This is a genomic window from Halorubrum salipaludis, assembly GCF_002286985.1.
Taxonomy (GTDB): domain Archaea; phylum Halobacteriota; class Halobacteria; order Halobacteriales; family Haloferacaceae; genus Halorubrum; species Halorubrum salipaludis.
Map to the genome: position 1 here is coordinate 1 of NZ_NSKC01000010.1, position 115,343 is coordinate 115,343.

108 protein-coding genes and 1 pseudogene (1 of these 109 running past the window's edge) are annotated in these 115,343 nt (G+C 58.7%); 72 read left to right on the plus strand and 37 right to left on the minus strand.

The window, feature by feature from the left end:
* Positions 1-114 precede the first annotated feature (114 nt).
* From CK500_RS14255 to CK500_RS14265, 3 genes are all read left to right on the plus strand, one after another.
* A complete protein-coding gene (locus CK500_RS14255) occupies positions 115-606 on the plus strand; it encodes a hypothetical protein (protein ID WP_095637988.1) in 492 nt (163 codons plus the stop codon).
* A 3-nt stretch (positions 607-609) separates the two neighbouring features.
* Positions 610-975, plus strand: coding sequence for a DUF7568 family protein (locus CK500_RS14260; protein ID WP_095637903.1), 366 nt, complete (start codon positions 610-612; stop codon positions 973-975).
* A 73-nt stretch (positions 976-1,048) separates the two neighbouring features.
* Positions 1,049-1,444: a DUF7567 family protein gene (locus CK500_RS14265; protein WP_095637989.1), complete on the plus strand. Its 396-nt coding sequence runs from the start codon at positions 1,049-1,051 to the stop codon at positions 1,442-1,444.
* Positions 1,445-1,487: 43 nt separating this feature from the next.
* On the opposite strand, the gene CK500_RS14270 is transcribed toward CK500_RS14265, so the two are convergent.
* From CK500_RS14270 to CK500_RS14300, 7 genes are all read right to left on the minus strand, one after another.
* Positions 1,488-1,706, minus strand: coding sequence for a hypothetical protein (locus CK500_RS14270; RefSeq protein ID WP_144049561.1), 219 nt, complete (start codon positions 1,704-1,706; stop codon positions 1,488-1,490).
* A gap of 205 nt (positions 1,707-1,911) precedes the next feature.
* A complete protein-coding gene (locus tag CK500_RS14275) occupies positions 1,912-2,115 on the minus strand; it encodes a hypothetical protein (RefSeq protein ID WP_095637905.1) in 204 nt (67 codons plus the stop codon).
* A complete protein-coding gene (locus CK500_RS14280; protein WP_095637906.1) occupies positions 2,112-3,662 on the minus strand; it encodes a TrkH family potassium uptake protein in 1,551 nt (516 codons plus the stop codon). Before CK500_RS14280 ends, CK500_RS14275 begins: the two co-directional genes overlap by 4 nt.
* A gap of 60 nt (positions 3,663-3,722) precedes the next feature.
* The gene (locus tag CK500_RS14285) at positions 3,723-4,409 is read right to left on the minus strand and encodes a potassium channel family protein (protein WP_095637907.1); all 687 of its coding nucleotides are present in this window, start codon (positions 4,407-4,409) and stop codon (positions 3,723-3,725) included.
* Positions 4,410-4,414: 5 nt separating this feature from the next.
* The gene (locus CK500_RS14290; protein ID WP_095637908.1) at positions 4,415-6,754 is read right to left on the minus strand and encodes an amino acid permease; all 2,340 of its coding nucleotides are present in this window, start codon (positions 6,752-6,754) and stop codon (positions 4,415-4,417) included.
* 60 nt (positions 6,755-6,814) lie between these two features.
* The gene (locus CK500_RS14295) at positions 6,815-7,234 is read right to left on the minus strand and encodes a universal stress protein (RefSeq protein ID WP_095637909.1); all 420 of its coding nucleotides are present in this window, start codon (positions 7,232-7,234) and stop codon (positions 6,815-6,817) included.
* Between the two features lie 3 nt (positions 7,235-7,237).
* Positions 7,238-7,729, minus strand: coding sequence for a zinc ribbon domain-containing protein (locus CK500_RS14300; RefSeq protein ID WP_233139200.1), 492 nt, complete (start codon positions 7,727-7,729; stop codon positions 7,238-7,240).
* Positions 7,730-8,113: 384 nt separating this feature from the next.
* Here CK500_RS14300 and CK500_RS14305 point away from each other — a divergent pair, with 384 nt between their 5' ends.
* Positions 8,114-8,857 carry an Lrp/AsnC family transcriptional regulator gene (locus CK500_RS14305; protein WP_095637910.1) on the plus strand — a complete coding sequence of 248 codons (744 nt, stop codon included), beginning with the start codon at positions 8,114-8,116 and terminating at the stop codon, positions 8,855-8,857.
* A gap of 102 nt (positions 8,858-8,959) precedes the next feature.
* Positions 8,960-9,532, plus strand: a complete 573-nt coding sequence (locus CK500_RS14310; RefSeq protein WP_095637911.1) for a hypothetical protein — start codon at positions 8,960-8,962, stop codon at positions 9,530-9,532.
* 87 nt (positions 9,533-9,619) lie between these two features.
* Here CK500_RS14310 and CK500_RS14315 read toward each other — a convergent pair whose 3' ends face one another.
* Together CK500_RS14315 and CK500_RS14320 are read right to left on the minus strand one after the other, a co-directional pair.
* Positions 9,620-9,961 (minus strand): hypothetical protein, encoded by a 342-nt coding sequence (locus CK500_RS14315; RefSeq protein WP_095637912.1) that lies wholly within the window; start codon positions 9,959-9,961, stop codon positions 9,620-9,622.
* Between the two features lie 350 nt (positions 9,962-10,311).
* Positions 10,312-11,679, minus strand: coding sequence for a restriction endonuclease (locus CK500_RS14320; protein WP_095637913.1), 1,368 nt, complete (start codon positions 11,677-11,679; stop codon positions 10,312-10,314).
* Positions 11,680-12,819: 1,140 nt separating this feature from the next.
* Here CK500_RS14320 and CK500_RS14335 point away from each other — a divergent pair.
* The 13 genes from CK500_RS14335 to CK500_RS14395 all read left to right on the plus strand — a co-directional run bounded on the left by CK500_RS14335 (position 12,820) and on the right by CK500_RS14395 (position 23,484).
* Positions 12,820-13,305 (plus strand): HNH endonuclease signature motif containing protein, encoded by a 486-nt coding sequence (locus CK500_RS14335; RefSeq protein WP_095637991.1) that lies wholly within the window; start codon positions 12,820-12,822, stop codon positions 13,303-13,305.
* On the plus strand, positions 13,302-13,919 hold the full coding sequence (locus tag CK500_RS14340) for a DUF6166 domain-containing protein (protein WP_095637915.1): 618 nt from the start codon (positions 13,302-13,304) through the stop codon (positions 13,917-13,919). The genes CK500_RS14335 and CK500_RS14340 overlap by 4 nt, the downstream gene beginning before the upstream one ends.
* On the plus strand, positions 13,919-14,050 hold the full coding sequence (locus CK500_RS17750; RefSeq protein ID WP_008458061.1) for a hypothetical protein: 132 nt from the start codon (positions 13,919-13,921) through the stop codon (positions 14,048-14,050). Before CK500_RS14340 ends, CK500_RS17750 begins: the two co-directional genes overlap by 1 nt.
* Positions 14,047-14,712 carry a hypothetical protein gene (locus CK500_RS14345; RefSeq protein ID WP_074879699.1) on the plus strand — a complete coding sequence of 222 codons (666 nt, stop codon included), beginning with the start codon at positions 14,047-14,049 and terminating at the stop codon, positions 14,710-14,712. The genes CK500_RS17750 and CK500_RS14345 overlap by 4 nt, the downstream gene beginning before the upstream one ends.
* Positions 14,709-15,245 carry a hypothetical protein gene (locus tag CK500_RS14350; protein ID WP_233139201.1) on the plus strand — a complete coding sequence of 179 codons (537 nt, stop codon included), beginning with the start codon at positions 14,709-14,711 and terminating at the stop codon, positions 15,243-15,245. Before CK500_RS14345 ends, CK500_RS14350 begins: the two co-directional genes overlap by 4 nt.
* 373 nt (positions 15,246-15,618) lie before the next feature.
* Positions 15,619-16,443 (plus strand): homing endonuclease associated repeat-containing protein, encoded by an 825-nt coding sequence (locus tag CK500_RS17230; RefSeq protein WP_158224046.1) that lies wholly within the window; start codon positions 15,619-15,621, stop codon positions 16,441-16,443.
* Between the two features lie 324 nt (positions 16,444-16,767).
* Positions 16,768-17,925, plus strand: a complete 1,158-nt coding sequence (locus tag CK500_RS14365; protein ID WP_095637993.1) for a hypothetical protein — start codon at positions 16,768-16,770, stop codon at positions 17,923-17,925.
* A gap of 97 nt (positions 17,926-18,022) precedes the next feature.
* Positions 18,023-18,334 carry a hypothetical protein gene (locus CK500_RS14370; protein WP_095637918.1) on the plus strand — a complete coding sequence of 104 codons (312 nt, stop codon included), beginning with the start codon at positions 18,023-18,025 and terminating at the stop codon, positions 18,332-18,334.
* A gap of 140 nt (positions 18,335-18,474) precedes the next feature.
* The gene (locus CK500_RS14375; RefSeq protein WP_054584772.1) at positions 18,475-18,696 is read left to right on the plus strand and encodes a hypothetical protein; all 222 of its coding nucleotides are present in this window, start codon (positions 18,475-18,477) and stop codon (positions 18,694-18,696) included.
* A 214-nt stretch (positions 18,697-18,910) separates the two neighbouring features.
* Positions 18,911-20,581: a sensor histidine kinase gene (locus CK500_RS14380; protein WP_198951576.1), complete on the plus strand. Its 1,671-nt coding sequence runs from the start codon at positions 18,911-18,913 to the stop codon at positions 20,579-20,581.
* 182 nt (positions 20,582-20,763) lie between these two features.
* Positions 20,764-21,981 carry a homing endonuclease associated repeat-containing protein gene (locus CK500_RS16920; RefSeq protein ID WP_144049562.1) on the plus strand — a complete coding sequence of 406 codons (1,218 nt, stop codon included), beginning with the start codon at positions 20,764-20,766 and terminating at the stop codon, positions 21,979-21,981.
* A 141-nt stretch (positions 21,982-22,122) separates the two neighbouring features.
* The gene (locus CK500_RS14390) at positions 22,123-22,470 is read left to right on the plus strand and encodes a hypothetical protein (RefSeq protein WP_095637920.1); all 348 of its coding nucleotides are present in this window, start codon (positions 22,123-22,125) and stop codon (positions 22,468-22,470) included.
* An 87-nt stretch (positions 22,471-22,557) separates the two neighbouring features.
* Positions 22,558-23,484 (plus strand): ArdC-like ssDNA-binding domain-containing protein, encoded by a 927-nt coding sequence (locus tag CK500_RS14395; protein WP_095637995.1) that lies wholly within the window; start codon positions 22,558-22,560, stop codon positions 23,482-23,484.
* Positions 23,485-23,618: 134 nt separating this feature from the next.
* On the opposite strand, the gene CK500_RS14400 is transcribed toward CK500_RS14395, so the two are convergent.
* Positions 23,619-24,377, minus strand: coding sequence for a potassium channel family protein (locus CK500_RS14400; protein WP_049967109.1), 759 nt, complete (start codon positions 24,375-24,377; stop codon positions 23,619-23,621).
* A gap of 163 nt (positions 24,378-24,540) precedes the next feature.
* Between CK500_RS14400 and CK500_RS14405 the strand changes: the two genes are divergently transcribed.
* Positions 24,541-25,356, plus strand: a complete 816-nt coding sequence (locus tag CK500_RS14405) for a hypothetical protein (RefSeq protein ID WP_095637996.1) — start codon at positions 24,541-24,543, stop codon at positions 25,354-25,356.
* An 11-nt stretch (positions 25,357-25,367) separates the two neighbouring features.
* Here CK500_RS14405 and CK500_RS14410 read toward each other — a convergent pair whose 3' ends face one another.
* Together CK500_RS14410 and CK500_RS14415 are read right to left on the minus strand one after the other, a co-directional pair.
* Complete coding sequence (locus CK500_RS14410) at positions 25,368-26,171, minus strand: DUF6036 family nucleotidyltransferase (protein ID WP_095637921.1); 804 nt, start codon at positions 26,169-26,171, stop codon at positions 25,368-25,370.
* Positions 26,168-27,094: a helix-turn-helix transcriptional regulator gene (locus tag CK500_RS14415; RefSeq protein ID WP_095637922.1), complete on the minus strand. Its 927-nt coding sequence runs from the start codon at positions 27,092-27,094 to the stop codon at positions 26,168-26,170. The genes CK500_RS14410 and CK500_RS14415 overlap by 4 nt, the downstream gene beginning before the upstream one ends.
* Positions 27,095-27,231: 137 nt before the next feature.
* On the opposite strand from CK500_RS14415, the gene CK500_RS14420 reads away from it, so the two are divergent.
* Together CK500_RS14420 and orc4 are read left to right on the plus strand one after the other, a co-directional pair.
* Positions 27,232-27,555, plus strand: coding sequence for a hypothetical protein (locus CK500_RS14420; protein WP_092893735.1), 324 nt, complete (start codon positions 27,232-27,234; stop codon positions 27,553-27,555).
* A 630-nt stretch (positions 27,556-28,185) separates the two neighbouring features.
* Positions 28,186-29,418, plus strand: coding sequence for a DNA replication protein Orc4 (gene orc4 / locus CK500_RS14425; protein WP_049908454.1), 1,233 nt, complete (start codon positions 28,186-28,188; stop codon positions 29,416-29,418).
* Between the two features lie 139 nt (positions 29,419-29,557).
* Here the strand turns inward: orc4 and CK500_RS14430 are convergent, their stop codons facing one another.
* The 4 genes from CK500_RS14430 to CK500_RS14445 form a co-directional block, all read right to left on the minus strand.
* Complete coding sequence (locus CK500_RS14430) at positions 29,558-31,726, minus strand: type B DNA-directed DNA polymerase (RefSeq protein WP_198951583.1); 2,169 nt, start codon at positions 31,724-31,726, stop codon at positions 29,558-29,560.
* Positions 31,727-31,728: 2 nt separating this feature from the next.
* Positions 31,729-32,034 carry a hypothetical protein gene (locus CK500_RS14435; protein WP_095637924.1) on the minus strand — a complete coding sequence of 102 codons (306 nt, stop codon included), beginning with the start codon at positions 32,032-32,034 and terminating at the stop codon, positions 31,729-31,731.
* A 2-nt stretch (positions 32,035-32,036) separates the two neighbouring features.
* On the minus strand, positions 32,037-32,876 hold the full coding sequence (locus tag CK500_RS14440) for a hypothetical protein (RefSeq protein ID WP_095637997.1): 840 nt from the start codon (positions 32,874-32,876) through the stop codon (positions 32,037-32,039).
* A 384-nt stretch (positions 32,877-33,260) separates the two neighbouring features.
* Positions 33,261-35,174 (minus strand): DUF262 domain-containing protein, encoded by a 1,914-nt coding sequence (locus CK500_RS14445; RefSeq protein WP_095637925.1) that lies wholly within the window; start codon positions 35,172-35,174, stop codon positions 33,261-33,263.
* 301 nt (positions 35,175-35,475) lie between these two features.
* Between CK500_RS14445 and CK500_RS14450 the strand changes: the two genes are divergently transcribed.
* Positions 35,476-36,162, plus strand: a complete 687-nt coding sequence (locus CK500_RS14450; RefSeq protein ID WP_095637926.1) for an SOS response-associated peptidase — start codon at positions 35,476-35,478, stop codon at positions 36,160-36,162.
* Between the two features lie 18 nt (positions 36,163-36,180).
* Here the strand turns inward: CK500_RS14450 and CK500_RS14455 are convergent, their stop codons facing one another.
* A complete protein-coding gene (locus CK500_RS14455; RefSeq protein ID WP_095637927.1) occupies positions 36,181-37,209 on the minus strand; it encodes a Cdc6/Cdc18 family protein in 1,029 nt (342 codons plus the stop codon).
* 891 nt (positions 37,210-38,100) lie between these two features.
* Here CK500_RS14455 and CK500_RS14460 point away from each other — a divergent pair.
* The 3 genes from CK500_RS14460 (at position 38,101) to CK500_RS14470 (ending at position 43,901) form a co-directional block, all read left to right on the plus strand.
* The gene (locus CK500_RS14460; RefSeq protein ID WP_158224047.1) at positions 38,101-39,771 is read left to right on the plus strand and encodes an AAA domain-containing protein; all 1,671 of its coding nucleotides are present in this window, start codon (positions 38,101-38,103) and stop codon (positions 39,769-39,771) included.
* Positions 39,772-39,787: 16 nt separating this feature from the next.
* On the plus strand, positions 39,788-40,009 hold the full coding sequence (locus CK500_RS17815) for a hypothetical protein (protein ID WP_095637929.1): 222 nt from the start codon (positions 39,788-39,790) through the stop codon (positions 40,007-40,009).
* 85 nt (positions 40,010-40,094) lie between these two features.
* Complete coding sequence (locus CK500_RS14470) at positions 40,095-43,901, plus strand: helicase-related protein (protein WP_095637930.1); 3,807 nt, start codon at positions 40,095-40,097, stop codon at positions 43,899-43,901.
* A gap of 8 nt (positions 43,902-43,909) precedes the next feature.
* Here CK500_RS14470 and CK500_RS14475 read toward each other — a convergent pair whose 3' ends face one another.
* Positions 43,910-46,216 (minus strand): Eco57I restriction-modification methylase domain-containing protein, encoded by a 2,307-nt coding sequence (locus CK500_RS14475; protein ID WP_095637931.1) that lies wholly within the window; start codon positions 46,214-46,216, stop codon positions 43,910-43,912.
* A 162-nt stretch (positions 46,217-46,378) separates the two neighbouring features.
* Here CK500_RS14475 and CK500_RS17470 point away from each other — a divergent pair, with 162 nt between their 5' ends.
* Positions 46,379-50,032: an Eco57I restriction-modification methylase domain-containing protein gene (locus CK500_RS17470; protein ID WP_198951577.1), complete on the plus strand. Its 3,654-nt coding sequence runs from the start codon at positions 46,379-46,381 to the stop codon at positions 50,030-50,032.
* Between the two features lie 49 nt (positions 50,033-50,081).
* Here the strand turns inward: CK500_RS17470 and CK500_RS17820 are convergent, their stop codons facing one another.
* Positions 50,082-50,753 carry a site-specific integrase gene (locus CK500_RS17820; RefSeq protein ID WP_095637932.1) on the minus strand — a complete coding sequence of 224 codons (672 nt, stop codon included), beginning with the start codon at positions 50,751-50,753 and terminating at the stop codon, positions 50,082-50,084.
* 95 nt (positions 50,754-50,848) lie between these two features.
* Here CK500_RS17820 and CK500_RS14490 point away from each other — a divergent pair, with 95 nt between their 5' ends.
* Both CK500_RS14490 and CK500_RS16925 read left to right on the plus strand, forming a co-directional pair.
* Positions 50,849-51,424: a hypothetical protein gene (locus tag CK500_RS14490; RefSeq protein ID WP_095637933.1), complete on the plus strand. Its 576-nt coding sequence runs from the start codon at positions 50,849-50,851 to the stop codon at positions 51,422-51,424.
* Positions 51,425-51,446: 22 nt separating this feature from the next.
* Positions 51,447-51,923, plus strand: coding sequence for a hypothetical protein (locus tag CK500_RS16925; RefSeq protein ID WP_144049563.1), 477 nt, complete (start codon positions 51,447-51,449; stop codon positions 51,921-51,923).
* A gap of 43 nt (positions 51,924-51,966) precedes the next feature.
* On the opposite strand, the gene CK500_RS14500 is transcribed toward CK500_RS16925, so the two are convergent.
* On the minus strand, positions 51,967-52,872 hold the full coding sequence (locus CK500_RS14500) for a hypothetical protein (RefSeq protein ID WP_095637935.1): 906 nt from the start codon (positions 52,870-52,872) through the stop codon (positions 51,967-51,969).
* Between the two features lie 108 nt (positions 52,873-52,980).
* Here CK500_RS14500 and CK500_RS14505 point away from each other — a divergent pair, with 108 nt between their 5' ends.
* The 5 genes from CK500_RS14505 (at position 52,981) to CK500_RS14525 (ending at position 59,716) form a co-directional block, all read left to right on the plus strand.
* On the plus strand, positions 52,981-54,087 hold the full coding sequence (locus tag CK500_RS14505; RefSeq protein ID WP_198951578.1) for a competence protein CoiA family protein: 1,107 nt from the start codon (positions 52,981-52,983) through the stop codon (positions 54,085-54,087).
* Between the two features lie 63 nt (positions 54,088-54,150).
* On the plus strand, positions 54,151-56,592 hold the full coding sequence (locus CK500_RS14510) for a DUF262 domain-containing protein (RefSeq protein ID WP_095637936.1): 2,442 nt from the start codon (positions 54,151-54,153) through the stop codon (positions 56,590-56,592).
* Between the two features lie 395 nt (positions 56,593-56,987).
* Positions 56,988-57,806 (plus strand): ParA family protein, encoded by an 819-nt coding sequence (locus tag CK500_RS14515; protein ID WP_095637937.1) that lies wholly within the window; start codon positions 56,988-56,990, stop codon positions 57,804-57,806.
* The gene (locus tag CK500_RS14520; protein ID WP_095637938.1) at positions 57,803-58,207 is read left to right on the plus strand and encodes a hypothetical protein; all 405 of its coding nucleotides are present in this window, start codon (positions 57,803-57,805) and stop codon (positions 58,205-58,207) included. Before CK500_RS14515 ends, CK500_RS14520 begins: the two co-directional genes overlap by 4 nt.
* A gap of 276 nt (positions 58,208-58,483) precedes the next feature.
* Positions 58,484-59,716 (plus strand): phage integrase SAM-like domain-containing protein, encoded by a 1,233-nt coding sequence (locus CK500_RS14525; protein WP_095637939.1) that lies wholly within the window; start codon positions 58,484-58,486, stop codon positions 59,714-59,716.
* A 36-nt stretch (positions 59,717-59,752) separates the two neighbouring features.
* Here CK500_RS14525 and CK500_RS14530 read toward each other — a convergent pair whose 3' ends face one another.
* From CK500_RS14530 to CK500_RS14540, 3 genes are read right to left on the minus strand one after another with little or no spacing between them, the layout of a single operon-like run.
* Positions 59,753-60,406, minus strand: coding sequence for a hypothetical protein (locus tag CK500_RS14530; protein ID WP_058984794.1), 654 nt, complete (start codon positions 60,404-60,406; stop codon positions 59,753-59,755).
* A gap of 28 nt (positions 60,407-60,434) precedes the next feature.
* Positions 60,435-62,354 (minus strand): heavy metal translocating P-type ATPase, encoded by a 1,920-nt coding sequence (locus CK500_RS14535; protein ID WP_095637940.1) that lies wholly within the window; start codon positions 62,352-62,354, stop codon positions 60,435-60,437.
* A 4-nt stretch (positions 62,355-62,358) separates the two neighbouring features.
* Positions 62,359-62,574, minus strand: a complete 216-nt coding sequence (locus tag CK500_RS14540; protein ID WP_095637941.1) for a heavy-metal-associated domain-containing protein — start codon at positions 62,572-62,574, stop codon at positions 62,359-62,361.
* A gap of 201 nt (positions 62,575-62,775) precedes the next feature.
* Between CK500_RS14540 and CK500_RS14545 the strand changes: the two genes are divergently transcribed.
* The 3 genes from CK500_RS14545 (at position 62,776) to CK500_RS14555 (ending at position 64,286) form a co-directional block, all read left to right on the plus strand.
* A complete protein-coding gene (locus CK500_RS14545; protein ID WP_095637942.1) occupies positions 62,776-63,297 on the plus strand; it encodes an ArsR/SmtB family transcription factor in 522 nt (173 codons plus the stop codon).
* A gap of 158 nt (positions 63,298-63,455) precedes the next feature.
* Positions 63,456-63,761: a hypothetical protein gene (locus tag CK500_RS14550; protein WP_095637943.1), complete on the plus strand. Its 306-nt coding sequence runs from the start codon at positions 63,456-63,458 to the stop codon at positions 63,759-63,761.
* A gap of 3 nt (positions 63,762-63,764) precedes the next feature.
* Positions 63,765-64,286, plus strand: coding sequence for a winged helix-turn-helix transcriptional regulator (locus CK500_RS14555; RefSeq protein ID WP_095637944.1), 522 nt, complete (start codon positions 63,765-63,767; stop codon positions 64,284-64,286).
* Here the strand turns inward: CK500_RS14555 and CK500_RS14560 are convergent.
* The 4 genes from CK500_RS14560 to CK500_RS14580 form a co-directional block, all read right to left on the minus strand.
* Positions 64,280-64,825 (minus strand): hypothetical protein, encoded by a 546-nt coding sequence (locus CK500_RS14560; RefSeq protein ID WP_095637945.1) that lies wholly within the window; start codon positions 64,823-64,825, stop codon positions 64,280-64,282. The two genes, CK500_RS14555 and CK500_RS14560, sit on opposite strands and share 7 nt — an antisense overlap.
* Before the next feature lie 270 nt (positions 64,826-65,095).
* On the minus strand, positions 65,096-65,959 hold the full coding sequence (locus CK500_RS14570; protein WP_233139202.1) for an FAD:protein FMN transferase: 864 nt from the start codon (positions 65,957-65,959) through the stop codon (positions 65,096-65,098).
* A gap of 12 nt (positions 65,960-65,971) precedes the next feature.
* Complete coding sequence (locus CK500_RS14575) at positions 65,972-66,292, minus strand: hypothetical protein (RefSeq protein ID WP_095637948.1); 321 nt, start codon at positions 66,290-66,292, stop codon at positions 65,972-65,974.
* Between the two features lie 188 nt (positions 66,293-66,480).
* The gene (locus tag CK500_RS14580) at positions 66,481-67,122 is read right to left on the minus strand and encodes a helix-turn-helix domain-containing protein (protein ID WP_095637949.1); all 642 of its coding nucleotides are present in this window, start codon (positions 67,120-67,122) and stop codon (positions 66,481-66,483) included.
* Between the two features lie 189 nt (positions 67,123-67,311).
* On the opposite strand from CK500_RS14580, the gene CK500_RS14585 reads away from it, so the two are divergent.
* The gene (locus CK500_RS14585) at positions 67,312-70,650 is read left to right on the plus strand and encodes an efflux RND transporter permease subunit (RefSeq protein WP_198951579.1); all 3,339 of its coding nucleotides are present in this window, start codon (positions 67,312-67,314) and stop codon (positions 70,648-70,650) included.
* 154 nt (positions 70,651-70,804) lie between these two features.
* Positions 70,805-71,260 carry a ferritin-like domain-containing protein gene (locus tag CK500_RS14590; protein WP_095637950.1) on the plus strand — a complete coding sequence of 152 codons (456 nt, stop codon included), beginning with the start codon at positions 70,805-70,807 and terminating at the stop codon, positions 71,258-71,260.
* Positions 71,261-71,338: 78 nt separating this feature from the next.
* Here the strand turns inward: CK500_RS14590 and CK500_RS14595 are convergent, their stop codons facing one another.
* Both CK500_RS14595 and CK500_RS17755 read right to left on the minus strand, forming a co-directional pair.
* On the minus strand, positions 71,339-71,725 hold the full coding sequence (locus CK500_RS14595; protein ID WP_095637951.1) for a DUF7475 family protein: 387 nt from the start codon (positions 71,723-71,725) through the stop codon (positions 71,339-71,341).
* 364 nt (positions 71,726-72,089) lie between these two features.
* The gene (locus CK500_RS17755; protein WP_269843960.1) at positions 72,090-72,212 is read right to left on the minus strand and encodes a hypothetical protein; all 123 of its coding nucleotides are present in this window, start codon (positions 72,210-72,212) and stop codon (positions 72,090-72,092) included.
* Between the two features lie 189 nt (positions 72,213-72,401).
* Between CK500_RS17755 and CK500_RS14605 the strand changes: the two genes are divergently transcribed.
* From CK500_RS14605 to CK500_RS14620, 4 genes are all read left to right on the plus strand, one after another.
* Positions 72,402-73,694, plus strand: coding sequence for a hypothetical protein (locus tag CK500_RS14605; RefSeq protein WP_095637953.1), 1,293 nt, complete (start codon positions 72,402-72,404; stop codon positions 73,692-73,694).
* Between the two features lie 129 nt (positions 73,695-73,823).
* Entirely contained in the window at positions 73,824-76,607 is a 2,784-nt protein-coding gene (gene acnA, locus CK500_RS14610; protein ID WP_394338256.1) for an aconitate hydratase AcnA, read from the plus strand.
* A gap of 73 nt (positions 76,608-76,680) precedes the next feature.
* Positions 76,681-77,235, plus strand: coding sequence for a DoxX family membrane protein (locus CK500_RS14615; RefSeq protein WP_095637955.1), 555 nt, complete (start codon positions 76,681-76,683; stop codon positions 77,233-77,235).
* 256 nt (positions 77,236-77,491) lie between these two features.
* Positions 77,492-79,507 (plus strand): copper-translocating P-type ATPase, encoded by a 2,016-nt coding sequence (locus CK500_RS14620; RefSeq protein ID WP_095637956.1) that lies wholly within the window; start codon positions 77,492-77,494, stop codon positions 79,505-79,507.
* 68 nt (positions 79,508-79,575) lie between these two features.
* On the opposite strand, the gene CK500_RS14625 is transcribed toward CK500_RS14620, so the two are convergent.
* On the minus strand, positions 79,576-79,869 hold the full coding sequence (locus CK500_RS14625) for a PadR family transcriptional regulator (protein ID WP_095637957.1): 294 nt from the start codon (positions 79,867-79,869) through the stop codon (positions 79,576-79,578).
* 136 nt (positions 79,870-80,005) lie between these two features.
* On the opposite strand from CK500_RS14625, the gene CK500_RS14630 reads away from it, so the two are divergent.
* The 13 genes from CK500_RS14630 (at position 80,006) to CK500_RS14690 (ending at position 95,652) form a co-directional block, all read left to right on the plus strand.
* A complete protein-coding gene (locus tag CK500_RS14630) occupies positions 80,006-80,173 on the plus strand; it encodes a DUF1931 family protein (RefSeq protein ID WP_095637958.1) in 168 nt (55 codons plus the stop codon).
* 75 nt (positions 80,174-80,248) lie between these two features.
* Positions 80,249-81,301 (plus strand): exodeoxyribonuclease VII large subunit, encoded by a 1,053-nt coding sequence (xseA, locus tag CK500_RS14635; protein WP_095637959.1) that lies wholly within the window; start codon positions 80,249-80,251, stop codon positions 81,299-81,301.
* A 2-nt stretch (positions 81,302-81,303) separates the two neighbouring features.
* Positions 81,304-81,486: an exodeoxyribonuclease VII small subunit gene (gene xseB / locus CK500_RS14640; protein WP_095637960.1), complete on the plus strand. Its 183-nt coding sequence runs from the start codon at positions 81,304-81,306 to the stop codon at positions 81,484-81,486.
* Positions 81,487-81,689: 203 nt separating this feature from the next.
* Entirely contained in the window at positions 81,690-81,938 is a 249-nt protein-coding gene (locus CK500_RS14645; protein WP_095637961.1) for a hypothetical protein, read from the plus strand.
* Positions 81,939-81,944: 6 nt separating this feature from the next.
* Positions 81,945-82,367: a hypothetical protein gene (locus CK500_RS14650; protein WP_095637962.1), complete on the plus strand. Its 423-nt coding sequence runs from the start codon at positions 81,945-81,947 to the stop codon at positions 82,365-82,367.
* 28 nt (positions 82,368-82,395) lie between these two features.
* Positions 82,396-84,132, plus strand: a complete 1,737-nt coding sequence (locus tag CK500_RS14655) for a hypothetical protein (RefSeq protein WP_198951580.1) — start codon at positions 82,396-82,398, stop codon at positions 84,130-84,132.
* Positions 84,133-84,134: 2 nt separating this feature from the next.
* Entirely contained in the window at positions 84,135-84,971 is an 837-nt protein-coding gene (locus tag CK500_RS14660; protein WP_095637964.1) for a hypothetical protein, read from the plus strand.
* A 2-nt stretch (positions 84,972-84,973) separates the two neighbouring features.
* Positions 84,974-86,089, plus strand: a complete 1,116-nt coding sequence (locus tag CK500_RS14665) for a hypothetical protein (RefSeq protein ID WP_095637965.1) — start codon at positions 84,974-84,976, stop codon at positions 86,087-86,089.
* A 2-nt stretch (positions 86,090-86,091) separates the two neighbouring features.
* Positions 86,092-87,213, plus strand: a complete 1,122-nt coding sequence (locus tag CK500_RS14670) for a hypothetical protein (protein ID WP_095637966.1) — start codon at positions 86,092-86,094, stop codon at positions 87,211-87,213.
* The gene (locus tag CK500_RS14675; RefSeq protein ID WP_198951581.1) at positions 87,197-89,431 is read left to right on the plus strand and encodes a VirB4 family type IV secretion system protein; all 2,235 of its coding nucleotides are present in this window, start codon (positions 87,197-87,199) and stop codon (positions 89,429-89,431) included. The genes CK500_RS14670 and CK500_RS14675 overlap by 17 nt, the downstream gene beginning before the upstream one ends.
* The gene (locus CK500_RS14680) at positions 89,424-93,248 is read left to right on the plus strand and encodes an ATP-binding protein (RefSeq protein WP_095637967.1); all 3,825 of its coding nucleotides are present in this window, start codon (positions 89,424-89,426) and stop codon (positions 93,246-93,248) included. Before CK500_RS14675 ends, CK500_RS14680 begins: the two co-directional genes overlap by 8 nt.
* Positions 93,245-94,129, plus strand: a complete 885-nt coding sequence (locus tag CK500_RS14685) for a bifunctional DNA primase/polymerase (RefSeq protein ID WP_095637968.1) — start codon at positions 93,245-93,247, stop codon at positions 94,127-94,129. The genes CK500_RS14680 and CK500_RS14685 overlap by 4 nt, the downstream gene beginning before the upstream one ends.
* Positions 94,126-95,652: a primase-associated protein gene (locus CK500_RS14690; protein ID WP_095637969.1), complete on the plus strand. Its 1,527-nt coding sequence runs from the start codon at positions 94,126-94,128 to the stop codon at positions 95,650-95,652. The genes CK500_RS14685 and CK500_RS14690 overlap by 4 nt, the downstream gene beginning before the upstream one ends.
* Before the next feature lie 100 nt (positions 95,653-95,752).
* Here the strand turns inward: CK500_RS14690 and CK500_RS14695 are convergent, their stop codons facing one another.
* Positions 95,753-97,525 carry a hypothetical protein gene (locus tag CK500_RS14695; RefSeq protein ID WP_095637970.1) on the minus strand — a complete coding sequence of 591 codons (1,773 nt, stop codon included), beginning with the start codon at positions 97,523-97,525 and terminating at the stop codon, positions 95,753-95,755.
* A gap of 660 nt (positions 97,526-98,185) precedes the next feature.
* Here CK500_RS14695 and CK500_RS14700 point away from each other — a divergent pair.
* The 6 genes and pseudogenes from CK500_RS14700 to CK500_RS14725 form a co-directional block, all read left to right on the plus strand.
* Entirely contained in the window at positions 98,186-98,626 is a 441-nt protein-coding gene (locus CK500_RS14700) for a hypothetical protein (RefSeq protein WP_095637971.1), read from the plus strand.
* Positions 98,627-98,808: 182 nt separating this feature from the next.
* A complete protein-coding gene (locus CK500_RS14705) occupies positions 98,809-99,354 on the plus strand; it encodes a hypothetical protein (protein ID WP_095637972.1) in 546 nt (181 codons plus the stop codon).
* Between the two features lie 73 nt (positions 99,355-99,427).
* Positions 99,428-99,718, plus strand: coding sequence for a hypothetical protein (locus CK500_RS14710; RefSeq protein WP_095637973.1), 291 nt, complete (start codon positions 99,428-99,430; stop codon positions 99,716-99,718).
* Positions 99,718-100,053, plus strand: coding sequence for a DUF7558 family protein (locus CK500_RS14715; RefSeq protein WP_095637974.1), 336 nt, complete (start codon positions 99,718-99,720; stop codon positions 100,051-100,053). Before CK500_RS14710 ends, CK500_RS14715 begins: the two co-directional genes overlap by 1 nt.
* Positions 100,054-100,102: 49 nt before the next feature.
* Entirely contained in the window at positions 100,103-100,696 is a 594-nt protein-coding gene (locus CK500_RS14720; protein WP_095637975.1) for a DUF7437 domain-containing protein, read from the plus strand.
* Positions 100,693-101,199, plus strand: a pseudogene (locus CK500_RS14725) (hypothetical protein); the annotation flags it as partial. The gene CK500_RS14720 and the pseudogene CK500_RS14725, both read left to right, overlap by 4 nt.
* Before the next feature lie 5 nt (positions 101,200-101,204).
* On the opposite strand, the gene CK500_RS17825 reads toward CK500_RS14725, so the two are convergent.
* Entirely contained in the window at positions 101,205-101,465 is a 261-nt protein-coding gene (locus CK500_RS17825; protein ID WP_095638002.1) for a MarR family transcriptional regulator, read from the minus strand.
* A 121-nt stretch (positions 101,466-101,586) separates the two neighbouring features.
* Here CK500_RS17825 and CK500_RS14735 point away from each other — a divergent pair, with 121 nt between their 5' ends.
* Together CK500_RS14735 and CK500_RS14740 are read left to right on the plus strand one after the other, a co-directional pair.
* Positions 101,587-101,829: a HalOD1 output domain-containing protein gene (locus CK500_RS14735; protein WP_095637976.1), complete on the plus strand. Its 243-nt coding sequence runs from the start codon at positions 101,587-101,589 to the stop codon at positions 101,827-101,829.
* 146 nt (positions 101,830-101,975) lie between these two features.
* Positions 101,976-103,862 (plus strand): PAS domain S-box protein, encoded by a 1,887-nt coding sequence (locus CK500_RS14740; RefSeq protein ID WP_158224048.1) that lies wholly within the window; start codon positions 101,976-101,978, stop codon positions 103,860-103,862.
* 147 nt (positions 103,863-104,009) lie between these two features.
* Here the strand turns inward: CK500_RS14740 and CK500_RS14745 are convergent, their stop codons facing one another.
* Positions 104,010-104,504 carry a redoxin domain-containing protein gene (locus CK500_RS14745; protein WP_158224049.1) on the minus strand — a complete coding sequence of 165 codons (495 nt, stop codon included), beginning with the start codon at positions 104,502-104,504 and terminating at the stop codon, positions 104,010-104,012.
* 730 nt (positions 104,505-105,234) lie between these two features.
* Here CK500_RS14745 and CK500_RS14755 point away from each other — a divergent pair.
* Together CK500_RS14755 and CK500_RS14760 are read left to right on the plus strand one after the other, a co-directional pair.
* Complete coding sequence (locus CK500_RS14755) at positions 105,235-106,134, plus strand: DNA-binding protein (protein ID WP_095637979.1); 900 nt, start codon at positions 105,235-105,237, stop codon at positions 106,132-106,134.
* A 212-nt stretch (positions 106,135-106,346) separates the two neighbouring features.
* Positions 106,347-107,480 (plus strand): homing endonuclease associated repeat-containing protein, encoded by a 1,134-nt coding sequence (locus CK500_RS14760; RefSeq protein WP_144049564.1) that lies wholly within the window; start codon positions 106,347-106,349, stop codon positions 107,478-107,480.
* A 282-nt stretch (positions 107,481-107,762) separates the two neighbouring features.
* Here CK500_RS14760 and CK500_RS14770 read toward each other — a convergent pair whose 3' ends face one another.
* Entirely contained in the window at positions 107,763-108,554 is a 792-nt protein-coding gene (locus tag CK500_RS14770; RefSeq protein ID WP_095637981.1) for a helix-turn-helix transcriptional regulator, read from the minus strand.
* Between the two features lie 211 nt (positions 108,555-108,765).
* Here CK500_RS14770 and CK500_RS14775 point away from each other — a divergent pair, with 211 nt between their 5' ends.
* Entirely contained in the window at positions 108,766-109,893 is a 1,128-nt protein-coding gene (locus tag CK500_RS14775) for a hypothetical protein (RefSeq protein WP_095637982.1), read from the plus strand.
* Here CK500_RS14775 and CK500_RS14780 read toward each other — a convergent pair whose 3' ends face one another.
* On the minus strand, positions 109,894-110,373 hold the full coding sequence (locus tag CK500_RS14780) for an ArsR/SmtB family transcription factor (protein ID WP_233139204.1): 480 nt from the start codon (positions 110,371-110,373) through the stop codon (positions 109,894-109,896). It lies immediately after the preceding gene.
* 247 nt (positions 110,374-110,620) lie between these two features.
* Here CK500_RS14780 and CK500_RS14785 point away from each other — a divergent pair, with 247 nt between their 5' ends.
* Positions 110,621-111,178 carry a hypothetical protein gene (locus tag CK500_RS14785; RefSeq protein ID WP_095637983.1) on the plus strand — a complete coding sequence of 186 codons (558 nt, stop codon included), beginning with the start codon at positions 110,621-110,623 and terminating at the stop codon, positions 111,176-111,178.
* A 244-nt stretch (positions 111,179-111,422) separates the two neighbouring features.
* Positions 111,423-112,349 carry a transcription initiation factor IIB gene (locus tag CK500_RS14790; RefSeq protein ID WP_095638004.1) on the plus strand — a complete coding sequence of 309 codons (927 nt, stop codon included), beginning with the start codon at positions 111,423-111,425 and terminating at the stop codon, positions 112,347-112,349.
* On the opposite strand, the gene CK500_RS17830 is transcribed toward CK500_RS14790, so the two are convergent.
* The gene (locus tag CK500_RS17830; RefSeq protein WP_095637984.1) at positions 112,346-112,834 is read right to left on the minus strand and encodes a hypothetical protein; all 489 of its coding nucleotides are present in this window, start codon (positions 112,832-112,834) and stop codon (positions 112,346-112,348) included. The genes CK500_RS14790 and CK500_RS17830 overlap by 4 nt on opposite strands.
* Before the next feature lie 16 nt (positions 112,835-112,850).
* Positions 112,851-113,402 (minus strand): DUF7342 family protein, encoded by a 552-nt coding sequence (locus tag CK500_RS14800; RefSeq protein WP_095637985.1) that lies wholly within the window; start codon positions 113,400-113,402, stop codon positions 112,851-112,853.
* A gap of 136 nt (positions 113,403-113,538) precedes the next feature.
* Between CK500_RS14800 and CK500_RS14805 the strand changes: the two genes are divergently transcribed.
* The 4 genes from CK500_RS14805 to CK500_RS14820 all read left to right on the plus strand — a co-directional run.
* Positions 113,539-114,411, plus strand: a complete 873-nt coding sequence (locus tag CK500_RS14805) for a biosurfactant protein 1 (RefSeq protein WP_095638005.1) — start codon at positions 113,539-113,541, stop codon at positions 114,409-114,411.
* A gap of 139 nt (positions 114,412-114,550) precedes the next feature.
* The gene (locus CK500_RS14810; protein ID WP_095638006.1) at positions 114,551-114,739 is read left to right on the plus strand and encodes a hypothetical protein; all 189 of its coding nucleotides are present in this window, start codon (positions 114,551-114,553) and stop codon (positions 114,737-114,739) included.
* 91 nt (positions 114,740-114,830) lie between these two features.
* Positions 114,831-115,211 (plus strand): hypothetical protein, encoded by a 381-nt coding sequence (locus CK500_RS14815; RefSeq protein ID WP_095637986.1) that lies wholly within the window; start codon positions 114,831-114,833, stop codon positions 115,209-115,211.
* 67 nt (positions 115,212-115,278) lie between these two features.
* On the plus strand, positions 115,279-115,343 hold the 5' portion of the coding sequence (locus CK500_RS14820; RefSeq protein ID WP_092907631.1) for a DUF6735 family protein. 598 nt of this gene lie beyond the right edge of the window; only the first 65 of its 663 coding nucleotides appear in the window; it begins with the start codon at positions 115,279-115,281; its stop codon lies beyond the right edge, outside the window.

Consider the following 115,343-nt stretch of genomic DNA (forward strand, 5'->3'; position numbering starts at 1 on the left):
GGAATCCTAAGAATCCGCCGTCACGAGGAGAGTTTTTCGAGCGCCGGCGATGGGTGCCGGCGCAGCTGGAGCGAGCAACGATTCCCGGTGCGTCGGCGTTTCGAGGTGTTCGAGATGCACATGGTGATTTACGCACTGGTAGAGGCATCGACGCACGACGACGCGCTGGCCACCGGAAAGACGGTGTTCGACCGCCTGGTCGGCGCGGACCCACACGCCGGCGCCGTCTTCGACTACTACGTCACGTTCGATGAGGAGGACACGTCCGTTGCGGGGAAGGCACGATGGGGGGAGTTGCCGACGGCAGCCCCCGTCGACTCCGATGACGGCGAAGACCTGCTCGAGCGTGGCTGGGAGGCGACGAAGGAGGAATTCGAGCGTAATCTCGACCGGGTGAAAGAGGCCATCGAGGAGCTCTCCGACGAGGAGATCATGCGCGACGAGGACCTCGCCCGGCACGCCTTCCACAAGGTAGGTGCGTACGACGGCCCGACGATCTTCCTGTACACCGAACACGGAACCGGCATTCGCCACCGTGGACAACTGGACCGACTCCTCGAGGAGAGTGAAGAGCTCTGGATCGTACCCGCTGACGTCCACTTCTGAATAATGCCTCCCATCACCAACTGGCGACGCGAGAGCCGCTCGCCGACACTCGTGTATCGGAACACCGAGACCGGTGCGCGAGCCGTCCTGCATCGAGCGCCGGATTCCTACCGGTACACGTGGCGCGGGGTGATTATCGTCGACGGCTACCCGGTCTGGGCGCGGGGGTACGAGACGAAGGACGCGACGTCGTTCCGTGACGAACTCCGGGAGCGGCCGGCCCCGGACCTCAGCTGCCCGGAGTGTCCGAACAACGACGTTCGCGTCGGCGAGAAGGCAGCAGACGGGGCGAAAATCCAGCGATGGTACGACTGCCCCGACTGTGGGTACGAAGCCCCCTCACGCATCGTCTACGGCGCCGAGCGGTGAGTGAGTGAGCGGTGGGCGCTGTTTTTCGGCCGGGCACGAGGTGGTGGCCCGGTACGACCGGGTGAGTCAACCAATGAGTCTCGAAGTACTTGACCGACACAGCGAGGCACTGTTCGAGTTCCTCTGGTGTCCCGTCTGCGGGCAGGAGGTCTTCACTCACATCCCGTTCGAGGGGGTGTTCTGCAAGAACTGCAACACCCAGGTCGAACTCCAGGAATCCCGAGAGACACGCGGCTACGAGGAGGCCGTGCTCGCCTGCTTCGATTCTACCACGACCTGGAACCTCCACGTCGACGAGAAACTACGCCGCGACCTGCCTGATGGGTCGGCCCGCGTGAAGATCCTCGGCGCACCGGGCGCCTACGACGTCGACTGGTGGAGTCCGGAGCCAGGTGAGGACTGGGAACCTGTGGAGCGTGGAGAGTTCGACGACGTCAAGGAACCCGAGGAAATCTCTCATCTGGCCTGATCTCCTCAGGGATCGAAAAGGTAGAAATCCCCGAAGCACTGGGTCAGAGCCAGCTCGTCAGAAACGCAATACAGGACGGGATAAACACTCGTAGGGCGGCCCCACCGAACCCGAGCCCGATGTAGCTCATCAAGAGGACAAACTGCGACCGTTCGTTTTCAAATCCTGTGAGCAAATAGTACAGGATGAACGACGCCGTAGCCTCGACGATGAACAGGCAGACGAGCGTCCCAGTCAGCACGAATCCGGGATCGGCCGTCATCGAGAGGAAATTCTCTGGTGCCCATCGGCTCTCGACGAGGGTCAGAACACCGCCAATTACGATGTACCCTAAGAAAGGGACCGCGCTAATGAGCATCCCCCGAGTTCCCCAGATGGCGCCCCAGCGGAACCATCGCTCGAGGAACCCCGCTAATCGAGCGCGCCTCGATTTCGGTGGAATCTCGGTTGACATCCCATACTGGAGATTATGTTCGAACGCCTCGATACAGCGTGTACCCGACGAATGCGGCGATATAGGCTATCGCGACTGCCTCGGTGACGAGCGACCGCCCGAGAACGACGATCAGCCCGATGACGAGCGGCCCGGTGAGCAGTAGCGAGTCGAAAACCCGGTCGTCGGCCCCTGCCTCCAACACGGCAGACACAACAGGGATGTCACGCGATTTCATCGGTAGACCCCTCCGCGCTTGAAGATCGTTCGGAGCATCACGAGGACCGGGATGATCTCCAGCCGGCCGATCCACATGTGGAAGAGGAACGCGATTTTCCCGATGGTGGGCAGCGAGTCAGGACCGGTAATCCCCGACGAAAGGCCCACGTTCCCCTGGGCGCTCGCGACCTCGAAGAGGACGTTTGCGAGCGAATACTCCCCCGACGGCAGTGTGAGTAACAGGAGGAACGTCCCCAAAACGAGGAACGTACTCCAGAGGACGACGATGATTGCGGCCTCCATAAATTCGCGACTCGCCTCTTCCTCGTTGAGTCGCCGATTGTTGATTTCCAGCCGACGCACTGCACTCTCGGGGTAGAACACGTCCGCGATCTGGTGGCGAATCCCCTTCACGAGCGTCAGGCCCCGAATAAGCTTGATACCGCCCGCCGTCGATCCCGCTGCCCCGCCGACGAACATTCCGAAGGTGACCGTGAGTTGGGCGTACGACGGCCACCGGCCGAGCGCGATGTTCGTCGCGTCGACGGCCGTCTGGAAGCCCGTACAGGTCGCCGCCGAGACGAACTGGAACAGGCCGTACCGCAGGGCCGCAAACGGCGTCTCGTAGGGGCCGACGAAGTAGAGGAACCCCCACAACAACGCCGATCCGATGCCCATATAGCCGAACACCCAGCGCGTCTGGAGATCCGAGTAGAAGTTCCGGAGGTCACCCTGGAGGATGAGGTAATGGACCGGGAACGCGATGCTCCCGAGTAGCATGATCGGAATCAATACGAAGTCAATTGCGACGCTGTCGTAGGTCGCAATCGAGTTGTCCGTAATCGAGAACCCGCCTGTCGCAAGTCCGGTCATCCCGTGGTTGATCGCCCCCCAGATTGGCATCCCTGCCAGCCACAGGGCGAGGATCGACCCGAACGTGAACAGGATGAAGATCCACCAGATCGTCCGCACCGTTGAGACGATGCTCGGGTGGATCTTCTTCGAGCGAGCCTCACTCTCGTAGAGCGTCAACGAGCCGCTTCCGGGGCGCGAGAGAATCGCCGTCGTCAGGACGATCACGCCGACGCCCCCAACCCATTCGGAGAACGTCCGCCACCACTGCAGCGTCCTCGGCAGCACCTCCTCGTTGTCGGTCATCGTGAGGCCTGTCCCGGTGAAGCCGCTCATACTCTCGAAGATGGCGTTCAACGGCTCGGTGAACGCCGCGAGCGTCGCCGTCTGCGCCGGCGTCGAGAATCCCGGCACGCCGAGTTGGACGCTCCACGCAATCAGGAGGAACGGCAGCGAGCCGAAGATGCCCACCGAGAACCACCCCGACGCGGCAACGATCATCCCGTGGAACCGACCGGGAGCTTCCGCCCCCTCGAATCGTCGGTAGAGCACCCACCCGATGCCGAGCGGAACGAGGGCGGAGACCAGTAGCGCCGGGAGCGCGAAGTACTCGCCCCAGACGATCGGCACGACGAGCGAGATGAGCATCAACCCACCGAGCGCTTCCAGGATGCGTCCGAGGTCCCGCCCGACTGTCGCAACAGCCCCGTTCATGCGTTCCCTGTGGTGACTGGTAGCTGACGCGCGCGGTGCCAAGACGAAATCATAGACACCTCACTCCTCCTTGTCCTCATAGTGGCCAAAGATGTCCGTAATCTCCGGATCAGCACCGACGCCGGAGTAGACGGTTAGCAGATCGCCCGCCTGAATCGTGGTCTCACCGCGCGGGGTAATCGGATGGTCATTTTCGTCCCGTTCGATAGCCACGACGAGCATCTCGTCGGTGAGCAGCCCCGATTGGGCAGCTTCCTTGAGCGTCTTTCCCGCGATCGGTGCCTCGTCAGTGACCGTGATCTCGAACACTTCAGCATCATCCCCGATCCGCATATAGTCGACAATCGCCGGCCGTGCCACGGCACGGTACAGGTACTCGGCGATGAGTTGCTGGGGGTTCTGCATCGTGTTCACGCCGATCTGATCGAACAGCCCCATGTGCTCGGGATTATGAACAACGGAGAGAATCGCGGGTACCTCGAATTCCCTCGCCAGTAGGCAGGTCATCACGTTCGTCGCGTCCTGGTCAGTCGTCGAAATGAGCGCATCGGCCTGGCCAGCGCCGGCATCATCCAGGGTGTCCTTCGACGTCGCATCGGCGTTCAGCACCAGACAGTCGAACTCGTCGGCCGCTCGATTCGCTCTGGTCTCGTCGCGCTCGATGACGACGACATCGTTCCCGGACTTGGTCGCAATATCGATGAGTGGCGTGCCGATGTCGCCGGCGCCAATGATGATGAGGTACATGTAGGTTACACCTCCAGTCGCCGCAAGAGCGCTTCACGGACCGACATCGCCGACTCCTCCGGGCCGCGGGCCATCACGACCGTCTTGTCTACTTCTTCGCCGATCGTCTCCGGGAGCGACCCGAACACTGCCTGTGAAATCGCGCCGGAGCGAGTCGCCCCAACGCAGATCGTATCGTATTCCTCTGCAGCGTCGAGAATCGTCTGTTCAGTATCCTCAGCAACTCTGATCTCGGTCTCGTACGACATGTATTGGATTCCTGCGCGTTCAGCTAGCTCCTCGATTACCGCTTCACCGCGCTCGGTGGGGGAGCCCTCATCGTCAGTATCGGTTTCCGGCGACTGTACGTTGAGCAGCGTCAGCGAGGCGTCATCGGCCGCTGCGACGAACTCCGCCGCTCGCCGGGCCGCAATCGGCGCGTGTGGCCCCTCTCCTGCGAGAACCATGATGTCACCCTCACCACGCTCACCTTCGGAGCCGAGTTTCACGAGCGTCGCATCACAGGGTGCGCGTCCGATGACGGGATCGATTGTGGATCCGAGGACGTGCTCTCGTCGACTTCGAGTTCCTTGCCAGCCGAGGAGGACGTGATCCGCGTTTTCCTCCTCGATGACGTCCAAGATGACCGAGCCGGCATTGCGACCGGCGATCGCCCGCGTCTGCAGGCCGATATCGAGATCGGCGGCGATATCGCGGGCGGAGTCCAGCAGTTCCTGCTGCCGTTCGACCCGCTCCTCTTCGAATTCGAGGTCCTGCGAGAGCGACGTCTGGCGGGGAACTTCGATGACGTTCACGGCGATGACCTCGGCGTTCTCGTCTTCGTGGGCATGCGCGCTGGCCGCGGCCATCCGGAGCAAGTCTTGCTCCGTCTCCGGATTCGCAACCGGAACCACCACACGGTAGCGGTCGTCACCGTTGGCGACCGCCGTCGGTTCGGGCGCAATCGCCTCGCCGACCAGACTCTCGCTCAGGGCTCGGTCCCGCGCGTAGAGGTAGTACCAGGCGATGCCGAAGGCGACGAGTATCGTCCCGATCGCACCGACCGGTGTCGGCGTAACGGGCAGGGCGAGTTCGACCGGCCCGAACGTGACGACAGTCGGGGCAAACTCGACCGTCATCTGAAAGAGGACGGCCAAACACGACAGCATTCCGAGAACCGGGACGACTGGATACAGGACCGACGGTATCTGGAACGCCGGGTCGTACGCATCCGGATTCGCCCGGCGCAACACGACCACAGTGACGTGCACGAGGGCGTACGTGACGAGGTACATGAAACTCGCCACCTCGGCGAGCGTCCCGATCCCGACGCCGATGGCAATCAGGACGAGCGTGATAATCCCCGTCGCCGAGATCGCCCGGTAGGGCGTTCGGAAGCGTTCGTGGACTTCATTGAGCCAGTTGACGAGAATCCGGTCTCGGCCCATCGCGAAGTTGACCCGGGCGGCCGACAGGATGCTCGCGTTCGCACTCGAGACTGTCGCGAGGACCGCACCGACAATCATCGCGAGCGCGCCTATCGACCCCATGAATTCGGTTGCAACGTCGGCAACCGGGACCTCGGAGGTCGCGAGTGCGTCTATCGACAGGGTGCCCGTCGAGACGAACATCACACCGACGTACATCAGCGTCGGCGTCACCACCGACGCGATCATCGCCAGCGGAAGGTTTCGACTCGGGTTCTTGATCTCCTCGGCGCTGGTCGCGATTACCTCAAACCCGATGAACGTCACGTACACCGTCCCGATGGTCGCCGCGACCGCCGGCCACCCGTTAGGGTTGAACTCCCCGATGGTCGGGCCACTGATGAAGCCCAGCGCGAGGAACGCGACGATGAGGCCGACGAGCGTGAGGACGATGACGTTCTGCAGTGAACCAGTCTCCTTGACGCCGTAGTAGTTGACCGCGGTCAGGAGCGCCGCCATTACGAGGGCAGCAACAGAAATTCCGAGCTGCCCCCAGCCAGCGAGGAAGCCAATATACTGGCCGAGGCCGGGCAGAAGATACTGACCGAAGCCAATCATGTAGAACGCCGACGCGAAGGTGAGTCCGGCCCACATACCCCAGCCGACGATACTCCCGAAGAACGGCCCGAGGGCGCGGTTGACGTAGTAGTAGCTGCCGCCGGCCTTCGGCATCCCCGTCGCCAGCTCCGAAAGGGAGAGCGCCGCTAATAACGACACGATCCCACCGGCGAAAAACGAAATCATACTGGCCGGACCTGCTTGCTGGGCAGCGATGCTCGGGAGGACGAAAATCCCCGCTCCGATCATCGTTCCCAGGCCGATCGTGTACGCCTCGAGGAAACCGAGGTCGCGGGCAAGCTCCTGATCGGTTTCACTCATCGACAGTCACCTCCGTCGTGGCCGTCGCTCCGGGCGTGAGAACGCGTGCTGTATCGACCATCATTCCGTATCGTCCTCGTCTGGGAGTGCGATGACTGGGCGGTCAGCGTCGGTGACCAGCTTCAACGCTGTGTCTCCGGACAGGAATTTAACGATCCGGCTCCCGCCTCGGGGGCGGAAGGCGATTGCGCTGGCGTCGACATCAGCCGCGACGTCGATGATGGCGCCGACCACGTCCCGACGGTAGGCGGTTTCCGACTCGGCCTCGGGGATGAGCTCTCGAAACGCCGCGAACGCGTCCGCTGCCCGTTGCTCGGCCTGTTCGACGGGAATCTTGTCGGGAACTCCCTCGCCTTTCTCGATGACGTGAACGACAGTTACGCGGTCATATTCGAACGCGTCAAGTGCCCGTGCGGTTTCTCGTGCATCCGCTTCGTTCGCAACCGGAACGACGAGATGCGCTGTGAGTGACTCTGGCATATCTTATTCCTCCGTGTCAGAATGGTCGACATCGTCGCTGCCACAATGCGGGCAAGTATCGACATCGTCGTCGAGCGTTCGTCCGCAGGTTTCACACCGGGTCTGCGCGTTATTGTGGACGTCCCCGAGATACGCCCAGTGTAGCGATTCCGTGCCGTCGAACTGTGGCTCCCGTCGGACGTGATAGAGAGAGGTGATCTCCGTATTCACGCCGTCATCATCCGGATCAGGTGGGTGCTTTCGGACGATGGCGTATGCACCGTGATTCTCGATGTCGAGGACCTCCCCTGCCGCGTTCGCCTCGATTTCGTCTTCGATCGGCGTTCGTAGCGCGTCGATGCGCTGCTCGACGTACGACAGAAGGGATTTCAATTCCGGGAGCTCCAGCGCGTCGATCCGCTGAATCAACGCCTCGGAGAGATCGTCCGGTGGCGTGGGCTCTCCATTCGAGTTCCCCATCGTCTTACCTCCGTCTGGAGGGAGCTGCGAAGTCATCCGATTTGCGTGCCCATTCAGTCGAGGGACCCGACGGAGACCGTTTGAATCCGAATCTCCGACAGGGATTCCGACGGACCGTTCGCTTCCCCGAATCACTCAGCGAATTCACACTGGTTGCTGGCGCGGTGAAGGTGGTCTCTGAAGTCATATACGAAGCCATATTGCGAACCAATAAATAATCTCGGTATTAGCAAACGATAGCGTAGTATCTACGTAGTTTGTTTTTTATTCGTTCGATAGCGTCCTTAGGGCCTCTCCCACAGAATTTTCGTGTTTTGAGGGAAGATAAAGAGGGGCGCAATAAGAACGTCCACCGAGAACTCAAACAGTCACGTAACGGTAATATAAAAGAGCCTGTGGAGTCAATCGCGCTGTATAAATATGCCCGTTCAAATCGATTCAGTCGACGAGCAAATCCTGTATTATCTGTCCCAGGAGGCCCGTCACACCTCTGCCCCGGATATCGCAGAGAAAGTCGACGTCTCGGCACCGACGGTGCGAAACCGGATCCGACGCCTCGAGAAAGAAGGGGTGATTCGAGGCTACCACGCCGACATCGATTATCAAAAGGTCGGTGGGCGGCTAACCAATCACTACGTCTGTAGTACAGGAAATCGGGATCGCGAGGAGATGGCCCAACGCGTTCTCGATATCCCAGGCGTGATCAACGTTCGAGAGATCATGTCCGGAAAAGGTGACCTCCGGATTACGGTCGTCGGGACGGATACCGATGACCTCACGCGTATTGCGCAAGGAATCACGTCACTCGGAATCGAGATCGACGACGAGGACCTAGTTCACAGAGAATACTTCCGCCCGTACGCCCCATTCGGGCCCCGCGACGAAGAAGGAGCCTCACCAGTGACCGGCGTCGCGGGGCTTGCGGGCGACGCCGATGTCGTCGAAATCATCGTGAGAGAGGAGGCTCCAATCGCCGGGAAAACGCTCCAGGAAGCGAACGAAGAGGAGCTCATCCCCTCTGATGTGCTTGTCGTCCGAATCAACCGTGACGAGGGGACCATCACCCCAACGGGAGAGACGTTGATCAAGGAGGACGATTTCGTCACGATCCATTCACGCTCAGGAGTAACTGAAGAGACACTCGAAGCCTTCACTGGCGACTAAGACAGGAGCTGAGGGTTCGCGAACGGGCTCGATGGTTCGCGTCAGTGACTGTTTTTCTGGCGCCGGCGATGGGTGCCGGCGCACCCGCGTTGGCGGTGATCGATGTCGACACGAAGTCAACTCCGATTCATCCAACGGAGCGAGACCGCAGGCGAACAGTCCGCACCCGACCGCATCGCACAAATCTACCGCCACTCGGACGGCTATCCCGATAGCGTCCTCCATGACCTGGACCAGCTGAAGCAGCTGCTCGACGAGACACGAACAGAGCGCGGGCCTGCGTACGCCGCTGCCCAGTTCCTGTTCCTCGACACGCTCTCGACGATGACCCTCTACGTGGATGAAGGGCGTGACCGGAGCATCCACGCTGACCAACCCTCGGATCTCCTCGACCCGGACAATATGGAGCACCTCGACCAGCCGATGTTCCTGCTCGGACATGGTGTCGAAAATCCGGCCGACGGCATTCACGGCGACGAAGAGCACCTCTACGTCGTCGAACTCCCGACACGGAATCCGTTCGAGGAACCGTCCGAGTGGACTGTCAAGGTGAGTGGTCACTCCGCCTTCCCGCGCTGGGATGGTCCGACCGAGGAAGCCTTCGATCGGGCCAGCTGGCAGTTTGAAGGACTGCTCTCGGCCGCCGTCGACGAACTACTAGCTCAACCAAGTTAGTCGCTAATTCGACACTCACAAGGTTCGAGTTCTGAAGAGAAGGCGCGCCCAATATAGGATTCTTCGGAACGAATGATTTGCAGATTGCTACTGAGAGTTGCGAATCCGCCGTCGAGCTCGAGAATCCAATACCTGCTGTGCATAGAGTGAATCCTCTCGGTCACTTTCCGCGGCCCATTCAAACGCTTGACGGGGAATTTGTTTCATCAGTAGCTCGCCGTTTTCGATTTTCCAGCCAAACGGTTCTTTAGGGTCTAATCCCCGCTCTCGAAGTATTTCACCGTCCACACGTAGAGCCATTACGAGGTCGTCCCCGTATTCAGCTGCTTGTTCCGGTCTCAGCACCAAGTTATCGAGGAATCCATCGCTGTTCGGCTTGGGCGTCATCCACTCGACGGTCCACTCATCTCCGACCGGCTTGGAAGGCATACCTATAGAATAGTCGTTGTTCGATAAAATGGACAGGGGGAACGAAGGGTCGTATCAGAACGAGGTGTTTACGCTCAGAACAGACCAAGGCCAGGACATCAGAGAACGATACCCGTTTTAATCGATAAGTCCGATTGGTCCAATATGGATTACGTGGATGAGCCGCCGGAAACGGAGAATCCTGTGATGGTGATTCGTATAACAGCGAAATGTACCCTCTGCGAAACCGCTGAGCGGTGTGGCTCACCCGGCGAAGCAAAAGAGTGGGCGAGAGATCATCAACATCCTCGAGACTTTATTGAATACCGTCGGACCTGGGCCGAGCGGTAACCAATTCGACACCTCGATACTCAGATTACACCAACAAGTGCGAGGATGCCAAGCAGTAGTAGAACTGCCGTAACTACTACCCCACCAGCAGTGAGGAGCTTATTCTCCATCACCTTCTCGTGGATCGGCATCGCGGCGTACTCCTCGCGGAACGCCTCGAGGTTCTCCTCGTCGTAGAAGTACTTCGTCTTCAGCGCGAACCGTTCCGTCACCGCACAGCCCGTACAGATCGGCTCACCTTCCAGCCGCTCCGTTTTGGTGTGGCTGGAGCAGGCGATGGCCCCGCAGTTCGGACAGTAGGTGTACGTCTCGGTGACGCCACTCGTGTCACAGTGGACGCACTGATGGATGCCGTCCTCGGCGGTCACTCTCGACGGGCCTGCCGCGTAGTACTCGTAGGGGTAGGTGTACTCCTGGACGTCGGTAGTGTGCCGAACTTCCGGGAGGTACACTGGTTCGATCGACTGGACAGAGATGTCCGAGCGGTTCGGCTCACAGGTCTTGTTGTACGTGACGTTGTTGTCGCCCGTGTAGGTCACCGTCGTCGTGTGGTGCTGCTGGAGTCGCTCGACGGCCCAGTCCTTGTACTCCGTTTGCGTCTGGCCGAACCTACGCTCCTCGACGTCGTCGAACACCTCTCCGAACTGCTCGGCGTCGAGGTCGACCGTCGCGTGAAGGTTCTCAGTGACCAGCGTCGCGACGTCTTCGTCGACGACCTGCGGCTGCCCGCGTTCGGCGTGGGCGACGAATCGCGATCGGTCGTTGATCCGGTGGATGACGCCCACCGACGTCTCGAAGACGGCGTTCGTGTCCGCGGTGACCGCGACCACTGGGCGGAACGTCACCGATGAGTGTGGGTCTGGGAGGTCGGCAGCCTCGATGTTCTCGATATCGCGGAACGCCTCTTCGACGGGTGTGTCGACGTCAGCAGCCGGGTCGTACGGGCGGAGCGTTTCGTCGCAGAGAATCTCGATGCGACCGTTGTAGAGGTCGAGGCCGATCTCGTCGGCGATCTCCCGGAGGTCCTCACCGTCGAGCAGCTCGATTGGATGGGGATCGTCGTTCTGCTGGAGGCGGTCGGCGTACTCCTGGGCGGGATTCGTGAACCGGCCGGTCGTGACGACCATCCCGCGTTTGGGGCCGTCGAAGTCGAACGTCGCGATCGCTGAGTGGAGCTTCTGAACGACCGGCCGGCCGACCGTACCCGTGTGCTTGCACTCGACGATGATCGCACGCCGGGTGCCGTCGACGACCTCCTCCATGATGACGTCGCGACCCTCGTCAGCCGTGCGGTCGGCCTGGCGGACGTTCTCGTAGCCGAGGTTCCGGAACACGTCCTCCATCACGTCTTCGAACTCGAACCCCGAGAGATCGTCCAGTACAGCCATCCTCAATTATGTGGACAGTACGTTGCAACTGCCAAATACGTTGCCGAACGCTACGCCGTCCTGTTTGTTGAACCCCAGAGAGGGGTGCGGGGGTCACCGAACCGCCCGCGAGCAACGATGAACGGGAATGTACCTGTAGCAAGTTCGGAATCGGTTCCAGTCGCATCGCCCGGTCAGTCTCACCGAGACGCAGTCGAGTACGTCGGCTTCCGCGTCGACGGCCAAGCCGTCGTGCTGAACCTCTCGGAGCATCGGCGACTCTCCCTCGAGCGCAGTCTGGACCTCGTCAACCACAGCCAGAGAGGCCGATCAAAACGACTGACGTGAGACGGGATTCTAAAATAGTTCCCCGCTGGACCGGGTGATCGGTAAGTATAGAAGTGCGCTGCGACAGTCCAAGACCTGATTTGCCCAATATCTGTCAGAAGGGGGCGGCTGATATATAGCGTGAATCGGTCACGTCATTACCGCTGAAACTGCTGGAAGGAATCGCTAAATACAGAACACCAGTCTATCGAAGTCGGGTACTGACGGCAGACTGCTCCAACCGACGCCCGTTGACCCGGCACGGTGAGGCCCGCTACCGCGTTCGGCGGGATTATTCTTGGAAATCCTCCCACTTTTCCCTGAATCGAAGGCCCTCCTTAACCAGATCGTCGTCACCGTCGTATTCAACGATGTTGCGCTGTTCCAATTCTTGGAGGGAACGGTGACGGAGGTGAAGGCGGAGTTTTGCAACCTTCTCGGTCGCTGACGGTGGACTGCTTTGGAACCAGGTTGTTAGGAACATCACGTAATGGTACGTGTTGACAACGGATTAAACCGGCAGTAATCATCGCTTTCCTAACTGAAGGAAAACTACTATACTCAGTTAGTCCGCATACCTACCCAACGGCTGTTTCGTCGATGATAGGTAGAAACAAATGGCGACCAACTGCTGCATACAACCTCTGAATTCAGCACGACTCGCAGAACTATTCTACGAACTGATAGAAATCCCGTAGTACGTTGGTAGGTCATCGAGCTGTTTCCCGCTTCCTGTAGGCTATTTATCGGTCTGGAATTCAAATGCGATTCCGGTCGGTAGTGTTTGTTGCCCCCGAGAGGGGTGCGGGGGAATTCACTCCCCATAACCGAGCCATGACCGACTCACAGTACCCCTGGCGAGACGAATCGCACCTCTATGAACTCTACTGGGAACAGAAGTTTAGCACTGTAGAGATCGCGGACAAACTGGGCTGTACACAACAGACGGTCTCGAAGTGGATGCAGAAGTTCGACATTCCTCGTCGAGACGCACGCGAGGCGGCCCCGAACCGGCGACGGCATCCCGCCGTGTTCACCGACCGTGGCTACATCATCTGCGCCTCGAACTATCGTGGAACCACAGATTCCGTCGGGATTCACCGGCTCGTAATGGTCGCAGAGCGCGGGTTCGACGATGTCGCAGACAAGCACGTTCATCACAAGAATGGCGTCCGGTGGGACAACAGGCCGGAGAATCTCGAACTCCTCAGTCGGACCGAACACGCCGAACGACACGGCTTCGGGTCCGAGATTAAACCAACAGACCACGAGTGGGACGTGTCCGATCGCGAGCGGGACGAACGGGGGCGATTCAAATGACGACGGCGTATGTCGGCCGACATCGACGAGGAGAGCTCGTTGTCACTCGCCGTCCCGAGGACACAGAACTCACCCCCGACCGCAGTCTCAAGCTCGTCAACCACAGTCCGAGGGGCTTCGAGGTCGGGTATCGAGGTAGCGGGCCCGCCCAGCTCGCGTGCGCGCTCCTCCTCGACTACTACGACGATGAACAGGTCGCCCGTGAGCACTACATCGCGTTCCGGAATCAGGTGGTCTCACAACTGGAGTGCGACGGTGCCGCGGCGTGCTGGCACCTCACCGGCGAGGAGATCGACACCGCGATGGCGACCCTTACCGACGACGTCGTCGCGCTCGCGGACGGCGGACGGCCGTCACCGACGCTCCCCGAGAACTGGCGAGCCGTCTCTCGCCCGGACCGGCGGGTCTTCCAGCGCGCTGATCGCGACCACTACATCGTACTCGGGGATGGAAGCGACGAGTGGCTGGTCGTGCTCTGCAGCCAGGGCGACCGTGCATATCCTGCTCCGCTCGCGCATCGGACGGTTGTTGAGGAGGCCGACGTGGAACGGGTAATCCAAGAACTCGCCGAAGAGAGCAACGACCTCATCGAACCCCCGGAGGGGGAGCACTGATGGAGACGCTTCGACTGGCGCGAGCCACCCATCAGCTCCTCGAACGTGGTGTCGAGGCGCTCGAGAAAATCGGGCGTGAACTGGAGCGATACAACGACCGACAGGAGCGCACCGACGACACCGACTCGTGACCGAAACTCACTCTCTAGACCAAATACGGAGTACCGGCTTCCAGTATACGCCTACCCCCGAGGGGTGCTCGTGTCCCATCCATCGGGAGGGGCAGCCGGTCACGGCGCCGCTCGGTTTGCGGTTCGCAGAGCGCGTCCATATCGAATCGATCCCGCGCCATGTCGCCGGCGCGATCTACGAAGCACATCACTCCTATATGGACGATGTCCCCCGGACGAATCTCGTCCATCACGGACTCTGTTACCAGGACCAGCTACTAGGTGCGATTACGTGGCGCTATCCGCTGATTCGCTCGCTGGAGTACGACGGGACGCGATTCGAGGGCGACGAAATCGTTGAGGCAGCACGGATTTGCATCGGCGTCGATTTCCCCAATCTCGCCTCTGCCGCCCTCGCCCGGTCGATGGAACGATTCGTGCGTCGGCACGGTCGGCGACGAGGCGTTCGGCTCCTGCTGACGTTCGTGCGAGCCGACTTCGACGGCTCGATGATCAAAGCGCTCAGAGACAAGGGCTGGCACTGTGCCGGTAAAACGGACCCCGGCCAAGCGGGAAATCGCCCCGATAAGCAGATCCGAGAGCAGCCAAAGTGGCGGTTTCTCTGCGAAGTTCCAGCTGAGTCCGACCGAGAACAGGCCTCACTCGGGAGGTGGTCCCCGTGAATGCCAGTCTCGATGAATTCGTAGCGGAGGCTGATTCGGACAGCCGGACAGATGACGACCCATCGGTCGTCGACCAGCTGTTGAAACCGGTATCGCCGTCGCTCGGACTACGGCTCGTCCCGGGCAGGGGTGACCCAATATACCTCCAAAACAGGGGGACCGAACGCTACCTGTTCCGAGATGACCACGAGCGATGGTTCATCCTCCAGCCCTCAGCCAAGAAATCGGTCGACGACTTCGTTCGCTGGGTGTATCTCCCCGAGGACAAGCCAACCGAGATCGCCCGAACAGCGATGGGGCAACGGACGGTTCTCGGCTACAGGTACGTTACGCGGAGCGAGGCCCCCGAGCCGGTGGCGACGACGGTGACAGCGATGTTCGTCAGCGAGCCGTGGCCCGATGCCACCTACGAGTGTGGATCCTGTAGTAGAGAGTTCGACTCACCGCATAGTCACGCTCGGCATTGCTGGGAAGCACACCCCTGGGTTCCAAATCCTGAGCAGGTCCGGGTACGGAGAGACGAATCTGAGTAGTTCCGACATCTGATCCGAGCCGTGGACTGGATCTGGATTAACCAACACTCCCCGCCATTCAGAGACGGGCGTTGGTTAACGTGGTGTTGTTTTTGCGCCCGGGAGAGGGGCGCAGGGCGCGAGACGATGCAGTCGCACGTCGACGAGGATTCCTGAAGTGAGGTGACTGAGATGAAAGATCCAGAGTCCAGAACCATCTTCGCTGGCGTCGATGGACGTACCGACACCGAACTACCCGAGTGGTACCGAGAGCGTCACGGGAATGCAGACCCCGTGACCTTCGCTGAGGCGGTTCGTGATCTTCCGCAGTCGCTCAGCGGGTCGAGAGTTTATAACCCATTACGGGGGAACCGCGGAGGGAGGTGACGGAGCTTTGACCGACCATATCTGTGACTACTGTGGCGAGGCATTTGCGACCTCCAACGAGTTGGGTGGCCACGTAACCGCTGTCCATCGTCGCGACCAGATCGTAACGGACGCAGACGTAATTCTCGACGATATTCGGCGTGTCGCAGGCAAATTAGGAAAACCGCCGACAGCAAAGGAGATGAGCGAGCACGGAGAATACTCCCAGCGCGTCTGCCAGAACAAATTCGGGAGTTGGAACGAGGCGCTTCGTGAGGCTGGCTACGCTCCAAATCGGAAATTCCGACTCACCGATACGGACCTGTTGGATGAGATTGACCGCCTTGCGGAGCAACTCGGTCGCCCGCCATCGAGCGGGGAGATGGATCGGATTGGGGAGTATCACAGATGGACGTATGACCACCGGTTTGGCGGGTGGGAAGAGGCACTCACCGAAGCCGGCTTCTCACAACCACGGTCCTATCAAGAACGTTCAAAGATCCCGTACGGGCCAAATTGGCCGGAGCAACGGCGGCAAGCATTGGAACGTGATGACTTCCAGTGCCAGACGCCGTGGTGTGAGATGACTCAAGCGGATCATCAAGAGCAGGTTGGGAAGGACATCTCTGTCCACCACTTGGTTCCGCGGAAGTTCTTTGTCGGCCCCGACGGGCAGTTTGACCACGAACAGGCGAATCGAGTCTCGAATCTCGTGACGGTTTGTTCGAAGCATCATCTCATCTGGGAAGCCGTCGCCCCGCAGCGATTGGATACAATTGTCGATGCCACACAACCACCAGAGCGAGGTGGGCCGGACGGTGTTGCTCTCGCCCTACGAGGGGATGAGGGGTAACCCCCTCGTGATTCAAATGCGAGAGACGGACGAGTCTATCCCGACGCCCAATACAGACGGTCTCACGAACAGAGAACGGCTCCGGTGGCACCTCACTAGTGCCCTCGCAAGCGCCGAGTCGCCGGAAACGAAAACCCACCTCCGAGGAGCCCTTGCTACGTATCGGAATCTTCCGCCGTCACCACTCGTCGAGTGTCCGCTCTGTGGAAAAGTCGGGCTTCCAGAGCGAATCCAAGCTCACGAGTGTCGACAGTCGTAGCGTCGTTTTTTGCGCCTCAATGGGTGGAGGCGCAGATCAGAACGTTCGCGCCTTCGGAGGATGCTATGAAAGACCCAGAGGAAGCTACGGTCTTCACAGGCCTCGATGGGCGAACCGAGACTGAACTACCCGAGTGGTACGCCGAGCAACACGGAGGTTCCGAACCAATCAGTTTCAGTAAGGCGATTCGAAACCTCCCACAGGCTGTCGATACAGCGGTCGCATATCGCAACCCGTACAGCGATGAGTGGGTCGAAACGGAGCGGTTCAACGCAATCGTCGAGCCCTCGCGGTTACAAGCAGAAGCGGATGGGGACACCGAGGTGGAGTCGCTATTTCACATCCCGACTGACTCGTACTCGATCATCAACCCGGTCGACGTCTACGGGCCGCTGGAGGAGGTCCTCCGCGAGGAAACCATCGACGGGACGCCGCTGGGCGAGGTGATGTTCGGCGAGATCCGGCGCTACCGGGGCGGCGGCGAGGTCCATATGGACATCATGTTCGATGGCCTCGAGGTGCGTCTTCCCGGTCGGTCGGACCCGATCACGATGGGCGTCACGTCGGGCTACGACTTCTTCGGCGAGCACGCCGTCTACGTGGAGGGGTTCGCCCAGGACGGCTACTGCTCGAACACGATGCGCTCGCTCACCGACAAGGAGGTCATCAAACACGTCGGCGACGTGCGGAACTTCCGGACCTGGTGGGAGGAACTCCTCGCACAGGTCGAACTCGTCGCCGACGACCTCTTCGGGTTCATCCGAGATGCTCAGGACATCGACCTCGACTTCTCGGAGCTCCCGTTCACCGTCACGGAGTTCTACACCCTGCTGGGCTTCCCGGACTACCTGGCCAAGCGTGCCGCCGGCGATGCAGAAGCCAATACGGCGTCCCCCTTCGAGATCGATATGTGGACGCTGCATTCCGGCGCGACGTACGCCCTCACCCACTTCTTCCAAGGGAAAGAGGGGGCATCCCTCGATCAGTACGTCCGCATCGCCAACGACATTCTGTTCAACCCGGAAGGCACGATCGAGCGCGTCGAGCAGGCCTACGAGCAGCAGCTAGAGGCGGACGGGGACGACGGGTCACAGGCCTCACTGGCCGGCGAACGAGCGCTGGCGAGCATCGAACGGGTCAGCGACGACCTGCAGGAGAAAGTCGAGCAGTTCGAAGAACGCGAGGACGCGCTGCGCGAGCGGTTCCAAGAGGCGATGGGCTAAGAGCAGTCGGAGAGAAGATTCGCCAGGCGTGCTTCCGCTCTAGCGGCTGGAATCCACTGCTGGCAGTATTAAGTGGGTAGGGGCGTACCCAGAGACCATGTCTATTGATCATCATCCGACTCTCGACGCGCGAGAGCCACAGCAAGGGGATATAGAGACCTTTGAAGAGTTGGAGCCTGGTGACTCGGTCAAATTCTTTGAATGGCCCGTCGAGCCGTTGACGGTGATCGGCTGGGAAGAAGGCGATAATGTCGGGAAGCGAGTACGAGTTGAAGCAGAAGGCGGCGAGTCGTTTCTCTACCAGGTAGACGGCCACCTCTGGCATTACGTCCCTGAGGACGAGTTCGCCGGCGAGAATAACCCATACCCTGTTCAGAACCTCGTTTTGCTCGAATCCTCGGAAGCCTGACTGGGCTTCGAGACAGCACGAATCCTGTCGTGGCGGGCCTCTATTTTGATGGTCCCATTCGCAGAGGCTGCACCTTCCCAAGATCTACTGCTTCAATTCTCTGCTGTTGCTCGTGCCCTCGATAGGCGGAGGCATCCGTTATGGGTACTTCTACAGACGACTCAGAGGCGTCAGACGAATTTCCGCCTGAAAAGCGGCTTGAAGCACCGAACACGCGCCTGATCAAGGCAGGGATCGCGACGATTCCGGATATGGAAACCCTCCAGGAGTGCGTTGCCTACGAGAACGCCCACCAGAATCGAACGCAAATTCTGCGCCGGCTCAAGTGGAAGGCCGAAGAGCTACGTGAGGACGAAGAGTAAGTTCTGTTCTTAACCAACACATTCCGCGTGGGTTTCCCTATTGTTGGTTAATCCGCTGTACCAGTACTGTTGGAGCCTTATGAGTTGGACGCCAACTCTGGGAATCGACCGAGAGAAGGAATGCCTAGTGGCCGGAAGAAGCCCGATATCCCCCTGAATGAGGGCTGTTCCAAACCGTTATTTAATATCCCGAGAACAACCCTTTACCTGGATAATGAATCCCCTCCTTCTAGGTCACGTCGTAATTTTCGCACTATCTGCGATTGCCTGTGTGGCGACTATTCCACAAGCACGGAAGATACAGCATCCGGAGACACGTGAAGGACTGATCGTCTTCCTCGGTTCCGTTGCTCTGTGGTCTGGAGGGTACATTGGCTATCTTCTCGCACCGACACGTGCCGGGAAACTTGCTTTCTATATATTTGGCTTCATCTTTGCGTTCGTCGCCGTTGGGGCCTGGCTCTACTTTTGTGCTGCATATACCAGTCGGCCACCTCGACACGCCCCATTCCGAAACCTCATTCTCGGGACGTTTCTCTTTTTCACCGCTCTCAAAGTCACGAATCCACTCCACAATCTCTACTTTACGACGGAATGGGTCACAGAACCATTCCCGCACCTCATGATCCATCACGAACTGCTCTACTGGATCGTCTTGGGGTTATCATATGCCGCCATCGCTGTCGGATTCTTCGTACTGATGGAGCGGTTCCATCATACTGGGAGTGACAGCCGTCCGCTCGTCGTGCTCGTTGGACTCTCAGGCCTCCCAGCTGTTGCAACGATTATTGGCGGCCAGGTCGACTGGCTGCTCCCATTAATGTATGAGCCGCCTGGCGTCGCCCTCTTCGCCGTTGGAACGCTCTTCTTCTACAGACAACGGTTTGAGGCAATCCGATTAACCGGGGAGTCAGAGAAACCCGCAATCTTCCTCGACCAAGAAACCCGGATTCAGGATTACAATCAAGCGGCTCGCAAACTGTTTCCAACCCTTGAGGATTCCTTTGGCGAGCCGCTTGAGGCTGTGAATACCGCACTCGCAGATCATCTCACCAAACAAGATATCCTGACAATTACGCAGGAAGGTGAAACACGGTATTATGACGTGTCGAGCACGCCATTCTTAGCAGGTGAGGTAACGACCGGCCAATTAGTGACGGTTACCGACGTAACTGAACGCGAGTCATATCGACAGCGACTCGAAGAGAAAACCGAACAACTCGAGGCCTTAAATCGCGTGGTTCGACACGACATCCGGAACGATATGACCGTGATTCTCGGATGGGCCGAGATCCTCAAAGACCATATCGATGAAGATGGGGAAGACGCTCTGGACCGAGTGTTACAGAAGTCCCGGCACGTAATTCAGTTCACAGAGGTCGCACGTGAGTTCGTTGAATCACTCTCAGAAGAAGGAACAGCTGAATTAGAAGAAATCCAGCTTCAGCCACTTCTTGACGCTGAGCTCGCTGCAGTACGTGATTCGTTCCCGAACGCGCAGTTTCACGTATCGGGTGAACTCTGCGACGTGTCGGTACAGGCAAACGAGATGCTTTCTTCGGTTTTCCGGAATATCCTCGAGAATGCGGTCCGACACAACGACAAAGAGACCCCTGAGATCACCGTCTCCTGTGAAGAGAACTCAGAGACTGTCCGGTACCGGATTGCAGATAATGGACCTGGCATTCCTGACCAACAGAAAGAACAAATCTTCGGGAAAGGGGAGAAAGGATTGGACAGTCCAGGATCGGGGATTGGTCTATATCTCGTCCATCTCCTGACGGACCAATTCGGTGGTGACGTGTGGATCGAGGACAACGACCCAACTGGTTCAGTCTTCGTCGTCGAACTGCCTATCCATAAACCGTCGAATAAGACGTCTTAGTACTGAATTTCAGGATATCCTAGTCGGCGAGACGTCGCTTCCAAAAAGTGGGGGTGGCTGCCATACGACTCGCGAGGATCGCCCCTTGAGTCGCCGTTCCGATCAATATCCGGAATGAGTGAGTGCGGACATTCAAATACCGAGTCGGGACCAAACTGAGTGACTCAATCCCCTCAGAAATCATGGGCAAGAAGCTGTACTCAGACGATGAACTCCTCAATCGGCTCCAGAAGTTCGCTGAGGAACTCGGTCGTCCCCCATCGCAGAGTGAGATGGACGATTCAGGACCTCATGCTTCGAAGACGTACGGGAATCGGTTCGAGTCCTGGAATAACGCACTCGTGGCTGCCGGACTTCAAACCGGAACGAATGATCCAGACGGACGACCATCGACGTCCGAAAAGGACCTCCTTACTGATCTCAAATCGGTTGCCGACATCGTGGGAGGAACCCCGTCAGAGCGTGAATACAGTGCTCACGGAAAGTATTCGGTGAAGACATACTGCAAGCGATTTGGAGGGTGGAATGCAGCACTACGGGCGGCCGATTTTGAGCCGAACGTTGAAATGAACCTCTCCGAAGAGAGACTCATTACTGCCTTACAGGGGTTCGCTGAGAAACTGGGTCGACCGCCCACAACAGATGAAATGGACCGGAGTGGCCCCTACACCTCGGATTCGTACAAGCGAGCGTTTGGAACCTGGAATCGTGCTCTTCGACAGGCTGAGTTGGAAGTCCACTCCGTATGGGATGTGAGCGAGGAGGATCTGATATCCGAACTCAACCGTCTCGCCGAAGAGCTAGGCCATGTCCCTCGGAAGGATGAAATGCGAAACCAAGGGAAATGGAGTGCAGCAGTCTATCAGGAGCGATTCGGTTCGTGGAATGAAGCTCTCCGAGCTGCCGGCTTCGAGCCGAATGAGCGGTGGGGAATCCCACGGGAGGAGTTATTAGCCGAACTGCGGGCTGTTGCGAATGAGCTCGGCCACCCACCGACAACGACGGAAATGAACGAACACGGGAAGTTTACCATCGATCCGTATCAGCGTGAATTCGGAACGTGGCGAACGGCCCTTCAAGCGGCCGACCCGGACTATCTAGAAAACTACCGTCAGTCAGATACTGAGATAGTTCCGTTTGGCTCGAACTGGCCACAGATTCGTGAGGAGATCATCACCCGTGACAACGAGTCCTGCCTGCGCTGCGGTATGGGCCGTGAAGCTCACCGCGAGAAATTCGGTCGTGATCTCCCGGTTCACCACCGGATTCCTCGACGCCGGTTCTACAACGACCCAGACCAGTCGGTCGACGATGCAGATGTACCGAGTAACCTGCTGACTCTCTGTATCCCGTGCCATCGCCGACTCGAACGGCTGCCAGTCCAACCAGTAGTTGACTAACAAGCGAAGTCCCACGTTCAGCACAAAGGTATCTGCCGGCGAACAGAGCGTCTACCTCCCGCCGACGTGACTTCGCGACCTGTTTTTCGTGCCCTCAGAGAGGGCGAGGGCTCCTTCGAAAGCTCTCAGAGGTGACTTCCAGTGAGTCAACAACAGAGTCCCGACAACGTCTCGGTCGACGATATTCCCGTCGATATCGACAACACGCAATCAGCAGAGGTCGATTCCGCCGACGTGCCCGACGAAATCGAATCCATCACCCGTGGGCTCGCCGGTGAGCAGCCGCCGACGAATCCTATAGTGGTTCTCAAGGCGGCCCGGTGGTGGTACATCCACGGCAAGGGCGGCACGGATCCCGCCTTCCAGTGGGCCATCGAGTGGGCGCGTCATCTTGCGACCGACACGCCCAGTGACGTCGAGCGGTTCGACGAGTTCCTCGAGTACCTCGTCACGGTCGGCTTTGCAGACGAACGCCACGAGCTCCGCTGACCGACAGAGCGGTTTTTTGAACGCCCCTGAGGGGTGCGGCGCGGTCTGAGCAGACGCAGTTGCCGTTAATTCGATTCGGTGATCACGATGTCTACGACCAGTGATTCGTCGGTCTCCTTCGACCAGACCGACACGCGATCCGACGAGATGAACAGTACGATCGAACAGTGGATCGACGACCTCGTCGCCGGCGTCGACGACGCGCAGGCCAGCGACGAGTTCCAGGAGTGGCTGGACGTCCAGAGTCGCTTCCACGACTACTCCTACCGGAACACGCTCCTCATCAAGCGGCAGTGTCCCGAGGCGAGCCGGGTGGCGGGCTACCGGACGTGGCAGGAGGAGTTCGACCGCCACGTCAAGGAGGGTGAGTCGGCCATCTGGATCTGGGCGCCGATCATCACCAAGCAGTGCCCGGAGTGCGAGAATTCGCCGAGCTATCACGAGGATAGCGACTGTGACTACGATGAGACGTCGCCCGAGGAGTGGTCCGAGGGCCTGGTCGGGTTCAAGCCCGCGCCGGTGTTCGATGTCTCCCAGACCGAGGGCGAGCCGCTTCCCGACCTCGACACGGAAGCGACCGGCGACGCCGGTGACCTCGTCGAACAGCTAACTGCCGCCGCTGATGAGCTCGGCGTGACGGTGCGGATCGTTCCAGCCGAGGAGTGGACCCACGGCGAGGCGAAGGGCATCTGCGAGCAGCTGAGCCTCGTCGACGTTCAGCCGCTCGTCGAGGTGCGTAATCGGGAGAACGAGGCCGACCTCGCGCGAACGCTGATTCACGAGTACGCTCACGCTCTGCTCCACTTCGACGTCGACGACGACACCGAGCGGTCGAAACGCGAAGTCGAGGCCGAAGCCGTCGCGTACGTCGTCGGGCGCTACTGCGGGCTCGACACCAGTGGGTCAGCGTTCTACCTCGCAGCCTGGGAGTTGGACGACCCCGAGGTCGTTCGCGAGCGGCTTGGACGGATCAGTTCCACAGCAGAAGAGCTCATCGACCTCCTCGAGGAATGACTCCCTCGTCCATTCGGTTAACCAACAGAAGGATGCGTGGTTTTGTATTGTTGGTTAATCCAAATGTGATGTCGCCGTTCTTTCAGTCAATTGTACGTCCTGATCAGGAGGTCAAAATCGGGGTGTGGTTCCTATTATTGTTCAATGAGTTGTTTTTGCTCTTCAAGCGTTTCCTCGTGGTCTTCAACAGCATCTTCCCGAGCCTCAGCATCACCACTGAGCCGGTCTGACAATTCTTTGAGACGGTCTTGTTTCCCATAGAGGACGAGCGTGTCGTCCGGTTTCGTCTCCGTATCTGGTTGTGGCGCACCAATATATGAATCATCACGACGGATGCCGAGTATCAACACCCCTTCGCGTGGTAAATCCAGCTCCGAAATCGACTCCCCTGCCAGCCAATCACCCGCGCTGATTTCCACCTCCACCACACGATATTCGCGTTGCAGTCCGAGTAACTGGGCGTAATCCGAGATCTCCAACTCTGTCGTCTCACTCAGCGCCCACTCAATTAGCGGCGTCACGAGGCGGTTGAACCACCGACTTCGTGCGAACAGAATGATCACACCGGCGCCACCGAGTATATACAGCAAGTTCAACAGGTCGTCGCCACCAGTTCGCGTGAACGAAAGGATAAGTGACGAAATCGCACCGAGCAGTCCAATACTGCCGAGCCGAATGAGCGCCTTCACGGTTTTACGGCGGCCGACGGTGGTGATAGCCTGTTCTGCCTCTTCGGTCGTATATCCGGCTCCAGAGAACGCAGACGTGGCTTGGAAGGAGGCCACATCTGGTGAAAGGCCCGTCATCTCCAGTGCAATCGAGCCGGTACGCACAATCAACAACGACAGCGCGAAGATGATCAGTAGTGACAGTATCGAGTACGTGGCAACCATACCTAGTGTAGCGTCCCCATATCTGTAAATAGCACCGCCTACGCGAACACTGCATTCACCGTGTCTATCAACAGTCATTCTGAGTGAAAGCCAGTCCATCAGCTACTGGGAGTTTTTCTGCGCCCTCGGAGGGACGGAGGCGCATTCAGACCTCCGTCGAATGATGACTGAACCCAATCTCACGACGGTCCTCGAGGAAGCCGAGCACGTTGCCAAGCAACACGACCAAGTCGCTCGAACCACAGACAACCAAGCCCACGAGTACCTCCGATACGCCGTTCTTCGGGTGCTCGAAGGCGAGTCGGACCACCTCCCAGCAGACTGGACGCCGATCGACGGCGTGACCGTCGGCTACGGGAGCGACGACGCGATGTACGACAGCTGGGGCTCCAGCGAAGACTGGTGGGAGACCGTCCCGCCGCAGGAGGCGTGTACCCGCTTCCGGGTGTTCTTCCCGGACGACCACCAGACGGTTCCCCGTGACATCGTCGACGTGATGGCCGCGTTGGGTGCCTGGCGCGTCTGGACTGGGTGCGCAGCCGCGTGCGGCTCCTACGACCATCGCGAGCGCCGCGAAGTCCACTACCTGTGGCCGGAAGGCCATCCGGTGGAGGAAGTGCTCCACGAGCGGCTCAGTGGCCCTGCGGAAGCCGTCGCTCCCGACGGTGGCCGAACGGGCGACGTTCGCGACCGACTGGTCGTCGACGAGAACGCACAGTCGAAGGACGATCTTGAGCCCCGCACGAAGCGTGCCGTCGCCGAAGCGATGGACGTCTCGCTCCTCTCGAAGGGTGGCCGCTACGAGGTGCAGTCCGCGTCCGGCAACAGGTACGAAGTCGACGTCGTCGACGAATCGTGTACCTGTCCCGACTGGCAGCGACGTTCACCCGAAGGCGGCTGCAAGCATCTGCGTCGCGTCGATCACGAGATCAAACGGGGCCGCGTTCCCCGACCGGACGGCCGCCTTCCCTCCCCGTAGTCGTGACCAGACTACTCCACGGGACGGACTGTGTCGCCATCCTGACGGACACGGTCGAAGGTTGAGAGATACGCGATCCGGTCGTGAACCTCGTCGGCATCCAGCTCCAGTTCGGCGGCCAGTTCGTCGACGGTCATCGGTTCATCGAGTGCCTGGAGGACTTCGAGCCCCCGGTAGTACCTATTCGTGAGCTCCTGGACGCGGCCCTCGATCGGCGTGGTCACCCCGTACCGCTCCTCGAGTTCGACCAGGGCCTCATTCGCGAACGTAGCAAACTGATCGTCCCCCAGGCGTTCGATTTGGGCTTCGAGTTCTTTTCGGACGACGTCGTAATCGAGGCCGGCCTGCACGAGCATATTCATGTCCTCGATGTCGTCGTCGCGGCCGGCGATTGCCTTGAACAGGAAGATATCCTCGTTGCTGACCAGCCGAACCGTCAGTCGATCTGTGTCGAGGAACGGCTCGCTGCGCTCTTGCATCCCGTCGGTGAGCACGAGCTTGTTCGCGACCTGCTGGTTGAAGATGTCGAGGCGACACCCATCGTCGTTCTCGACGCAGCTCGTCGCGCCAAGCGCCCGGTAATCTGGATCCAGCGACTGGACCTCCGCATACCCGAGGTCCATCAGGACGGCCCACAGCTGACCGTATGCGTCGCCATCCGGGACGACCAGGTCGATGTCTTTCGTCGCCCCCTTGAGGTCGCGCAGCGACATCGCGCCACCACCGATCAGGTAGACCGTGAGCGGTTCAGATAACCCGTCCCCGATTCGCTGGAATTCGTTCTCGATGTACTCACGTCCGAATGTTGGTCTCATTGTGGTAGATCCACCTCGTAGTCAGCCGCTAGCTCCTGGAACTCGTCCCACTCCGGGAGCCGGTCGTCGTCGACCTCGCCGTGCGTCTCGAGATAGCGCAGCAAGGCGTCGATTTCGTCTTCGAGGCCATACTTCGCCGCCTGCTCTCGGAGGTCCGCCTCGTCGACGTCGACGTGGCTGAGCAGGAGGAGACAGTACGAGCGGTGGCGGCTGCCGTCGTCGATGAGCAGCGTGTGACAGCAAAGCTCCGCCGGCGAGATTGCATCGAGGTCCTCGGAGTAGAGGTAGTAGCGATGGCCGGTGAGCAGGAACTGGAGGTCGAAGGCCGCGAACCGAGCGAGGCCGGTTTCGTGGAACCCCTCCGCGTCGATCTCCGTCTCAGCCTGGGCGAGGAATTCGTCGTAGTCCTCCCAGAGAATCGTGCCCTTCGGGGCGACGGCTTCGAGGCGTTGGCGATGCAGATGGTGTGCGAGTTCACGGGCGAACTCGTGGAGGCGGTCGAAGTCGGCGTTGAACTCGTAGTGGCCGTCGGCCGTCCCGACGAGCCCACGGTCGCGAAACCGCTTGAGGACCCGGTTGACCGTGTTGCGGTAGTTGTCGCTCCGGTCGGCGATCTCGGAGACGGTTCGCGGCTGGTCGAGGTAGTACAGCACCTCGAGTGTCTTCCCGGTCAGCAGCTCGGGGAAGTCGATGTGGGAGTGCTGGCGGACGAGGTCCTGGTAGAGCTCGACGGCACGAGCGTCTGACGGGATGACTCGTTTTCGGCGGCCGTCGCGTTCCGTGTAGACGAGTCCCTTCTCGACGAGGTCGGCGACGGCACGTGAGAGGTAACTCTCGCTGTGGTCGAGCTTCGTCGCGAGTTCGGAGATCGTGTCGCCACGGTCGACCGTGGCGAGGACATCGAGTTCGATGCGCCGGAGCACGGTGTAACATAGTACGAAACTTGTATATAAAGAAGTTTCGAGTAGTGTTACAGTCAGCAGGCACGAGAGCCGTCTCCATCGTCTTAACCAACAAAACTATGATTCGTGGGCCGTGTTGGTTAACACGAGAGTAGCCGATGTCCTACGAACCCCCGACCCCACCAGCGAACCTCCCGACGGAGATCGTCAACACGCTCAACGAGTCGGACCCGGAGCAGCTCCGAGACGTTGCGACGTACGCTGAAGCGCTCGCCGAGCACAAGGAACGAGAGGCCCGTCTCGAGGAGTCGGCAGATCAAGAAGAGGTCGAAGAGCGACCGGACGATCTCCCGGACGACGTCCCTGCCAAAGCGACGATCACGATCAAGGAAATCAACGACAATCGCTACTACTACTGGCAGTGGCGGGAGGGAGAGAAGATTCGTTCTCAGTACAAGGGTCCGGTCAACCCGGACGAGTAAAACTCGATGATGGAGGACACCCACCCCACGTTTCCGTCGTAACTGGATGTTGGTGGAGGGGGTGGCGCTGATTTCGAAGGGACCACACCCCCCGCGTTTCCGTCGTTTCTCCACGACGGCATAGGGAGAGGCTACGATAGCGCTATGCAGCCACTAATTCTGTTGACCTAGAACCAATCTAGAGAAGAACTAACTTCTCCAACACATAGATTAAAGTAGTATAGCTGAGAAACGCTCATTAAGTGTACTTCAACCAAGGAGGGGGCGAAGTACTTCGCCCCCTCAGATGAAACGATCCTTTCCAGCTGCTTCTGTAGGCGGCCAGTATTGGACGGCTAGGCCGCTCTCGTCTTTGGTATCCCGTCGTGGATGTCTTCTTCGAGTCCCCTCCCCACCTGTTCGGTGATTACGACGGAAACGTGGGGTGTGTGGGTTCGGGATTCGACAACAACGCGCCGCTTCCGTCTATGGGTTTCCTCTCTCACGTCGGAAACGCGGTTATATTGTCAGCAATCCAATTCCCCCGAATGACGGCATTTTCCGGCTGATATCGGACAAGGAACGTCGGAAACGTGGGGTGGCGTTCTCCACTAGATTTATACTCCCCCCGCTCACACCGTGTGATATTCAATGACGCCCGACTCTTCACCCAGTTCTGTCGACGATCCACTCTTTGAATCCGGGCATCGCATCTTCGCGAACAAGGATCTCCTGAAAATCGGCCACGTGCCGGAGGCTGACCGGATCGTCGGTCGCGACGAGGAAATCTCGAAGCTCGCGAAACGTCTCAACGGTGCTGTCCACGGGTACTCCCCAGAAAACGTGATGATCTACGGGAAAACGGGGACTGGTAAATCTCTCGTTTCGAAACACGTCTGCCAACGAGCTCAGAATGCCGCTCAGGATGGCGTCGAGATTGGAACCGCGTATATCGACTGTGCTGAAGACAACACGGAGACTCAAGCAATCTCCTCACTGGCCGCGAAGCTGAACGATGAATCTTCGACTGGAATCTCCGTCCCCCATACCGGCCTCAGTACGTCGAAATACTACAAACTCCTCTGGAAGACGCTCGACGCTCAATTCGATTCTGTGATCATCATCCTCGACGAGATCGATCTGATGAACGACGACAGCGTGCTGATGAAGCTCTCGCGCGCTGAGGAGGCGGGAAAAATCGACTGTAGCGTCGGTGTCATCGCGATCAGCAACAAGATCCAGTACGTCGACAACGTGAACGAGCGCGTGAAAAGCAGCTTCCAGCACAAGGAGCTGTTCTTCAAGCCATACGACGCCAACCAGTTACGGGAGATTATGTTCAACCGTGAGGACGCCTTCCAGGACGGCGTCCTTTCCGAGGACGTGATTCCGCTCTCGGCGGCCTTCGCCGCGCAGGAGCACGGTGACGCTCGGAAGGCGATCGACATTCTTCGCCACGCCGGGGAGGTCGCCTACGAGGCCGGAGCAGAGCAGGTGACGGAGGAACACGTCCGCCAGGCACAGCAGCACGCCGAAAAGGACCGGTTCAGAGAACTCGTGAACGGCGCACCCACGCAGGCGAAGGCGGCGTTGCTGGCGCTCACGGAGCTGAGTGTCAACAGCAACGACGATGCGTTCCTCACGAGTCGGGTGTACGACCAGTACGAACGCATCTGCAACCATCTCGATATGGATATCCTCTCCGTCCGCCGGTTCCGCGACATCCTGAAAGAGCAAGCCTTCCTCGGGGTTGTCGAAATCGAGAAGATCAACAAGGGGAGTGCGGGCGGCATCCACCTCCAGAACCGACTCATCGAAGATCCCCAGGTCGTCCGCGAAACGATCCTCGAGGACAGCCGGATGCAGGATTGGACTCGCGAGTAGTGACCCCCTACTACTGAGTGGGTGCGGACGACGGAAATCCGGGGTGGGGCGTGAGGAAACGACGGAAACGAGGGGGGTCGAAAATTACGTCGGAAACGTGGGGTTGGATCGAAACGACGGAAACCAGGGGTGGGGTCCACTACGACAGTTCGTTGGAGGCTCCGAACGAGGTCAAAACGGCGTCCCTCTCACCGGAGAGCTCTCGGCGAATATCGGTTCGGTCCCACCCGAGCGGTGAAAGCACGCTCTCGACTGCTCTGACCAGCTGCGTCTCGTAGTACGAGGCGTCGTAGGTCCCGATCGCTTCGTGGGCGAGGGCGACCCGGTCTCGCGAGGATTTCTCGTCGTCGACGACCACGTACTCGATATCCTGGCCCGGGTGGACTGCCAGGTCCTGCTCGCGGGCCCGTTTCAAGGCGGCCACGTTCTGGGTATTCTGTGAGTAGCCTTCCAGGGGCTTGGAGACACGGTTCCGCTCAACGAGCCGCTCTACTTCTACGTTGCCCGCCTGTAGTTCGCCGATTGCTCGTTCGAGCCGTCGGAGTACCGCGTCCGGTGACCGCGTGGCATCGAGCTGGTCGAGACAGTCCCGCTGGACGTCCTCGATGAACGGCGGGGTCGAGCGCTGCCGGGCTTCGATGCCTCTGACCTTGAAGTCGTCGTCGCCGGCGACCTTTCCGAAGTACTTCGTTAGCGCGCCGGCGTCGCTCTCGCGCTGCGGGACGAACGCCACCCAGTCGTAGTGGGCCTCGTGTTCGAGCCGAATCTCGACGCGTTCCGTAATCTCCGTCGCAAGCGTCCCGAGGTCCTCGCGGTCCTCGTCGTCGACGTCAGGGTCCGGCGTCACCCAGATGGAGTCGACGATGCCGTGGACGACCCGCCAGCCGCCAGCTTCCAGCCGCTGTTTCGCCGTCAGCAGAATCTCGCGAGCGAACGCGTTGATTGCTTCGTGGCACTCGATGCGGCCGAACTTCGCGTTGCTGAACCCTTGATAGCCGAAGCAGGCGACGAGGATCCACTTCAGCGCACCCGACCGTCCCTCGAGTTCCGCCAGCCGGTCCTCGTCGGGGTTGTCCCGTTCCTTCTCGTGACGGATGGCCGCCTTAATCTCGTCGCGCGCGTCGATGATCGGCTGCAGCACGTCGACGAGGTAGCCCCGGTCGTCGCAGATCGAGTACCCGAGGCCGGGGATGTCGTCGCGGTCGCTGTGGCACTCACACCGGATGACGTCCGGCGAGACGTTCCGGGTACAGATGATGTTCGGGTACAACGAGGAGAAGTCGAGTTCATGGACGTTCTCGTGAAGCCCGACCTTGGGTGCGAAGATGAAGCCGCCACGGTCGGCGTCGTGGAGCGTCCCCATCGGCTTGTAGAACTCGTGACGCCAGGAGTTCCATGGCACGAGGACGTCGCGGTCGTGGGCCTCGCAGATCTGGATCGCCGTGAGCACGTTCCCGATCGACGCCCACGCAAGTTCCTGGACGGGCTTCTTTGAGCGCGACACGAGGTCGAGAACGCCGTCGAGGTTCGTCTCTCCGTAGAAGAACGTGTTCGACTCGTCGATAATCGCCCGGCCGGGCACGTTGTACCGCGCCGGCGAGTGGCCGACGCGGCCGTAGCTCGAGTACGTCGACCGGCTCGCGAGCTGCTGGTAGTCGACGTCCGGCCACCGACTCAGCGAGAAGCCGTCGACGCCGGCGTCCGTCGCCATCTCGTACAGGGTCGGGACGATCTCGCTGGTTGAGCAGACCAGGACGTCCGGATCGTGCGCTTCGAGTGCCCCTTGGACGGCGGTCAGGATATCCGTCGGCGAGCCGGTGACGGTGTCGCCGGCGACGGACAGTTCCTCGTAGACGTCGTTGCTCGTTTCGGTCACCGGAACACTGAGTCGGAGCGTCGACAGCTCGTTCGCCGGCGTCGGATCGGCGCCGGTCTCCAGACAGTACCGAAACTCTCTCGAAAAGTCCACGTTGAAACAGGCGAGATCCCCGACTGGATAGTCCGACAGTTGACGCGCCTGCCGGGCGAGTGGAGTGACGCGATCGATGTGGGCAACGTCGACTGCGAGAACGGCCTCCTCGTCGCGTCGAAAGCCGGGGCGTCGCGCAACCAGTTCGGTCGCGACAACATCCGGGTGCTGGTCGTACACCGATTGGAGCGTCGTGAGGTCGATGTCGGACGCTGGGTCGCGAGCGGCGACGTAGAAGCGTGGGGTGTAGTCATCGCGCTCGGTCGCGACGGCGCCGTCGGCGGTTGCCTCCCACTCCAGGACGCGGCCGTCGTCCAGAAAGTCGATACTGAACGGCATCGTCACGGGTTCGAGTCCGGTGGGGCACTCTCCTGGTCATCGCGTGCTGCGACCGCGGCTTCGAGTTCCTCGAGGCGCTCTTCGTGATCGTCGAGGCGCCCCTCCTGTTCAAGATCGATGCTGAGCAGCGCCGACAGCAGCGGGTTTTGGTGGTTCAACAGCCCGCTCGCGTCGGCGTGCTCGCGGGCGTACTCGAACAGCCGGTCGAAGCGCGGCTGGTCGCGACGCCGCAGTGCCTGGCGGAACTCCGCCCACCGCTCTTCGATGGCCCGGAGCGCATCCCGGTACGTCGGGTTTGTGCGCCCCATCGCTATCGGCCTCCTGTCCCGGTCGCGGTCCACGCATCGAGCAAGGGGTCCGCAGTGGCCGCCACCGTCTCACCGTCAGCGATGACGCCCGTTCCGACGCCCTCCGGGGTCGGCGTCGACGGCGCCGGCGTCGTCGGTTCCACGCCGACCTGCGTGGCGCGTGCCGCGAGCAGCTGCCGCCAGTACGCGAACGTCGTCTGGTAGTACGCGCCGTCGTCGACGGGATAGACGAGCGTCTCGAAGTCTTCGCCGACGACCCGTGGCCCCATCCGCGTCTGCTCGCACTCCAGGTGGTGGTCGGCGACCGTCGCGACTGGCTCGGTGAATTCGTTTCGTTCGTTTCGCGTAACGAGCACCGGGATGTCGTACCCATCGGCGTAGGTCGCCAACCGGGCGAGAGTTCGAGCCTGAAGGGTTCTCGCGTGGGTCTCGCCGAGGGTATCGTCGGCGCGGTACTGGACGTCGACGGCCGGCGCGACGATGAGGGCAGGTGTGTGGGGCGACGTGTCCTCGTCACGACTCGGTTCCCCTCGACCGGCCGTCCCGGCGTCAGTGGTGGACATCTGGATCGACTTGTTCACTGCCGTCGGGAGATTACAGACGGCGCCGTAGTGCTGGTAGGCGGTAAATCCGCGTGCCACGTGGATTCGGTTGAGCAACCGTTGACTGGGCGCGATCTGAGCGAGTGTCGTCGTCGTCGCGTGACCATTTGCGTCGACCCAGAAGGCGGGCCCGTCGTGCAGAAGGAGATGGTCGAGTACGAGCGACTGCAGGATTGGGACGCCGCGGCCTCCCTCGACGTCGAGCAGCGTGATGCCGTCGCCGAGTGACGGCAACAACATCCCGTCCGTAGCCGGATCGGCCTGGTCAGCGAGGGACCGATTGCGGTCGGCTCCCCGTGTCGGCTGGTCCACCGTTAATCGGTTCGACGTTGAGTGTTCTCCCATACTCGACTAAAGGGCCACATTCCCGATAAGCCGCGGCGTGTCGCTTCCGCATTTCAGGGAATCGATCAGAATACAACGAGTGGCGTCGTTGTTTGCGTGTTTTCGTGTTAGGATGAACACTTCCGAGAACAATTTCGATATGAGGCGCCTCCTCCGTTAACCAACAATTGGATGCATGCGCCCTCTATCTGTTGGTTAATACGTAAGGAGCTCAGTAGGCCGGTATCTCAGTTTGATTTCTGTAGAACTCTAAGGAAACTGCGACTTGCAGTTCTCTCTTTACTTCACGTATTTGTCTATCAAGTAGTCGGTAATCTGCTCTTCGCGAGCCCGAATAAACGCCTGTGCGTTCTCCGGAGTCGGCTCGATATCGGGATACTGATTGACACGTTGGATACGCTCAGCCTCGGCGTTGCCGAGGTCGTCCAACCAGTCGTGGGGCCACTGGTCGCTTTTGATCTCTTCGTTCATCTCGTGTGGCAACAGCTGTAGATTCCCGATTCGATTAAGATCAACAGTCTCGCCAATAGATTCAGATACGGATTCTGCCCTGCTTTTCGGGTAGATGTGGTCAACCGAGTAGTCGCCAATACTGGTGGACGTCGATTGTGTATATGATTCCTCAATGAGGCCGAGTACTGCCGTGACATCTGTGTCGGTAAATACAGGCTCTCCTGGGCTGCTCTCGTAACGAGCGTTGGCTACGACTCGACGGATATCTTCAGCAGATGGGCTGATGTTCTCCGATTCAAATAGCTCCTCGCCTGGGAAAACGATGGGTTCGTCGGGTTCTGGTTCCCACTCGCGAAGGTATCGCATCCAGTTGCGGCACTTGCCGTAGGTCAGAACTTGGTAGTACTTGTTCAGCAAGAGGGCTCTTGCGACGAACTGGAAAACACTCTCGCGATTCGCGTCGGAGACCTCAGCATCCGGATTCTGGTAATAGAACACGCCAAGTAGCGCGAAGATGGGCATCGTGTTCATAACCGAGCTCCGAATCCCGCTCTCGATTACTGTCTGGAACGCCTTCTCGAGCGATGTCCGAAACCACTCGAAGCGCCGTCCGGCGACGACGGGCTCATTATACAGCCACCGCTCGCGCATCTCGTCCATTCTTTCTTCGTCGATACTGCTAAGATTGCTGCGGAGGAGGTCTGTTCCGACTAAGTATGCTGTATACCGGAGAAACAGCTTCCGGTCGATTTCTTGCTCATACTCAGGGAATTTCTGTTTAAATTCGTCAATCCAATCTTGGATGACCTCCCTAGGATTGATTCGCTCGTCCTCCTCTTCGGCGTACGGCCAATAACTCATGAGCTTTGAGAGGAGGAGCTGGTAGGGCTTCGGATCAGAGCCCTCCATGTTCAGCCTAGTGAATATCTCGGGAATTTCGGATCTATCCTTGTTCGTACTGTCCGTTTCGAGATCGTCCTGTAGAACGTTGCTCGTAATGTCTCTCGCGACGGCCATCGAAATACTGCGCAGCTGGTAGCGGGTTTCGTTGTCCGCCCTCAATTCGGCGGTGTCCACGTATTCATCGACGACTTCGCTAAGTGTTCTTCCCTCAAGTACCGTGGAGTTCCCGGAGCCCCCGTCGTTGCCTCCGTTCCATAACTCCCCGACCGGCATCCACAGGTGTCGCGTGTCGCCGGTCATGGTATAGCCGGTCTCGTCCGTTCCTCCAAACTTTCCTGTCGATTTGAACTCAAATCCGTAGTCGCCTGCTGTATCGTCGCGATCGTACTCTGGGTGACCGAATAGGTCAACACACAGCCGCTGGCCTTCCCAGTACTGGAGCTCATCACTGGGCTTCCCCCGTCCGCCATTATATACTGTTATTCCCCCCTCGACACCGATATAGAGCGAGTTCAAGCGCTGCTGGCCGTCTATAATCAGAATCTCCGGTTCTTTGTCTTCAACCTCCTGATTGTAGAGGTCGTATTCCGCCAAAACTGGATCCGGTGGCCGATAGTCATCGGCAACATACATCCGTAGGAAATTATACGAGTTGTAGTCGCTGATATTGGCCGCTCGAACTCTCCATTCAGTTATGGCTCCGATTGGATAGTCTCGAATCAATGAATCGAACAGTTCCTCAATCTGCCTGGGATTCCAGACAAACTCCCGCTGGAGGCCGGGAAGAAAGATATGGTCGTTTATTTCAGACAAATAATCCGAGACCTGTCTGGACATGGTCACCAGAACGGAAGATGAGTATTTATACTCTGTCGTCGCCCATCGAATTCCGGGTGTATTCTCCCCCGGATCAACTCGAAGGCCTGGCTGAGAGGCTGAGTTACGGTGTGGGTGAGTTAGTCGCCGAATTTTGGGATCGTGCGTCCGGTTCCGTGAAGTTTCCAGAATCAGACTTGTCTAGTACTGCCTCCGTTAACCAACACTCTATGGATGACGGGGCGTATGTTGGTTAAGTACGTTGGTTCCACGAAGTTCCTGTGCGACCACGTTGAAGATGCTACCCTCCGAACTCATCGGTATGTGTGGCCGGAACTCGCTCTTCATCGACCAAGCAGACCTCGAGGCCCGCTTCGATGCCGAGGTCGTCGCGGACGGAGGCTATACACCCCGATACAACATCGCGCCTGGCGACGACCTCCACATCGTCACGAACGAGGCTCCAGACGAGATCGACGCCTACCACTGGGGACTGATTCCGTTCTGGGCGGATGAGCCCGAGGAGGGTATCATCAACGCTCGCTCCGAGACTGCCGACGAGAAACGCGTCTTCGAGCGGGCGTGGGAATCACGTCCCTGCCTCGTCCCCTCGTCAGGGTTCTACGAGTGGAAATCGCCAAACGGCGGGTCGAAACAGCCCTACCGGATTTTTCGCGAGGACGACTCCGCGTTCGCGATGGCCGGGCTCTGGGATGTCTGGGAGGGTGATGATGAGAGGATCTCGTGCGTCACGATTCTCACGACGGAGCCGAACGACCTGATGAACTCAATCCACGACCGGATGCCGGTCGTCCTCCCAAAGGACGCTGAGTCCGACTGGCTTGCCGCAGACCCGGACACCCGCAAGGAACTGTGCCAGCCATATCCGAACGACGACCTGGACGCTTACGAGATCTCGACGCGAGTCAACAACCCTGGCAACGACGATCCCCAGGTCATCGAGCCGCTGGACCACGAGCAATCGGACCTCGGCGAGTTCAGTTCTTGATAGCTGATGGGGTCACAGTCACTGCATCGGCGACGCCGCTGCCGAATCGACGAGCGAGTACTCTCGGTCTCGACTCGTCCCTTCCGCCTCGAGGAGGTTGTACTGCTCCATTTTCGAGAGGTACGTGCGGATAGTCCGCTTCGTCCGCGGATCATCGACGTCCTCGGTATAGCGCTCGTGAATTTCGCTCGGCCCGACCGGGCCGTGCTCGCGAACGACGTCGTAGACGACGCGCTGGTGCGGCGTGAGCGAGTCGAGGCTCTTCTGCTTGATTTGGGCCCGAGCATCCTCGGCGGCGTCCAGGAGAATGTCGTCGGTGATGCGCTCGTGGTTCTCGCGATCTGCCTTGCCGGCGGCTGTTCGGAGGATGCCGATTGCGAGGCGGGCGTCGCCGGCGGCCGCGTCGGCGATCCGGTAGAGCTGGTCGTCGGTGATGACGTCCTCATCGAGGCCCCACTTCGCCCGCGCACTCAGAATGTCGTACAGCTGCTCGTCGTGGTACTTGTCCATCCGGACGTGCTCGCTGGAGCGCAGTCGGCTCACGAGGCGGTCGTCGACGCGGCTGAACAGCTCCTCTTCCTTGTTCGCGATGCAGATGATCGCGAACTGCGGGAGGCTGTGGAGGTCGTAGATGACGCTGGGGTCTTCGAGCTGGTCGACCTCGTCGAGGATGACGACGGTTCGCGGGCCGTCATGCTGCTGGAGGCGATCGACGAGTTCGTCGTGGGGCGTCGACTGCCGGTGGATGTCGATGGTCGCGCCGAGGTCGTCGAGGATCTGGTAGAGCGTCCGAAATCGGGTGTAGTTACGCCAGCAGTTGACGTAGATGGCCTCGACGTCGAGGACCTCTTCTCGAAGTCGTTCCGTGACGAACTTCGAGATGCACGTCTTCCCGGTTCCGCTGGGTCCGGTGACGATAGCGGTGTCGGCGGGTTCTCCGTTCGTGATGGGCTCGAGAACGCTGGAGAGGTGGTTGACCTCGGCGTCGCGATGCTCAACTTCCCGAGGAACGAACCCCGCACGGAGAACGCGAGCATCGCGGATCATCTATATCTGGTAGACGGCTTCTTCAGCTAGTATTAAAAATCTGCCCGGGTCGTTTCCGGAAACGAATGCTGATAATATCTTGGCTCTCTTTGTCGTGCGGTTATCGTTCTATCCATACTCTTTTCCGGAAACAGTAGTTCCGGAAACATTGACGAATTCCTTTCTAGCGGTATCTCCCCATCATCAAGGGGGCTTTTTTAACCAGGAGTCTGTACCAGATTTCTAATGGCGACGTATCTGGAGCAGAAAAAGTCCCAATTCGAATCGGACCCTAGTGGGCAGGTACGTCTATCGGACGTAGAAGTGCAGGAAGAGGAAAGGTGGAACCCAGATGATCCTGCAGTAGCTTTAGACCACTTAATTGCTGTATTTCGCCGACGGGGTTTGGTCAGAGGTGATGCTGTCCTGTTACCAGTTCATGAATCTGAGTCCGCATCACTAACTGGCGAATACGTATTATACACTGAAGATGAATACGGTCATTCGCTTCAGTATTATAACACAGATAATGAGGCTCCAGATTTTATTGAATATGACAACGCCTCACGTTCCGGCTTACTGTATCGGCTCCGTTTCTGGGATCGACGATTTTCAAACCCGGACGACCTCCTATCTGATGTTCTAGACGACCGTCCTCCGTATCGACCAAACCCAATTAGCGCTGAGTCCCCGATGAGTGATGACGAGTACTCTACTTTCGTTGATGAGACGCTCGAATTTGTCCGAACTGAGCTTTTGTCCCAACATCAAGGGGACTTAGATACTATCGTTGGTCACGGTGTAGATGTCGACCGTTCTGGAGGGGGAGTGGTCAGATCAACCGATATCCACAGGGGACCTTCTACGATAACTTGTAACGTTGATCTTCCGTCGTCAGAGTCGCTCGGACGTATGTACGAACCTGTGGAGGATGTATACGACATCTATGAAGGAAATACGGTCGCTCTTCTATGGGAAGATGATTATGGTGGTACCGCAGTTTTGGATGGGATTATCACTCGAATCGATGGAAGATCTATTGTCATCGATGACGGCTTTGGAACCTATAACCGGGAGAGCGTAGATCTTAGCGAAGTTGGACAGGTCACGCTCCGGGTGGTGGAAAAAGGAGTGGCAGAACGTCGGGAGTACGAAGCATTCAAACAATTGAGCGAGCGATCCGAATCGCTCCTTCGAGGGGACTCGAATATCGATTTCAGTTCTCCACTCGATCTGGATTTCATCCCCGACCTCGAGTTGAATACTTATCAAGAGCGAGCAGCGGTCGATGCGCTTTGCGCAGACGACGTGTTCTGTATTCACGGACCTCCAGGTACTGGAAAGACGCGAACGTTGGTCACGATAATCGAGCACGCGGTCGAAAACGGAGATACTGTTCTCGTCTGTGCTCACTCGAACCAAGCTGTCGACAACATCGTCGCAGGTGAAAGCACCACCGAGGTCCCTGATGAAGCCTCCCTTCATCGAATCGTCCAACGGTTCAGTGCCGAGGATGAACTCCGTGAAATTTCGATGGTTCGTATAGGTAGTTCCCGCCAAGATGTCGATTCATTTGTCGCCTCTCGTTACTATACCTCCACCAGCCGACTGGATTCGAATATCGGGAGTCCCAATATTATCGCATCAACAACAAATACGGCGGCAGTTCTTGACGATCGAGACGATGTGAACTTGGACCTTGTAGTGATTGACGAAGCGACGCAGGCATCCGGACCTGCAACGGCTGTTCCATTCGGATGGGGGAACCGTGTTGAGGAAACCGATCATGGCCGTCTTCGTTCAGTTGGGTACCGGACTATCCTGGCTGGCGACCACAGACAGCTCCCCCCGTTCGTATCGGATCCAGAAATGCGCGACCGGGGGCTACACGCGTCTCTATTTGAGCGACTCCTTGATGTCTATGGAGAGGATCTCGCCCAGACGCTTTACCGTCAGTATCGAATGCATGAATCGATTGCCGAATTCGCGAGCCAGGAGTTCTATGATGGGCGATTAGAACACGGCGAAGACAACCGGACAGCAACTATTGATGGCCTCTCGCCTCTCCTTGCAATCGATGACAATAGTGGCGAAGCTCAAAATTCCAGCTCGAACTCCTACCACAATCCAACCGAAGCACAGTATGTAGTGGCCCAGGTTCAGAGGGCACTGAATCATGATGTTGATGCGAGTGATATTGGCGTGATCACTGGGTATAGTGATCAGCGAGAGGTCATTCGGTCTGAACTCGTTAACAGTATCGAGGGCCTTGAGTACAATAGTGTCGACGTGGAGACTATTGATAAGTTCCAAGGTGGCCAACGAGAGGTGATAATTGTCTCTTTTACTCGGTCGAATCCCGAGAGCGATTCTGGATTCCTTGAGTCTCCACCTCAGACCGCACGAAAGCGGCTCAACGTAGCCATTACCCGCGCAAAGAAACGTCTCGTGTTAATTGGTGATTGGGAGACGCTTTCGACTCCCGCTGTTTTCCGTGATTCTTCAGAAAGCTGCGCGGATACCTTCGCCCGCCTTCGTGATTATCTTCAGGACCGGGATTGTATGGTTTCCAATCGGAGCTAGCTCAATCACCTTAGCTATGAAACGATTTGATACGGGAGATCGTGTTCGCATAGATATTCCAGATGAGACGGATCCGGACCATGAGCGGCTTCATAGTCGTCAAGGAATGGTTACTAAGATCATTCCTGATGAGGCAGGGACAGTAACTGGTGATGAACGAGAGAGCTATCTTTTCAAAGTGGAACTGGATAATGGCGAAACTGTCGACGTTCGCTGGCGAGATCTACGGCCAATATGACCGGTTCGGACGTAATTGACTTGGTAGCCCTATTCCGTGGTCACTAAACACTAAGTTAGCGTACTGAATACATCTCGGCATTACGATGCTCTCACTTCCTCCGCTTGTCGATAACGCCAACAGAACATTAGAAGACGCTTACAAGCGGATTATTCCCCAGATTGAGGAGGGCCGTATCGCAACTGGGTACTTTTATCTCTCAGGATTCGACCTCTACAGGGAAGACCTTGAGAATCTGGCTGACCCCGAGGAACTCGGCCACGCTCCACTTCGGATCTTGATGGGTCGTCAGACGAATAGGGGAACTGCTGACGAAATCGGTGAGGGGCAGAATCTCAAAGAGGAGCTCAAAAGAGAGGTGAGAGAAAGCATCTCGGAGCTGAATAACGCTCAAATTGGCCGACTAGACCGGCTACGAGACTTTATCGCCGAAGGCGAGGTGAGCGTCCGTGTGCGAAATCCCGAAAACGGTTACTTCCACGCAAAGGGTGCCTCATTTCGAGCGCCACTCGAAGATGACGAAGATTGGGGACAAGACGAGGATGAAGACACCCGCCCATGCGCTACAGTTGTCGGCTCCTCGAACTTCACCAAGAGCGGCCACCAGAACAACATCGAGCTGAACCTCACGAGTCAGGATCGACACAAGGCCGAAGCGTTCGAGGAGTGGTACGACAACCAGTGGGCCAACGCCGAGGAGTTCAGTGAGGAGATCATCCGAATCATCGAGAACAGCGAGGAGTACCAGGACTGGAAGGAACAGCAGGAGGACGAGTCCGACCAGGAGACGTCATCCGAGGAGCTGGGCACGTATCTCGAACCGTTCGAGCTCTACAAGCTGCTTGCCTACGACGAACTGAGTGGGAACGTCAACATCCGTGACAGCCCACTGTACTACTTCCAGAAGCTCGGGTACGAGAGTGCAAAGGAAAAGCTCTCACAGTTCAACGGGTGCATCGTCTCCGACTCGGTCGGCCTGGGGAAATCATTTATTGGCGGTGAACTCCTCCACGACTACCGCCAACGTGGCGACCACTGTCTCCTCATTGTCCCGGCCAACCTGACTGATCAGTGGGAAGACCTACTCCAGAACGATACTGACGAAGACGGCAATCCGTACTTCGGGTTAGAGGTAGACGGCACACACCTTGACGTGATGAGTATCAGCAAGTTCCAGAATCTCTCCTACGACGAGGTGCAGGACCTCAAAGACGAGTTCGACGTCCTGCTTATCGACGAGGCTCATCGGTTCCGGAACTACGGGAAGTGGCGACCGAATCCGGACCACGATGATGACTACAAGGGGACGCGACGACACGCGAATCTCAGGCAGCTTCGCGGAAAGACGATGATTATGCTGACCGCGACCCCGATCAATAACAGCGCTACCGACCTAAAGAACCTCATCAGCTTGTTCACCAGCCCGGAGGAACTTCGGAACAAGGCGTCACTCGACTTTGATGCGTTCGACGAATATATCGAACTCTCGGAGACGCGAAAACGCATCGCATCCGGGAAAGAGGAGGTCGGCGACGACGAACAGCAAGAAATCACCGAGCAGCTACAGCGACACTCCTCTGAGATTTCGAATATCCTGAACGAAGTGATGGTTCTCCGGACGCGCAAGCACGTCAAAGATCAGATTCAGGACAGCGAAGACTTCGAGATGAGCTTCAAGCCGCCGAAACTCAACAAGCAACAGTACTCCCTGCCGGCGGCCTACCAGCCAATATATCGGATGCTTCCCGACGTGATGGACGCCCTCCACCTTCCTCACATCACAGTCAAAAACCCGAAAGCAGGGAGCACGCTGAAAGCCCTCTACAAGCTGAACCTCCTCAAACGGCTCGAGTCCTCAACGTACGCGTTCGTCCAGTCGATCGAGACGCTGCATCAGAGCGAACGCCAGCTTCTCGGCCTTCTTGGTGAACTCCCCGAGGACGAAGACATCGATATGCTCCGAACTGTTCGGGAGGGGGATGACTCTGAACTCGGTGACTTTGTCGAAGGAGCCGACGCTGCTGAAGATCTCGAACAAACACTCGAAGAATTCGGGTTCGATACCGCCGCTATTCAATCGGAAGAAGGAGCTGATACTGAGGGAGATGAACTGGCGGACGCCACCATCGGCGAGGTGAAGACGTACATCAGGGAGGACCTTACCCTTCTCTCGTATTTCCTCTCGCAGTTCATCGGTGATGTCGCCCGTGATGCGGGTGATGTGAGCGATTATGCAGTTTCCACGCGGCAATGGCTCGCTGACCACGACGCTGGTGTCCTCCCAGATATTCCCGAAGAGGAGATGAATCCGATTCTCTACCCGAATAGTGACCTGAGCGAAGTCGACCCCGCCACACGCGACTTTTACGAGGCCGTCTTTTCACTCCGCGAGTTCCGCGATCCGAAGATCGACCGACTTGCAGATGTCCTCACGAATCACGATCAGAAGGTGCTCATCTTCACGCAGTATCGAGCAACTGCAGACTACGTCTATCGAACCCTCTGTGACAACGAGGATTCCCCACTCACAGAGGCGAACAGTGCCGTCGTCAAGGGTGGTGACGAGAATAAGCAGGACATCATTCAACGCTTTGCTCCCGAGGCGTCAGGCTACCAGCAAACGCTCGCCGAATCGGGGGACTCAGAGCTACAGTACGTAGTGGCCACTGACACGCTGAGTGAAGGGGTTAATCTTCAGGACGTTCATGTTGTGGTCAATTACGACCTGCCGTGGAACCCGATGCGGATTGTCCAGCGTGTCGGGCGAGTCGACCGGATCGGGAGTACCGCCGAGAAACACGTCCACAACTTCTACCCGGACGGCGACATCGAGGCGGCGATTAAGCTCCTGAAACGCCTACAGGCAAAGATCAACGATATTGCGCTCATCGTCGGAAAGGAGAACAACATCCTCGATCCGAACGAAGACCAGATTCTTGAAAAGACAGGTGTAGACACGGAGAAGACTATCGGGGAATTACAGGTGGACGAGATCGAGGACTCTCTCCAGAAGTCCCGTGAAATTGACGACGTGAATGAACTTGACGACACGAGCAAGAATCCGCTCCTCCGCAATGCTGGGAGTAATGAACACGCTGCGTTCGAGCGGTACCTTCTGAAGCGAGAACTGAACGAGGATTATGACCTGACTGCGGAAGACTTCGAGTACGCTGAGGACTTCTTTAATGACCCGCCCGAAGAACGAGAATTCCTCTACACGAATGTAACTGACCACGATGCCGGTCCTCGTCCGGGCGTGTTCGCCCTTGCCCACCTCTGGTTTGACGATGATGACCACGAGTCCCCGCTTGGTCGCGTCCGTCGTGCTTTCTACTACAAGCCCTTCGCCGACGAGGTCAAAGAGCGGCCCGTGAGCACGCTCAATATTGACCCTTCAGTTGACGGCGAACCGATTACCGGGCATCCAGATACGGTGTTATCGAATCGTGGTGAAATTCAAGCAGTGCTTAACGAGCGTCTTGAGGTGATTCGAGAGGGCCAAGTTGAGGGTGCTTTCAAACAGGGAGAGGCCTTCTCGAAGGAACAAGAGACGATCCTCGATTTCATCAGTCACTACGTTCAGCCGAATCACGGCGATGAGCCGGCTCCTGTTGAAGAGTTCGAAACGATAGGAGAATGGGCTACCGACATCGAAGCGCGGCTGCAGGAGGTAAAGCTGGCGAACACGGATGAAGACCGAATTCTACGGGAAATCTTTCGCCAGAACGAGCAGTACGACTCTTTCCCAGAGTGGCCGACCGGGGAGTTCCTCAGTCAGCTTGAGGAGTTCTTGGAAGAGAACGTCGAAGCCTCTACTGAATACCAGACGAAACTAATGGGAGAGAGTGATGTACAAGCGAAGCTCGTATGCTGGGGGGTTGTCGGACAGTGATTCGGGAGCTACGGTAGGGGCCCCTTCTGATCCACTAAATCATATTTCTCCAAGACCAGATCGAAGTACATCTCGTCCATCAGCTTCGGACTCTCAACGCGATGGAAGTCGTCGAGGACAAACTTCACGTCACGACGTTCCAGGCCATACGCGTGGAATGCGGCCGCGTCGATTTCAGCCTGTAATTCTCTGCGTTCTTGGTTTTCTACCGCTGCCTCGATTCCGCCGAGTCGCTCACGCATTTCTTTGAATTCTTTCCCGTAACAATTCAATCGGGCAGCTCGTTCAGCGATATAATGGAACCAATCATCTCCGTCGGTGAGCCGTGGTAGCTGGGATTCCAGCAGTTCGCGCTTGACGATGTGCGTCTCGACTTTAGTTCGCATCAGGAAATCGAATGCAATGCTGTTCAGGAGTCCCGTTGCCACGAAGAGTTCTTGATCCGTAAATCGCCGGACGTAGGGTGACCGAAGTGGGGACTCTGTGAGGTGTTCCTCTTCCGGTTCAATAGCGAACGGCTTGAACGTGTTAATGGTGTGGAGACAGATGACGTCCTTCGGAAGTACCGTAGCTATTATCGTCCGCTCGTCCCGGGATCGAGAAACGTCTCGAATGCCGATTCGGTATTCAGTGCAATCGAGCAGGACATCTTCTTCCTCAAGTCCGTGACTACGGTGTTCTTCGAGTAGTTCATCTACGAATTGAACTTGAGACTTCCTCGTCTCTGAACCTCCAAAGGCGTCGTAGATTGCCCGTTTGAGATTACCCCTGTTGAATTTCTTCTCTCGAACACGGTACTGAGCACTATTCGGTGGATCGTACATCCCCCGACTCCAGTACTGCGGTCCATCTAACGCATCTGTGTGGGTATTATCGTACTGAAACTGATGAATATTTTTGCCGCCATAGACGGGATAGTCGGCCTCCTCCGGCGATGTCAGGAGCCTATCCTTATCAGTCGATTCAACGAACTCCTTAGTAAGCATATCAACTGTCCAAGCCTCCTCTAAATCTTCACCCAAGGAAGGCTGCTCAACTACCTTCTCCAAGACGCTTACTTCGATCTGCGAGGTGATGGATGGGAAGATTCCCCCTTCTGGAGAATAACTGACGAGTACGTCGCGCGGAATGTTGACTGCCTCATCTTCGATCCTGTAGACTATATCCATGTCACGTTGGTTGAATATCCCCCGAAGAGCTGATGTCTTCCCCCCATATTCGAACGTCAGAATCGCGAACCGGTATCTATCGTCGATGGCCTCAAAGATACCCTTGTTCTCGAACCCGATGAGATTCTCCACGTCCGTATGGTCCAGCAGATGCATTCGGAGGTCTTTCCCCATTACTCCCCCGAAGATAGTACCGGGGAGGAGCAGACTCACCTTCACGCCGTCTCTGGAGAGTCGGAAGACCCGCTCAAGAAAAAGAGCTGAAAGTTCGTTCTTTGTCGGCATCGTTCGACCCCCCACCACCGGAGATTGGAGCTTATAGACATCTCCCTGCGTGAAGAAGTCTGCCTGAGTTTCCATCGACTCCTTGTAGTCCTCCCATTCCCACGCAACTTCTGGGTTTGAGAGGAGGTCTTCCATCACACCGTCCTTTTCCTCCGACGGATAGGTACGGAACTGCTCATCGTAGCGGATGAAGAAGTCGTCGCGATTCGCGTAGAGCATGTCCCACGGTGGATTCCCGATGAACACGTCGAATCCACCTTTCTCGAAGACGTCGGCGAACTCCAACGGCCAGTGGAATGGGGACCACTCCCGAATTCCCTCGATCGTTATGTCGTCAAAGCCAGCGTCTTGGAATTCTCGCCGTAGGATTTCGTCAAATTTGTCCCGGTGTTCCTCAATTCTAACTTCTGCTTCTTTCCGCCATTCTTGAGCTTCAACACTGGTCTCCGCTTTCTTGTGCTTCTTGATGGCCTCTTTCACGTCCTCAAAGCGAGTTTTCACCTCCCAAGAATCGAGATCGCTGTCTCCGTCTTCGTTACTCTCGATGTCGGTATCGAGTTGGCCGATTAGGCTGTTCCCTTGCCGTACGTTGAAATCGATATTGGGGAGCGGCTCAACCTCACTCGGTTCATCCTCGATATCAGCGACCATCGACAACCAGAGTCTGAGCTTGCAAATCTCAACAGCACCTTCGTCGATATCGACTCCGTACAAATTGTTGAGGATGACCGTTCGCTTTGCGTACAGTGATGAGGAGCCTTTCCCTGACTCGATTTCCTCTATCTCTTCTCGCGTTCTGGATTCTAGCTCCCAGCCTTGCCCTTCAGCTTCGAGCCGCTGGAAATACTCAATGCATTGCATCAACTGATCGTCTCGCTATTGGCTGTTTTCGACTTTATCTACGATTGCCGGTGAAATACGAGCTGCTTCTTACACTCTATTCAACAAGTGTATTGACCAGTTCAGTCGAAAGCCACCCTCATATCCATCATTTTCATATGAGTAAAGCAACTTTCAGGTGGTATGACTCTCCAGCAGATCACCGCATCCGATATCGCGGGCTGGGACTCTTTACACGATATAGCGAACTCCTTTGAAAAACGCGGGCTCAAACCACGCCCGAAACTTGGGGGCGATAACGAACTCGTAGTCCAGCTTGATGATGACGAATTCATCGTCATTGTCAATGCTGGCCCCGGTGAGACTGCCACGGACTTCAAACCGGAAAATCGCTCACGGCATACCAACCTTGTTGCCACCAACGATTTCGAGACCTTCACCTTCATTACGCGAGTCCGAAGCTGGGAGGGGCAGCAGCACGGTCGAATTAAGCATCAAAAGATTTCGTTCTCGAAGGAGCAGTTCACGCGGGACAGCGGAGAGAAGAACACTATTCTCCAGAAGCTGAACTCGATCGAGTACGGTTCCTCTGCTGCGATATACGATACGCTCTACGATACGCAACAGGTCGTCAAGGAGTTCTATGAACAGTTCGAGGAACTCCGGACAAATCTCATTCAAGAGGTTACAGGCATCCCTGACGATCGTGGTGATGCGAAGCAACGATATGTGCAGGTCATTCTTGACCGGATGATCTTCCTATACTTCATCCAGGAAAAACGCCTTCTTGATCGGAACCCGAATTACCTTCACGAACAGCCGAATGAAGTCGTTGACGAGGGTGGTGACCACTACGAAGAGTTCTACGAACCGCTCTTCTTCGAATACCTCGCAGAAGACAAACAGAACCCTGACTTCGGTAGTCTTCCGTACCTGAACGGTGGCTTGTTCGCAAGGAATCCTGTCGAAGAGGAGTTTGAGGACGCGAAATTAGGTGGCTCTGCCGAGGAAACGAACGGGCTCTTCGATGATATCCTCGACTTCCTCTCCGACTGGAATTGGAACGTCGACGAACGACTCGACATCGTCGATCCCAAGAACCTCTCCCCGGCGATCTTGGGCCACATCTTCGAACAAACGGTCAATCAGAAGGAGATGGGGGCGTACTACACACCGGAAGAGATCACGGGGTTCATGGCCCGCCGAACGATCCATCCGTATCTGCTCGATCAACTCAACGAGGCTGTGGACGCAGACTACGACGAGATTGACAATGTGTTCGGATTCCCCGTGCCCGAGGCAGATAGTAGCGCAGAAGCTGTTGCCGATGGCGGAACCATAACTCAGCAAGTTCCAACGGAAAATGTCCAGACCAGCCATGTGGAGACTCTCTACCACGACATTCTGAAGGAAGCACACATTCTCGATCCCGCCGTAGGAAGTGGCGCCTTCCTGCTCGCCGCACAGGAGGTGCTGATGGACCTATACATGCAATGCATTGAGTATTTCCAGCGGCTCGAAGCTGAAGGGCAAGGCTGGGAGTTGGAGAGTCGTAGCCGTGAAGAATTGGAGAGAATAGAAGAGGGACATGGAGGGGTCTCACTTTTCGCAAAGCGTTCTATCATCCTTCACAATCTCTATGGAGTCGATATCGAAGACGGGGCAGTCGAAATCTGTAAACTACGCCTGTGGCTGTCGATGGTCGCTGATATCGAGGACGAACCGAACGAGGTCGAACCCCTCCCAAATATTGATTTTAACATCCGTCAGGGTAACTCGCTGATCGGGTTCACTGAGCTCCAAGAAGTCGCACGGGAAGATGCTGGCGACGCGTCACTCTCGAATTGGGGTGTCGGAACTGCAGTCAAAGATCTCTATGAGGATGTCATCCGGGAACAGGACCGCCATCGAGCTGCGGATTCTGCTCGTGAAGCGCAGAATGCCCGTAAAATGGCTGAAAGAAAAATCGACACCCACAGCGAGGAGCTTAATGAGAAGATCCGCGATCAGTTCAACGAACTTGTCGACGAGGATATTTCTCTTGAGGAATTAGAGGAGTTCTCACCGTTTCATTGGGTGCTCGAGTTCGCGACAGTCTATCGGGAAGGTGGCTTTGATGTCATCATTGGGAACCCACCGTGGGATGAGCTGAAGCCATACCGGACGGACTTCTTCCCAAAGTACGATACTGAGTTTCGTAGCCGCCCACCAGGTGAAAAGGACAAGAAGGTAGAGGAACTCTTAAAGAACCCTGAAATCGCTGCCGAATGGGAGAAGTTCCAGCGTGACAAGGAACGGCAAGCGTCCTATATTAACCAGAGTGGAGAATACGAGTACCAGACACCAAGCGTAGAAGGACAACAGGTTGCACGGACGAACGACCTGTCCCTACTGTTCTTTGAGCGAGTCTATGATATCGTCAGAGACGGTGGTTATGTTTCACAGTTGCTTCCAGGTCCGTTCTTCAATGCCGCCGCTGGAAAGGATTTGCGAGTACATGCATTGGAAGAGTCTGAGATTCAGAGTATCATCGGATTTGAAAATCGCGGTATCTTCTCCGATATAGACACTAGGTATAACTTCGGTATCGTTACGCTCCGAACAGAGGGAAGCACTGATACTGTCCACGGAATCTTTCATCAGACTTCCGTTGATGTTCTTCGGTCAATTGACGATGTAGCTCTAGAAATTCCAGCGCGAATCCTCAAAGAGTATTCTCCTGGAGCTCGAATTTTCCCCAACATCGAGGATCAGCAGGAGGTTTCAGTGCTGGATAAAATTCTCCAGACACCACCATTGGCGACTGAAATTGAAGGTGCTTGGCGAACGGTCTTGTACAAGGAACTGGATCGAGGACGAGATCGGGATAGATTCATCGAAGACGAATCCAAAGGGGATTATCCGGTCTATCAGGGAAAGAACATTCACCAATTCTGTTATGAGTCGACTTACGTCGACGATCTCAAACCCATCTCTTTGTGGAGTGTCGATGAGGATAACGAGGAGCTGAGCGCGAAGCGTCGCGTTCGAGAGAAGAACTTCCGTGCCCGGGACGATGCGATCAGCCTGAAGAAGGCTATCTACAACAAGTTCGCTGATGACCCTGAGTTCCGCCATCTCCCGGCAAGTTCGCAGAAGCGGTTCGTCAATCGGTTGCTAACAGAAGAATTCGACCGCCCCGAACTTTCTTTGGAGGACATCCGTCTCCATAGTTCTGAATACCGGCTTGTGCTCCGTGAAGTCGCTCGTGCAACCGACGAACGGACGCTCATCGCGGCTGTAATCCCACCGGGTGGAGTCGTCGTCCATACGCTGTACACGGTTCGGCCATTCGAAGCAAACCCTACCAAGGACGACCTTTCGGAATTCCCGATGCATAGTGCTTACGACCGTGTTTTCTCTGATAAGGAGCTTTTCGTCGCACTTGGGCTGATCAACAGTATCCCGTTCGATTTCTTGATGCGGACAAAGGTCGATTCCCACGCCTCGAAGTACAAGTTTGAGGAGTCACAGGCTCCTCGTCTCACTGACGGCGACGACTGGTTCCACTACATCGCTGATCGAGCGGCGAAGCTCAACTGTTATGGTGAGGAGTTTGCTGAGATGCGTGAGCGACTCGGCGGGATTGAGCCGGCGACGGATATGGAGACTCGGCGTGAACTACAAGCCGAAGTCGATGCGGCCGTGTTCCACGCATATGGGCTGGATGAGGAGGAAATGCAGTTCGTTCTTGATGACTTTCATCGGGTGTTGAATCCTCGAATTATGACGGAAGAGTACTTCGAAAAGGTTGCTGAAAAATACGCTCATCTTGGGGACGTAGGGCCGATGGAATAACTACTGAATTAGCGCTACACTTGGTTCCCGGTCATCAGTGGGTCCAGCTTTACTGATGAATACTGTCCAGCGCTCGCCGGGTCATCGCTCCATCGACATTCAGATATTGACGTGCAGTCGTGATGTCTTCCCAACCGAACATTGCTCGGAGTGCGGGGAGATCCAAGCCTCTTCCTGCATGGTACGACGCTGCTGTGGCACGTAGTCCGTGTAACGAGGTTGCGTCGTTGGACAGTTCTGGAGACAGTTCAAGGGCAGTCTCCAGCCGTCGTTGTAAGGTCGAGAACGAATATGGCCAACCGCCATGTTCCTTAAGTAATAACTCAATCGCGATTCGGACTCGATACGAAAAATGGTACGGCACTGTTCGAGACGCGGCCTCTGTTTTCGGGAGCCAATAGCGATCTGCGAAGCTTTGGAAGTCTTTCTCGGGATTGTGGTCCATTCGTTGTTTCACTGCTTGCCGACAGTAGCCACAGATACCGCCGTCACGTCCCTTTGTACAATCTTCTTGTTTAGGAATTTGAATCATCTGACGCTCTGGGTCAATCCACGACGTAGACAGGTGCGTCGTTTCTCCTGGCCGGAGTCCCAAACGTCCCCCGAGGAGGATAGCCGCTCGTGTCTCTAGACGTCTTTGGGTATCTGATATCCGCCCGGCTCCTTCTAACAATAGTTCGAACTCGCGTTCGCTAAGAGCCCTTTCTCGTGTTGCTTCCATACCTGTCGCTGTCTGTCGATACAAAGATAATCTGTATCTTCTCCGAGTGCCAAGGAGTATAAAACGACATACCACCACACACTCAACTTAGGATTATGTCTAAACCCGACATCGAGGTTCTGGACGACAGTGACGCTTATCCTTACGCTTCCCACATCCGAGTTGATGAGAGAGAAATCCAGCTCGGAGACCTCCTACTGGTCTTTGAATCCGGTGAAAGCCAGTCGGTTAACTTCTTCGAGCGAATCTACGGATTCACTTGGCCGGGAGTCATTACTCACGTCGTTGACGGTCCCGTTCCTGCAGAATTTCACGAGTTCGACCTATTGGCAGAGGAGATTAATGGCGGGAAATTCGCTATTGCTCCACGCCGCGAACGAACGAGTTTCTTCGTCGACGATGACACCGTCCGCACTATCACCCTCTACCGATACCAGTACCAGGGCGGGTGGCAGACGATCGTGATTGATGAGCGACGAGGTCCACTTGAGGACACTCCTCTCGCCCAATCTGTAGCTCTTTGCGATGACGGTGAGCAGGTGATCGAAGAACTACTCCTGACAAACTCTCCAGAGGGAGAGCAGGAGTTTGAGCACATCCAGGAGTTCCTTGTGTCTGCTGGCTATCGGTCTGAATTGATCCCAGCTGTTAATGAAGTCCTCGAAAACTGATGAAATCTTTTGGAATCAACAAATGGTCGGGATAGAAACGCTTGCTACCGTAGGCTTGGGCCTAGATGCTGCTGGTGCCCTAATGGTCGTCCTTCCTGAGTTCAAACAATTTCGGGCATACAAAACACCTGAGGATGAAATCCAACAAATCGAACAGGGCCGGGTAACTCTCCTGAGCGAAGGGAAACTGACCTCGGATGATTCTGGATTTGAGGCCGTATGTGAGGCACTTGACGGGCGAGTCGAGGTACATGGCCCAATAAAGGAGATCGTCGTCGTAAGCCTGGAGGATGAGCCCGACGCTGTCGAAGTTCGATATCACACCGATGGGGATTCGATTCACGCTCGCGACGGACGAATCTCTCGAACACTCGTCGATCGATATATCGAACGCCATGTTCACCAGCTTGAACAGCGGGCCCGCGAGTGGTATCTTCGGGCTGGCAGTTCTCTCCTCTTATTCGGCTTCTTGCTCCAGATTGCTGCGTCTCTCTTGTGACATCGGTTTCCGATAGACGTCGGAAGGGTGTGCGGTGGCCGAGTTACCGTTCCAGTGCTTCTCTGAGGTCACTTCCAGGAGAGCCAAAGATGTCGTCGAACTCATCAGGTTGGTCCTCTGCAAATGTTCGGAGTCCCTCTCGCGATGTGATCCCGTATTCGAGCGCGAGGTAATCCTTGGTCGCCGCCCCGATTCGAGGGAGTTCGGCGAGATCGTCCTCGTATTCCAGCTGATGCGCTTTCAACCATTCGTGAGACTGTTCTAGGGCTTCCTCGGGGGTTAACGACTCATCGGGTCCCGCTTCGATTGAACGGCCTTTCCGATACCAGGCGTTCCGCTCTGCTTCTGGTGCGTTGCATGCGATTGTAGTACTCCCGTCCGGCGCCGGACTGATGGTAAGGTTGAACCGCCCGGCCGAAACCCACCGAACCCGGTTTGAGGACGCCTCTACGAGGTCCCATCCAGTGAACGAGTCCTTTGGATTCAATTGTTGTAGCGGGCCTGTATCACCGAATGAACTCCCTGACGAGAAGCCGTCGAGATGGTTCGTCGCGATACTGGAGACGACATCGCGGTCCACACCGGTATCTTTGGAGATATCGATCGGATCCGCTGTCCCCAGGAGGTCGTCGACCGTTGTGTATCCTGCGTCAGCAAACGCCACGAGCCGGTCACGATTCATTAGGTCCTCGTGATGCAGCTGGTCATCAATCCCTGTTTCCTTGAGGTGGTGAAGATACTCCTGGGCGACCGAGTCCTCGAAGCGGACGTTCCCAGCTTCTATTCTGTTCGCTTTGAGCGCTTTAATGAGTGCTGAAAGGGAGTATGAGGATTTGAACAGCGGATTCCACTCTTCCTCGTCATCGTCAAATACCTCTATGTCGGTTTCTGGTTTGAAGTAGATGGGTCGATTGGCGTTGGCAAATTCGAGAAGTGAGACTGACACCATTCTTACTGATGGCTGACTGACTCTCGGATTAAATAGATGTACCTCTCAAGCGAGGGGCACAACAGGGGTATTATTCTATAGGTGGGCTGCTAAACTGCGACAACTAGTATGCCGTTCTTGGCCCTCCACGACGGTACCGAGGTCATCCCGAATCAGGTACAGAAAGGGGATTTCCTCGAGTGTCCGAAGTGCGGCGATCAATTGAAAATTCGCGACTCCCATCGCCGGAAGGGGTCGTTCGTCGCGCGGCATTTCTACCACGCTGCTGAAGAGGAGACTGACTGTGGCGGTGAATCTCCACCTCATTTGCGGATGAAATCAATCGCGTATTCGAAGCTCACGACCGAGTATCCCGACGCCACAATCGGACTCGAACAGCAGCTGGGTGACCGGCGTGCCGATATTCTCGTTGAGTTTCCACAGCCCCGATTCCCTGAGGGCCGGGGCATCGGCGTCGAAGTACAGCACAAACACGAGGACAAGGATGTCGACGCAGTAACCGCTGAGTATCTCGCTGCAGAGTACAGCGTCCTCTGGTTGGGAGAAGAGGACTTCTCCGGATTCAACGTCGATCTCTCTGGCATTCTTCCGACTTGGCCTCACGCGGTCCAACACGACTTCAGCGACGGGTATCACGGCGTCATCCACTGGCTCCGACAATCAAAGCCAGCCAATCCCTCGATGGACGTCGTCCTGCCGCGAGAATATCTAGCTGAACACAGCGAGGGGCTTCGTCGAGCATGGGAGTACGGGAAGTTCGATCAGGGAGGCCAATCGGACTGGAACGATCTCGGATTCTGGTGGTTGAGTGCCTCGTATGACCCATACCAGAAGTGGTTCAAACTCACCGAGACGCCTGACGGGCGGACCATGCTTCAGCTCGGGAAGCAGGTCCGCGGTACTGAACACGTGCTCGCTCCAGTTCAGACTGAACACTCTCGGAATCGGGGGAAGGTTCACAGCTTGGCTTACGAGGTTGATTCAGCAGATACCTCCGCTGGCGAATGGGCAGATATCGAAAAGGCGTGGCTGGAAACCGGATTGCAGAGCACTTCGGTTATCTTCAAGCTCGTTGCAACTCCGAGCGGGGAGCTCGCTCTTTCGCTGGGAAAGTACAAGGAACACAGCGACGATGGCGAGTTTATCACCGTCTCTACTGAGTTCGAGCGTAATCTCAAAGAGAGCCTCCACGAACTGGCTAACCTGTTGGGGTGACCTGACTCGGCCCGAAAACCCGCCCACAACGGTAAATGGACGGACTACAAACAGCCGTCAATAATGTCGGACGAGGCTGACGATTTGTATGATAAGTACATCGACTACGATGGCAGAGATCTCGATACCCGGAATGTCGGTGATGGGAAGGTAGTTCGGCCGATTACGGCCGAGAATTTCGAGATGGAGAAACGGACTCTGGGGGAGGTCCTCACCGATCAGAAGTTCAACGTACCAGAGTACCAGCGACTGTACTCGTGGAAGAACATCCACCACGAACAGTATTGGTCGGACATCGAGCAGTTCGTGAATGCCGACCTGGTCGCTGACCGACGCGAGGTGTCGGACGTGTTCTTCAGCTCGATGTACTTCGCGGTCAACGACGACAAACAGGTGTATGAGGTCATCGACGGCCAACAGCGCCTGACGACGACCCACCTGCTGTTGCGCGTCCTTATGGAGCACCTCGAGGACGTCGACCCAGCTTCTATCGAGGACGATACCCTGGCGGAGTTCCGGGACTACGGGATCGGGCGAATCACCGATATCCTCTATGTAGAGGAGTCGTTCGGCAAACGTGAGCCTCGGCTCACGCTGAACAAACACGACGCTGAATTTTTCAAAGCCCTCATGATGGGGCCCTCCGCCCAGGTGGACTACCTCAAGAACGAGGCCGACTTCAGCATCCACGGGAACAACAGCGATGCAGTACAAGTCTCGGAATGTCTGGACCGGTTCGGCACCACGGACGATGACCTCGCGGACTTGGATACTGACTCGCTCTCCTTGGGGGCGTTCTTCAAACTGTACCGCTCACACCGGCGGTTGTTGAAGGCCTACGAGTTCTACGACGAGAAGATCAGCGGCGTCGTCGCCGACGCCGACACGCCGGACGAGACGGTGCGAGCGCTCGTGAACATCCTCAACTACGTCTATAACTCCTACCACGTCGGGGAGTACCTGATTCGAGAGGCGGAGTCGGACTTCCGGATGCAGATATTCGAGATTTTGAACGACCGTGGCGTCGATCTGACGAAGATCGACCGTATCAGGGCGGCGGTCGTGAACGCCTTCTTCGATACCGACGTGAAAGACGAGTACGTCGACAAGTGGGAGGACATCGTGGTGGCGTTCGCAACCGATGGTGACGCCATCGACGACTACCTCTCGATCTATTTGAGTATCGTCGACGATGGCATCGACAGGATTGGTGACGCGAGCGCCGAACTGACCAACGCCTTCGACACGAGGAACATCGACTCGGATGTCGTCCCGCGCCTTCGGAATCTCGATGAAGCGAAGGCCTTCCTCGACTACGCGCACGACCTCGTTGACTACTACCAAGATATCACAACCACGGAACTCGCCGCTGAGGACCTTGAGTTAGCCAGTCACCGAGAGCAGTGTCGGGAAATCCTTGTTCGCCTCAATAACCAACAGATGGACCAGTGGCGGCCATTCGTCCTGGCGCTCTACTATCACACCAATCCTGAATCGGAACGGGATGCAGCACAGTTCCACCGCGTACTAGAGACCATCGAGAAACTCAACCTGCGACGCCTCCTCATTTCTGAACGCCCGAGTATTTTCCGCGAGGTCTTCATCGAGGCCGTCGAGGAGTTCAACCTCGCCCCAACCGCCGACGCCACTCCAGATAGTGTGTACGAGGCTTCTCGAGAGTATCTCATTACCGAAATGCGTTCCTCTACGCCAACGCTGTTCGGCGACCGGTTCGTCGATACGGTCGTTCAGACGCAGTCCTGGAGTACCGGAACGGCGCGACTGCTCTTCGGGAAGATCGCCCAGGATCACTTCGACGACAGTAGTCGTGCCGTCGAGCGAGACCTGAACATGGGGAACATCCATCTCGAACACGTCCTCCCGCAGACTCCCGTCAGCGACCCGGAAGACCCGACGTGGCTTCGGGAGTTTTTCAAACTCGACTCGGAGCCGGACATCGAGATCGCGTCAGAGATCGAACGCTATACCGAGCTGGTGCAGCGCTCTGATCTCGACGAAGAGGAGGAGCGACTGAAAGACAATATCTCGGAGTTCATCACGCAGGGCTTCATCGACGATATCGGGAACTTCCTCCTGCTCCGTGACACCGATAATATCGGGGCGAGTAATCGGCCACTCGCCGAGAAGATGACGCAGTACTACTCCGAGATCGACGGTTTCGCCAGTATCTACCCCAATCGGTATTTCACGGCCGAATACGGCAACGTCGATCGCGAATCCCTTGACAAACTCCGTGAGCAGCACGATTGCGGTGACGTTTCGAATGTGGACGCCGATGTAGTGGCGTATTTCAACTCCTTCTGGACCTACGAGACTCTGCAGGATCGACGAATCGAGCTCCTCTTGGATATTCTGTCGACGCTTGGGTTCGATTCGTTTGAGGACGAGTTCGGGATTGAATCCGACCAAGATGAGGTACGCCACGAAATTCGAGAGAAGACGGACCAAGAGTTTGAGAAACGTCTGTCCGTCCGATCGCTTTAACCCCCTCTGAGAAGTCGGTTTTGCGAGTACCTGTCGAAGCCTTCTCAGCTGACTATCCTATCCAGCTTCGCCATCCCCACAGAAGGTGCCGACCTCCTTTGCCGAAACGAAAGGAACGAACGAAACGAATAGAATGAATGGTGTGAAGTAAACGAGGTTGATGAATTGAATTCTCCAAACGAACTGGTTTGTCTTTGGTTGGCCTTTAGCAGAAACGAACAAAACGAACGGAACGAATTGAGTGATAGAAATGAACGCAATTAGTTCAACGAGCGAAACGAACAGTTGGTTTTAACATCGTAGTAATCCTCTCACCGAGTGAAACACCCTCACCGAACGCACCGAACTAAACGACCAAAACGAACGAAACGATCACAACGAGAGAAACGAAGATAATGACCGACACCAATACCGCACGAATCACGGTGGCGAATCAGAAGGGAGGCGCGGGGAAGACAACCGACGTCATTCATACTGGCGGCGCACTCGCCGCCCGAGGTCACGACGTCCTCCTGGTCGACATCGACTACCACGGAGGGCTCACCTGCTCGCTTGGCTACAACGATCTGTACTACGATACCGACCGTACGACGCTGTTCGACGTCCTCGACTTCGACCAGATGGAGTCGGTGAACGACATCATCGTCGAGCACGAGGAATTCGACATCCTTCCCGCCAGCGAGAAACTCGCGAACAACAAGAACATCCAGACGCTGCTTGAGGCGCCGAAGAGTCGCGAGCGGTTGGAGATGACTCTTGACGAGCTCGACAAGGACTACGACTACATCATTGTCGACACGCCGCCATCCCTGAACGTCCTCACCGACAACGCCCTGGTCGCGACCGGCAACGTCGTCATCCCCGTCATTCCCGAGAAGCTCAACGCCAACAGCCTCCAGATTTTCGCGAAGCAGCTGAGTTCCCTCGAACAGGCGTACGGAGACATCAATCGGCTCGCCATCGTCTGTAACCGTGTCGAGCAGAACGCCGAGCACCGTGACACTATCGAGGAGATCAAGTCGGCGTACTCCCTCCCAGTGTTCGAGATCCCGAAGCGGACCGACCTCTCCCAGTCGATTGGCGAGGGTGTGTCCGTCTTCGGCTTCGGCAAGGAGAACCAGCGCGTCGAGGATGCACGCGACCTGTTCAACGAGATCGCCGACCTGTTCGACGAGACGTTTGAGAAGACCGCACCTGAGGAGGTGGAAGCATGACCGACGGCTGGGGCGATGCTTCCGGCATCGAGGGCAACTACGAAGAGGAGGACGATGAGGTCGAATCCAGCGAAACGAGTGAGGTGAGTGAAACGGTGGAAACCAGTTCATCGACCGAAACGACCGAATCGACTTCAACGAGTGAAACGAACGAAACGAGCAAAACGAAGACGAACATCAAGGACGAGTGGAACGGGCGGACGATCTACATTCCCGACGATGTCCTCGACGAGATGGAGGACACCTACCTCGAGTCCCAGCTGAAGCTCCGCAAGGCGGGTCAGGACGAGTTTAAAAAGAACCGCCACTTCTACCCGCTCCTCGTTCAGTTCGGTGTTGAGGCGCTCTCTGAGGCAGATGCCGAGGAAATCCAGACTCGGCTCTCGGAACTCGGCGACTAATGACCTCGCGCAGAGCGGGGCCCGAGATTTTGTATAGCGATATACGATATACAATTTCCTGTAGTGCGGAATTCCGACGGTAAGAGACTCTAGACTCCCGAATTCTCCCGAAGGTTCGAATACAGAAAGTGGTCCTGATTATGCCAATAATCACGACCAGTTTGAAGTACCCCGCCGCCGTCGGTGAAGCACGAATGCTGCAACCGCCTCACGACGACGCTTCCCCCAGGGTAGAGGACCCGAGACCGGGCCCGCAGGACGGTGGAGGGCCGGTGAATGCCTGACCGAGCGCTTTCGACGCCGCTCGACGACAGCTTCGAGCGCTACCTCCAAGACAAGGGGAAAGGCCGCGGCGGCGACGGTGGGAACTATCGACGTAACGCTGCACGCGAGCTCGAACGGTTCGCCGAGTGGGCCGCCGGCGACCGCGGCGCCGACGACTGGACCGGGATCGTCCCCGACGACGTCGACCGCGAGCCGACCTTCGACGATCTCGACGAACGCGTGTTCCGGGAGTACGCCCGACATCTCGGTGGAGATCGGGGACTCAAGCAGAACACAGTACAAACCTATTACCGCTATATCTCTGCCTGGTGTGGCTGGTGCGTCAACGAGGGATATCTCGAGGCGCATTACGCGCAGCGGGCCAGTGCGATGGCGCCGCTGCCGGAGGACGACGGTCGCAAGCCCGGCGACCAGCAGGCCTGGACGTCCGAGCAGCGCCACGCCCTCACCCGTCACGTCGACGAACGGGCCCGCTACGCCGTCGAGGCGTACACGACACTCCCGGAGGGTACTGACCCCCTCGACAAGCAGCGAGCACGCTACGCGGCGCTGAAGGCGGCTCGTGACCGGGCGCTGGTGTTCGTCCTCGCGTACACCGCCGTCCGCGTCGGCGAACTCCTCCGCGATCCGAACGACCCGCGCCGGCGCGGCGTCCGCTGGGAGGACCTCTCCCTCGACGACGGCAGTATGGACGTCTACCGGAAGAAACAGCAATGGGACGCCGCGAGTCTCCCCGACCCGGTGATCTCGCCGCTGCGGAGCTACCGCCAGCTGATGGACCCACCGACGGGGCGCTGGCCGGTGTTTCCCACGTTCGACCAGCGGACGCTCGCAGGGCTCGTCCAGGATGAGCTCGCCGACCGAGGGGAACATACGGAGGCAATCGCCGAACGCCGTGAGGAGTACGCTCGCGACCTCCTCCTGGCGCTCGATGAGGATATTCGGCCGCCCTCGATTACGACGGACGGCACACGATCGATTCTCCAACGGCTCTCAGAAGCTGCAGAGATAGACATCGACCATCCGAAACACGATTACCTTGCTCCACACGGCGGCCGGCGTGGAATGGGTGAAGTTCTCGTTCGAGCATTCGGATACACGGTTGCCGCCCGGTATCTCGACAATTCAGAGGAGATGGTGAGAGAGCGGTATTCACATATCGAGGCCGGAGAACTCGGTGATGTCGCTACTGAGGCGCTCGAGGAGATCGATAGTATACCGTAGTAACATATTTCGAGTGTGAGGGGTAGACCGTCGCGTTCACACCGCGTCGACGGTGAACAGCGAGTCGTCGCTGAGGACGACCTGTACCCGGCGGTGCCAGGCGTCAGCAAAGGCCTCCCGTTGCTGGTCGCTTGCCGATCCGTCGAGAATCCCCTGGAGGTTCCCGATCGCGGGTCCACCGCCAGGAACGTCGCTGACGTGGTAGGCCACTTCGACGGTCTCGTCCGTGTCGGTTCGCCGGAACCGGAACGTCGGGTCCGCCGTGTCCGGGTCGAACGCGTCGAAGACGAGGAGGTCGCGGCGGCCGCCATAGCCGCCGGCGAGCCCGCTGAATCCGTCATCGCCGGTCGCGCCAGTCACGTACGAGATGATGCGGCTCATCACGCCGTACGCGGCATCGTCCTGCGGGCCGGCCGTCTGGACCTCGATTTTGCTCCGGACTGGATAGTCGTCGGGATACAGGGCGTCGAGCCCGAGCTGGACGATCCGGTAGGCGCCCGAGGCTGTCGGACAGGAGTGGCCCGCTTCTTTCACCGCGTCCCGGTAGGTGACGACGAACGGTTCGCCCGGTTCGAGGACGCCGAGGGCCTCCGCGACGGGGTCGCGGATTTCGATCGGGTCGACGTCGTAGTCGACCTGCCAATTGGTTCTCGTCTGGGTCGTGTCAGTCGCAGTCGAATTCGATGTCATGAGTTGTGGTTGTGATCGTGTCTCGTGGTCAGTAGCGGAGCAGTCGCATCCCGTTGAGGATGACGAGGAGGACGCTGGCCTCGTGGACCAGCATTCCCGACGCGAGGGTGACGTAGCTGGTGAGCACGCCCGCGAGGAGGACGGTCACGGTCAACACTGCCAGCCCGACGTTCTCGAGGACGTTCCAGCGCGTCGCCTTGCTCAGTTTGACCGCGTACGGGATCCGTTCGAGATCGTCGGCCATCAACGCCATGTCAGCCGTCTCGATGGCGGTGTCCGTCCCCGCAGCACCCATCGCGATGCCGACGTCGGCGGTCGCCAGCGATGGCGCGTCGTTGATGCCGTCGCCGACCATCGCGACGACGTGGCCGTCGGCCTGGTAGCCCTCGATGACGGACTGCTTGTCCTCGGGGAGGAGTTCGGCACGGTACTCGTCGATACCGACCTCCTCGGCAACGGCAGCGGCCGTCCGCTCGTTGTCGCCGGTGAGCATCACCGTCTCGATGCCAGCGTCTTGGAGCGCCGCGACGACCCCAGGAGCGGCCTCCCGGAGCTCGTCCCGCATCGCAATCGCGCCGATGATGTCCCCGTCTCGAACGACGTGGACGACTGTCTCGCCGCGCCCCTCACGCTCGCGGACGTAGTCGGCGACCCGGCTGGGGACGTCAATGTCGCGGTCGGCCAGCAGTGCGCGGTTGCCGACAACAACTTCCTGGCCATCGGCGTGGGCGATGACGCCCTTGCCAGCGACTACGTCGAAGTCATCCGGATCGGGGACCGACTGGCGCCCCGCGTCCGTATCGTCCGCTTGGGCGACCGTCGTTCCGCCGTCCGTCGCGGCGGTCGGATCCTCGCGGGCCGCGTCGACGATGGCGTCAGCGAGGTGGTGTTCGCTCTTCTTCTCGGCGGTCGCCGCGAGTGAGAGGACCTCGTCATCAGCAACGCCGAACCCCTCAACATCGGCGACGGTGGTCTCGCCCTTTGTGAGGGTGCCGGTCTTGTCGAAGGCGACAAGGTCGATCTTGCCGGCGCGTTCGAGGTGTTCGCCGCCCTTCATCAGCACGCCAGACCGAGCGGCGTTGCCGATGGCCGAGACGATGCTGACCGGTGGCCCGATGACCAGCGCGCCGGGACAGCCGATGACCAACAGGGTCAGCGACAGGATCGCGTTCTGCGTGACGGCGTACGCACCGATAGCGAGCACGATGACGGCCGGCGTGTAATACTTCGCGAACCGGTCAATGAGACTCTCGGTCGGCGACTGAGCCTCTTGGGCCTCCTCGACACGGCGGATGATCCGTTCGAGCGTCGTATCCGAGCCCGCACCCGTCGTTCGGATCTCCAGTGCGCCTTCTTGATTGACCGTCCCGGCGTAGACCTCGTCGCCGTCGGCCTTGTGGACGGGCGCGCTCTCGCCGGTGACTGGTGCTTGGTTGACGGCGCTCTCGCCGTCGACGACGGTGCCGTCAACCGGAATCTTCCCGCCTGGCTTTACGACGACGACTTCGCTCTCTTCGACCTCGCGGGCGGGGACTTCTTGGAGTTCCCCGTCGCGACGGACAGTCGCCGTGTCGGGCGTCATCTCCAGCAGCTCCTGGAGGGCAGTCCGGGTCTTCCGCATCGTCCGTCCCTCGAGGTAGCTGCCGAGGCTGAACAGGAAGACGACGGCGGCGGCCTCCCAGTACTCCCCGATGATGATGGCCCCGATGGCGGCCAGCGTCACCAGCGTCTTGATGCCGAGCGTCCGGTTGGTGACCTCGTGGTAGGCGGTCTTGGCGATGTCGTAGCCACCCACGATCGTCGCGAGGACGAGGATGGCGGCGCTTGCCATCTCGAAACTCGTGAGGTAGCCCAGACTCCAGCCACCGCCGTAGAGCAGGCCGCTCGTTGCCGTGACGATGGCCTTCCGGTGTTTCCGGTAGTACTGCGTGATCGATTGTTTGTTCATGGTGTTAGGCGGGCTGGGGCGTGTACCCCTGGTTTTCGATGGTCTCTGCGAAGACGTAGGGGTCCGCGACGTTGTCGTCGTACTCGATTTCGACGCGGCCGGTCGCGTAGTGGACTTCGACGTGCTGGACGCCGTCGACGTTCGACAGGGCGCGTTCGACGGTGCTCGCGCAGGTCGGGCAATCGAAGTCGAGGACGCGGAATTGGGTTGTGTCGCTCATTACAGTTTGAGGTAGTGCCCATACCCCAATAAGTATTTTTTAGATGATATGTTTGAATTCGGAGACGGGTCGTTGGAACAGTCAAACAGGTCGTCTAGGGCTTTTGCTATCCCGGATCCATTCTGTACTCGACTCCACGATAGATACCTGCCTGACTTCTGTCCCGCTACCTTTTCCCGCGTGCTCGCGCTCAGTTCTCGTATGAGTAATTCCGATGCCGACCACCGTCTCGACGACATTGCGGTGCGAGACACCCGGGTTTCGGACGCCATCGACGAGCCGATGCGGGCAATGATCCTCGATATTCTGGCCGAGGAGGCCCTGACTGCGACCGAGGTCCACGGGCGTCTTGAGGACCGCGGCGTCGACCGGACGGAGAACACGGTTCGCCACCACATCAACGAGCTCCGGGACGCGGGCCTTGTCGATGTCGTTCGCTTCGAGGAGGGGCGCGGTGGGACGACGAAGTACTACCACGCAAACACGATCGTCCTCTCGTACTCACTACCAGATTCGGCCGACGCCGCCGTCGAGGAGATGGTCGATGCCGTCCAGCCCCAGATTACGGACGTACTCGCCACGCTCACGGACGCGTACGACGACACGATTGAGGAAATCGTCGCGGACATGCAGCCCTGTGAACACTGTCGAACCCAGAAGTACGAGACGTACGTCCTCCTGACTGTCCTGCGGCGTGCGTTCGTCCGGTCGTACCGGGACTGAGCTTCGAACCCACCAGCTACCGCTCTTTGGCGGTATTTCCGACGGGAAACGGTCGATTGGAAATAGATTCGACGATTGGACGCCAACCGTTTTCCCCCACCGTCCTGACTCTGGTAATGGGACCACTACATCGTGTCCGACCGCCCGGTGGGAACTCTATGCAATCAGCACAACTCCTCGAACTCGCACAGCTTCTCGAACAGTACGTCAGCCTCGGCGTCTTCCTGGTTGCAGCCGCGCTCGGCGCGTTCAGTTATCGCGCGTGGCGCCGCGAGCGTGACCCGCGAATGCGAATCGTTGCAGTCGGGTACGGTATGTTCGGCCTCTACGGACTCATCGTGTTCCTCGAATACTTCTTGATCCCGTACCTCCCCTACGCAACCCTCGAACTGCTCGAACACGCCAGTGCGCTACTCATATTGGGCGGCCTGCTCACGTTCTTCGTCGCCCTTGCCAGAACCTGAGCAATGTCGGAGCCAGACCTGGAGTTAGCGTCCCGCCGGGCAATCTACCAGTCCGTCGCCGACAACCCAGGCATCCACTTCCGCCGGCTCCTTGACGAACTCGAGTACGCGCAGGGGACGCTCCAGTACCAGCTCCGGTGGCTCGTCGATGAAGGCCTCATAGAGGTGTCCGACGATGGCCAGTACACCCGCTATTACCCGGCCGCCGAGTTCGATGAGACCGACCGGACTGTAATGAACGCCCTCCGGCGGGAATACAGCCGTCGAATCCTCGCCCATCTCCTCGCGGACGGGCCGCTCACAACGAGCGAACTGAGCGACCGCCTGGACAAAGCCCAGTCGACCATCTCGTGGCATCTCTCGAACCTTACTGATGCCGGTCTCGTCACGAAAGAGCGGGATGGCCGGCGCGTCATATACGAGGTCACCGATGCGGACCGCGTCACGTATCTCTACACGATCCACCGTCAGTCGTTCACAGACCGCGTCGTTGACCGGCTGCTGGACCTCTGGGAGGGTTATTGAGGGGACGTCCCGACCGTGACTGTACCACGGAGCACGAGCAGACGCAACAGGAGCACGTACACGAGAAACATGACTGTCGGCCCGAGAAGCGGGGTGATGAGACCCGTCAAATCGGTGCCGATGGCAGCCGCATGAAGCGTCGCGAATACAAACCCGCCGTAGGCGAACGCATGGACGACCCGAGGCCCCCACGGCTGATCGAACCGCGTCGCATCCGTGAACCCGAGAACGGCGACGACGAGCAACAGTAGCGCTCCGACACCGACGGCGATCCCGCCGAGGAAGTACGACAGCGAATACGCCGGTGCCGGTGCTTGCCCGGTGACCACGAACCAACTATCGAGGATACCTAGGCCTGCGTGGAGTGCGGTCACGATCATTGCGAACACCGAGAGTTCGATGTGAACGCGTTGCGCACCCCTGTGGAGGATACCAAATGCCTCGGTATTGTAGAAGATGCCCGTGAGGACAGCGAGGTACAGCAACGGATACGCTACCAGGGCGGCACCCCGGTCGAGTAGCCACACGAGTTCGGACATCACGAGGCCCCCGTCGTTTCGACGACGTCCGGACAGCCATCCGAGTCCTGGAACCCGTTGTCCGTTTCCGGCCGCGTCGGACACTGATCCCCTGAATCGGGGACTCCGTCACCGTCATAATCGTCGGGTGCTTGGCGCGTCGGGACCGTCTGATCGACTAGGTCCGACTGTTTCTGTTCGGCCGCTTGAGTCGCCCGGACGTTTCCGATCTGCCAGAGTAGCGGGGCCGCAACGAGCAACATGAAGATTGCGGCGACCGTGATGCGTTGCTTACGCGTCCAAGACATGGGTGTCGAAGCCGTCGGTCATATGAAACACGCCCTCGTGAACGATGAGCGCCTTGAGTCCATCCCAATCTTCGGCAAGTGCTTTGGCCTCATCGAGCGGCAGAGCGGCGAGCGTCGTCGCGAGTGCGTCGGCTTCCACACAATCCCGTTCAGCGAGGACAGTTACCGATTCGTGTCGCGAACCGAGCCGTTCGGTCGCTGGGTCGTAGATGTGGTCGGTGCCGTCACGCTCGCGGCGATAGCTTCCGGAGGTGGCAACGGCCCAATTTGTCTCGAGGACCTTCAGCGGCTTCGCGTCGCCGTAGGGACTTTCGATGCTGACCGGACCGGTCGGGGGCGACATGTCGCCACCGCCGCTGACGAATCCGCGTCGGCCGAATCCGGCGAGTGTTTCCGTGGCTTGATCGACGATGTATCCCTTGGCGAGGCCGTTGAGATCGAGAGTGACGTCGGTATTGACGTGGTGCCCGCTGATACTGACTGTTCCAGTCTCGAACGGTTCGGAGATGGAGTCGTCGTCTCCGCGCAGATACGCCTTGAGGGAGTGTTCGACGCTTCCTTGGTGGATGTCGAAGATGCTCTCAGTTCGTTCGTAGTATTCGAGCCCACGATGTACGAGGCGAGCGACGTGTTTGTTTTCGACTGCTCCCCGGCTGTTGAGTCGACTGACACCGCTGTCGGCGTCGAACGCGTTCAATTGGTCTTCGAGCTCCTCGACCGTCTGTCTGGCGGCGGCCGCCGCAGCGGCGGCTCGGACCCCCTTCACTTCGACGTGAAACGACGTATCGCAACACGGAAAATCACGGCACGCGCCTCCTACCCGTTCGTACGCTGTTTCGAGAGCCATCATTCGCTGCCCTTAGTCCTCTTCCTCGTATTCTTCGTGGTCTTCGTGTTCCTCTTCGTTGTCTTCGGACTCTCCATCCTCATGTTCCTCGTACTCTTCCTCGCGGTCCTCGTCGTAGCCGGACTGGGTCTGTACAGCGGGCGTGAAATCCTGATTGGGCGTGGGAGCATCAGCTCCGACCTGCTGTGCCCCATTGGTGTCATCGCTGACTGAATCGGCCGGCTGTCCGAGGCCGATGCCAGGGAACGCGAGTCCCCCAGCGACGACCGTCGTTAGGAGTGCACCGGCGAGGGTGAACGCGACGAGTCGGTTGTTCGGAACGGGAATACGCATTGTTTGCAATCGAGCAGAGACATGCGGTGGTAAAGTGCATTCGCGTCCAGCTATCGAATCGTCGTACAGTCATCGAATAGTCTGGCTGATTGAGTTCGGTGTCCAGCCCTTCGACCCTGACAACCAGACGCTTCACGTACGACCGCCTGGCGACCGTCAGAATGGTTGTTCGACCGCAGTACTACGGGCTATACTTCCATGTGTTCCTTGACGAACCAGTGGATGATGTGGCCCTCGGCGCGATGGAGCACGTCGCTACACGTTGCGTTCGCAACGTCAAGGACATCGGCCACATCGCTCAGCGTCGAGTCTCGCGGCGCGCGATAGTAGCCCGCTTCGACTGCTGCTACCAGCACTTCCTGCTGGCGTTCAGTCAGCAGTCGGTCTGCCTGGCTCGCGTCGATTTCGCGGACGAATTCGATGTCGAAATCGATTCCCACGTCGTCAAGGTGCGTGCGGAGGCTTGACAGTCGGCTGTTCGACGTTGTGACCTCCCACGTCGCCACGCCGTCCTGGATGTCGAAGGGCATCTTGAGCGGGACACCCGCCCGCCAGACCGGCAGCAGTGGGAGCGGATTTTCGGTCTGTATCTGGAGGAGGGCTTCGTCGTCGTGTTTCCAGAGCAGTTCGAGGCTCTCGACGTCGTCGCGGGCCTGGATATCGGTGATGATGGGGAGCGGGGTCGCCGCCGTGAGTCGGACGAGGCCGATGCCCATGTTTTCGCCGGGGATGCTCGTCACGACCTGGAACAGCAGTTCGGGGTGGGACGCGGAGATGTCGCCGATCCAGGTGTGTTCTGGCATGTCGATAGTGAGCTTCGCGTGAGGCATTGCTTGTGTGTCTCTTCAAGGACGACTTATGCATACCGGATAATGCGAATATATTCGCACCTACCTCGAAAATTCGCGCTACCGACTAACCAGCCTAGGCTCGAAGTCTCACCCGATGCTGACAGTCACTGTACCTTGGACCGGCGGCCAGCCGAGGGATGAATTCGTCGCTCGACGGGTGATTCGCCGATGACGCCGGGCGTGAGCAAGTGGATCGCGGACAACACCCGCGTCGTGCTCGCGGTCATGCTCGTGGCGTCGGCGGTCGCGGCCGCGGGCGTCCCAATGGTCGACCGCTCGACCTCACTGGATCAGTTCCAGACTGACGCCGACGAGGCTGACGCACTTGATTACGCCGACGCGAACTTCTCTACAGGGGACACAGAGACGACAAGTGCCCAGATTATCGTCCAAGACGATGACGTCCTCGACAAGGAAACACTTGTCTCTATGCTCGAGTACGAGCAGACGCTTCGAAACAACGAGACAATCAACGAGACGCTCGCCGAGAACGATTCGATACGAAGCATTGGGAATCTCATCGCAACCACCGCTATCCGCCAGGAACGGACCGAGGACCTTCGAACCCGTCAGGTAGAACTCAACCAAACGAGACGAGCGCTAGACGAGGCTGTCATCTCACTCGGACGAAACCCCAACGCCAGTACCAACCAGACGTTCGAAGCAATCGACGCGAACACATCCGTCACCCTCACGGCCCAAGAGTACTCCATCTTCAAGGATAGCGTCCAACAGCGACGCTCGACGGACACCACCACGAACTCCAGCAACCAAACCACGACCGGGATGGACAATCGGACCGTCGGGCAACGGATTCTTGCTGAGGAATACACGGAGTTGTCCGAGGACCGGCAAGCGGTCAAGACGCTTGAGCCAACGCTGGATGCCCAACTCGACGAACTCCGCTCACTGAACGATTCACAGGTCAATACCCTCGCATCGGACGCATTTACCGAAAACACGAACGGATCGTCGCAAGCGCTTGCGTTTATGCCCGATTACTACGAGCCGGGATCCTCTGAGACGAACGCGACGCTGATGGTCGTCACACAAGAGACGCCTGGCGGGTCGTTTGCGCCGGGCGACGCGCCAGCAGAAATCGAGGATAGCCAGGCGGCTATGACAGACCTCGCATCGGAGAGTGAGTCGATGTCCGTGTTGATCTACGGGGACGGCATCGTCTCTACGGAGATCACGGACTCCATGGTCGATAGCATCCTGCTGGTCGGCCCGCTCGCTATCGTGTTTGTCCTCCTCGTGCTCGTGGTCGTTTACCGGGACCCGCTTGATATCTTGCTCGGACTGCTCGGCGTCGCGCTCGTTCTCGTGTGGACGTTCGGGACGATGGGCTGGTTCGACATCGCATTCAGCCAGCCGTTCATCGTCGTGCTCGTCCTCCTCATCGGTCTCTCTATCGACTACGGTCTCCACGTCGTGATGCGGTATCGGGAAGCCCGCGAGTCCAGCGACACACCACCACGTCGCGCCATGACCGTTGCACTCGGGACAGTCGGCGTAGCTCTCGTCTACGTCACAACGACGACTGCTATCGGATTCCTTTCGAATCTCACGAGCCCATTGGCTGTCTTCCGTGAACTTGGCATCGTCAGCGCGATCGGGATTGTCTCCACGCTCCTCGTGTTCGGAACGCTCATCCCGGCACTCAAGGTTGAACTCGATGGGGTCCTCGAGTCCCACGGCGTCAACAGAGTAAAACCGGCGGTCGGGACCAGCCGCGGGCCGATCAACCGCCTGCTTGACACCGGCGCGACCCTCGCCACAAAAGCCCCATACGTCGTCATCATCGTCGCGCTCCTCGTCAGTGGCGCGGGAGCCTACGGCGCGACAGACATCGATGCAAGTTTCGAACAATCCGATTTCCTCGCCGAAGACCCGTCTGATTGGGTGAAAGACCTTCCCGAACCGGTCGCACCGGGAACGTACACGGCAGAGACGACAATCAACACGCTCGATTCGGACTTCGTCAGACGGGATACGACAGCGACAATACTCGTCAAAGGCGACGTGACCGATCCAGCGACGCTGGACCGGATCGATGCAGCGCGGGAAAACGCTAGTGACCTGAGTACAACGGAAACGTACGCCAACGGCGAAGCCGCGATCTCCGACCCGGTCACGATGATGGACCGCGTCGCAGCGCGGAACGAATCGTTCAACGCGACGCTTGCGGCCGCCGACACGGACGGCGACGGCGTTCCAGACCAGAACGTAACGGCCGTCTACGACGAACTCTATCGCGTTGCGCCCGACGACGCCGGGAACGTGCTCAACCGGAAGGATGGCGACTACGAAGCAGCCCGGATGGTCGTGACCGTCAGTGGCAGTGTCGAAGACGACACAGTGCACGACCAGATGGATTGGGTTGCCGAAGACGTCGAAGGAGAGGGCGTCTCCGCGATAGCGACGGGTGACGTAATCGTCAATCAGATCACGGCCGACCAGCTCGCGCAGACAGCCATACTGAGTCTAATCGTCGCGCTCCTGTCGGTGCTCGCCGTTATTGCAATCGCTTACCGCATCACGGAGGGCAGTGCGTCGCTCGGAGTCATCACGATCGTCCCGGTGGCGTTCACGCTGACGTGGGTGCTCGGGACGATGGCGCTGCTTGACATCCCGTTCAACATCGTTACTGGCATGATAACCGGGCTAACGATTGGGCTCGGAGTGGACTACAGTTTACACGTCAGCGAGCGGTTCAACCAAGAACTCGAAGACGCGGAGACAGTCGCGGTGGCGCTGCACGAAACCATCACTGGCACTGGCGGCGCGCTGCTGTCGAGCGCAGCGACGACGGCCAGTGGGTTCGCCGTGTTGCTCGTCGCTATCCTCCCGTTCCTTCAGTCGTTCGGGCTTATCACGGCACTCACAATCGTCTTCGCGTTCCTCGCCAGCGTGTTCGTCCTCCCGAGCCTGCTGGTCGTCTGGGCGCGTCTTACGGGACACGGCGAAGATGCAGACACTGACGACTCCCAATACGAGGATGCACGTGACACATCTACCATCACGGAATCGACCGTGACGAGAACCATAGATCCGAGTTACGTGCTGCCCGACGAGTCCGTCTCAGTGACCGTCTTGCTCCAGGGATTGAACGGTCGCGTATCGCTGCAAGAGTCGGCTCCCAGCGAGTTCGACACGCTCGAAATTGAACCGGAACCCGTTGCCACAAACCGGCGTGATGGAACGGTGGCTGTGTATTGGGACATCGAAGAACCAACGAGGGATGCAACCGTTTCGTACACTGTCGACCTGCCTTCGGAAAGCGGCGATGGGCTCGAATTGGCGTTCGACGGCAGGGCCGAAAGCGCGGACGGCCAGTACGTGATTGGCGGCGATGAGACCGCTGTCGTCGTAAGTGATGTCTTTCAGCGCGTCTTGGAACGAGGTGAAGTCACTGATGCGGATATCGAGACTGCTGTCGGCCGTGAGGGTGTCACGGATGCGGAGTTCGACCGGCTTCGCCGAGCTTGGCTCGAAGAAGACTGAAGGCTGCTATTTTTACATTCTGTATCTCAACTGCTGAGGAGTTCGACGAGACTGACGGTATCTCGATCCGAGGCTGGGTTGCTCTTCTAGTGCGTTCCGGGAGAACGGGAATCAACGGCAGGTATATCGGTGTTTGGGTGGAAATATGACCTGTATGACCTCAGACCGTGTTATCGACCTCCTGCAGAAGGCGTATGGTGATGAGATGGAGACCGTGATGAACTACCAGACGAATGCGATTGTCCTAGATGGCGTCCGGGCCGAGGAGATCAAGCAGAGCCTCCAGCAAGACATTCAGGAGGAACTGACCCACGCCAAGCAACTCGGAAATCGACTCAAGCAGTTAGACGCCCGCCCGCCCAGTTCGGCGGAATTCACCGCTCGGCAGGACTCGCTGCGACCGCCCGAAGATTCGACCGACGTGCTCTCGGTTATCCGGGGCGTTCTCGACGCCGAAGGGGACGCTATCGACACGTACCGGTCGCTCATCGACGCTGCCGAGGACGCCGATGATCCTGTCACCGAAGATCTCGCAGTGACGGTTCTCGCCGACGAAGAGGCCCATCAAACTGAATTCCGGGGCTTCGAAAAGGAGTATCAGGACGACTGAGCCACCTCGTCAGGGGAGCGCAAAGCGCAATGATATCGCCCCACACGAGACGAGCGAAAATGTGACCAGTTCGAGTGATCAAGCGGCAGTCGCTTCACGACTCCGTTCGGGGGGTCTCCGTGCCTTCCAGTAGAGGTATGCGAGAACGACGATGAGTATCGCCTGGAGTGTTTTATCCACGTACCCGAGCGTCGTGTATTCGCCGGCTTTCGCCACGTACCAGAGCGGAAATTGCACCGCCGTATACGCGATCCCCACCAGATAGAGAAGGGGTCGACGGTAATCCAAAAGGAACAATACGGCGGCACCGAGGAACCCGACTCCCGCAAGTGAAACGGGAATCCGTCCTTCGATGAGTCCGGCGTACACGTGGATGAGTCCGGTCATCAGGACGAGTAGAATCGCGAACCAGTGGGTTGGGGTGAGTGAGTCCGTCCTGATGTAGTCGCTAACCGTCTTGCCCATAGTTAAGATAGATGCTACGAGCGGTTAAACTCCATTTCGAACACTTTCGCCATACCATCAAATTTCAGGGACATCGAGCCACCGACAACCATCCGTACGAGCTCGAGTGCGAACAGCGCCGTCGTCACGGTAATCGAAACTGCGCCGATCAAAACCAGTACGGGGGGCAGCACGAGGTAGATCTCCGAGAGGGTGCCGATCGCTATTGGGAAGTCCGGCCAGCGCCAGGAGCGAATTCCAACGAGCACGACGCTATCGAGCGGGTAACCACAGGAGCAGTGCCCCGAAAACGATGCTGAGCAGCGAACAGATTCCCGTGGGCGTGTGCGAGACGAAAAGTGGGGGCTCACGTTCGCCCCGCGATTCATGCTTCACGGCCTGGAGCGAGGTCACCCATGTAGATCAAAAAGAATCCGTAGAGCATGAACAAGACCATTACTCCGAGGCTGATTCCGATGTTCCCCTTCCCGATAGCTGAGTCGGACATGTGGCGTGTAAATCATCTTCCATTGATATGGGTGTTAGGCGAATTGAAGAAGGGAGTCGTTGGATGGAGTTCAGTCTCCAAATCGTATCAGTGTGGTCGACCACGCAACACCAACTTATCACGAATATATTCGATATACGCTATGTTGTTCGTGTGAATCCATTTGGGGTCTACGCCCGTATACACACTATGGCACGCCACCCGATCCGGTTTACCCCCTTCCACCTTGCAGGTGCACTGTTCCTGCTTGCTGGCCTCGTACTGGCTGTTTACCATGGTCTTGCACAGTTCGATCTCGTTTCAGGACTCGGCTGGGTTTCGTGGAGTCACATCCACTTCGTGACGATCGGCGGTTTCACGCAGCTCCTGTTCGGGATGCTCCCGCAGCTCATGGCTCGAAAACTCGGTCGACCACTGCCACCGAAGTACTACGACTGGTTGAATTTTATTGGATTGAACAGCGGGTTTCTCTTCCTGTGGTACGGACGCGGGTGGGGTCATACGTGGGCGTTTGATGGCGGACTCGTCGCGATCTGGCTGCTCGTTGCCGGATTGCTGGTCGTGATGTTGCGGATGGTCATGCAAAGCGCTCGCGCGTGGGATGCAACGGTCGGGTTGTACCTGGCGTCGGTTTTCGTGTTCCTGTGGGGGATCACGTACGCGTACGGACTGTTCGCCCACGTCTGGCAGGTTCCCGGGGGCTGGCTCGGCTTGCGCGAAGCTCACGTCCACGCCAACGCCTGGGGCTTTCTCGGGCTCGCGGCCATCGGCACGCTCTACGACCTCTTTCCTCGCCTGCTCGATACCGATCTCTACAGCGAGCAGTTACGGAACTACTCGGCGTGGTTCTTCGTCGCCGGCATCTTCCCGCTGATCACCGGCCCCTGGATCGGGATGGGGCGGACAGTCACGGCCACTGGGCTGGTTCTCTTCGCGACAGGCTTCGGACTGTACCTGTACAACCTGGTCCAGACGTACCGATCGGCGGACACTCGGTCGGGCATCACTCTGTCGGTGCTGGCGGCCCAGTTTTGGATGCTTGGGCCGGCGGGGTTCGCACCATTCGTCCTGTTCGGTGTCGAGTGGGTGGACCCAGCGTATATCGAGGCTGGCGCTCTCCACTTCTTCTTCATGGGGTGGGCACTCCCGATCGCGCTGGCCGGACTTTTGCTTTACTTCCGGAACCTCCCAGCCCTGCGTGGGGACCGACTCGGCCTCAGTGGTCGCGTCGATTCGACGGATCTTCTCCCGGACGGGATCGTCCCGTCGGTGATCCCAAGCTGGATGGTCTGGGTTTGGAACATCGCGATCTTGGTGGTGGGCGTCGGCTTTTTCTATCAGGATCAGCCGTGGTCAGCATACCTTTTCGGCTCCGGATACACCGCACTCGTCGTCTTGTGGCTCTATGAACTAACACAGGCATTCCGCTTGCGTTGGACTCTCCAGGCTGACTCCGAGGCGACCACCGACACGGACCTCTGAGAACCGACTGTCCCTCCTCGTTATTTCGGTGAGTTCTGGAATCCTCTTCGCAGAAAACTGAACCCTGATTCTCATCGAATCGGATTCGGGGGGAGATTGATGTCGTTGCCTATCACATATTTAACTACTGTGACTGATCCGCTCCCATTCGATGCCGTCCGTGAACTCGACGTCGACGGGACGACGTACAAGATGGCTGATCTTCGAGCACTCGAAGAACAGGGGCTCTGCGATCTCGATACGCTCCCCGTGAGTATCCGGATCCTCCTGGAATCGGTGCTCCGGAACGCCGACGGCGACACGATTACTGCATCGGACGTCAGGAATGCTGCTGGCTGGGAGCCAGACGTACCGGACGCGGAGGTACCGTTCTCGCCGTCTCGGGTAGTACTACAGGACCTTACCGGCGTGCCCGCAGTCGTTGACTTAGCAGCCCTTCGCTCCGAAGTCGAGCGCAAAGATCGCTATCCGAGCTTGGTCGAACCGGAAATTCCCATCGACCTCGTCATCGACCACAGCGTCCAGGTCGACTACTTCGACTCCGAGGACGCCTACGAGAAGAACGTCGAACTGGAGTACGAGCGCAACGCCGAGCGGTATCGCGCGATCAAGTGGGCACAGAACGCTTTCGAGAATTTCAACGTCGTCCCGCCGGGCACCGGCATCGTCCACCAGGTAAATCTCGAACACCTCGGTCGCGTCGTCCACGCCCGCGAACAGGACGCCGAGAACTGGCTCTTGCCGGACACGCTCGTCGGGACGGACAGCCACACCCCGATGATCGGCGGCATCGGTGTCGTCGGTTGGGGCGTCGGTGGCATCGAAGCTGAAGCGGCGATGCTCGGCCAGCCGATCACGATGAAACTCCCCGAGGTTGTCGGCGTCTGCCTCGAGGGTGAATTACCCGAGGGCGCGACGGCCACGGATCTTGTACTTCACATCACTGAACGGCTCCGCGAGGTTGGCGTCGTCGACCGGTTCGTCGAGTTCTTCGGCCCCGGCGTGGAGACCCTCACCGTACCCGACCGGGCAACGATCGCCAATATGGCGCCCGAACAGGGCTCGACGATCAGCATGTTCCCGGTCGACGAGCAGACGCTCGACTATCTCGAACTCACCGGACGCGACCCCGACCACATCGACCTCGTCCGCGAATACCTCGAAGCGCAAGGGCTGTTCGGGGAACAGGAACCAGAGTACACGGAGGTCGTCGAGTTCGATCTTTCGACTGTCGAACCGAGTCTGGCCGGTCACAAGCGGCCACAGGACCGGATCCCGATGGGGGACGTGAAACAGAGCTTCCGGGAACTTCTCTACGGTGAGTTCGAAGACAACCTCGACGACGTCGACGAGGATGCTCTACAGCGGTGGCTCGGTGAAGGTGGTGCAGCCGGTGTGGAGGCCGACGGCGGCGTCCAGGTCAAAACTGAATCCGAACTGCATCCGTTAACCAAACGCGTCGAAGTCAACCTTGACGGTGAAACGGTCGAAATTGAACATGGTGATGTCTTAGTCAGCGCCATCACGAGCTGTACGAACACGTCGAACCCGTCGGTGATGATCGCTGCTGGACTGCTCGCCCAGAACGCCGTCGAAAAAGGCTTGGATGTCCCGCCCTACGTCAAGACGAGCCTCGCACCCGGCAGCCGCGTCGTCACGCAATATCTCGAAAAATCGGGACTGCTTCCGTATCTCGAAGAGCTCGGGTACGCCGTCGTCGGCTACGGCTGTACCACTTGTATCGGCAACACCGGACCACTTCCCGACCCTATCGAACAGGCCATCGACGACCACGACCTCTGGACGACGAGTGTCCTCTCGGGGAACCGTAACTTCGAGGCGCGTATCCACCCGAAGATCCGCGCGAACTACCTCGCGAGCCCGCCGCTCGTGGTCGCTTACGGGCTCGCAGGACGGATGGACATCGACCTCGAACAAGAGCCGCTGGGCACTGACACTGAAGGTGACCCAGTCTATCTGGCTGACATCTGGCCCGATGCAGAGGACGTGCAGGCAGCAATCCATGAGAACGTCTCTCCGGAGATGTTCGAGGAGAAGTATGCCTCCGTGTTCGAGGGTGACGAGCGGTGGGCTGCTCTCGATGCGCCCAGCGGTGACGTCTACGAGTGGGACGACGACTCGACGTACATTCGTGAGCCGCCGTTCTTCCAGGACTTCCCGCTAGAGAAACCCGGCGTCGCCGATATCGAGGACGCACGCTGTCTGCTGACGCTCGGCGATACCGTTACCACCGACCACATCAGTCCTGCTGGCCCGTTCGGGGCTGATCTCCCTGCCGGCCAGTGGTTGCTCGATCACGGCGTCGAACCGTACGAATTCAACACGTACGGCGCACGTCGTGGCAATCACGAGGTGATGATGCGAGGGACGTTCGCCAACGTTCGTATCGAGAACGAGATGCTTGACGACGCTGAGGGCGGCTACACAATTCATCACCCGTCTGATGAGCAGACCACCGTCTTCGAGGGCAGCCAACGCTACCGGGAGGAGGGCACCCCACTCATCGTGATGGCTGGCGAGGAGTTCGGTACTGGATCCAGCCGGGACTGGGCGGCGAAAGGAACGGACCTGCTCGGTGTCCGTGCAACCATCGCCGAGAGTTACGAGCGTATCTACCGGGACAACCTCGTCGGTATGGGTGTGCTCCCCCTGCAGTTCGATGATAGCGACTCGTGGGAATCTCTCAGTCTGGATGGGTCGGAGGTCTTCACGATCCACGGCCTTGATGACGGCCTCGACGTGATGGATAAGCTGACCGTTATCGCCGAGCGTGCGGGCGGTTCGACTGTCGAGTTCCCGGTCACGGCACAGGTCGGTACGCCGGCCGCTGTGACGTATATTGAACACGGCGGGATACTACACTACGTCCTTAGACAACTCCTCACACAGTAGTCCTTCTCGCCTGAATCTATCTGTTTCTGCTGGCGTATTTTTAAGCTTGCGCGAGGAATGTGTACAGTGCAATATGACCTCACAAGAGATCCAGCTGAAAAGCACCGTTGGCGGATTTACAGCAACTGGCCAGCTCCACACGTTGAGTGTTTGGTTCATACTCGCCCTCCGCCTGATGATGGGGATTGCGTTCCTCCAGAGTGGCGTCGACAAGGTTCTATCGGGGAGTTTTAGCGCCGCGGGATATCTGCAGAACGCCCCCTCTGCGAATGGGAGTCCGGTAGCAGATCTGTTCGTCGCAATGGGAGAGACACCGTGGTTCGTCGACTTCGTGAATATCGCCGTCCCGTGGGGAGAACTCCTCATCGGTCTCGGCCTGCTCGTGGGGTTCATCACTCGGTTTGCCGCATTTTGGGGTGCATTCATGATGCTCCTGTTCTACCTCGGCAACTGGGACGTCAGCCACGGTTACATCAACGGCGACTTCGCGTACATGCTCGTGTTCCTCTCCGTCGCCGCCTTCGGTGCGGGACGTATCCTCGGGCTTGACGCCTACATTGAGAGTTACGATGTCGGCGGCGAGACACTCGCTGAACGCTACCCGTGGGCACGCTACGTTTTGGGATAGCCGAATTCTATGAATATGTTACGCACATAGTGGAAAGCTCGACTCGCGTTGCCACCGACGTCGAATCACACCTGAAACAACTCACCCAATAATGGACGATCATAATCAACCGGCGAACGGCGATCCACATCATCACAGCTCACAGAGGCCGGAGCCAAGTGAGCAATTGCCCCAGAAAGCAGAAGCTAACTCCTCTCATCACGCGGACGACAACGGAACGCATAGTCAACACGAGGGACCCGACGGACAGAGCGGAATGCACGAAGGTCACGAGCAACTGTTCCGTCGGCGCTTCTTCGTCTCGACGCTCCTCTCGATCCCCGTCCTCCTGTACAGCGAAACGTTACAGGAGTGGCTTGGATTCTCCGTCCCAGCGTTTCCGGGCAGCGAATGGATCAATCCCGTCTTTGCAGTGATCGTCTTCGGATACGGTGGCATTCCGTTCCTCCGGATGGCGATGCCGGAACTGAAAGACCGGTCGCCGGGGATGATGACGCTGATCTCGATGGCCATCTCGGTCGCGTTCATCTACAGCCTCGCGAGTGTGGTCTTTCCGACGCAATCGGCGTTCTTCTGGGAGCTCGTTACGCTGATCGACATCATGCTGCTCGGGCACTGGATCGAGATGCGGTCGGTCCGGCGGGCCTCCAGCGCGCTCGACGAACTGGCGAAACTGATGCCAGACACCGCCGAGCGAATCACCGAGTCCGGTGATACCGAGGAAGTCCCTGTCAGTGAACTCTCAGAGGGCGACCTCATGCTCGTCCGGCCAGGCGCGAGCGTGCCCGCCGACGGCGTCGTCGAAGAGGGCGATTCGGACGTCAACGAGTCGATGATCACCGGCGAGTCGAAACCGGTCTCGAAGGACCCCGGCGACGAGGTCATCGGCGGGACCATCAACGGCGACGGCAGCCTCCGCGTGCGCGTCGGTGCGACGGGCGAGGAGACGACGCTCGCGGGCATCATGCGCCTCGTCGAGGAAGCCCAACAGAGCAAATCCAAGACACAGGTGCTGGCCGACCGCGCGGCTGGCTGGCTGTTCTACGTCGCGCTCGGGGCGGCAGTCGTGACCGCAATCGCGTGGACGGTCGCGGTCTCGTTCGACGCGACCGTCATCGAGCGCGTCGTAACGGTGCTCGTCATCGCCTGCCCACACGCACTTGGGCTCGCCATCCCCCTCGTGGTCGCGATCAACACGTCGCTCGCTGCTCGGAACGGGATGCTCGTTCGCGACCGGATCGCGATGGAGGACGCACGGAATCTGGACGCGATCATCTTCGACAAGACGGGGACGCTCACCGAAGGCGAACACGGCGTCGTCGACATGGCGACCGTCGACGGCGTCGACGAGGACGACGCGCTCGCGCTGGCGGCGGCCGTCGAGAGCGATTCCGAGCACATGATCGCGCAAGCCATCCGCGAGGCAGCCGACGAGTATGATCTTCGCGCACCTGACGCGACCGACTTCGAGGCGATCAAAGGCCGAGGCGTCCGCGCGAATGTCGATGGAAACGAGGTCTACGTCGGCGGGCCGAACCTGTTGACCCAACTCGATAGCGAGAGGCCGGACCATCTCCAGCGCTTCGCGGACGAGGCCGGCGAGAACGCACAGACGGTGGTGTATCTCGTTCGTGAAGGAGAGCTGATCGCTGCGTTCGCGATGGCCGACGTGATCCGCGAGGAGAGTTACCGCGTCGTCGACGCCCTCCACGACCTGGGCATCGAGGTGGCGATGCTGACTGGAGACTCCCAAGACGTCGCCGACGCTGTCGCCGACGAGTTGGGTATTGACACGGTGTTTGCGGAGGTCCTCCCCGAAGACAAGGACGAGAAAGTGCAGGAACTCCAGGATCAGGGGAAGCTCGTGGGGATGGTCGGCGACGGCGTGAACGACGCGCCCGCACTGACGCGAGCCGACGTCGGCATCGCAATCGGCAGTGGTACTGACGTTGCCGTCCAGTCGGCGGACGTCATTCTCGTCCAGAACAACCCGATGGACGTCGTTCGGCTCGTGAAACTCAGCAAGGCCAGCTACCGAAAGATGCAGGAGAACATCGTCTGGGCCGCCGGCTACAACGTCTTCGCACTCCCACTTGCAGCTGGCGTCCTTGCGCCGATCGGGATTCTGCTGTCCCCCGCCGTTGGCGCCCTCCTGATGTCTCTGAGTACGGTGATTGTCGCAATCAACGCACAGCTGCTCCGCCGCGTGGATCTGTCCATCCCCAATCTTCCAGGTGGGACACCATCTACGGAGCCACAGCCCGCCGACTGAGGTCCTTTCTGGCTACTTCAAGAGGGATTCCGTCGGGTTGACCGTCGCTTCGGACAGTCCGGTGGGTGCTACGTAGGAACCGATTCTTTGCTCTCCAGATACTGGTTTTCCCACTCACGACGCGCCCTGATTTCGCGTTGTCCACGCTGTGTGAGTGTATACACGTTCGTCCGCTTGTCGAGTTCACCTTTCTTGAGGAGGCCTTTATCGACGAGGTCGTCGAGGTTCGGATAGAGCCGCCCGTGATTGATCTCCTGTTCATAGTAGTCGTCGAGTTCGTCCTTGACTGCGAGCCCGTGTGGTTCCTCGAGTCCGGCGATCACGTACAAGATGTCCCGCTGGAATCCGGTTAGATCGTGCATCCGTCTGTTATTCTACTTTTGAGGGGTTGATTAAGTGCTCTCTGGTGTCCAGAGTGCGCATCAGTCGTACTATGGTCGAAATCCCGCATGAGAACTTCGAACCTTTATATGGTGGACAAGAGAAGTCCGCGATGGAATGTCTGACCTAATCGTCAAAGCAGCCGTGAAGGACGCACTCTCGGACAATAACGTCTCGGCAGATTTCTACGACGTCCTCAACGAAGAGGTCGCCGAACTGCTCGACGACGCCGCAGAGCGTGCCGAGGCCAACGACCGGAAGACGGTCCAGCCCCGCGACCTGTAGGCCTGCGTAACGCAGCCCACCCAGGCACTCGAACGTAGCTTTTTGAGGTTCCTGTTCAGAAGTTAGGAAACGGAGATGGCGGACGCACCGGATACCGAACGGCAGGCGGTCGAACCCGATGCGAGGGAGGTCCTTAGCGTGTCCCAGCTGAACGACCGAATCGCGTCGGTCGTCCAGGACACGCCTGCCCTCAACGGCGTCCGCTGTATCGGGGAGGTCACTGACCTCCACAAGAACAGTACGGCGCTCTACTTCACGCTCACCGACGGCGAGGCCGAGCTCCCATGTATGATCTGGGCGAACCGTTACCGGGAGATGGACGCCGACCTCGAGGACGGGACTGAAGTCATCCTCGAGGGTGATATCGACTACTGGGTCGAAGGTGGGAAAATCGACCTCAAACCGTGGGAGGTGATCGTCGTCGGCGACGGCGACCAGGCGGCTGCAGTCGAGCGGCTGCGAAGCGAACTCGAAGAGCGGGGCTGGTTCGACGACGAGCAGAAACAGCAACCGCCGGCGTTCCCGGAGCGGGTCGGCGTCGTCACGTCCCTTCGAGGAGACGCCCGGTACGACATCCAGAACGCCATCCACGGACAGGACCCCACCGTCGACATCCTAGTGAAGGACGCAACCGTCCAGGGGTCGAACGCGCCGACGTCCATCGCGAACGGCATCCACCACCTCGACCGCTCCGAGAATGTCGACGCCATCATTGTCGGTCGGGGCGGTGGGAGCGATTCGAACCTCCAAGCCTTCAACACCGAGCGAGTCGCGGAAGCTATCTTCACCGCAAACACCCCGACCGTCACGGCGATCGGGCATACTGACGACCGGTTAATCGCAGATCAGGTCGCGGATGTGGCAACGATCACGCCGACGGCCGCTGGCGAGTATATCGTGAATTCCCGCGAGGAGTTCTTCGCGGGCGAGGTCAAACCGCTGGCACAGCAACTCGACGCCGCGTACGAAACCTTCCAGCAAGAGCACGAACATGAACGGGAGCTTGCCGAAGCAGTCGACGAGGCGGCCGCACCCGAGGGTCTCCCGCCGGTCTACTACAAGGCCGCAATCGCTGTGCTGCTGTTGCTGTTGTTGGCCATTACTGGGCTTTGGTTGGGGGTGATCTAAGCGTGGCAAACGACCAAGAGATCCACGACCGGCTGACCCGTGTCGAAGAAATCATTGAGCAGCTCGATGCGGACGAGTGTGACCTCGATAAGGGTACAAGGCTCCACGAGGAAGGTCAGGAACTCTTGGCCGAGGTGCGAGAAATCCTCGACAACGGGCGTGGAGAGGTCGTGGAACTCGAGTAGAGTGCCATACCAATCTTAACCAACAGTCAACGGCATCTAACCCCATTGTTGGTTAACGGAACCTTTGCAAGGTGAACGGACTATCTGATTATAATTTACTTTAGAATTTTGCGCCAGTTGGTGGCCAGAAAGCATATACCGATCTTCTAGCTATCGCACCACCATGGACCGGGGCTCAACCGGTGCATACCCACCCCGCACATATGATCACACGGGCAGTCACCATCGAAGACATCGATGATCTGTATCTGACGTGGAACAGCCATATCAACGGTTCCGCCCTCTATCGCCGCGCCCTCCGAGACGAGATGGAGCTTCGCGACGTCGACCCTGACGAGCTTCGAGATCTCTTCGAACGGGCCCGCGAACAGGGCTACACGAAAGAAGAAATCGTCGAGGAGACCAATCGCTACGCCGATCTCAAAGCACTCGTCGACGACGCAGAGGAGTAACCCGCTATGTCACAGGACAATACGCCCTCCGAGACGGTCCCGAATCGCGCCGAAAGTCAGCCGACGGCATCGAGTAGGCTTCCCAGGCAAGCTGTGTTCATCGTCGTCGTCCTGAGTCTGTTCGCTGTGGAACCCGCCGCCGCACAGACGAACGCCGTCTGTAGCGCAGACAACCTCCCCAGCATGATCGAGGGCTTCTTCCAGCTTACCACGGCGCTGGGTATTGTCGGCCTCGCAGTCGTGTGGCAGGCCGACTCCCTCATCGAGATGTTCACGATCACGCCCGAGCAGAAGAAGGGTCTCAAGCGTCACAAGCGATCGGCGATGAAGTCTACGGTCGTTCTCGTCGCCCTTGGACCACTCTACACCGTTGCCGGATCGATGATGAACCTCCCGCTGGCGCAGTGCGTAGATCTCGCCCCCTGGTAGGCGACTACCGCCCCCGTCGCGAGCCCCTATGAAACAACGAGAGCTCTCCGTGCTTATGGCCGCCCTGTTCGTGACGAGCCTAGTCACGGGTCTCGCTACTGCAAGCCCGCCACGGCCAGGCACGGAGGGGAATGGACTCACTGCGAATGAATCAGCGACGCTGTGGTCTCGCGACGCGGACAACTACATCAGCCAGGAGGAGTACCAGCAGCGATACGGCGAGGACCGTTCCGCTGTCCATCAAGTAGCAAACGGGACGGATATCACGTTCAAACAGCCGCCGGCGACTGCGGCAACGTGGACGCGGAACGACTTCGAGGACCTCGACGCTGGCGGAGCAGATACTTCCATGCATCCGCAGCACGCGGACCTTGAGGACGGTGTCTTCATCGAGGATGCCCACGCCACCATCTTCGCGGTCCAGCCCTCTACTCGTGGCCACCTCGAGTCCGGTGAAACCCCACTCTACATCGCGCCGAATGGGACGATGCGCGGGTTCATTGATTACCGGGTTCGCGTGCCCAACGGGAGTTCCTCCGGCAACACGACTATCTCGTGGTCGCTCACCGAGCACGAGATCGACGAGGTCCGATTGAAGAAGAACGGCGAGACCATCGCCGAGCGTGACGGGTCCCATACGCCTGCCCTCGACTACCAGATCGAGGACGACTGGAGCGCGAATCTCACGCTAGAAGCAGAGATCAGCGTTCGTCTGAAGAAGACCGTCAGGACCGACCTGGGTGACCAGACGGACGTCGACATCACCTACCGGACGGAATCACGCAACGTCTCTGATTCGATCGCCGTCGAGATTTACGATCTCTCGGCGTACCCCTACTACGCCGAGTACCCGAACGGCGACGCCGGCGTGGCCATCTTCCAGTCGCGGCCGTGGCAGGGATATACGCTCACGGAAGACGGTGAGGCACGGGTCCGTGGCGTCTGGCGGTTCTATACCGCTCGGAACACCAACTGGGATACACTCGTCAGGTCGAACCGGACCGACAGCGCCACCGTCGAGTCTGACGCGATTCCGGTCTATGTTCACGCGTACCCGTCGCGAATCGGCCCGCGTGCTGAACCAGTTCGCGATGGCCCAGAGATCATCGACATCTGGGGCACTGACCGACCGTCTCCGGTCGGCACGCTCGGCGAGGACATCAACATCGACATCGTCAACCAGTCGTACACGACGACGTACGGTGTTGCGGTTCGCGCGGAGAACGTCGACCGTGACGCGCTCCAGGTAGCGGGGATCGTACGGGGCGTGAACGCCTCGATTGTGGCACCTGACGCTGGCTCTGAGCGGCAGCTCCGGCGCAGTAATTTGACTGTTGAGGTGCTCCAGCAGAACGAAAGTCAGGCCACACTCCGCATCGAACTCCGGGACAACGAGACCGGCGCACCAATCGTGCTCAGCGATCCCGACCGACGATATCCAATCGGTGGGGCCACTCGCAACGGGTACATCACCGTCGCGGAGCAACGCGTCGAGACCAACGCCTCCGGGGTGGCGATCGTGACGATCGACGAGCCGGGTATCTACACGGCACGGTACCATCCGGGTTCGTGGCTCGGGCACGACCCCGCGTATGTGAGTGCGACGGCAACAGCTCGGTGGCATCCGCTCGGCACCATCGACGGTTGGTTCGCGTTCATTTTCGAGGTTGGCTGGCAGCTCATCCCGTTCATTGTGATGTTCTACGCTGGCAAGCGGCTCCTTCGAATGCTCGGTCCAGAAGACATCTTCCAACGGAACCCATAGTCATGACTAGAAACCACCCACACATCAGTCGGCGAACCGCCCTCCGAACAGTCGCAGGTGCCTCCCTCGTGAGCGTCGCTGGCTGTCTGAACGACAATGGCGGTTCTGGGACGCCTGGTGACGGAACGACCTCTCCAGATGGCAACGGCCCACTCACGCGTATCGCTGTCGAGGGGACAACACTCGTCGTCGAACTCTCCGGAGAGGCCGACATTGACCAGGTCAATCTCATCCAACCGAACGACGAGCTATTCGGGAAGCGTGACGTAGCTGCGGGTGCTCAACAGGTCTCGTTTGAGATCGGCACCGCATATGCGCCCGGTGAATATCGCGTACTCGCGTTGAAAGGGGAGGAGACAGTAGTTGAGACAACGACTGAACTCCGTCCAGAGATGCAGATACAGGATGTCGGACTCTATCGGAATAACCCAGATAAGTCGTGGGACGAAGTCTATGGTGAGAGCGAGACAGACCGGATCAAGAATGGCGAGGCATTCGTCACGGTAGAGAACACAGGAAGTGGTCCGGAAGCGATAACTGAACTAATCTTCTCTGGGGACGTTCCCAATCCAATTGAGAACCCCAGAGGTAGTGGAATGCACGAAACCGACCGGGTAGTGGTCTCCCCTGGCGAGACGGCCGACCTGTTCAGTAATTCGTTCCCGTTCGGTTCAGAGAGTGAGGACGGAATGGGGTGTTCCCCAGATGGTAACAGCGGGCAGTTCACGGTTATCGTCGAGACTCGAGTCGGTGGAAATCGGGTCACGAGTACCTACAATGTCCAGTATTCCGGGTCTGACGAGATGACAGACTGTGAGGTCACGATCACGGAGGCCTGACGATGGTTGATCTCATTGACGTCGTTCTTGAGGGTATCAAAGGCGTCGTTGATTGGTTCATCGGGCTCTTCATGGACGGTCTCAGGTCGGGGTATGAGACTCTGACTGAGGGAATGTTCGGAACCCCGACCCCAGAGACGAACGGAGCATTTGTCTTCGGTGAACCAACCAACGCACCCTGGCCAGCGATTCACGATGCTCTCATCGGCGGCGAAATCATGCTGGTTGCCCTTTTGCTCCTTGTGATGAGTGTTCAGGGCCGTCACACGGTTCGGATCTTCAATATTGGAAGTACCTACGAAGCCCGAAAAACGAAGAAGACGGCCTGGGTCGGTGCTTTTCTAATCATTACGTGGTATTGGGTTGGAACTCTCGCACTCTACCTCGTCGACGGGTTCACCATTGCACTAATGCCGGAGCTTTCCTCCGTAGCCTCTGCAATGCTTCAGTTCTTGGGCGCAGCCATCACAAACCCAGGGCTGGGGCTATTGTTCGCCGTGATTGGTGGAATCTCGATGTGGGCGCTGGAGGCGCTGTTCTACATCCGGATGATTCTGCTGTATGTCTACCTGTACGGAATGCCGATTGCATTTGCACTGGCCTACGGAAACATTCCGGTCGTATCCGATATCGCGATGGGGTTCTGCAAACGGTTTGTCCCGTTGGCTGTCCTCCCGCTCCCGGCAGCGATGGTCCTCAAGGGGTACGACTTGATCTACGGCGGTGGGACGCTCACACCAGGAACAGCGTTCCTCAAATATCTCGTCGCTGCGTCCCTCCCGCTGGTCGCCCTCTACATCACGTGGAAGACGTTCAAATACGCGACCCCGTTGACGGCCAAAGTCGTCGGCGGTGCAACGAAAGGCGCAGCACTCGTTGGCGGTGTCGCCGCTGGAGCCTACGTCGGTGGCGCCGGCGTCGCGACGACCGCCGCTCGGTGGGGGCCGAAAGCCGCCGCTGGCCACGCCGTCGCACAAAAAGCGGCTGCCCGCGGTGGACATGGAGGAGACGATGGCGGGACGCCATCGTACCGTCGAACAGAGAATGACCCTGGTGGAGCGACAGCGGAATCGGCGAGTGACGACCGTGGGATGGAGTTTGATCGAGGAATCCACTAACAATGTCAGCAGATCAAGACGCGGCCGCACGGCGCATCATGGATCAGTTCGGCGAGGAGAGTCGCATCCCGTATCTCAATATCGAGGAAGGGGACGTCGGCATGCTCATCGCCTTCCCCATTATTGGGCTGTTTATCGCTGGCCTCACCGGGATCGAATCACTGGCCCTCCCGTTCGTCGCTGGCGGGCTTGGCTTTGGCGTTGCCGTCATCTACGTCTCACCAACCCACCTGAACGCCTGGACGTGGACCAAAGACGTCTATCGGTACCTCAAACGGCCGCAGGTCACGTTTAGTGCACCCGCCGACGCCGACACGAGTACCAACGAGTCAGAGCGTAATGAAGGCGGACTCGCGAACTACACGCCGTTCAAGCCGGACGAACGGACACAGGACCTCACGAACATCAAGCGGGCGTGGCCGGGCGCTGGTGCCATCCAGCGTGAAGACGGCGCGATGGAGGCGTTCATCGAGATCGATCCGGCCAACATGGATTTCGCGATGTCCGACGACTGGGCGCAGCTCCAAGACGCTGGCGAAGAGTTCGCCAACAAAGAACTGGACTCGAAGCTCAAACTCCACGCCACAACCCGTTCATTTCCGGTGGAGCAGATCACCGAGACCATCGAGGAGCGCCTCACTGACGAAGACGTCACGGAGAACCCGATTTTCCGGGAACTCCTCGAAGAGTACCGGGAGACACGGCCGAAGGAGATGCGTGACCGGGGCATCCAGCAGGTCCGGTACTACATCGGCGTTGAAGTCAGCCCGATAGAAGTGTACGACCGCTTCCGCGACGAGGGCACGCCCGCCGAGAAGCTGACGCAGTTCCCCGTGATCGGGTTCCTGTTCAACCCGTTCGTGACCCGCCGCGAGGACCTCACGGACGTCGAGCGCCGCGCACAGATGTTCGAGAAGCTGGATAGCCGGGTCAACGATGTGCGGTCGGAGTTCATCCAGCAGGCGTCCGGGTGGTCCGCACGCCGGCTCAGCACGGTCGAACTCTTCGTGTTGAATATGGACTTCTGGAACGGCCGCGAACACGGGTACGACGACGCAGAGAGCGTCGTTCGCGAACAATCCATCATCGGCCACTCGCGCCGGGAGGATGACCACGATGCGTAACCTCGTCCTCCAGACGGGCAGCAGAGCCGTTGGCCAGCTCACGAAGTGGCTCACGAATCCGACCTCAGCTGAAGGTGCGGCTCTCTACATCCTGCTCGCGGTACTAGTCGGGATCGGCGGGAAATTCCTCTGGGACTGGTACACCGAAGACGACGAGGAAGAGGTCGAGTTCTCGGATCTCCTCGACGAGGAGACCATCGAACAGGGCGCGGCCGAACGCCAACTTCTCGACGACATCGCCGAGTCACACAAAACGGTGACCGCGCCGGCGGCGATTGAGTGGGAGACGCGCGCGGCACGGGTCGGCGAGCAGTGGACGACGACGCTGTACATCGCTGACTACCCGGACTACCCCAACGACGGCTACCTCTCCGAGCTCTTCGAGATGACGGACGTGCAGTTCGATTTGACGGCCCACATCACGCCGAAGAACCAGGAGCGGGCGCGGAACGAACTGCAGGATATCGCTGACGACCTTCAGGTGGACGCTGACCTTGAACAGAGCGTGCGGAGTGCCTACCTACAGGAACGCGCCAACGAGGCCGCAGCGACGTACAAGGCCGTCGAGAATGGCGCGAACGTCTTCGACCAGGGGATGTTCATCACGGTCCGGGCCGACGAGAAGGAGGACCTCCGCGACGCCGTCCAGAAGGTCAAGAGCGCGCTCCGCGACGACCCGGCGAACCTCACGCCGAAGACGGCGATCTGCCGGCAGGATCTCGCCCTTCAGTCCGCCGCACCCATCGGTGACAACGAGTTCGGGCGGACGTCGATTGCGCTCGGCGGCGCCGTCGGCGCGTTGCTGTCCTCGCCGCACAACGCGACGATCCTCGAGGAGGGCGGCGTCGAGTTCGGGATCCACAAGGACAACCAGAGCCCGGTCGTCATCGACCCGTTCGCGCGGGACAACGGGTACGCGATGTTCACCGTCGGTGACACGGGGTCGGGGAAGTCGTTCAGTTCGAAGCAGAACTTCATTCGCTCCATCGAGCAGAGCAAGGACCGCATCGGCATCATCCTCGAGCCGTTGAACAACTGGGCCGGCGTCGCCGAAGCCCTCGACGCCAAACGCATCACGGTCGGCGGGACGCTCGGCCTCAATCCCCTGGAGATTCGAGAGACGCCCGAGCACGTCCAGCGCGCGATGGGCGAGGACGCCAGCCCGTTCAACGAGAAGCTCGACGACGCGATGAGCTTCCTGACGAACTTCTTCGCGCTCCGCGGCATCTCGCTGGGCGACCGCCGGACGACGCTGGAACTCGCGCTCAAGCGAGCGTACAAGCGTAACGGAATCACCGACGATATCTCCACGCACGACAATCCGAGCCCGACGATTCGGGATATGATGGACGTCTTCGAGGACATGGTTGACGACCCCGAGGAGTTCGTCGTCCGGTCCGACGAGGAGGCGGGGAAGATCAAGGAGGACGCAACGTGGCTCCTCGACCAGCTCCGCCCCTTCGAGAACGACGGTCGGCACGCCAACCTCGGCCAAGAATCGGACTTCGACATCCGCGACGAGAAGGTGATCTACCTCGATCTCGCCCAGCAGGAAGGCAGCGTCGACAGCAGCACGGCGCTGACGATGCAGCTGCTGATCTCGCTGGTGTATGAGCGGGCGAAAGTCTCGGAGAAGGAGGTCGTGTTCTACATCGACGAGGCGCGTTACATTATGCAGGACGCCGCGAGTCTGGCGTTCCTCGAGACAGTGTTCCGCCACCACCGGCATCACGACCTCTCGATCCGTCTGGTCACCCAGACGGTCGACGAGTTCTTCGAGCACGCCGAGAGCGAGGCCATTCTGGACCAGTGTGCGGTCAAGCAGTTCCACCGCCTCGACGGGATGGACGAGGAGTGGGCCGACGAGTTCGGCCTGAACTACGCACAGATGCGGTTCGTCCAAGATGCCGTGCCGGGCAACGAGGACGCCGGCTTCTCCGAGGCACTCGTGGGCGTCGACGGCGAGTGGCGCGGCATCCAGGTCAAAGCGATGCCCAAGGAGAAGCAGGTCATCGACTTCGACCCGACCTCACAGGTCCGATCCTCACTGCCCGGCGCCGGCGACGAAGCCGTCGATACCGAGATGGAGGAGTTCCAGGAAGAGCTCGAGCATCGAGCAACGAACGGAACGAACGAAACGAGCGAACTGAACGAGGAATCAGACGCCGTCGAAGCTGAGCCAGACGGCGGGTCAACGGAGGAGACCAACGATGGCTGAGTACTTGCGCGTCACGCCGACATCCGAGCGACTTGACCCGGAGAGCATCTCCCGCGTCCTCGACAGTCTCCACAAGCTGACCACGCCCGGCTCGTCGGGCCTCGGGGCGAAGCTGAACCCGCTCCACAGTGAGACACCACCCCGATTCGAGTTCCTCGCGATCAGTGATGGCCCGGACGACCCGGTAGAGTTCTTCTACGGGGCCGATGCGCACCTCGATACGCTCGAGAAGCGCCTCCGTTCCATCTATCCAGCCACGTTCGACATCGAGCGCGTCGACGTCGACGTCGCTGCCCGGCTCATTCAGCCAGTCGAGTTCACACCGCAGGAATTCGTCGACCACTACGAGGCCGGGCGGCTGCAGTACGAGTTTGGCCCGGCAGAACAGTACGACATCGTCGACGAGGAATCAAGGGACTCCGAGTCAGCCGAAGCAGACCCCGTTGTCGACGGCGGTACGGCAGCCACGAGAGTCCCCGATCATCACGTGACTGTCGGGGACTCAGCCCTTGAACTAGCACCGCCCGATGCACTTCCAGACGACGAGGAAGAGCAACGGGCCATCGAGAAGCCGACGATGACACCAGCGGGAACGATTCTAGCTCGCCCGGCACAAAACGCTGTCTCGCCGCTCGGTGTCCGGTGGTGTGGCGCCGCGTCGCGGAAGCAGGACTGGATGACCTCGCTGACGCCGTTCACGACAGAGGAAACGAGCGGCGATCTCTCGTCCGTCGACGAACCCGGCGCGGCGCTGGCGTCGCTGATCGACCATCTGATGGAGGCGAGGGCGCCGACCGCCTTCCAGGTGGTTTTCCAACGGCGTGCCAGCTGGCAGTCCGATGCGGAGGTGCGGAAAGAGGACCTCGTCGACGGCCGCGACACATTCTTCCAGGAGGTCGTCGGGTCGTTACTTGAGGTCGAGGAGCAGCGGAGCGACCAGGACGACCGGCAGCTCAGCGAGGCCGTCGAGAAGCGCATCGAGTACATCGACGCGAAGAACGCCAAACGGTCGTTCACGGTCAACATCCGGGCCGTCGGCGTCCCCACCGACGATACCCACGACGACCTCGATGGCCGGATGGACTCGCTCCTCCCCGTGTTCGACCCGCTTGATGGGCCGTTCTACGAGGTCGAGGGACAACGCCTCCGAGACAGCGGCTTCCGTGAGAAAACCAAGGAGAAGAAGGCACGGGCCGCTCTCCAGCGCCTCCTCAATCGCGAGTTGACGACGGGCCGGGGGAAGACCCGCCCCGAGCTGGTCCTCTGTGGGACGGAGCTCGCGAACTTCGTCCTCGTCCCCTCCTCCGAACAGTTGACCGTCGAAGGGACGCGGGGAACCAGAGCCGAACAACAGAGTCGGAACCCGCTCCCGTGGCCCAATCCGGATCTGATCCAGCAGTTCCAAGACGGGATGGCCATCGGCTACGCGCTCGACGAGAACGGTGAGCCACGGCCGGACCCCATTCGGATCCCGCCGGACCTGTTGCCGACGCATTACGGGCGGTTCGCGTCGACTGGTGGCGGGAAGTCGAAGGCCATCATCAACGACGCCCTCTCGCTCCGCGAGACGACTGGTGGCCCCGTCGTCCTCGTCGACCCGAAGGGCGACGGGATGTGTGAGAACTACCTGCGCTGCCACTACGAACGATTCGGTGGTTTGGACGACGTCTACCACTTCCGCGTCCCGGAGACGATTCCCGCGTTCTCGTTCTTCGACATCCGGCCCGCGCTCGAGGCTGGTCGCAACCGTGAGGACGCGATTCAGGACAAGGTCGACCATTTCCACGACATCCTCCGGATGATTATGGGCCGCGAGCAGTACGGGCAGGCGTTCGTCGCGAACGAGATCCTGAGTTACCTAATCAAGGCGCTGTTCGACGAGGAGTACGGGAGCGACGTGTTCGGGCTGGACGACCTCTTCGCCGCCGCCCTCCGGATGCAGCGCGACCAGACGATTCCCCCGGTCTCAGCGGACAACCAGAACATCGAGGAATCGCTGACGCGCCACTTCGCGAAGGACAACCACCAGTTCCAGGTGTCGATGGACGCCGTCGGGAACCGCCTCGACAAGCTCAAAGAGGACGCGCATCTCCGGCGAATCTTCAGCCACGTCCCTGAGCAGAACGACGCCGGCGAGTACGTCGACAACCGCTTCGACTTCCGCGAGTTCCTCGATGAAGACGCGACCATCATCTTCGACCTCGGCGACCTTCGGCCGGAGGCACAGCGAGCGATCACACTCCTGCTGTTGAGCAACCTCTGGGACGCCGTGCAGGTGCGCCGTCGCGACGGTCAGACCGACTACGAGAAGCTCACGAACCTCATCATCGAGGAGGCGGCGCCGGTCGCGTCGACGAAGCTCGTCTCCGAGCAGCTACTGCCGCAGGGCCGATCGTTCGGGCTGAGTATGGGACTCGTGATGCAGTTCCCCGAACAGGTGCGGAACCGGAACGAGCGGGCCTACGACGAGGTGCTGAACAACATCAAGACGAAGCTCATCGGCAACATCTCGATCGAGCGCGACCTCGCGGAGTCGCTTGCCCACGAGGACCTCAGCCCGACCGAACTCCGCAACCGGATCAACACGCTTCCGAGCGGCGAGTGGATCGCGCAGCTCCCGAGCCCGTCCTTCGGGGAGACTGGTCCGCCGCCGTTTTCGTTGAAGCCCCTCCCGATTGCGCCGGGGCATCCAGAAAGCGACCAGCCGCTCACAGAGCCCCAAGAAGACCATTTCGAGTCCGTGTCCCGGCCACGGATGGTCGAGCGGACACAGGCCCAGCACGGGCTAACAGAGCCGACTGGGTCGAGCACTGCTCCGGAAGAGACTGGCTGGGGGAGTTCGGGGGCCGAGACGACGGGCTCGGCTACCGACGGCGACTCAGGAACGGACCCGACGCAATCCGCGTTCATCAGCAAATCGACGACCGAGGACGCATCGACGTCGACCACGCCGACCGAGACGGACAGCGACCCAGATGCAGACGAGTCAGGGATGAGCTCCCTGTTCGGGCAGGCCACCGAAACGGACGAGGACCCAGCTGGTGACCAAGCAGCGCAGCCGGAGAACGGGGCAACGCCCGTCCAGGAAAGCAGCGTACCCGTCCCCGATGACGAACTCCGACAACGCGGGCTCAGCCGTGACGATGTCCGGTTCCTGAATCGGGTCCTCGACGTGATGAACCGGGAGGACGACGAGTACACGCTACTGGACAGGATGAGCCAGCTCCGGGACGAATACGACGACCTCCATATAGAGCGGCTCACGGAGCAGGACCTCCTAGAAGCGGACTCCGCGGCGGGGCGCAAGTACTACACCGTCCTCCCCGACGGTCGAGACCTCCTCGGGAGAGAATTGAAGGCGGGACCAGGAGCGGGCGATCTCGGCGAGAAAACGCCACACAAGGTTGGCGTCCGGCTCCTCGAACTGTGGTTCCACCAGCAGGGCAACGTCGTTCGCGTGGACCCGTACTACGAAACCGACGACGGCACCGTACTGGACGTGGCCGGCTTCGACGAGGACGGCGATCTCGTCTGGGCCGGCGAAGCAGAACTCGCGAGTAACAACCGGCACGCCCCAGTCGAGGATTACGACAAACTCAGCGCGGTGGATGCTGACGCGATCTGGGCCTTCAACAATCGCGAGACGGCGCTCGACGTACTGGATAGCCTTGCCGACGCGGACCGAATCGACGAGCGGGTCAGCGGGCGGGCGGCACGGTCGTTTGCGACCATCAGAAACGCCGTCGACGAGTTCGATGCTGCGGGGCTGACCACCGTTCGGGGCTTCAAAAATCTCGATCAAGACTTCAACCAATGACTTGGCGACAGGCGACCCGCGAGGAGATTTACGCCTACTACGCCGAGGAGTTCCCCCGCTATCTGGATGACCTGCCGGAATTCATCACGGCGAACGGCCCGAAACAGTACGCCGTCGCCTTCCGCGAGTCCCACCCGGTACGCAAAGACGAGGTGCCGGACAAGGACTTCATCCGCCGGGATACGTGGCAAACAGATGCGTCGGGGGACCGAACGACGCCCGAGTTCGACGACTTCGAGGACGTCGTTGAGTTCATTCGGCACCCCGCTCGTAACGACCCGCTGGGGCGGAGCGAGTTCGCACTCGCTGATCCGGAGGTGCTGGAGCAACCGGACCCACGGCCCGACGCCGTCTACTACGCGCTGGATCACTGGGAACGACCCTGGGTCCTCCTCGTTGACATCGACGCGAAAGAGATCGCCCGGGCCCGAGCGGACGAGATGGTCTCAGCGGATGTCGACGATCGGGACGACGATGCGCTCCTCGACGCTGCGGGCATCCTCGACGCCGCTCCCGAGGGGTATCCGTACGCCTTCGAAGATGTCGACCGCGCCATCGAGTACGGGTTCGAGCTGAGGGATATCTTCGAGGACGATTTCGACGCCGAGGAAACGATGGTCGTCTACAGCGGGCAGGGTGTCCACGTCTACCTACTGGATACCGATCCGGCGCACCGATACGACGAGCAGAGTCGCGAGGTGTTGAACGACCTTCTCCTCGAGACGTACGACATCCCGATCGACCCCGTCGTGACCGCTGACCGCCGGCGGGTCGCCCGCTTGCCCTATTCACTTCACGCCGACGTCTGTAGCATCGTTCAACCCATCGAGAGCCCGGCGTTCGACGTTCGGTCGGCGACACCGGAGGTGATCGACGAATGAGTCCGAGTACGCCCACCGACGACGAGGACATGGCGTATCGAGTTGCGGCACTCCCACTGGAGTACGGTGAGACCCGCATCAACCAGCTGTTTACGCGTGGGTACAATCGATACGTCGTCGACGGCGAGGACCAACCCGAGGACCTCGTGAACGACGTCGAGCGGTTCGGGACGGCGGCGTTCAAAGAGCAGGTTCGTGCCGACGCCGCTGATGAGCCGTTCGTCGACGAACCGGGGACGCTCGCTGTGCTCGCGACCCTAAGTGCGATCTGTGTGAAAGAGCACCCGAAGTTCGAGCACGCGTCGCCCCGGAACATCCAGGTGCTCTACGACATCCGAGAGCTGTACGTCAACAATCTCGCCTCCCTCATCCGGGCCCACGGGGATGGGTCGCTCCAACAGGACATCGCCGATGTGCTGTACAGCAAGGAGCCCGGTGAAGATGGCCCGCATCCGGGTCGGGTCTGTACGGGCATCACAGAGATGCCAGAATTCGGGGATTGCCTCTACCTCGAAATCCCGATGGCGGCGGCGTCACGCAAATGTCTCGTTCGAGCGGAGGGCGAGTCATCGACGGGGAGTGACGATGGCGGGGAGATACTGACGCGAGTGAAGGACAACAACCTGTACGTCCCGGTCGGTGATTTCGACAGCAAGTATCGGGACTACGCTGAGCGGGCATTCAAGAAGCTCCTGCGGCTGCAAGAAGACGGACTCTCCGACGACCAGCTATCGTGGCTGACCACGAACGAGTCGGCGATTACGGAGCGGATCGACCGCTTCCTCGAGACCGGCCATCACGAGCGAATCTGGCGGAACTGGGACCGTGGAGAACGGACGATTCGCGTCCTCCGGCGGGCCCTGAGTGACGCGCCCAATGACGTGGCGCAAAAGGGTGAGTTCCACACGGCGAAAGAGCTCTATCGAGCGGTTACGGCGTACGATGCCGAGGATGACTGGGAATCCTCAGTAACAGACTGGATATCGAGTCCGAGCAGTCTCGCGAAGACGCTGGCCGACCACGAGTCCCACTCGGCCGTCACCATCGACCGCGACGGGCGCGTCAATACGTACCGAATCGGGCGAGCCGGAACCGGCGCCGAACAGATCGAAGTGCGAGAGATCGAGGACCTCTTCGAACTCCCCTGTATGGTGAATATGGAGGAGCGACTACACGAGAAGAAGCCCGTCCGGAAGGACCTCTATAACTTCGCGCGGATGGTGATGTGGCTGCCGCATTACCAAGACAGCAGCCTCGACGAGATCGTCGCGGACCTCAAGGACGTCTTCTCCCGGTGGCCGTGGTACGACGAGCAGGAGACCGAGTACCAGGTTCGTTACGAATTCTCGAACACGATCGACGGCGACACGCCGTTGCCGATGAACTGCGATAACGACGATCTACAGCGCTACTGTATCGGCCAGGACCAGTGTCCCTACTCGATCTGGGGCAGCCTCCCGTTCCCGGATGAGATGTACGAGCAGGTTGAGGAGGAGTCCGCCGGCCCCACTGAGCAATTCTGATTCAGAGAGTGGGATATGGCAGCAGTCTATCGTTGGCTTCGCACCGGTATAGTCCTATAATCATACAGTCGATGATAGAAACACTACCCTCAGCAACAACTTATGACGATTGGATCAGCTCGTCCAATTCATCCACAATCCACCCACCAGTAGCCCCCTTTGCAACAATTTCGTGACGAACTCCATCGTTGTACACTAACTCTAGCTCCCGGTGATATTCCGGCCCAGAGCGCCCCTCAATCATCGCCTCCAGACACCGTAACATGAACTCACTATACTTCCACGGCAATGATCCCTCTTCATACTCTCTCAAGTCGCTACACCTCGTGAATAGGATTTCCGTGATATACTTCTTGAACTGGTGTGGAATCTCTTCAGTCGTCAGAATCTCTTGGTGACACGACAACATAATCTCTACTGCCGACTTAGGAATGGTTCCACCTCGATCTCGCCGATACGATTCTAGCGCTATGAATTCGTCAAAGTCACCATCCTCATCCTTCACATCATACTCGTCGTTTTTAACCAGCCGCTCCATAATCCGGAGTAAATCTCCCATGTTACTGATCATCTCATACATTAATCGGGAGTAGTCGTTCGGCCATTCGCTATCTGGATCAGTTTCCTCCGTATTCTCGTAGTTCTCGCACATTAGGCGCGTCATCGATTCGTAATAATACAACCACATATGCCAGTCAATTCGCTGGTAGAACGCCTCACGCACCATAATATCAAAGAAACTGATGGCGATGAAGAGCGGGTCGTTAAACACGTAGTCCTTCGAGCGATTCACGGATGTCAACCGCTGAGCGTTGTACTTATCGTAGTCCTTCGTTCCCTGATCGCGCAGCATCTCTTTGGCCGTATCCCCGACCGGCTTGTACGCATCTAATTCCTCAGCACGAGAGCAATCCGAGAACAACGCATGCAACAACCGATTATCGGGATCAACTCGATATCGGTAGATCCCGTCCATCGACATATTATTCGAGATTTCTTGATACAGCAAGCTGTTTTCTTCTCGAAGGAGCGTTGTGAGGTACTGGTGCGTAACGTCTCGACGCCGAAACCCGTCGAGGTCGGTGTCTAAGATGATGTCAATCCCGAGCCCAGGGTCAAGAATTGGGTGTTTAGCGCCGAATTCAGGGTCCAACAGCAGAGTTTCTGTGTAACTGGAGGCGCCTTCTGCCGAGTCTGCAAGCCGGTACCGTAGCGCTGCGAGGTAGTATGTTGCTTGCCGACGCTTCAGTTCAAAGCTGTCTCGTACACGCTCACGAGCAGTTTGCTCTGCGTTATCTTCCTCTACATATTTGATCAAAGGCGAAGAGTCATCGAGTTCTTCTGCTTCTTCTTCAGTCTCGATAAGGGTGTGTGTGACTGTAATATCGATGTCTCGCCATTGTTGTTCACTCGGTGGAGTGGGTTTCTTCGGGTGGTCGATAAGGGGTGTATAGTTGTCCCGAAGCACTTCCACGAGCGTAGCGTATTCGCCCCGGTTGTAGAGGTCTCGAAGTGTGGATAAGAGCATTTGTTCGTTGCGAATACGCACGCTTTTGCTTAGGAAGACTCCGAGGAATATGCCCATGATCGTGATGGCCGCAGCTAACTGGATGAATTCGATTTCGAGAGCAGTGATTTCGATAGGGGATTGTGTGTAAGAGGTAGTCAGGCTCCAAAGTGTGGTATTGTCGGTGTTCTGTAAGTAGATGCTTCTGGCGTAGCTCGCTAGAACGGTCAGTCCGAGAGCTGTGAGAAGGGCTGCAAAAGGTTTGTTCCAGAGTGTATAGGTAACTCGGAGCTGTCGATAACGCGGTAGAACGCTGTAGATGGCGACAATGGTGGCGAAAAGTGTGAATATAAATAATTCCGCCATTTTCCAGGGAGTGGTTCTCGAGGTTTATTAACTGTAAGTATTTGCACAGCCGTCTATCCAGCGACAATCAGATGGAACATCAAGCAAGATACGCGCCCCGTGTTCAGCACGTCAGCTGAAACCCATCAAAACAGATGAATTATAAGAATTTCCTAGATAGTAGAAACAGATCCACTATAACCCCGTCGAGCAATTGTCAGCGTCTAACACGGCCGAAATCGAGGGAATCGGGGATATTCCACAATTCGAAGTGCCGAGTCGGAGGGTCTTGAGAGGTTCAGTCCAGGTGAAGCAACGGTTCCAAGTTATCCAGATACGGCCGTAATCACCTTCGTTACCCTGCCGTCGAGCAATTTTTGAGATTACGGCATTACTCCGGAACTCGTCGAGGTATCTTCTACCGCCTCAAATCGGCCCGACGGGGTTCTTCTTCGATTTGAGGGCGTCATATTGTCTTGCATATCGCGGTTTTCGTCCAAAGAAAGAGGCGATATGCAGTGTGCGAAGGCCGCCGGCTCTCTCAGGCCGAGGGGCCCATCACAGGGGTAGCGGAATTACGGAATTATCAGATTTAGCGCATTGGTTGACAGGGTGCGTTTCGGTGGGGTCTGTTGCCCCCGCGAGGGGGTGGCGGGGCGCATCACGTGCCCCCGATAGACGATGGCTTCGGAACAACGCAGCAGGGAACGAGCAGCGGATCATGCAGGAACTACCTCCGACGATGAGGCGCCGTGGGCGGACCTCGAGATGGCGGTTCCGACCGACCGGGATCACGCGTCGGTCGTCGCCCTCGTGGAGTGTGCCCTCGTCGAGCTCACACACGAGGCTGTGGGCGCCGTCTTCGTCTCCCGCCAGTTCGGGCGGTCGACGCGGACGCAGTACGTCGCCGCCGACGACGTCGGCGAGCAGTTCCAGAAACGGCACTTCGACGACCGGCTTGGCTGGCACGAGACCACTGTCCCTCGACGAACCGTTCGCGACGAGCTCATCACCCAGCTCACGCGGTCGGTCTCAACGCCGGCAGAGGGGGCAGGTGAGAGAGCAGCCAGCGAGCCAGACACCTTCGTCGTGAAGCCAGTTCGAGAGCTCCGAACGCCGTAGCAGCTAGCCTTAACCAACACGCCGAACCGATACCGGCACAGTGTTGGTTAACGCTGGGGCTGGATCCACTCCCTCGCCCCCACCCACCGCCCGACTCCTCGAGTGAGTGAATCCTGGCGACCGGTCGGCTCGAATGGCCGTCGCGACGGGTTTTATCGGGCCACTATTCGTCGAGAGCGAGTATGGTCGTCGTCGAGGAGCTCACCAAACTGAGCGAGCGCCGTACCCAAACCTCGTCCGAGGCGTTTCCGGATGATTCGTTGGCGTCGATTCGGTCGGCTGTCGAGGCCGTCCCAGCAAGCGTCTTCGACGGCTCGACGAAACACACAGAGGTCGGTGGGTTCGATGCCGCGATCGCCGACGGGCTCTCGCAGTACGAGTACGAAGGGGACGCCACCGGCGGCTACAACCCGAACTGCAAGCTCTGGTCGCATCAGGGGTTTAACTACAGCGTCGACCTCTACGACGCCGACGCCCGCATCGCCATCGAGGTCGAGAAGAGCGAGCGGAAGAACGTCAGCGACGACCTCCTGAAGTTCCAAAAGGGGTACCGCACCCAGAAGGACGGCCGGCCGAAGATCGAGTTCGGCTGTCTGGTGGTGCCGGTGAACTATCTCGGCCGGCATAACCTCTACCAGCATAGCCTGACAAAGCTCGACTTCATGAAGGGCGTCCTGTTCATCGACGACGTCGCCGTCATCGGCTATCGCGACCCCAGACCGGACTGAAGCTGTCCGTCTTGACTGTTTATCGGCGCCGGAAGGCGTGCAGCGCGCGACAGTGTGCGCTGCGTGACTCACCATGCCTGGTCCCGATCCGCACGACGACACGAGTCGCGACTACGAACGGTTCGAGAAAGAACAGCTCGCCCAGGACCGCGACGCCACCAGCGTCGACACGGCGGACATCGACGACACGACGGCCCAGCGCCTGGTCAGCGACCTCGTCGACGCGGACGTCGTCACTCCGGTTCCTGAAGACCAAGTTCTGGTTCACGAGCCGAGCGGTACCACGTTCGACTCGATGACACAGCTGGCCGTCTTCCACCGTGGCTGGACGGCCGGCCGCGACGCCGACGGGGAGGGCGAGTGATGCAGCAGACGCTCACTGGTTGTGCCTTCTGCGACGCCCCGCCCGGCACCGAGACTGGCGAGGCCCATACCTGGGGGCAGGACGAACGGGTCACCCATCCGATCTGTGTCGACTGTGCGATTCAGACGCGGCCGGATCCCGACGAGCGCGATCACGTCGCCTGTGACGGCTGTGGGCTGGTCGTCGACACGCTCGCGGCACTCACGCGGTTCCGGGTGGAACTCGGGCATCTGGAAGGCCCGTTGCAGTTGTGCGCCCGCTGTAGTCCGGGTGGGCTCGCGACGTACTGGACGCGAGACCTCGAGGAGCATCTCGTCGCGGCGCCGGCGGAGTGACCCCAACACTCTTTACTGATTCGCTGTAAACTGTAATCAAGAAGGAATCGTGTCACGCACCTCAAACCGCGCCGACGGCGACATCGTCCAGGACTTCCTCTCGGTCGCGGACCTCCTCGAGGAGCCACAGCTCGCCCAGCTGTACGCGTACCTTGCTCGGGAGGGCGAGGCAACCGTCCAGGACGTGATGGACGACCTCGAGCTCGCCCAGGGGACCGCCTACAGCTACGTCAACCGGCTCGTCGACGCCGGCGTCGTCGACGTCACCGACGACGAGCAGCCACGCCGGTACGCTGCTCGGGAGATCGACCTGACCGTGACGACGGCTGCCGGCGACCGCGAGTACACGATCACGCCGGCGCTGATCGACGCCGTTGGCCGCCGCGAGACGGACGCCGACATCGACACCTACATCGACCGCCACGGCGTCGCCGGCCTCGCGACCGCGCTCACCTACGCCGTCGCCCGTGAACGCGGCGAGGTGACCCACCGGCTGATGGCTGAGGATCTGGACATCTCGCCGCTGGCTGCGGAGATGATCTTGCAGGCGCTCCGGCCCGTCGTTCACGAACACTACGACATCGAGGAGGGAGGGGCAGGACTCGACGAGTTGGACGTCGGCGACGCGGCTGACGACGCGTGAGCCGGCTCCACATCGCCGACACCGGCCTGTTCGTCGCGATGGGACAGCCGTCGAACAGCCGGTACAAGGCTGTTCGGCGATTCGCTCGCCGGAACGACGTCACCTTCGTCCTGCCCGAACGGGTGTACGAGGAGCTGACCGTCGACGAGTCCGACGTCGAGGCTCCACCCATCGACACCGCGATCGACGAGGGCTGGGCGACGGTTGCGTCACCGTTGGAGTTCTCCGAGTCGGTCGTCTCGCGGGTGATGGATGGCGTCCAGCGGTACATCGCGAACGCCGACGACCGCCCTGCCGACGAGGTCGAGCGTGCCGACGCCGCCCTCGCGGCCCTGGCTGCCCAACACCTCAGCGCGGGGACGGCGACCGAGGTGTACATCTACACGACGGATATCGCGGCCGGCGAGGGGGCCGAAACCGTACTCGCGAGTGAGGGGTACGGTGACTCGGTGACGTACGTGAACGGGTTCCGGTTCATCGAGGACCTGATCGCCGGTGGCAGCAGACGTTACTTCGCCTCTAAATCTCGTACGTCGAGTTCACCAGCGAGGTACTGTTCTCCCTCTCGTGTAATGTCGTAGACACCGTTGCCGAGGTGGACAACGAGACCGTATTTGACCAGCGTCTTGCAGCGGGCGTTGATGTGTTGCCGAGAAAAACGCACACGGTCGCTGTCAGCCATTTCCTTCGGGGTGTCGGGCCCTTCTTCAGAAAGATGCTCCAGAATACGGTCATCGGCGCGAGACATCCAGTCGGCGTCAAAGCGCATGGTCACTTCTGGTTGCGCCGATGCTATCCCGAACGCGATAAGTCAATCAAAGAAGCGAGCAGCAACTGTGGTTGACTCCCAATGTTTTAACGGCTATCCACCCTACTCCACGAGTATTGAGATGGACCAGTCCTCACCACAAACCCTTACCGTAGAGATTATCGAGGCCTTGGAATCGTATGGGGTTGACCGCGACCAGTACCAGTTGTACGACTATATTGATGCCGGGGCACTTGAGCAGCTGGTAGGCGGATCCAGTAGAGCTGTCGAGGTTTGCATGGCTGTCGAGGGGATTCAGCTCACAGTTACAGGGGATGGTGTCGAAATCATCGATCCCGAGGGTGGGTATGAAAAGGACCAATAGCATGCCGTCTGTGAACCGCCAGCTGCCGGTCCGTCCGATTCCGGTTGTATCTGGTGTGAGGCGTGGAATCACGTCCGTTCCTCAATCAGGCAAATTATGAATCTAGAACCTGCTACATATTCCAGATGAGGGATTGGTCTCGGACAGTGAGTCAATGGTCGGTCGCCATTCTTGGATTTGGGCTTCTCCTGCTCACACTCGCCCGAGCCGCGACAGACACCGACGATCCCCTTATCGACTTCATTGAGGTAGCGGCCCCGTTCGTCGTCGGTATCGGGCTCATCGTCGGCGGGATATGGCTCACCAGAACGTCACCAGTGGCCCGTATCAGACAACTTTCGAAGTGGACGCTGGGCGGCGCCATCGTCGGCGTGGCCGTCAACCTCTGGTTCGTCTTCATCATCTCGCTGGAACAGGTCCCAGCCGGTGAACCGGTCGTGTTGAATCTCAATGGCGCTGGCATCTTCATGGCCGCCGGTGTACTTCTCGGCTACTATGCGACGGGACTGCAAGCGCGGGAAAACCAACTCGAACTGTCGAAGAACCGCTTCCGAGCGCTCACAGAGAACTCGTCGTTCGCGGTCATCTCGATCGATAAGAATAGTACAATTCGGTACGCGAACGATGCGACTGAAGTCCTTTTCGGCTATCCCACCACGGACCTCGTCGGCGAACCGCTGACGAAGCTGATGCCCGCCCGATTCCGTGAAGCGCATCTCGAGGGGCTGTCTCAATACCGCTCCCAGGGGACCCGAACTGTCGACTGGGACGGCCTCGAATTGGCCGGGCTACGTGCCGACGGCGAGGAATTCCCCGTCGAAATCAGTTTCGGCGAATACGTCGTGGCCGACGATCACCTCTTCACGGGCGTCATTCAGGACATCTCCGACCGAAAAGCAGCCGAGCAGCAGCTCCGTGACCACACGTCGAAAGTCACACAGTTACACGAGGTTGCAACCGAGATCACCAGCGCAGCATCCACAGAACAGGTGTATCAACGCACTGCAGACGGGGTCGTTGACGTCTTCCCGGCGGCTGTCGCCCGCGTGGCGATAGCGGACGGCGACCAGCTCGTGCTGGCCGCCAGTTCGGACCACGAGTCCCTCGAGGAGTGTCAGCCCATATCCGCAACTATCGGATACGCGGGGCAGAGCTACCAGTCGGGTGAGGTGCTCCGACTCGACGATCTGACGGATACGCGCTCGGCAGCACAGTCCCCGCTTCAGGATGGGGGATCACTGCCGGACGCGGATCCTGTGGAGCCACGAGCACTGCTGAGCATACCCCTCGGGGAGTACGGGGTAGTACAAGCGTTTGCGCACGAGCCAGCAGCGTTCTCCGAACGGGATGAAGAGGTCGCCGAGATGCTCGCGACGCACGTGACGACCGCCCTCCAGCGCATCGAGGCCGAGGCGACCATTCGACGCGAACGCGACCGGCTCGAAGAGTTCGCCAGCATCCTCTCGCACGACCTCCGGAATCCATTGAACGTCGCCCAAGGTCGGTTAGAGCTCATACAGATGACTGGCGAGATAGACCACGTCGAGGCCATCGACCGCGCGCTCGATCGGATGGAGCGGCTCATCGAGGATATGTTGACACTCGCTCGCGAAGGCGATGCCGTCGGTGAGACACAGCCGGTCGCGCTTCGCACACTCGCTAACCAAGCCTGGAACAACGTCGCAACTGAATCTGCCTCGCTCGAGGTCGAGTCGAGCGTCCAGATCGACGCGGATCACAGTCGACTCATCCAGGTGTTCGAGAACCTGTACCGGAACGCGATCGAACATGGCGGCGACGGGGTCACAATTCGGGTTGGCTCCCTCGACGACGGCTTCTACATCGAAGATACTGGCCCCGGTATTCCGGAGGACGAACGAGACGACATCTTCGAGAGCGGGTACACGACCAACCAGGACGGCACCGGATTCGGGCTCGCAATCGTCAAACGAATCGTCGAGGCCCACAGGTGGGAGATCGACGTCACAGCCGGTCGCGATGGGGGCGCCCGCTTCGAAATCTCAGACGTTTGATTCAGTTCGGCATCCGGGGTGTGATGAGGAGATCTGAACGCTCGTCTCTGCCCGACATCTCGTGTCCATATACCAATATTCTAGTGAGCTCTGGAGGTAATACGGCGACACAATCAGTCAGTAGGTTGTGTCTCGATTGCTCTAATACTACTTGTTAGGGCTGCCGAGCTCTTGGCTGATCTCGTAGGCTTCATTGAGCGGTTCCATGTCCCACGACGCCCAGTTGTCGTCGGCGACCCATCGATAGCGTACGGTGCGGTCGGCATCAAGCAGGACGATCCCTCGTTTCTGGTTGCGTTTGCCCGCGGTCGTCTCCTCAAGCATCTCATACTGGTCATACACCTGCTTTTCCTCGTCCGTCAAGAGTGGATACGAGAGGTTGTTTCGGTCGATGAACTGTTGGTGACTGTACGGTCCGTCCGGCGATATCCCTAGGACCGCAATCTCGTCGTTGAACGTTAACATCTCCATATCGTTCAGCTCGCACATCTGGTCTGCACATACGGGACTGAAATCATAGACGTAAAATACCAGCATAGCAGGTCTTCCAGCAGCGAACGCAGATAGCGAAAACTCCCGAACTTCGTCACCTTGGGTTCCTGTCAGTGTGAAATCTGGCGCTGTGTCCCCTACCTGAACCATATTTGTATGACGGATGCGAGTCTGAAAATAGTTGTCACGGGACTGTCTCACAATTTTCATAACACCTCCGTAGATTGGGTTCCCGTACGTAACGGCCCGGCCAGCCCACCGAATCACCAACGTGCTCGGCGTCGTCGACAGAGACGACTCCTAAAAGCCCTCGGCCGCTCGACGTCCCGCAACCGCCGCTGCGCGCCTCGTGCCTGCGGTGCTTGCGGGGTCGGGGGACGACCGAGACGGCCTCGCCCTTTCTGAGTCCGCCAGGACAGTGGAAGGCCCACCGAGCGACGTAGCCGGCTGAACAGGTGTACGTACCGGCTCGCCCCGCTCGCCGCTGCCGCCCTCCGCGTCGCTCGCGACCGACCATTCCGGGCGTGCGGGCGCTCTCCGCACCGCCCGCGCCCGTTCCGGGCTAAAGTAAATGTGCCCTCGGCGCCAGCGCTTCACCCGTTCGGGTCCTCCGGACCTCGGCGAAGCCGACCGCGACGGACGTTGTTGCGTCGCGGCGAACGGGGAATGCGCTGGCCGCTCGCTCCGGGCGGGTCGGCGCGCGGTGCTGGTTGGGGCTACCTCATGCAGGCGCGCTCTCGCTCGCGCCCGGTAGGGCGCTCGCGAAGGCGCGAGCGAGAGCGCGCAGATGGTTCTGTCGGTCGTTGTCGTCGGAAAACCGCGATGTAGCAGCATCGCGGTGTCGGGCGCTGAGCGCCTTCAACGGTACAAGTGAGTACCAATGTCTAGTAACAACTCGAGTCAGAAGGTCGTTACGGTCGATGAACAGGCATTCGAAAAAGCGGGCGAGCAGGCGGTCGATGAGGACGGGTTCCCCGTCGTCGACGAGACGCCGGAGTTCGAGGCGGCGGTCGAGCAGGAGACGCAGGCGAAGGTGGATGCAAACCACCCGGACGGGATCGCGGACACGAGCGATGATCGGATTCACGGCGTCACCCTCGAACAGGAAGAGCGCATTCGGGCGCGGGAAGCCGAACTGGAGCGCATCAGTGCCCAGGCCGAGCTGGGAACACAAGACGGTCGAGAGCAGCGCACGCGGGAGGTCGCCTCGCAAGGAAGTACGAAGCGTCGCCGGGAGTTCCAGAAGCGTGCCGCGAGCGTGGACCCGATGGCCGACCCCGAACGGGATGATCCTCGGGCGGAGCTCTCCCAGGATGAACTGGCGACGGTAAACACGGAAGCGGACCGACTCGCAACGCGGTTGGATGGCTGGTCGCGCGCAGCGATCAGTCGACGCCTAGCCGAAGCAGTCGTCGACGGCACGGACATGACGAGTGCGGTCGTGCGGGTGTTCGAGGAGTTGCAGACGGCCCGGGGGGGCACCGTGCCCATCGACGCGCTTGAGGACGTCGATCGCGGCACGGTCACGATCGAAGGCCGTGTGAAGACCCTCTGGGACAGTGATTCACCGGCCATCCAGCAAGTCGGGCTGATCGCGGACGAGAGCGGGCAAACGAAGGTGACGATCTGGAAGGCATCGGACGCGCCGTGGATCGAAGAAGGCGAGAAGGTGCGCATCCACGAAGCGGCCACGAACTGGTACGAGGGCCGGATCTCGGTGGCGGTGACGGGGTGGAGCATCATCCACTTCCCGGAGCGCGGCCGCTGGTGGGAAGCATAGCCAGTCGGAGCTGCCTTTTTTTGCTGTGTGCCGGACCGACCCAAGCCCCGCCGCCCCACCCTCCGCTCCGTGCTCGCTTCGCTGCGCGCGCAGCCACGACCTCGAGACCCGGTCTGAGATTTATCCCTGAAACCGGGGGAAACAGTGCGCGACCGGGCGTGTTTGTCCCACCCCACGAGGGGTGCGGGCGTGCCCAATGCTCGGAGCTACGCATGAAAGTCGAAGGAGACTACACGTGCGACATCTGCGGGGAATCGTTCGAAACGAATGTCGAGATTGCCGGACATATGCGTTCCCACCAGGTATCGGTACCTGCTGAAACGATCATCGACGAACTGCAGCGACTAGCCGAAGAGAAGGGGCGAGTTCCAAAACAACCGGAGATCGAAGAAGAGACTGAATTCACAAAAGGCGCAGTGCGCTCAACGTTTGGGAGCTGGGACGAGGGATTGGAAGCTGCCGGACTTGAACCTCGAACAAACGGATATAGCGACGCAGAGATCATCGAGGAGCTACAACGGGTCGCCAGCCAGATCGGCCATTCACCCTCACGAAATGAGTGGCGAGAATTGGGGCGTGTCTCGGCCAACGCAGTCCAGACTCATTTCGGGTCGTGGAACGAGGGCCTCAGAGCAGCCAACTTAGAGACTACCATACAGCAGACCGCCACAAAGGAGGATGTCATCGAGGCGATTCAGGACCTCGCTGCAGAACTCGGACGGCCACCGAAGGCCCAAGAGATGGAACAGCACGGAGCGTGGTCGGTGAAAGTCGCCCAGCGATGCTTCGGCGGCTGGAATCACGCGTTACGCAGTGCTGGATTCGAGCCCCACAAACAATGGAGTATCAGTGAAGAACAGCTCCATCGGGAGATCGAGCGCTTGGCCGATGAGCTAGGCCACGTCCCATCAACTATCGAGATGCGTGACTCTGGTCGCTACTCAGTTGGATCCTACGCCCGCCGGTATGGGACCTGGCAGGACGCCATCGAAGCAGCCGGGTTCGAGTATCCCGGCCGGCCAAGCGGTCCAGAGCATCCGCTCTGGAAGGGCGGCTACGGAGACATTTCGTACGGGCCGAACTGGTACAGACAGCGTAAACGCGCGCTGGAACGGGACGGCTTCGAGTGTCAGATGCCGGGCTGTCCGATCAACCGCGAGACCCATCGCGAGCGCTGGGATCGTGACCTGAACGTCCACCACATTACGCCGCTTGGCGCATTCATCGATGCCGACGGCGTCCTCCACTACGAACGGTCGAACCGGCTTGAAAACCTGATTACGCTCTGTCAGCGCCACCATATGCTATGGGAGGAGTTCGCTCCGCTCCAGCCCGATATTCGCTAACCGTGTCCTGTGGTGTTGCTCTGCCCCGGCGATGGGTGGCGGGGCCACCAGCTATCCCGTCCCAATATGACTGATGACACGACACTCACGGCCCGTGAACGGCTTCGCATTCACATTCGCGAAGCCCGCCGAACGACCGACTCGCCAATCGTCGAGGCACAGTTAGCGGCTGCTCTGGACGCCTGGAACGACCTGCCGCCTACACCCCTTCGGGAGTTTCCCATCTGCGGAAGGATCGGGCTCCCGGAACGGATTCAGCAACATGATTGTGATTGAGCAATATTATCTAGTAGATATTTTACTCGAATTGTGGCTTCCTCCACGATAGAATATCTCTTCACTCTCTTTTCGGTGCTTGCGATAGGTGCTGATTCCCCATTCTACAGCATCCTCTGAGCTGGTCGTAATTGTCCCAAGCAATCGCATAGAATCATCATATACTCCCAGACACAGGGTGTTGTCCTCGAGGATTACCATCCCAAACGGCAATTCATAATTAGTTCGTTGAAGCGTACAGGAACTACTCTTCATGCACGCTTTCATCTCATCAGGGAATGTGGTCCAAAGTTCATTTTGCACGTCCTCGGTCATAAGAATCTCTACAGTTATTCCTCCATCTTGGAGCCGTGAGACAAGTTCGGTAGTGATAGAGGGATAGACAACAGGCGCAACGATTTTGACCACCTGTGCTTCTCTAAGGAGTTCAGCAACATGGTCGATAGGTCGTTGTGGAAGCGTCCCGCTTGCTTCCCGGACTTCAGCATCCTTCAGAAGAGCAAACGGAGCCTCAGGCGGGAGATACTGACCAATAGGTTCAGCATAGGCCAGGCGTTCAGCCAATTGGTATACCTGGAGGGCAAATCTACCAAACTGCGTTAGCTGATAATCACCGACATGCTCTTTGACGTAACCATCATCTTTGAGAAGACGAATATCTCGATCAACCGAAGACCGAGATTTGTCGGCTTTATTTGCAATTTCACGGCTGTCAGAGTGTCCTTCTTCTAGACTCTTCAGGACATCTCCTCTGTGTGCAAGGTGGTTTAACAGCTCCGTTACTCGGGGACCGGACATAACCGGAAGTTTATATTGAAACTGGATAAATCTCTCCCCTCTTCGAATCGAATTTTGTATTATCCAATAGAGTGGTTGGCTATAATTACCGGATGAGTATTAGCAATATTGTAGCGCTTATGAACAAATTCGCCTCCACTCATCGTTTTGGTTTGGCTAAATAGATAGCGAAATAATATCCCCATACTTTCTATTTGGTGGGTGTTAACCCATGACAGAAGACCAATCTCGGCTCGGATCAGTCCGAGCAAACAGGGGAATAGACCGGCGAAAGTTCATGAAATCACTCGGAGCCATCGGCATCTCTGGAGCAGGGCTCAACACGGCCATCGGGAAAGCTCAAGCCGCTCCTAGCAGGGATAGTGTTCGAATCGTCACTCATCGGTCGAAGGGAGAACCTGTTCGGACTAAACAGGTTCCAAAAGAATGGTTTGAACAGAAAGAGCGAGCACGTCGAGGACAGCAGTTACTCTTCAACCGCCTAGAAGAGTCATCCGGAATCCTGGGAGTAGGTTACGGTCCGAGCAACGCAGCTGTCGACAATTATCGATTTTTCGAAGTCAGAGTTCATGTCGACCGTTCTGAGGGAACTAATGCGGACATTCCAGAAGAGGTCGATGGAGTGCCAGTTGCCATTACACGCCGGGAAGAATACCAAGACACCTACTACAACGGAAACTACGATCCGGTTCCAGGAGGCGTTGAACAGAATAGTTCGACGGGTACTGCCACCTCGACTGCGAGAGTGGACTACGGTGGCAATCTCTATCTAATGGGTGCGCGTCACCTGTGGGTTGATGATCCGAATGTACAGGATAGCTGCTCTACCCAAGATCCAACAGGTGAAAACGCCTATCAAAGTGACGACTACTACGGACACGTAAAACACCACTTCCAGGACTACGACGCCGCTCTCACAAATATTGAGGCTGATGATCAGGAAGGACAACCGCAGCGCGATGGTTTTACTGACACGATTGTCGACGAAAACGGCTATATCGAGGGATATGTGGATAGTAACGGTATTGACGATATGATGGCGAATAATCTCGAAGTCCGTAAGCGCGGCATCACTACCGGTCCAACCACGGGCGTAATCGAAGAATACTTGGACAATTACTGCAGCACGAGCGTCACGAGACGCAGTCTTCTGCATGTATCCAACGAGCAACAATCCGGAGATTCTGGTGGGCCAGTGTACGACCGTGACTACTTTGAAGGAAATTACTACCTCTTCATGGTTTCTCTCGCCACCCAAGCAACGGGAGCCTCAGAGGCTGTCGGTTCAACAGCCCATTCAATGGCAAACAACCTTGGGATTCAGTGGAGGACTCGGTAGTTAATCCGGAAGGGTGGTTAAGTACCACCCTCCAAGAGTGAGTAATATGACAAAGATCCCGCCAAGCAGGAATGCGATCTCGGGGAGTGCGAGAAACTGAACAAGGCTTTTCATAACCAAGACAGGATTTGAGGGATCCGTATCCGTATCAACGATTGTTTCTGGCCTAAGGTTACTAAGTACCCAACCAAAGAGGAAACTCGCAATACCAAGGATGCCAGTGATTCCAAGTGATTGTTTGAGAATCTTGCGCAGAGAACGTTCCTCGTTCGAGGCACCGGCAAATAATATAATCGAACTACTAGTAGGTGCGTACACATTCATTTCACGCCCTCTATCTGAATACCAGATATCAATAATTTCTATGAGTCCAGCCTCCTCAAGCTTATCAAGGTGATACTTTGCGTTTTGGACCGACATATCGAGTGATTTTGCGATATCGCTCGCGGTCTGCGGTTCCTCATAGAGCAAATCAAACATTGAACGAGCCGATTCAGAAGATAACGATTTGAATATCTTTTCGGCAGAATCGTCATTAATTTCGACTAGTTTCGGATTTTGGTCGTCTCCCCCTGTCGAAGGCCGATAAGGAAATACACCTGGCATATTGTGCTCAAACACTCCTTATTTGAGATCCACGATATGAACTAAAATCAGTGTTGGCCAAGCTAAAGCGGTTGTTTGAACCTGGGCGAGTCATAAGTATGTGACGCTCGTATCGGTACCTATGCGCCGCAGAACAGTCCTCGCTGCACTCGGGGCCACAACACTCGGTGGCTGTCTCAGCCAAGCGGAACAGTTAGCAAATCAGAAAACGAAGACCATGACCCAACAGACACCCCCAGAATGTGATAGTGACTTGGCGCTGCTTACTACCGATCTGGATCAAAAATATACAATCAAGAAAGGAACGAACGAAAAGTTCTCATTGGAAATAGAGCCTGTATCAGTTAATCTTGGTCAGGATATCTCGATCCATTTGAAAAATATATCCTCCGAGTCGCAGAGGACTGGATCTCGTGATCATTACGCAATTCAAAAGAATGATAATGGTGAGTGGAATCACATTTTTTCGACCAAAGGTAATGTGCTTCTAGATGCCCAAGCAGTCGATCACGACCCAAGTGATGGATTCACTTGGGAGTTCACTGTGTCTCCAATCGGGTTTTCAATCGGCCCATATTATGTCTGCAAAGAATTAAAACCCGGCAAGTACCGATTTGTCTACTTCGGGCTACCCAATGATGCAGCACTTGAAAGTGCCTTTGAGATCTCGTCTGATTAGTATCACTTGTCTGTACACACTTCACGAGCCGATTATTTTGGGATTTGCTTCGGTGACTCGAATGCCTTGAAACAATAAAGTGGCACATGTCCTGAGTAGCAAATTCTTACTGTAGACAGCGATCTGATTTGAGGGATCTCTCCTACTGCCGGTGTCAGCACCTCAACCCTGCGTTGAGTTTATTGTCCCCTCAATGGGTGAAGGGCTCGCTGTACTGGCGGGTTCCCTGAATACGGTGAGAACGATGGCAACCAGAGACATCTACGAGAGCGGATTCGACGAGGACGTCCGAACGGAATCGAGTGCGAACCAGTGTCCCGAGTGCAACGGCCGGGTCACCACGAACACGGTCGAAACGGTCTGCGAGGACTGTGGCCTGGTCATCGAAGAACAGCGTATCGATCACGGGCCTGAGTGGCGGGTGTACGACGACGAGGAGTGCGAACGAACGGGTGCTCCACTCACTGCGGCTCGCCACGATCGCGGCCTGTCGACGGAAATCGGTCGCGGCACCGACGCGAAGGGGAACGAGATCTCCGGGCAGAAGCGACGGCGACTCGCGCGGATGCGCCGTGAGCAGACCCGTGGGCGCTGGCGGTCGAAAGCGGAACGGAATCTCGCCCACGGGTTGGGCGAAGTGCGTCGGTTGGCGAGTGCCCTCGAACTCTCCGATTCGGTCCGCGACCAGGCGTGTCAGCTCTTCCGGAGCGCCCAGAACGAGGATCTGCTTCGTGGCAGATCCATCGAGGCCATCGCCGCGGCCAGCGTCTACGGGGCCTGCCGGTGCAACGGCCTCTCGCGGTTAGTGGACGACGTCAGCGAGATGGCCCGCGTGGCAGAGTCACGGGTCACGAACGCGTACAAAACGCTGAACGAAGAGCTGGGCCTCCTCGCTGAGCCCGTCTCCCCTAGCATGTTCGTGCCGCGCCTCGCGTCGGACCTCGAGTGTCCGGACGAAATCCGACAGCGGGCCCGAGCCCTCGCGGAACAGGCCGAGGAGCACGGCGTCACGACGGGCGTCCATCCGGCTGGGTTCGCAGCAGCCTGCCTCTACAAGGCGGGTCAAGAACATGGGCAGTGGGTGACGCAAAGCGACGTCGCGGAGACAGGGAACGTCACGCCAACGACGGTCCGGACGCATCACGAGACGCTCGATGAACTCGCTGTCTAGACCGGCCAAGTGGGGAGCGAAGGCGTCCCGTTCTCCCAGTTAATCGCTTCTACTGCTGCCGGGAACTGCTGTAGTCGGTCATCGAGGACCGCGAGTGGATGCGCATCGAGAAACGTGGCGCTATGCCGATCGACCGGCATATCTTCGTGGTTGAGTTGGATGTGACAGGGCCCAAGATCCGGATGGTCGGCGTCTTGGTGGAAGCCGAGCATCAGGTTTCGGTCCGGTTCGACCCAGTTGATGCGGTAGTATTCGTGGTCGACGCCGGCGGGGTACCAGAAGCGAATCTCCAGTCGTGCGGTCGCCACATCGTAGGAGTCACTCAGGAAGGTTGTCGGATCGACATCGGCGATGATGTACCGGGGTCGGCGTCGAGACGGGCGATAGCGTACATCCTCACACCCTGGCTGGTTCGTCAATCGGTCGTGAACGTCGCGGAGGAGGGTCCGCTGTGTATAGCGGTCGCGACCGGCAAGAAAGATCATTCTGTGAGAGAAAGGATTAGCTCGTGGCGCGGTCAGCCACGTCGGTCATCTGTTTGCGGGCGGCTTCGACGTCGGAGTAGAGTTCTAGTGCGTGCTTGATGAGGCGGCGATCCTCCTCGTTCTCACGCCAGAACGCGATGACGTCACGGCGGTCCCGGAGCTCGGCACTTGCGAGGTCGCCGTCGGCGAGCGACTGTTCGAGCTCCTCCCACGTCTCGACGTCGTAGGTCGCCTGCCACTCCTCGATCTCCTCGGTGATCGCGGCCAATTCGTTGCGAAGCTCCTCGCGGGTGTTTTCCTCGATGAGCGTTCGGATTTCCTCGAAGAGCAGGCGCGTGTAGTCCGGCTGATAGCGCGTGGTCTCGCCGGCCTCGACGCGACGCAGCTGGCCCTGGTCGACGAGATCCTGGAGTTCCTCGTTGGTCGTACTCCAGGCGGCGTCAGCCTGCTCGCTGATCCAGTTGACCGACCGCGGTTCGCGAAGCGTCTCGGCGACCGCCCGAATACGGTCGCGGGCACTCATCGACTCAGTCCACGATTGGGCCCCATCTCGCGAGGATTCGGACATGCTTAGCACCTCTTGCAACAGTGTTCGCGCCATACTCCCATATATGTTTGTACTCTCTCGCATAATCGAGAAGCCGTTGCGAGCGAAGGCGTCCGGACGTTGAAATACGAAACCGACAGAAGCTATGAGCCAACCGATGCACAACCGATATTCTGACTTTGCAGAACTGCGGCCGACCGGCGAGGCGTCCCACATTCCGGACACGAGGCTGGATGACGGCTGTGAGGGTGCTCCCCGGCGGCAACGCGTCGCGACGAGCGCTGGTGGCTACCCTGATGCGCCGACGGCCGCCGATGGCGAGTGCCGGTCCTGTGGGGCGTCAGTCCCAGACAGCCAGACGAAATGCCGGTTCTGTCTCACTAACCATCTCGGGAGTGACGCCACTAGCACGAACGAGACAGCGTCGACGACGTGCCTCGGCATCGTCCACCTGGTCGTCGAGTCGACCACGTTCTACGGCGCCGTCGCAAAGGGCGGCGCCGCGGCGAACCTCCTCTCTGCCAACCAGGCGGAGCCGGCCGTCGACGACTACACGCTCATCTACGATCTCGACGAGGCGCCGGCGCGCCAGCTGGCCGAGCAATGGCCCTCACTCCCCGACGCGGTACAGGTGTCGTCAGAGGAGGGAGAGCGGCTTCTCAGTGCCGCCCGTGACCGGACTGGGTGGCACGGGCAGGAAGCGTCGGAGCGTCAGGAACAGGCCCCGACGCGGCTATACGACCAGCGTGGGGACGGCATCCGCGGCGCGTCGCGTCTCGACGCGGTCCTCGACGACGCAGTGTGGCTGGTTCCAGCGATGGCGCTGACCGAATCCGCCGGCGAAGCTGGGGCTGATCGGCAAGAGTCGTCGGTACCGACGACTCAGGAACTCGACTGTCAAACCTGTGGACGGGCGACCGACCATCGGTTCAAGACCCACGAGTCGGTCCCGGATGAGGCGTGGACGGGACAACCGATCTGGGAGTGTCGGGTGTGTGGCTCGGCTCGCTACGGACCCAATCTCGAGTAGCCCCAGTACTGAGCGTCGATTAACCAACATCTCTACAGATGGCTCCGGGTTTCGTTGGTTAATACCGTGATCCCCTGCAAGCCCGACGCCAGTCTCGATGGGGAGTCTATCCGCGCCGGCGATCGGTGAGGCGCTTCCGATGGAGCAAGAGTTCAAACAAGGGTACCGGATGCATCGTATTCTCAGCAATCTCAACCGACTCGACATCGATCGATTGGACGACGCGGATCGAGAGCGAGTCGAGACCGCGAGAGACCTCCTGAAGGAGGTGAGCCTTCTCACGCGGCCGGGCGACGGAACCGGAGCGGACGCCCACGCAGATTCCTAACTGGCGTCGCCGGCCACGCCTCGGGAGGCACCTCTCGCGTCGGTTTATCGCCCCCGACAGGGGTGCGGGGGCGACCCCGTGAAGTCCAGATATGGCCACACTGCAAGCTGCGACGACGTCGACCGGCGCGATCGTATCGGATCCACAGGCAGTCCGCGAGCTCTGTGAGAGCTACTGCTTCGGAACGCTCGACTGGGAGGTGACCGAAGACGGAGAGTTCACCATCTGGGGGTACGACGACTTCGAGGTGTACGAGACGCGGGAGAACGGCCTCCCGGACTACGAAGGCGGGATCGTGACCCACGAATTCCTGCGAGAACTCGCCGACCACCTCGAAGCTGACGAAGAACTCGATATCCAGGCGGCGGGGTTCACCAAGTGCCGCTTCCCAGTCCTGGCCAAGCGGTACGTCGTTCGCGATGGCGAAGTCCTCCACGCGGACCTCAGTTCCCCCGACCCGATCGACGAGTAGCGTTGTTCGTCCCCCGAGAGGGGTGCGGGGCGATCCAGTCGCAGTCGCCCCGTGAGGTGATTGCTCGATGGGACACCGCGCACTCGTTGCGTACGAACGCACAGACGGACAGTACACGCTCCACTACAGCCA

Coding starts and splice junctions, on each gene's coding strand:
- CK500_RS14255 (WP_095637988.1), top strand. CDS start 115: ATGCACATGGTGATTTACGCACTGGTAGAGGCATCGACGCACGACGAC.
- CK500_RS14260 (WP_095637903.1), top strand. CDS start 610: ATGCCTCCCATCACCAACTGGCGACGCGAGAGCCGCTCGCCGACACTC.
- CK500_RS14265 (WP_095637989.1), top strand. CDS start 1,049: ATGAGTCTCGAAGTACTTGACCGACACAGCGAGGCACTGTTCGAGTTC.
- CK500_RS14270 (WP_144049561.1), bottom strand. CDS start 1,706: ATGACGGCCGATCCCGGATTCGTGCTGACTGGGACGCTCGTCTGCCTG.
- CK500_RS14275 (WP_095637905.1), bottom strand. CDS start 2,115: ATGAAATCGCGTGACATCCCTGTTGTGTCTGCCGTGTTGGAGGCAGGG.
- CK500_RS14280 (WP_095637906.1), bottom strand. CDS start 3,662: ATGAACGGGGCTGTTGCGACAGTCGGGCGGGACCTCGGACGCATCCTG.
- CK500_RS14285 (WP_095637907.1), bottom strand. CDS start 4,409: ATGTACCTCATCATCATTGGCGCCGGCGACATCGGCACGCCACTCATC.
- CK500_RS14290 (WP_095637908.1), bottom strand. CDS start 6,754: ATGAGTGAAACCGATCAGGAGCTTGCCCGCGACCTCGGTTTCCTCGAG.
- CK500_RS14295 (WP_095637909.1), bottom strand. CDS start 7,234: ATGCCAGAGTCACTCACAGCGCATCTCGTCGTTCCGGTTGCGAACGAA.
- CK500_RS14300 (WP_233139200.1), bottom strand. CDS start 7,729: ATGACTTCGCAGCTCCCTCCAGACGGAGGTAAGACGATGGGGAACTCG.
- CK500_RS14305 (WP_095637910.1), top strand. CDS start 8,114: ATGCCCGTTCAAATCGATTCAGTCGACGAGCAAATCCTGTATTATCTG.
- CK500_RS14310 (WP_095637911.1), top strand. CDS start 8,960: ATGTCGACACGAAGTCAACTCCGATTCATCCAACGGAGCGAGACCGCA.
- CK500_RS14315 (WP_095637912.1), bottom strand. CDS start 9,961: ATGCCTTCCAAGCCGGTCGGAGATGAGTGGACCGTCGAGTGGATGACG.
- CK500_RS14320 (WP_095637913.1), bottom strand. CDS start 11,679: ATGGCTGTACTGGACGATCTCTCGGGGTTCGAGTTCGAAGACGTGATG.
- CK500_RS14335 (WP_095637991.1), top strand. CDS start 12,820: ATGACCGACTCACAGTACCCCTGGCGAGACGAATCGCACCTCTATGAA.
- CK500_RS14340 (WP_095637915.1), top strand. CDS start 13,302: ATGACGACGGCGTATGTCGGCCGACATCGACGAGGAGAGCTCGTTGTC.
- CK500_RS17750 (WP_008458061.1), top strand. CDS start 13,919: ATGGAGACGCTTCGACTGGCGCGAGCCACCCATCAGCTCCTCGAACGT.
- CK500_RS14365 (WP_095637993.1), top strand. CDS start 16,768: ATGAAAGACCCAGAGGAAGCTACGGTCTTCACAGGCCTCGATGGGCGA.
- CK500_RS14370 (WP_095637918.1), top strand. CDS start 18,023: ATGTCTATTGATCATCATCCGACTCTCGACGCGCGAGAGCCACAGCAA.
- CK500_RS14375 (WP_054584772.1), top strand. CDS start 18,475: ATGGGTACTTCTACAGACGACTCAGAGGCGTCAGACGAATTTCCGCCT.
- CK500_RS14380 (WP_198951576.1), top strand. CDS start 18,911: ATGAATCCCCTCCTTCTAGGTCACGTCGTAATTTTCGCACTATCTGCG.
- CK500_RS16920 (WP_144049562.1), top strand. CDS start 20,764: ATGGGCAAGAAGCTGTACTCAGACGATGAACTCCTCAATCGGCTCCAG.
- CK500_RS14395 (WP_095637995.1), top strand. CDS start 22,558: ATGTCTACGACCAGTGATTCGTCGGTCTCCTTCGACCAGACCGACACG.
- CK500_RS14400 (WP_049967109.1), bottom strand. CDS start 24,377: ATGGTTGCCACGTACTCGATACTGTCACTACTGATCATCTTCGCGCTG.
- CK500_RS14405 (WP_095637996.1), top strand. CDS start 24,541: ATGACTGAACCCAATCTCACGACGGTCCTCGAGGAAGCCGAGCACGTT.
- CK500_RS14410 (WP_095637921.1), bottom strand. CDS start 26,171: ATGAGACCAACATTCGGACGTGAGTACATCGAGAACGAATTCCAGCGA.
- CK500_RS14420 (WP_092893735.1), top strand. CDS start 27,232: ATGTCCTACGAACCCCCGACCCCACCAGCGAACCTCCCGACGGAGATC.
- orc4 (WP_049908454.1), top strand. CDS start 28,186: ATGACGCCCGACTCTTCACCCAGTTCTGTCGACGATCCACTCTTTGAA.
- CK500_RS14430 (WP_198951583.1), bottom strand. CDS start 31,726: ATGCCGTTCAGTATCGACTTTCTGGACGACGGCCGCGTCCTGGAGTGG.
- CK500_RS14435 (WP_095637924.1), bottom strand. CDS start 32,034: ATGGGGCGCACAAACCCGACGTACCGGGATGCGCTCCGGGCCATCGAA.
- CK500_RS14440 (WP_095637997.1), bottom strand. CDS start 32,876: ATGTTGTTGCCGTCACTCGGCGACGGCATCACGCTGCTCGACGTCGAG.
- CK500_RS14445 (WP_095637925.1), bottom strand. CDS start 35,174: ATGTCCAGACAGGTCTCGGATTATTTGTCTGAAATAAACGACCATATC.
- CK500_RS14450 (WP_095637926.1), top strand. CDS start 35,476: ATGTGTGGCCGGAACTCGCTCTTCATCGACCAAGCAGACCTCGAGGCC.
- CK500_RS14455 (WP_095637927.1), bottom strand. CDS start 37,209: ATGATCCGCGATGCTCGCGTTCTCCGTGCGGGGTTCGTTCCTCGGGAA.
- CK500_RS14460 (WP_158224047.1), top strand. CDS start 38,101: ATGTACGAACCTGTGGAGGATGTATACGACATCTATGAAGGAAATACG.
- CK500_RS17815 (WP_095637929.1), top strand. CDS start 39,788: ATGAAACGATTTGATACGGGAGATCGTGTTCGCATAGATATTCCAGAT.
- CK500_RS14470 (WP_095637930.1), top strand. CDS start 40,095: ATGCTCTCACTTCCTCCGCTTGTCGATAACGCCAACAGAACATTAGAA.
- CK500_RS14475 (WP_095637931.1), bottom strand. CDS start 46,216: ATGCAATGCATTGAGTATTTCCAGCGGCTCGAAGCTGAAGGGCAAGGC.
- CK500_RS17470 (WP_198951577.1), top strand. CDS start 46,379: ATGACTCTCCAGCAGATCACCGCATCCGATATCGCGGGCTGGGACTCT.
- CK500_RS17820 (WP_095637932.1), bottom strand. CDS start 50,753: ATGGAAGCAACACGAGAAAGGGCTCTTAGCGAACGCGAGTTCGAACTA.
- CK500_RS14490 (WP_095637933.1), top strand. CDS start 50,849: ATGTCTAAACCCGACATCGAGGTTCTGGACGACAGTGACGCTTATCCT.
- CK500_RS16925 (WP_144049563.1), top strand. CDS start 51,447: ATGGTCGGGATAGAAACGCTTGCTACCGTAGGCTTGGGCCTAGATGCT.
- CK500_RS14500 (WP_095637935.1), bottom strand. CDS start 52,872: ATGGTGTCAGTCTCACTTCTCGAATTTGCCAACGCCAATCGACCCATC.
- CK500_RS14505 (WP_198951578.1), top strand. CDS start 52,981: ATGCCGTTCTTGGCCCTCCACGACGGTACCGAGGTCATCCCGAATCAG.
- CK500_RS14510 (WP_095637936.1), top strand. CDS start 54,151: ATGTCGGACGAGGCTGACGATTTGTATGATAAGTACATCGACTACGAT.
- CK500_RS14515 (WP_095637937.1), top strand. CDS start 56,988: ATGACCGACACCAATACCGCACGAATCACGGTGGCGAATCAGAAGGGA.
- CK500_RS14520 (WP_095637938.1), top strand. CDS start 57,803: ATGACCGACGGCTGGGGCGATGCTTCCGGCATCGAGGGCAACTACGAA.
- CK500_RS14525 (WP_095637939.1), top strand. CDS start 58,484: ATGCCTGACCGAGCGCTTTCGACGCCGCTCGACGACAGCTTCGAGCGC.
- CK500_RS14530 (WP_058984794.1), bottom strand. CDS start 60,406: ATGACATCGAATTCGACTGCGACTGACACGACCCAGACGAGAACCAAT.
- CK500_RS14535 (WP_095637940.1), bottom strand. CDS start 62,354: ATGAACAAACAATCGATCACGCAGTACTACCGGAAACACCGGAAGGCC.
- CK500_RS14540 (WP_095637941.1), bottom strand. CDS start 62,574: ATGAGCGACACAACCCAATTCCGCGTCCTCGACTTCGATTGCCCGACC.
- CK500_RS14545 (WP_095637942.1), top strand. CDS start 62,776: ATGAGTAATTCCGATGCCGACCACCGTCTCGACGACATTGCGGTGCGA.
- CK500_RS14550 (WP_095637943.1), top strand. CDS start 63,456: ATGCAATCAGCACAACTCCTCGAACTCGCACAGCTTCTCGAACAGTAC.
- CK500_RS14555 (WP_095637944.1), top strand. CDS start 63,765: ATGTCGGAGCCAGACCTGGAGTTAGCGTCCCGCCGGGCAATCTACCAG.
- CK500_RS14560 (WP_095637945.1), bottom strand. CDS start 64,825: ATGTCCGAACTCGTGTGGCTACTCGACCGGGGTGCCGCCCTGGTAGCG.
- CK500_RS14570 (WP_233139202.1), bottom strand. CDS start 65,959: ATGGCTCTCGAAACAGCGTACGAACGGGTAGGAGGCGCGTGCCGTGAT.
- CK500_RS14575 (WP_095637948.1), bottom strand. CDS start 66,292: ATGCGTATTCCCGTTCCGAACAACCGACTCGTCGCGTTCACCCTCGCC.
- CK500_RS14580 (WP_095637949.1), bottom strand. CDS start 67,122: ATGCCTCACGCGAAGCTCACTATCGACATGCCAGAACACACCTGGATC.
- CK500_RS14585 (WP_198951579.1), top strand. CDS start 67,312: ATGACGCCGGGCGTGAGCAAGTGGATCGCGGACAACACCCGCGTCGTG.
- CK500_RS14590 (WP_095637950.1), top strand. CDS start 70,805: ATGACCTCAGACCGTGTTATCGACCTCCTGCAGAAGGCGTATGGTGAT.
- CK500_RS14595 (WP_095637951.1), bottom strand. CDS start 71,725: ATGGGCAAGACGGTTAGCGACTACATCAGGACGGACTCACTCACCCCA.
- CK500_RS17755 (WP_269843960.1), bottom strand. CDS start 72,212: ATGTCCGACTCAGCTATCGGGAAGGGGAACATCGGAATCAGCCTCGGA.
- CK500_RS14605 (WP_095637953.1), top strand. CDS start 72,402: ATGGCACGCCACCCGATCCGGTTTACCCCCTTCCACCTTGCAGGTGCA.
- CK500_RS14615 (WP_095637955.1), top strand. CDS start 76,681: ATGACCTCACAAGAGATCCAGCTGAAAAGCACCGTTGGCGGATTTACA.
- CK500_RS14620 (WP_095637956.1), top strand. CDS start 77,492: ATGCACGAAGGTCACGAGCAACTGTTCCGTCGGCGCTTCTTCGTCTCG.
- CK500_RS14625 (WP_095637957.1), bottom strand. CDS start 79,869: ATGCACGATCTAACCGGATTCCAGCGGGACATCTTGTACGTGATCGCC.
- CK500_RS14630 (WP_095637958.1), top strand. CDS start 80,006: ATGTCTGACCTAATCGTCAAAGCAGCCGTGAAGGACGCACTCTCGGAC.
- xseA (WP_095637959.1), top strand. CDS start 80,249: ATGGCGGACGCACCGGATACCGAACGGCAGGCGGTCGAACCCGATGCG.
- CK500_RS14645 (WP_095637961.1), top strand. CDS start 81,690: ATGATCACACGGGCAGTCACCATCGAAGACATCGATGATCTGTATCTG.
- CK500_RS14650 (WP_095637962.1), top strand. CDS start 81,945: ATGTCACAGGACAATACGCCCTCCGAGACGGTCCCGAATCGCGCCGAA.
- CK500_RS14655 (WP_198951580.1), top strand. CDS start 82,396: ATGAAACAACGAGAGCTCTCCGTGCTTATGGCCGCCCTGTTCGTGACG.
- CK500_RS14660 (WP_095637964.1), top strand. CDS start 84,135: ATGACTAGAAACCACCCACACATCAGTCGGCGAACCGCCCTCCGAACA.
- CK500_RS14665 (WP_095637965.1), top strand. CDS start 84,974: ATGGTTGATCTCATTGACGTCGTTCTTGAGGGTATCAAAGGCGTCGTT.
- CK500_RS14670 (WP_095637966.1), top strand. CDS start 86,092: ATGTCAGCAGATCAAGACGCGGCCGCACGGCGCATCATGGATCAGTTC.
- CK500_RS14675 (WP_198951581.1), top strand. CDS start 87,197: ATGACCACGATGCGTAACCTCGTCCTCCAGACGGGCAGCAGAGCCGTT.
- CK500_RS14680 (WP_095637967.1), top strand. CDS start 89,424: ATGGCTGAGTACTTGCGCGTCACGCCGACATCCGAGCGACTTGACCCG.
- CK500_RS14685 (WP_095637968.1), top strand. CDS start 93,245: ATGACTTGGCGACAGGCGACCCGCGAGGAGATTTACGCCTACTACGCC.
- CK500_RS14690 (WP_095637969.1), top strand. CDS start 94,126: ATGAGTCCGAGTACGCCCACCGACGACGAGGACATGGCGTATCGAGTT.
- CK500_RS14695 (WP_095637970.1), bottom strand. CDS start 97,525: ATGGCGGAATTATTTATATTCACACTTTTCGCCACCATTGTCGCCATC.
- CK500_RS14700 (WP_095637971.1), top strand. CDS start 98,186: ATGGCTTCGGAACAACGCAGCAGGGAACGAGCAGCGGATCATGCAGGA.
- CK500_RS14705 (WP_095637972.1), top strand. CDS start 98,809: ATGGTCGTCGTCGAGGAGCTCACCAAACTGAGCGAGCGCCGTACCCAA.
- CK500_RS14710 (WP_095637973.1), top strand. CDS start 99,428: ATGCCTGGTCCCGATCCGCACGACGACACGAGTCGCGACTACGAACGG.
- CK500_RS14715 (WP_095637974.1), top strand. CDS start 99,718: ATGCAGCAGACGCTCACTGGTTGTGCCTTCTGCGACGCCCCGCCCGGC.
- CK500_RS17825 (WP_095638002.1), bottom strand. CDS start 101,465: ATGCGCTTTGACGCCGACTGGATGTCTCGCGCCGATGACCGTATTCTG.
- CK500_RS14735 (WP_095637976.1), top strand. CDS start 101,587: ATGGACCAGTCCTCACCACAAACCCTTACCGTAGAGATTATCGAGGCC.
- CK500_RS14745 (WP_158224049.1), bottom strand. CDS start 104,504: ATGGTTCAGGTAGGGGACACAGCGCCAGATTTCACACTGACAGGAACC.
- CK500_RS14755 (WP_095637979.1), top strand. CDS start 105,235: ATGTCTAGTAACAACTCGAGTCAGAAGGTCGTTACGGTCGATGAACAG.
- CK500_RS14760 (WP_144049564.1), top strand. CDS start 106,347: ATGAAAGTCGAAGGAGACTACACGTGCGACATCTGCGGGGAATCGTTC.
- CK500_RS14770 (WP_095637981.1), bottom strand. CDS start 108,554: ATGTCCGGTCCCCGAGTAACGGAGCTGTTAAACCACCTTGCACACAGA.
- CK500_RS14775 (WP_095637982.1), top strand. CDS start 108,766: ATGACAGAAGACCAATCTCGGCTCGGATCAGTCCGAGCAAACAGGGGA.
- CK500_RS14780 (WP_233139204.1), bottom strand. CDS start 110,373: ATGTTTGATTTGCTCTATGAGGAACCGCAGACCGCGAGCGATATCGCA.
- CK500_RS14785 (WP_095637983.1), top strand. CDS start 110,621: ATGCGCCGCAGAACAGTCCTCGCTGCACTCGGGGCCACAACACTCGGT.
- CK500_RS14790 (WP_095638004.1), top strand. CDS start 111,423: ATGGCAACCAGAGACATCTACGAGAGCGGATTCGACGAGGACGTCCGA.
- CK500_RS17830 (WP_095637984.1), bottom strand. CDS start 112,834: ATGATCTTTCTTGCCGGTCGCGACCGCTATACACAGCGGACCCTCCTC.
- CK500_RS14800 (WP_095637985.1), bottom strand. CDS start 113,402: ATGTCCGAATCCTCGCGAGATGGGGCCCAATCGTGGACTGAGTCGATG.
- CK500_RS14805 (WP_095638005.1), top strand. CDS start 113,539: ATGCACAACCGATATTCTGACTTTGCAGAACTGCGGCCGACCGGCGAG.
- CK500_RS14810 (WP_095638006.1), top strand. CDS start 114,551: ATGGAGCAAGAGTTCAAACAAGGGTACCGGATGCATCGTATTCTCAGC.
- CK500_RS14815 (WP_095637986.1), top strand. CDS start 114,831: ATGGCCACACTGCAAGCTGCGACGACGTCGACCGGCGCGATCGTATCG.